Origin of the sequence: Nonomuraea sp. NPDC001636 (assembly GCF_040298265.1) — a bacterium.
Classification (GTDB): Bacteria; Actinomycetota; Actinomycetes; order Streptosporangiales; family Streptosporangiaceae; genus Nonomuraea.
Genome location: NZ_JBEOZT010000002.1, coordinates 394,683 through 507,625 on the forward strand (window position 1 = coordinate 394,683; position 112,943 = coordinate 507,625).

99 protein-coding genes (2 of these 99 cut by a window edge) are annotated in these 112,943 nt (G+C 73.8%); 46 read left to right on the forward strand and 53 right to left on the reverse strand.

Annotated features, from left to right (window positions below):
* The 10 genes from ABT158_RS05550 to ABT158_RS05595 all read right to left on the reverse strand — a co-directional run.
* Positions 1 to 2,422, reverse strand: partial view of a chondroitinase family polysaccharide lyase gene (locus ABT158_RS05550; protein WP_352351206.1) — the 5' portion only. The gene continues 665 nt to the left of window position 1, outside the view; the window shows 2,422 of its 3,087 coding nt (coding positions 1-2,422); the start codon lies at positions 2,420 to 2,422; its stop codon lies off the left edge, out of view.
* 59 nt (positions 2,423 to 2,481) lie between these two features.
* Complete coding sequence (locus ABT158_RS05555) at positions 2,482 to 3,855, reverse strand: WD40 repeat domain-containing protein (RefSeq protein WP_352351208.1); 1,374 nt, start codon at positions 3,853 to 3,855, stop codon at positions 2,482 to 2,484.
* 68 nt (positions 3,856 to 3,923) lie between these two features.
* Positions 3,924 to 5,336, reverse strand: a complete 1,413-nt coding sequence (locus tag ABT158_RS05560) for an aldehyde dehydrogenase family protein (protein ID WP_352351210.1) — start codon at positions 5,334 to 5,336, stop codon at positions 3,924 to 3,926.
* Positions 5,333 to 6,475, reverse strand: coding sequence for a P1 family peptidase (locus ABT158_RS05565; RefSeq protein ID WP_352351212.1), 1,143 nt, complete (start codon positions 6,473 to 6,475; stop codon positions 5,333 to 5,335). Before ABT158_RS05565 ends, ABT158_RS05560 begins: the two co-directional genes overlap by 4 nt.
* Positions 6,475 to 7,656, reverse strand: a complete 1,182-nt coding sequence (locus tag ABT158_RS05570) for a M20 family metallopeptidase (RefSeq protein ID WP_352351214.1) — start codon at positions 7,654 to 7,656, stop codon at positions 6,475 to 6,477. Before ABT158_RS05570 ends, ABT158_RS05565 begins: the two co-directional genes overlap by 1 nt.
* Entirely contained in the window at positions 7,653 to 8,477 is an 825-nt protein-coding gene (locus tag ABT158_RS05575; protein WP_352351216.1) for an ATP-binding cassette domain-containing protein, read from the reverse strand. The genes ABT158_RS05570 and ABT158_RS05575 overlap by 4 nt, the downstream gene beginning before the upstream one ends.
* Positions 8,446 to 9,360 (reverse strand): ABC transporter ATP-binding protein, encoded by a 915-nt coding sequence (locus ABT158_RS05580; RefSeq protein ID WP_352351218.1) that lies wholly within the window; start codon positions 9,358 to 9,360, stop codon positions 8,446 to 8,448. The genes ABT158_RS05575 and ABT158_RS05580 overlap by 32 nt, the downstream gene beginning before the upstream one ends.
* On the reverse strand, positions 9,347 to 10,180 hold the full coding sequence (locus ABT158_RS05585; RefSeq protein ID WP_352351220.1) for an ABC transporter permease: 834 nt from the start codon (positions 10,178 to 10,180) through the stop codon (positions 9,347 to 9,349). Before ABT158_RS05585 ends, ABT158_RS05580 begins: the two co-directional genes overlap by 14 nt.
* Positions 10,177 to 11,115 (reverse strand): ABC transporter permease, encoded by a 939-nt coding sequence (locus ABT158_RS05590; protein WP_352351222.1) that lies wholly within the window; start codon positions 11,113 to 11,115, stop codon positions 10,177 to 10,179. The genes ABT158_RS05585 and ABT158_RS05590 overlap by 4 nt, the downstream gene beginning before the upstream one ends.
* Positions 11,112 to 12,611 (reverse strand): ABC transporter substrate-binding protein, encoded by a 1,500-nt coding sequence (locus ABT158_RS05595; RefSeq protein WP_352351224.1) that lies wholly within the window; start codon positions 12,609 to 12,611, stop codon positions 11,112 to 11,114. Before ABT158_RS05595 ends, ABT158_RS05590 begins: the two co-directional genes overlap by 4 nt.
* Positions 12,612 to 12,700: 89 nt before the next feature.
* Between ABT158_RS05595 and ABT158_RS05600 the strand changes: the two genes are divergently transcribed.
* From ABT158_RS05600 to ABT158_RS05625, 6 genes are all read left to right on the forward strand, one after another.
* Positions 12,701 to 13,462: a FadR/GntR family transcriptional regulator gene (locus ABT158_RS05600; RefSeq protein WP_352351226.1), complete on the forward strand. Its 762-nt coding sequence runs from the start codon at positions 12,701 to 12,703 to the stop codon at positions 13,460 to 13,462.
* 29 nt (positions 13,463 to 13,491) lie between these two features.
* A complete protein-coding gene (locus ABT158_RS05605; RefSeq protein WP_352351228.1) occupies positions 13,492 to 14,475 on the forward strand; it encodes an adenylate/guanylate cyclase domain-containing protein in 984 nt (327 codons plus the stop codon).
* Entirely contained in the window at positions 14,472 to 15,230 is a 759-nt protein-coding gene (locus tag ABT158_RS05610; RefSeq protein ID WP_352351230.1) for an aminotransferase class IV, read from the forward strand. The genes ABT158_RS05605 and ABT158_RS05610 overlap by 4 nt, the downstream gene beginning before the upstream one ends.
* A 29-nt stretch (positions 15,231 to 15,259) precedes the next feature.
* Positions 15,260 to 16,231: an LLM class flavin-dependent oxidoreductase gene (locus tag ABT158_RS05615; RefSeq protein WP_352351232.1), complete on the forward strand. Its 972-nt coding sequence runs from the start codon at positions 15,260 to 15,262 to the stop codon at positions 16,229 to 16,231.
* Between the two features lie 119 nt (positions 16,232 to 16,350).
* Positions 16,351 to 18,510, forward strand: a complete 2,160-nt coding sequence (locus ABT158_RS05620; RefSeq protein WP_352351234.1) for a choice-of-anchor J domain-containing protein — start codon at positions 16,351 to 16,353, stop codon at positions 18,508 to 18,510.
* Positions 18,511 to 18,597: 87 nt separating this feature from the next.
* Positions 18,598 to 20,109 carry an acyl-CoA synthetase gene (locus tag ABT158_RS05625; RefSeq protein WP_352351236.1) on the forward strand — a complete coding sequence of 504 codons (1,512 nt, stop codon included), beginning with the start codon at positions 18,598 to 18,600 and terminating at the stop codon, positions 20,107 to 20,109.
* A 12-nt stretch (positions 20,110 to 20,121) separates the two neighbouring features.
* Here ABT158_RS05625 and ABT158_RS05630 read toward each other — a convergent pair whose 3' ends face one another.
* Both ABT158_RS05630 and ABT158_RS05635 read right to left on the reverse strand, forming a co-directional pair.
* Entirely contained in the window at positions 20,122 to 21,732 is a 1,611-nt protein-coding gene (locus ABT158_RS05630) for a benzoate-CoA ligase family protein (RefSeq protein ID WP_352351238.1), read from the reverse strand.
* Positions 21,733 to 21,820: 88 nt separating this feature from the next.
* Positions 21,821 to 22,756, reverse strand: coding sequence for a LysR family transcriptional regulator (locus ABT158_RS05635; RefSeq protein WP_352351240.1), 936 nt, complete (start codon positions 22,754 to 22,756; stop codon positions 21,821 to 21,823).
* Positions 22,757 to 22,823: 67 nt separating this feature from the next.
* On the opposite strand from ABT158_RS05635, the gene ABT158_RS05640 reads away from it, so the two are divergent.
* Together ABT158_RS05640 and ABT158_RS05645 are read left to right on the forward strand one after the other, a co-directional pair.
* Positions 22,824 to 24,020: an MFS transporter gene (locus tag ABT158_RS05640; protein WP_352351242.1), complete on the forward strand. Its 1,197-nt coding sequence runs from the start codon at positions 22,824 to 22,826 to the stop codon at positions 24,018 to 24,020.
* A 37-nt stretch (positions 24,021 to 24,057) separates the two neighbouring features.
* Complete coding sequence (locus ABT158_RS05645) at positions 24,058 to 25,251, forward strand: S8 family peptidase (protein ID WP_352351244.1); 1,194 nt, start codon at positions 24,058 to 24,060, stop codon at positions 25,249 to 25,251.
* A 4-nt stretch (positions 25,252 to 25,255) separates the two neighbouring features.
* Here the strand turns inward: ABT158_RS05645 and ABT158_RS05650 are convergent, their stop codons facing one another.
* The 5 genes from ABT158_RS05650 to ABT158_RS05670 are packed head-to-tail and all read right to left on the reverse strand — an operon-like array spanning position 25,256 to position 30,699.
* Positions 25,256 to 26,215 (reverse strand): aldo/keto reductase, encoded by a 960-nt coding sequence (locus tag ABT158_RS05650; protein WP_352351246.1) that lies wholly within the window; start codon positions 26,213 to 26,215, stop codon positions 25,256 to 25,258.
* Positions 26,212 to 27,084: a branched-chain amino acid ABC transporter permease gene (locus ABT158_RS05655; RefSeq protein ID WP_352327509.1), complete on the reverse strand. Its 873-nt coding sequence runs from the start codon at positions 27,082 to 27,084 to the stop codon at positions 26,212 to 26,214. Before ABT158_RS05655 ends, ABT158_RS05650 begins: the two co-directional genes overlap by 4 nt.
* On the reverse strand, positions 27,084 to 28,235 hold the full coding sequence (locus ABT158_RS05660) for an ABC transporter substrate-binding protein (protein WP_352351248.1): 1,152 nt from the start codon (positions 28,233 to 28,235) through the stop codon (positions 27,084 to 27,086). The genes ABT158_RS05655 and ABT158_RS05660 overlap by 1 nt, the downstream gene beginning before the upstream one ends.
* Positions 28,232 to 29,950, reverse strand: a complete 1,719-nt coding sequence (locus tag ABT158_RS05665; protein WP_352351250.1) for a branched-chain amino acid ABC transporter ATP-binding protein/permease — start codon at positions 29,948 to 29,950, stop codon at positions 28,232 to 28,234. The genes ABT158_RS05660 and ABT158_RS05665 overlap by 4 nt, the downstream gene beginning before the upstream one ends.
* Positions 29,950 to 30,699 (reverse strand): ABC transporter ATP-binding protein, encoded by a 750-nt coding sequence (locus ABT158_RS05670; protein ID WP_352351252.1) that lies wholly within the window; start codon positions 30,697 to 30,699, stop codon positions 29,950 to 29,952. The genes ABT158_RS05665 and ABT158_RS05670 overlap by 1 nt, the downstream gene beginning before the upstream one ends.
* A 182-nt stretch (positions 30,700 to 30,881) precedes the next feature.
* Between ABT158_RS05670 and ABT158_RS05675 the strand changes: the two genes are divergently transcribed.
* Entirely contained in the window at positions 30,882 to 32,231 is a 1,350-nt protein-coding gene (locus ABT158_RS05675; RefSeq protein ID WP_352351254.1) for an amidohydrolase, read from the forward strand.
* A gap of 19 nt (positions 32,232 to 32,250) precedes the next feature.
* Here ABT158_RS05675 and ABT158_RS05680 read toward each other — a convergent pair whose 3' ends face one another.
* A complete protein-coding gene (locus ABT158_RS05680) occupies positions 32,251 to 33,087 on the reverse strand; it encodes an aldo/keto reductase (RefSeq protein WP_352351256.1) in 837 nt (278 codons plus the stop codon).
* Between the two features lie 115 nt (positions 33,088 to 33,202).
* Between ABT158_RS05680 and ABT158_RS05685 the strand changes: the two genes are divergently transcribed.
* Positions 33,203 to 34,030: a metallophosphoesterase family protein gene (locus ABT158_RS05685; RefSeq protein ID WP_352351786.1), complete on the forward strand. Its 828-nt coding sequence runs from the start codon at positions 33,203 to 33,205 to the stop codon at positions 34,028 to 34,030.
* A 20-nt stretch (positions 34,031 to 34,050) separates the two neighbouring features.
* On the opposite strand, the gene ABT158_RS05690 is transcribed toward ABT158_RS05685, so the two are convergent.
* From ABT158_RS05690 to ABT158_RS05705, 4 genes are read right to left on the reverse strand one after another with little or no spacing between them, the layout of a single operon-like run.
* On the reverse strand, positions 34,051 to 34,695 hold the full coding sequence (locus ABT158_RS05690) for a LuxR C-terminal-related transcriptional regulator (RefSeq protein WP_352351258.1): 645 nt from the start codon (positions 34,693 to 34,695) through the stop codon (positions 34,051 to 34,053).
* A complete protein-coding gene (locus ABT158_RS05695) occupies positions 34,686 to 35,927 on the reverse strand; it encodes a sensor histidine kinase (RefSeq protein ID WP_352351260.1) in 1,242 nt (413 codons plus the stop codon). The genes ABT158_RS05690 and ABT158_RS05695 overlap by 10 nt, the downstream gene beginning before the upstream one ends.
* An 11-nt stretch (positions 35,928 to 35,938) precedes the next feature.
* On the reverse strand, positions 35,939 to 36,733 hold the full coding sequence (locus tag ABT158_RS05700; RefSeq protein WP_352351262.1) for an ABC transporter permease: 795 nt from the start codon (positions 36,731 to 36,733) through the stop codon (positions 35,939 to 35,941).
* Positions 36,730 to 37,644 carry an ATP-binding cassette domain-containing protein gene (locus tag ABT158_RS05705; RefSeq protein ID WP_352351264.1) on the reverse strand — a complete coding sequence of 305 codons (915 nt, stop codon included), beginning with the start codon at positions 37,642 to 37,644 and terminating at the stop codon, positions 36,730 to 36,732. Before ABT158_RS05705 ends, ABT158_RS05700 begins: the two co-directional genes overlap by 4 nt.
* Positions 37,645 to 37,818: 174 nt before the next feature.
* On the opposite strand from ABT158_RS05705, the gene ABT158_RS05710 reads away from it, so the two are divergent.
* From ABT158_RS05710 to ABT158_RS05725, 4 genes are all read left to right on the forward strand, one after another.
* Complete coding sequence (locus ABT158_RS05710) at positions 37,819 to 37,995, forward strand: hypothetical protein (protein ID WP_352351265.1); 177 nt, start codon at positions 37,819 to 37,821, stop codon at positions 37,993 to 37,995.
* A 100-nt stretch (positions 37,996 to 38,095) separates the two neighbouring features.
* Positions 38,096 to 38,551 carry a hypothetical protein gene (locus ABT158_RS05715; RefSeq protein ID WP_352351267.1) on the forward strand — a complete coding sequence of 152 codons (456 nt, stop codon included), beginning with the start codon at positions 38,096 to 38,098 and terminating at the stop codon, positions 38,549 to 38,551.
* A 10-nt stretch (positions 38,552 to 38,561) separates the two neighbouring features.
* On the forward strand, positions 38,562 to 39,224 hold the full coding sequence (locus tag ABT158_RS05720; RefSeq protein ID WP_352351269.1) for a glycine-rich domain-containing protein: 663 nt from the start codon (positions 38,562 to 38,564) through the stop codon (positions 39,222 to 39,224).
* 7 nt (positions 39,225 to 39,231) lie between these two features.
* Positions 39,232 to 39,831: a class I SAM-dependent methyltransferase gene (locus ABT158_RS05725; protein ID WP_352351271.1), complete on the forward strand. Its 600-nt coding sequence runs from the start codon at positions 39,232 to 39,234 to the stop codon at positions 39,829 to 39,831.
* Here ABT158_RS05725 and ABT158_RS05730 read toward each other — a convergent pair.
* Together ABT158_RS05730 and argG are read right to left on the reverse strand one after the other, a co-directional pair.
* A complete protein-coding gene (locus ABT158_RS05730; RefSeq protein WP_352351273.1) occupies positions 39,823 to 40,938 on the reverse strand; it encodes a cupin domain-containing protein in 1,116 nt (371 codons plus the stop codon). The genes ABT158_RS05725 and ABT158_RS05730 overlap by 9 nt on opposite strands.
* 76 nt (positions 40,939 to 41,014) lie before the next feature.
* Complete coding sequence (argG, locus tag ABT158_RS05735) at positions 41,015 to 42,463, reverse strand: argininosuccinate synthase (RefSeq protein ID WP_352351275.1); 1,449 nt, start codon at positions 42,461 to 42,463, stop codon at positions 41,015 to 41,017.
* A 153-nt stretch (positions 42,464 to 42,616) separates the two neighbouring features.
* Between argG and ABT158_RS05740 the strand changes: the two genes are divergently transcribed.
* Positions 42,617 to 43,783 (forward strand): acyl-CoA dehydrogenase family protein, encoded by a 1,167-nt coding sequence (locus tag ABT158_RS05740; RefSeq protein ID WP_352351277.1) that lies wholly within the window; start codon positions 42,617 to 42,619, stop codon positions 43,781 to 43,783.
* Between the two features lie 69 nt (positions 43,784 to 43,852).
* Here the strand turns inward: ABT158_RS05740 and ABT158_RS05745 are convergent, their stop codons facing one another.
* From ABT158_RS05745 to ABT158_RS05780, 8 genes are all read right to left on the reverse strand, one after another.
* Positions 43,853 to 44,545 (reverse strand): GntR family transcriptional regulator, encoded by a 693-nt coding sequence (locus tag ABT158_RS05745; protein WP_352351279.1) that lies wholly within the window; start codon positions 44,543 to 44,545, stop codon positions 43,853 to 43,855.
* Positions 44,546 to 44,828: 283 nt separating this feature from the next.
* Positions 44,829 to 45,689, reverse strand: a complete 861-nt coding sequence (gene hpaD / locus ABT158_RS05750) for a 3,4-dihydroxyphenylacetate 2,3-dioxygenase (protein ID WP_352351281.1) — start codon at positions 45,687 to 45,689, stop codon at positions 44,829 to 44,831.
* Positions 45,689 to 47,125, reverse strand: a complete 1,437-nt coding sequence (locus tag ABT158_RS05755; RefSeq protein ID WP_352351283.1) for an aldehyde dehydrogenase family protein — start codon at positions 47,123 to 47,125, stop codon at positions 45,689 to 45,691. Before ABT158_RS05755 ends, hpaD begins: the two co-directional genes overlap by 1 nt.
* Entirely contained in the window at positions 47,122 to 48,609 is a 1,488-nt protein-coding gene (locus tag ABT158_RS05760) for a GMC family oxidoreductase (RefSeq protein ID WP_352351285.1), read from the reverse strand. The genes ABT158_RS05755 and ABT158_RS05760 overlap by 4 nt, the downstream gene beginning before the upstream one ends.
* Positions 48,596 to 49,282: an ABC transporter ATP-binding protein gene (locus ABT158_RS05765; protein WP_352351287.1), complete on the reverse strand. Its 687-nt coding sequence runs from the start codon at positions 49,280 to 49,282 to the stop codon at positions 48,596 to 48,598. The genes ABT158_RS05760 and ABT158_RS05765 overlap by 14 nt, the downstream gene beginning before the upstream one ends.
* Complete coding sequence (locus ABT158_RS05770; protein ID WP_352351289.1) at positions 49,279 to 49,968, reverse strand: ABC transporter ATP-binding protein; 690 nt, start codon at positions 49,966 to 49,968, stop codon at positions 49,279 to 49,281. The genes ABT158_RS05765 and ABT158_RS05770 overlap by 4 nt, the downstream gene beginning before the upstream one ends.
* Positions 49,965 to 51,851 (reverse strand): ABC transporter permease, encoded by a 1,887-nt coding sequence (locus ABT158_RS05775; RefSeq protein WP_352351291.1) that lies wholly within the window; start codon positions 51,849 to 51,851, stop codon positions 49,965 to 49,967. The genes ABT158_RS05770 and ABT158_RS05775 overlap by 4 nt, the downstream gene beginning before the upstream one ends.
* Positions 51,851 to 53,110: an ABC transporter substrate-binding protein gene (locus ABT158_RS05780; RefSeq protein ID WP_352351293.1), complete on the reverse strand. Its 1,260-nt coding sequence runs from the start codon at positions 53,108 to 53,110 to the stop codon at positions 51,851 to 51,853. Before ABT158_RS05780 ends, ABT158_RS05775 begins: the two co-directional genes overlap by 1 nt.
* A gap of 278 nt (positions 53,111 to 53,388) precedes the next feature.
* Between ABT158_RS05780 and hpaE the strand changes: the two genes are divergently transcribed.
* On the forward strand, positions 53,389 to 54,855 hold the full coding sequence (gene hpaE, locus ABT158_RS05785) for a 5-carboxymethyl-2-hydroxymuconate semialdehyde dehydrogenase (RefSeq protein WP_352351295.1): 1,467 nt from the start codon (positions 53,389 to 53,391) through the stop codon (positions 54,853 to 54,855).
* Positions 54,856 to 54,929: 74 nt separating this feature from the next.
* Positions 54,930 to 56,024, forward strand: coding sequence for a glycerophosphodiester phosphodiesterase (locus ABT158_RS05790; RefSeq protein ID WP_352351297.1), 1,095 nt, complete (start codon positions 54,930 to 54,932; stop codon positions 56,022 to 56,024).
* Positions 56,025 to 56,129: 105 nt separating this feature from the next.
* Here ABT158_RS05790 and ABT158_RS05795 read toward each other — a convergent pair whose 3' ends face one another.
* Entirely contained in the window at positions 56,130 to 56,969 is an 840-nt protein-coding gene (locus ABT158_RS05795; RefSeq protein ID WP_352351299.1) for a DUF1206 domain-containing protein, read from the reverse strand.
* Positions 56,970 to 57,036: 67 nt separating this feature from the next.
* Positions 57,037 to 57,825: an SDR family NAD(P)-dependent oxidoreductase gene (locus ABT158_RS05800; protein WP_352351301.1), complete on the reverse strand. Its 789-nt coding sequence runs from the start codon at positions 57,823 to 57,825 to the stop codon at positions 57,037 to 57,039.
* A gap of 66 nt (positions 57,826 to 57,891) precedes the next feature.
* Between ABT158_RS05800 and ABT158_RS05805 the strand changes: the two genes are divergently transcribed.
* Together ABT158_RS05805 and ABT158_RS05810 are read left to right on the forward strand one after the other, a co-directional pair.
* Positions 57,892 to 58,662 (forward strand): MoaF C-terminal domain-containing protein, encoded by a 771-nt coding sequence (locus ABT158_RS05805; RefSeq protein ID WP_352351303.1) that lies wholly within the window; start codon positions 57,892 to 57,894, stop codon positions 58,660 to 58,662.
* Positions 58,663 to 58,674: 12 nt separating this feature from the next.
* Positions 58,675 to 59,067, forward strand: a complete 393-nt coding sequence (locus tag ABT158_RS05810; RefSeq protein WP_352351305.1) for a nuclear transport factor 2 family protein — start codon at positions 58,675 to 58,677, stop codon at positions 59,065 to 59,067.
* A gap of 41 nt (positions 59,068 to 59,108) precedes the next feature.
* Here the strand turns inward: ABT158_RS05810 and ABT158_RS05815 are convergent, their stop codons facing one another.
* Entirely contained in the window at positions 59,109 to 60,029 is a 921-nt protein-coding gene (locus ABT158_RS05815) for a TIGR03619 family F420-dependent LLM class oxidoreductase (RefSeq protein ID WP_352351307.1), read from the reverse strand.
* Between the two features lie 111 nt (positions 60,030 to 60,140).
* On the opposite strand from ABT158_RS05815, the gene ABT158_RS05820 reads away from it, so the two are divergent.
* The 6 genes from ABT158_RS05820 to ABT158_RS05845 are packed head-to-tail and all read left to right on the forward strand — an operon-like array spanning position 60,141 to position 66,750.
* Positions 60,141 to 61,334: an ABC transporter substrate-binding protein gene (locus ABT158_RS05820; RefSeq protein WP_352351309.1), complete on the forward strand. Its 1,194-nt coding sequence runs from the start codon at positions 60,141 to 60,143 to the stop codon at positions 61,332 to 61,334.
* The gene (locus ABT158_RS05825; protein ID WP_352351311.1) at positions 61,334 to 62,191 is read left to right on the forward strand and encodes an ABC transporter permease subunit; all 858 of its coding nucleotides are present in this window, start codon (positions 61,334 to 61,336) and stop codon (positions 62,189 to 62,191) included. Before ABT158_RS05820 ends, ABT158_RS05825 begins: the two co-directional genes overlap by 1 nt.
* The gene (locus ABT158_RS05830; protein ID WP_352351313.1) at positions 62,178 to 63,935 is read left to right on the forward strand and encodes a branched-chain amino acid ABC transporter ATP-binding protein/permease; all 1,758 of its coding nucleotides are present in this window, start codon (positions 62,178 to 62,180) and stop codon (positions 63,933 to 63,935) included. Before ABT158_RS05825 ends, ABT158_RS05830 begins: the two co-directional genes overlap by 14 nt.
* On the forward strand, positions 63,932 to 64,642 hold the full coding sequence (locus ABT158_RS05835) for an ABC transporter ATP-binding protein (RefSeq protein ID WP_352351315.1): 711 nt from the start codon (positions 63,932 to 63,934) through the stop codon (positions 64,640 to 64,642). Before ABT158_RS05830 ends, ABT158_RS05835 begins: the two co-directional genes overlap by 4 nt.
* A complete protein-coding gene (locus ABT158_RS05840) occupies positions 64,639 to 66,207 on the forward strand; it encodes an amidohydrolase (protein WP_352351317.1) in 1,569 nt (522 codons plus the stop codon). Before ABT158_RS05835 ends, ABT158_RS05840 begins: the two co-directional genes overlap by 4 nt.
* Positions 66,208 to 66,252: 45 nt before the next feature.
* On the forward strand, positions 66,253 to 66,750 hold the full coding sequence (locus ABT158_RS05845; RefSeq protein WP_352327198.1) for a MarR family winged helix-turn-helix transcriptional regulator: 498 nt from the start codon (positions 66,253 to 66,255) through the stop codon (positions 66,748 to 66,750).
* On the opposite strand, the gene ABT158_RS05850 is transcribed toward ABT158_RS05845, so the two are convergent.
* Entirely contained in the window at positions 66,725 to 67,954 is a 1,230-nt protein-coding gene (locus ABT158_RS05850; protein WP_352351319.1) for a cytochrome P450, read from the reverse strand. The two genes, ABT158_RS05845 and ABT158_RS05850, sit on opposite strands and share 26 nt — an antisense overlap.
* A gap of 151 nt (positions 67,955 to 68,105) precedes the next feature.
* Between ABT158_RS05850 and ABT158_RS05855 the strand changes: the two genes are divergently transcribed.
* Positions 68,106 to 69,497, forward strand: coding sequence for a tetratricopeptide repeat protein (locus ABT158_RS05855; protein ID WP_352351321.1), 1,392 nt, complete (start codon positions 68,106 to 68,108; stop codon positions 69,495 to 69,497).
* A 71-nt stretch (positions 69,498 to 69,568) separates the two neighbouring features.
* Entirely contained in the window at positions 69,569 to 70,393 is an 825-nt protein-coding gene (locus ABT158_RS05860; protein ID WP_352351323.1) for a PIG-L family deacetylase, read from the forward strand.
* Positions 70,394 to 70,648: 255 nt separating this feature from the next.
* Here ABT158_RS05860 and ABT158_RS05865 read toward each other — a convergent pair whose 3' ends face one another.
* From ABT158_RS05865 to ABT158_RS05875, 3 genes are all read right to left on the reverse strand, one after another.
* Entirely contained in the window at positions 70,649 to 70,891 is a 243-nt protein-coding gene (locus ABT158_RS05865) for a hypothetical protein (protein WP_352351325.1), read from the reverse strand.
* Between the two features lie 73 nt (positions 70,892 to 70,964).
* Entirely contained in the window at positions 70,965 to 71,771 is an 807-nt protein-coding gene (locus ABT158_RS05870) for a GNAT family N-acetyltransferase (RefSeq protein WP_352351327.1), read from the reverse strand.
* A gap of 29 nt (positions 71,772 to 71,800) precedes the next feature.
* A complete protein-coding gene (locus ABT158_RS05875; RefSeq protein ID WP_352351329.1) occupies positions 71,801 to 72,301 on the reverse strand; it encodes a winged helix-turn-helix transcriptional regulator in 501 nt (166 codons plus the stop codon).
* 181 nt (positions 72,302 to 72,482) lie between these two features.
* On the opposite strand from ABT158_RS05875, the gene ABT158_RS05880 reads away from it, so the two are divergent.
* Positions 72,483 to 73,286: an SDR family NAD(P)-dependent oxidoreductase gene (locus ABT158_RS05880; protein WP_352351331.1), complete on the forward strand. Its 804-nt coding sequence runs from the start codon at positions 72,483 to 72,485 to the stop codon at positions 73,284 to 73,286.
* A 417-nt stretch (positions 73,287 to 73,703) separates the two neighbouring features.
* On the opposite strand, the gene ABT158_RS05885 is transcribed toward ABT158_RS05880, so the two are convergent.
* The gene (locus tag ABT158_RS05885; protein ID WP_352351333.1) at positions 73,704 to 74,294 is read right to left on the reverse strand and encodes a hypothetical protein; all 591 of its coding nucleotides are present in this window, start codon (positions 74,292 to 74,294) and stop codon (positions 73,704 to 73,706) included.
* A 451-nt stretch (positions 74,295 to 74,745) separates the two neighbouring features.
* Here ABT158_RS05885 and ABT158_RS05890 point away from each other — a divergent pair, with 451 nt between their 5' ends.
* From ABT158_RS05890 to ABT158_RS05900, 3 genes are all read left to right on the forward strand, one after another.
* A complete protein-coding gene (locus tag ABT158_RS05890) occupies positions 74,746 to 75,060 on the forward strand; it encodes an ArsR/SmtB family transcription factor (RefSeq protein ID WP_352351335.1) in 315 nt (104 codons plus the stop codon).
* Positions 75,057 to 75,632, forward strand: coding sequence for an SRPBCC family protein (locus ABT158_RS05895; protein WP_352351337.1), 576 nt, complete (start codon positions 75,057 to 75,059; stop codon positions 75,630 to 75,632). The genes ABT158_RS05890 and ABT158_RS05895 overlap by 4 nt, the downstream gene beginning before the upstream one ends.
* 135 nt (positions 75,633 to 75,767) lie before the next feature.
* On the forward strand, positions 75,768 to 76,715 hold the full coding sequence (locus tag ABT158_RS05900; protein ID WP_352351339.1) for a carbohydrate kinase family protein: 948 nt from the start codon (positions 75,768 to 75,770) through the stop codon (positions 76,713 to 76,715).
* Positions 76,716 to 76,814: 99 nt separating this feature from the next.
* On the opposite strand, the gene ABT158_RS05905 is transcribed toward ABT158_RS05900, so the two are convergent.
* From ABT158_RS05905 to ABT158_RS05925, 5 genes are all read right to left on the reverse strand, one after another.
* Positions 76,815 to 79,397, reverse strand: a complete 2,583-nt coding sequence (locus ABT158_RS05905; protein WP_352351341.1) for a glycoside hydrolase family 2 protein — start codon at positions 79,395 to 79,397, stop codon at positions 76,815 to 76,817.
* Between the two features lie 21 nt (positions 79,398 to 79,418).
* Complete coding sequence (locus ABT158_RS05910; RefSeq protein ID WP_352351343.1) at positions 79,419 to 80,975, reverse strand: beta-N-acetylhexosaminidase; 1,557 nt, start codon at positions 80,973 to 80,975, stop codon at positions 79,419 to 79,421.
* Positions 80,976 to 81,036: 61 nt separating this feature from the next.
* Positions 81,037 to 85,113, reverse strand: a complete 4,077-nt coding sequence (locus tag ABT158_RS05915) for a TIGR02680 family protein (RefSeq protein WP_352351345.1) — start codon at positions 85,111 to 85,113, stop codon at positions 81,037 to 81,039.
* Positions 85,110 to 86,324, reverse strand: coding sequence for a TIGR02678 family protein (locus ABT158_RS05920; RefSeq protein WP_352351347.1), 1,215 nt, complete (start codon positions 86,322 to 86,324; stop codon positions 85,110 to 85,112). Before ABT158_RS05920 ends, ABT158_RS05915 begins: the two co-directional genes overlap by 4 nt.
* Positions 86,321 to 87,913: a TIGR02677 family protein gene (locus ABT158_RS05925; RefSeq protein ID WP_352351349.1), complete on the reverse strand. Its 1,593-nt coding sequence runs from the start codon at positions 87,911 to 87,913 to the stop codon at positions 86,321 to 86,323. Before ABT158_RS05925 ends, ABT158_RS05920 begins: the two co-directional genes overlap by 4 nt.
* Before the next feature lie 179 nt (positions 87,914 to 88,092).
* On the opposite strand from ABT158_RS05925, the gene ABT158_RS05930 reads away from it, so the two are divergent.
* Positions 88,093 to 88,512, forward strand: coding sequence for an SRPBCC family protein (locus ABT158_RS05930; RefSeq protein ID WP_352351351.1), 420 nt, complete (start codon positions 88,093 to 88,095; stop codon positions 88,510 to 88,512).
* Positions 88,513 to 88,606: 94 nt separating this feature from the next.
* Here ABT158_RS05930 and ABT158_RS05935 read toward each other — a convergent pair whose 3' ends face one another.
* A complete protein-coding gene (locus ABT158_RS05935; RefSeq protein ID WP_352351353.1) occupies positions 88,607 to 88,975 on the reverse strand; it encodes a hypothetical protein in 369 nt (122 codons plus the stop codon).
* A 127-nt stretch (positions 88,976 to 89,102) separates the two neighbouring features.
* Here ABT158_RS05935 and ABT158_RS05940 point away from each other — a divergent pair, with 127 nt between their 5' ends.
* The 7 genes from ABT158_RS05940 (at position 89,103) to ABT158_RS05970 (ending at position 96,967) form a co-directional block, all read left to right on the forward strand.
* Positions 89,103 to 90,506: an alpha/beta hydrolase gene (locus ABT158_RS05940; protein WP_352351355.1), complete on the forward strand. Its 1,404-nt coding sequence runs from the start codon at positions 89,103 to 89,105 to the stop codon at positions 90,504 to 90,506.
* A gap of 156 nt (positions 90,507 to 90,662) precedes the next feature.
* Positions 90,663 to 93,434, forward strand: a complete 2,772-nt coding sequence (locus ABT158_RS05945) for a Na+/H+ antiporter subunit A (protein ID WP_352351357.1) — start codon at positions 90,663 to 90,665, stop codon at positions 93,432 to 93,434.
* A complete protein-coding gene (locus ABT158_RS05950; protein ID WP_352351359.1) occupies positions 93,431 to 94,261 on the forward strand; it encodes a Na(+)/H(+) antiporter subunit C in 831 nt (276 codons plus the stop codon). The genes ABT158_RS05945 and ABT158_RS05950 overlap by 4 nt, the downstream gene beginning before the upstream one ends.
* Positions 94,262 to 94,282: 21 nt before the next feature.
* Positions 94,283 to 95,851, forward strand: a complete 1,569-nt coding sequence (locus ABT158_RS05955) for a Na+/H+ antiporter subunit D (RefSeq protein ID WP_352351361.1) — start codon at positions 94,283 to 94,285, stop codon at positions 95,849 to 95,851.
* The gene (locus ABT158_RS05960; RefSeq protein ID WP_352351363.1) at positions 95,848 to 96,390 is read left to right on the forward strand and encodes a Na+/H+ antiporter subunit E; all 543 of its coding nucleotides are present in this window, start codon (positions 95,848 to 95,850) and stop codon (positions 96,388 to 96,390) included. The genes ABT158_RS05955 and ABT158_RS05960 overlap by 4 nt, the downstream gene beginning before the upstream one ends.
* Entirely contained in the window at positions 96,387 to 96,647 is a 261-nt protein-coding gene (locus tag ABT158_RS05965) for an MrpF/PhaF family protein (RefSeq protein WP_352351365.1), read from the forward strand. Before ABT158_RS05960 ends, ABT158_RS05965 begins: the two co-directional genes overlap by 4 nt.
* A 2-nt stretch (positions 96,648 to 96,649) precedes the next feature.
* Positions 96,650 to 96,967 (forward strand): cation:proton antiporter, encoded by a 318-nt coding sequence (locus tag ABT158_RS05970; RefSeq protein ID WP_352351367.1) that lies wholly within the window; start codon positions 96,650 to 96,652, stop codon positions 96,965 to 96,967.
* On the opposite strand, the gene ABT158_RS05975 is transcribed toward ABT158_RS05970, so the two are convergent.
* The 4 genes from ABT158_RS05975 to ABT158_RS05990 form a co-directional block, all read right to left on the reverse strand.
* Positions 96,919 to 97,416: a DUF6328 family protein gene (locus ABT158_RS05975; RefSeq protein WP_352351369.1), complete on the reverse strand. Its 498-nt coding sequence runs from the start codon at positions 97,414 to 97,416 to the stop codon at positions 96,919 to 96,921. The genes ABT158_RS05970 and ABT158_RS05975 overlap by 49 nt on opposite strands.
* A 66-nt stretch (positions 97,417 to 97,482) precedes the next feature.
* Complete coding sequence (locus tag ABT158_RS05980; RefSeq protein ID WP_352351371.1) at positions 97,483 to 99,504, reverse strand: xanthine dehydrogenase family protein molybdopterin-binding subunit; 2,022 nt, start codon at positions 99,502 to 99,504, stop codon at positions 97,483 to 97,485.
* Positions 99,501 to 100,472 (reverse strand): FAD binding domain-containing protein, encoded by a 972-nt coding sequence (locus ABT158_RS05985; RefSeq protein ID WP_352351372.1) that lies wholly within the window; start codon positions 100,470 to 100,472, stop codon positions 99,501 to 99,503. The genes ABT158_RS05980 and ABT158_RS05985 overlap by 4 nt, the downstream gene beginning before the upstream one ends.
* Positions 100,469 to 100,957: a (2Fe-2S)-binding protein gene (locus ABT158_RS05990; RefSeq protein WP_352351374.1), complete on the reverse strand. Its 489-nt coding sequence runs from the start codon at positions 100,955 to 100,957 to the stop codon at positions 100,469 to 100,471. Before ABT158_RS05990 ends, ABT158_RS05985 begins: the two co-directional genes overlap by 4 nt.
* Positions 100,958 to 101,089: 132 nt before the next feature.
* Between ABT158_RS05990 and ABT158_RS05995 the strand changes: the two genes are divergently transcribed.
* Genes ABT158_RS05995 through recD2 form a run of 3 tightly spaced genes read left to right on the forward strand, consistent with a single transcriptional unit; the run spans position 101,090 to position 105,663 of the window.
* Entirely contained in the window at positions 101,090 to 102,247 is a 1,158-nt protein-coding gene (locus ABT158_RS05995; RefSeq protein WP_352351376.1) for an acetate/propionate family kinase, read from the forward strand.
* Positions 102,240 to 103,496, forward strand: a complete 1,257-nt coding sequence (locus ABT158_RS06000) for an erythromycin esterase family protein (protein WP_352351378.1) — start codon at positions 102,240 to 102,242, stop codon at positions 103,494 to 103,496. Before ABT158_RS05995 ends, ABT158_RS06000 begins: the two co-directional genes overlap by 8 nt.
* Before the next feature lie 34 nt (positions 103,497 to 103,530).
* Positions 103,531 to 105,663 carry an SF1B family DNA helicase RecD2 gene (gene recD2 / locus ABT158_RS06005; RefSeq protein WP_352351380.1) on the forward strand — a complete coding sequence of 711 codons (2,133 nt, stop codon included), beginning with the start codon at positions 103,531 to 103,533 and terminating at the stop codon, positions 105,661 to 105,663.
* A 94-nt stretch (positions 105,664 to 105,757) separates the two neighbouring features.
* Here recD2 and ABT158_RS06010 read toward each other — a convergent pair whose 3' ends face one another.
* The 3 genes from ABT158_RS06010 to ABT158_RS06020 form a co-directional block, all read right to left on the reverse strand.
* Positions 105,758 to 108,694, reverse strand: a complete 2,937-nt coding sequence (locus tag ABT158_RS06010; RefSeq protein ID WP_352351381.1) for an FAD-binding and (Fe-S)-binding domain-containing protein — start codon at positions 108,692 to 108,694, stop codon at positions 105,758 to 105,760.
* 67 nt (positions 108,695 to 108,761) lie between these two features.
* Positions 108,762 to 109,301, reverse strand: a complete 540-nt coding sequence (locus tag ABT158_RS06015; protein ID WP_352351383.1) for a DUF892 family protein — start codon at positions 109,299 to 109,301, stop codon at positions 108,762 to 108,764.
* On the reverse strand, positions 109,298 to 110,515 hold the full coding sequence (locus ABT158_RS06020) for an MFS transporter (protein ID WP_352351385.1): 1,218 nt from the start codon (positions 110,513 to 110,515) through the stop codon (positions 109,298 to 109,300). Before ABT158_RS06020 ends, ABT158_RS06015 begins: the two co-directional genes overlap by 4 nt.
* Positions 110,516 to 110,597: 82 nt before the next feature.
* Here ABT158_RS06020 and ABT158_RS06025 point away from each other — a divergent pair, with 82 nt between their 5' ends.
* The 4 genes from ABT158_RS06025 to ABT158_RS06040 all read left to right on the forward strand — a co-directional run.
* Positions 110,598 to 111,566, forward strand: coding sequence for an ArsR/SmtB family transcription factor (locus ABT158_RS06025; RefSeq protein WP_352351387.1), 969 nt, complete (start codon positions 110,598 to 110,600; stop codon positions 111,564 to 111,566).
* A gap of 35 nt (positions 111,567 to 111,601) precedes the next feature.
* Positions 111,602 to 112,144: an RNA 2'-phosphotransferase gene (locus ABT158_RS06030; RefSeq protein WP_352351389.1), complete on the forward strand. Its 543-nt coding sequence runs from the start codon at positions 111,602 to 111,604 to the stop codon at positions 112,142 to 112,144.
* Between the two features lie 75 nt (positions 112,145 to 112,219).
* Positions 112,220 to 112,663, forward strand: a complete 444-nt coding sequence (locus ABT158_RS06035) for a CBS domain-containing protein (RefSeq protein ID WP_352351391.1) — start codon at positions 112,220 to 112,222, stop codon at positions 112,661 to 112,663.
* Between the two features lie 75 nt (positions 112,664 to 112,738).
* A protein-coding gene (locus tag ABT158_RS06040; protein WP_352351393.1) for a TetR/AcrR family transcriptional regulator crosses the window boundary here: on the forward strand, positions 112,739 to 112,943 show its 5' portion. It continues 401 nt past the right edge of the window; the window shows 205 of its 606 coding nt (coding positions 1-205); its start codon is at positions 112,739 to 112,741; the stop codon falls past the right edge of the window.

The window sequence follows — 112,943 nt, forward strand, 5'->3', positions numbered from 1 at the left end:
CCTTGTCGTCGAGCAGCCAGCGCGGGCCGCCGTCGAGCGCCTGGTGGGGGAAGGCCGTGACCGCGGCGCCGTCCACCACGGTGGGCGCGTTCCTGGCCGGCAGCCGGGTCTGAAAGAGGGTGGTCTCCGTCTCGTCCGCGGTGTCGTCGTTGGTGATGCCGGTGCCCAGGGCCACGACGCGGTCGTCGAACAGGAACACCGACTTGCGGGCCCGGTGCGTGCCGTCGTACTTGGGGTGTCCGTGCAGGTCCATGGCGAACAGGGCGTTGCGTCCGTCGATGGTGCAGGCTCCGGCGAAACGGGAGTCGGTGAGGAGCATCTCCTCGATGGCCCCGGTCAGGTCGCCCTTGAGCTGGTCGAGCGGTTTGTGGATGACCGTGGTGCCGGGGCGGCGGTTCCAGTCCCAGCCGGGCTGGGCGTAGCCGCTGTCCTGGTTGGTGACGGGGTCGCCGCGGTGCAGGACCTGGATCTGGCCGTAGGTGTTGTAGCGGCCGTACCAGTTGGCGCCGACGTAGATCTCGGTGCTCCACAGGTAGCGGTTGTGCCCGCGTACGGTGATCTGCCATTCGTCGCGGCGGTGCACGGCGAGCGCCGCGTAGTTGAGCGCCCAGGCGCCGGTCGGAGCCGGTTCCGGGGCGATGCCGCGCGCGGCGAGCCGGGCCGCGAGCTCCTTCTGCCGCGGCGTCGGGTTGGCAGGCAGCAGGCGCAGGAAGGCGGCGGCGATCTCATCGTCGATCGGGGCAAGCCACTCGAACGGGACGATCGACAGCGCGGTGGCGCCGCTGGGATTGCGACCGCTGATCGAGATCGGCCAGTGGTTCTTGTTGGCGTAGACCCGCTGCGTCAGCAGCGCCTTGCGCAGCCAGCCGGACGCCTCGGGCGAGATCGCGAACGAGCCGCCGTGCAGGACGTAGACCAGCGGCGCGAGCCCGGCCAAGCCGTCGCGGACGTAGTCGGGGAAGAAGCCGACGTGGTGGAAGGCGGTGCCGTCCACCTTGATGCCGTCCTGGATGCCGTCGGTGGGCAGCAGGGTGGCGTTCAGCCAGTCGCGCAGCACCCGCAGGTACGCCACCTGCTGCGCCTCGCCGTCGCGCAGCAGCACGGCGGCCAGCATGCCGCGGACCGTGGTGTTGTAGAGGTCCATCATGCTGCCCCGGGCCATCCGGAAGCCGAAACCGCGGAAGATCCGGCCGAGTCCGCTCAGCCATTCCAGGTCCGCTCGTACCCGCTCCAACTCCCCCGCCTCGCGCAGGGCGTCCCGCATGAGATAGACGGAGTCGTACAGGCCGCGGACGTCGTAGCCGAGGTGATGGATCGTGCCCTGGCAGCTGCCCTTCGTCCAGCCCTGTTCCCGCAGGTGGGCGACCATGCGCAGGTAGAGCGCGGCCAGCGCGGGACGTTCGGCGGGGGCGGCCTGGTGGGCCTGGGCGATCGTCTTCATCAGGTCGGTGCAGGCGCGCAGCGTGACCGGGTCCACGAACGCCTTGAGCTCGGCGGCGATCCCGGCCGGGTAGATCTGCGCCTGGTAGGCGTGCGTGGGGCGGCCCTCCAGGGCGGCGACCTGCGCCGTCAGCCCCGGCACGTCCGGCTTGACCTGGGCGGTCAGGTACTCGTCGTGGTAGCGGGCGTGCAGGGCGCGCAGCGAGGCCAGCTCGCCGGCGGACGGCGGCGACAGGTCGGGCTCGACGGTGGCCAGCAGCCGGTCGAAGCGGTGGAGTGCCTGCCAGTGCTGGTTGTCGTACTCGTCGCCCTCGGGGGCGATGTCGGGGAGCTGGTGGTCGCGGCAGGGGGCGTCGGGACGCAGCGGCACGTTGAGCATGAGCTGGTCGAGGTGCAGGGTCCCGGCCCTGCCCGGGGCGATGATCCGCAGGGTGTCCATGTCGGGGTGGGGCCGGCCGTGCATGTCGTAGGCGTACCGCACCCACGCCGTGCGCCACCCGCTGAACCCGAGCCGGAACTCGAACCACAGGTCGGTGCGCTCACCCCGCCCGAACTCGAACCGCAGCACGTCGTCCGCCGGCTCGGCGTTGTGCACCCACACGCAGAACGCGTCCACCAGCCCCTGCCACGCCTGGTCGTCGCCGAGCCGGTAGGGGTCGGGCGCCCACCGCAGCGGCGCCCGCACGGTGATCACGTCGCGGCTCGCGTGCTCCCAGCGCAGCGACCGCGTCCCGCACACGGCGACCCGGTCGCTGATCGACAACGTGGAGCCGGGGCCGGCGGCGAAGTGCGGCGGGACGGCGCTCTCCAGCAGGAACACCGGCGGGTCCATCGCCATGGCCCGCTGCTCCAGCCCCTCCGTGGCCGCTCCCTCCGTGGCCGGTCCGGCCGCCGCCAGTGCCGCCGTCCCCGGGACGCCACCCCCGAGGAAAGCGCTTGCCGCACCGGCCTTGAACACCGTTCTGCGCGTGATCTCCACCATGCGCGCCATCCAACGCGACCGCTGCGGCAAGGTAAAGACGTCTGGTCAAACCGTTACCCTCATCGGAGGGAGCAGAGGTTCACGTCCCCGTCGCCGCCGCCGTAGTCCGAAGGGTCCGCGCCGCCGGTGTAGCGGTCCCACTCCGCCCTGCCCAAGGTCCGGGGGCCGTCGTCGCACAGGACCTGCTCGGGGTCGGCGGCAACCTGCCGCAGGTCGTGGAGGTCCCACAGGGAGAAGGTGGCGCTGTCGGGGGCGGCCAGCAGGGCGCTGCGGGCGCCGTCGCTCAACGCCACCCCCCGCACCTCCGACGGGTACCCGCGCAGCCCGGCCAGCCGGACGGGCCGGGAGGGGACGGACAGGTCCCAGAGCGATCCGCCGCCGTTGGAGCCCGCCAGGAGAGCGGTCCCGCCGTCGGGGGTGAGGGCCACGTCGAACATGTCCGCCGGAGGCATCCCGATGACGGCGGACCGGACCGGGCGGGCCGGGTCGCCGAGCGTCCAGACCTCCGCCTGGCTCCGCCAGTCGGCCCCCGGGTCGCGCCGCGCGACGACGAGGACGCGTCCGTCGCCGCTCAGGGCGGCCGCCGTGCCGTTGTAAATGGACGGGGTCAGCTCGGCCGCCTTCACCGGGTGCGCCGGGTCCGCCAGGTTCCAGATCGTCGCCGGGCCGTCGTCGGCCGTGGTGACCGCCGTCCTGCCGTCGCCGCTGAGGTCGAGGTCCGCCGTCGAGGAGTCGTGGACGGCGGTGACCGAGCGCCGGACCGGGTGGTCGGGTACGGCCAGGTCCCACACCAGCAGGTTCCCGGCGAAGTCGGCGACCGCGGCGACCCGGCCGTCCCCGCTCACCGCCACCGCCTGGACGTCGTCGAGCGGCCCCTTCGCCGCCACGCCCGGCAACGTCGCCCGCCAGGCCGGGTGGGCGGGATCGGTAAGGTCCCACACGGTCGTGGCGCCGTCGTCGCCGCCGGTCAGCGCGGTGCGGCCGTCGTGGGAGAGCGCCGGCGCCGCGTCCTCGGGCCCGTCCAGCGTGACCGATTTCCCGGAGCCGAGCTCCCAGACCTCGGCCTTGCCGTTCCCGGCGACCAGGCCGACGCGTCCGTCGCCGCTCAGCTCGGCATGCTGGACACCGCCGGAGTCGCCGGGCCGCAGGTCGTCCCTGCGCCACAGCAGAAGGGTGTCGGTCAGCCCGGCCCGGGTCTGGTCGTCGGCGTGCACGCCCAGAGCGGCCAGGCCGAGGTCGCGAGCCTTGACCGGATCGTCCCCGCGCAGCTCGGCGGCGTGCAGCGCGAGCCCGTGGGCCAGCGCGACGCGCTCCCGGTCTTGCGCCTGCCCATGCTCCCGCCACCAGGCCGTGCCCGCGCCCGCCAGGGCGACGGCCAGGAGGGCGGCGAGCACGGGCAGGGCCCTGCCGGCGCGCGCTCGCGGGACAACCATCGGCTCGTCCGTCCGTAAAGCCAAGGCACGCGCCTCCTCGCCGTTTGGGCGCCACCCTACAGCGGCCGTCAGGGGCGGATGATCGCCATTCTGGTCACCGTCATTTCCTCCATGGCGAAGCGCGGGCCCTCGCGGCCGCTGCCCGAGTCCTTGACGCCGCCGTACGGCATGTTGTCGGCGCGGAAGCCGGGCACCTCGTTCACCACCACGCCGCCGGTGTGGATGCGTTCGATCGCGGTGAAGGCGGTGGCCAGCGAGCGGGTGTAGACGGCGGCGTGCAGGCCGTACCGGGAGCGGTTGACGGCCTCGAAGGCGGCGTCGAGGTCCGGCACCCCGCGGACGCACACCACCGGGCCGAAGATCTCCTCGTCCCACGCGGCGGCGCCGTCGGGCACGCCGGACAGCACGGTCGGCGCGATCGCCCGGCCCTCGCGCACCCCGCCGGCGACCACCTCGGCGCCCGAGTCGCCGATCCACGCGAGGACGCGATCGGTGGCGGCGGGGTCGATCAGCGGGGCCACACGGGTCCCGGGCAGGCGCGGGTCGCCGACGGCCACGTCCTTGACCCGGGCGGCCAGCAGCGCCAGGAACTCCGCCCGTACGGGCTCCTCCACCAGCACCCGCTGCACCGCGATGCACGCCTGCCCGGAGGCGTAGTAACCGCCGCGCACGACGGCGTCGGCGGCGGCCGCCAGGTCGGCGTCGGCGGCGACCACGAGGGCGGCGTTGGAGCCGAGTTCGAGCAGCACCTTGGTGGGGGCGGCCGCGCGGGCGATGGCGTGCCCGGCGGCGGCCGAGCCGGTGAAGGAGACCGCGCCGATCCGCCGGTCCTCGACCAGCGTGCGGCCGACCTCGACGTCCCCTGTGACGAGCTGGACGGCGGCGGGCGGCAGGCCGCCCTCGCGGAGCAGGTGCACCAGCCTGAGCGTGGCCAGGGGCGTCGCCGGGGCGGGCTTGACGATCACCGGGCAGCCGGCCGCGACCGCCGGGGCGATCTTGTGGGCGGCCAGGAGCAGCGGGTAGTTGTAGCCGGTGATCCCGACGACGACGCCGATCGGCCGCCGCGTCCAGAACCCGATCAGCCCCTCCCCCGACGGCAGCAGGTCCAGCGGTACGGTCTCGCCGTGCAGCCGGGCGACCTCCTCGGCGGCCGTGGCGAGGGTGAGCAGCGTCCTGGCCACCTCGACCCGGCAGTCGACCAGCGGCTTGCCGGTCTCCAGGACCAGCAGCCGCTCGAACTCCGCGCGGCGGGCGGCGAGCGCGTCGTGCGCGGCCATGAGCGCGGCGCGGCGGGCGTGCGAGGGCAGCGCGGCCATGGCGGGCACGACGGCCAGCGCCTCCTCCAGGGCGCGGGCGGCGTGGGCGGGGGTGCCCAGCGGGGCGCGGGCCACCACCGAGCCGTCGTAGGGGAAGATCACCTCGGTGGTGTCCTCGGTGGCGGCCCATCCGTCTCCGATGGGCAGGCCGTCCGGCCAGGTCATCTGTCTCCCCCAAGGACGCTCGGGAACACGTCGAGGTACGCGGGCGCGTCCTCGCGGCCGGTGGCGGCGAGCATGGCGTGGGCCACCGCCCGGCTGAACACGTCGGCCGCGGCGGCCAGGACGTCCTGGAGCCCGTCGGGGCCGGGGGCCGGGCGGGCGCAGGCGGCCAGGCCGAAGACGGTGTCGCCGTCGACCATGGTGTGGGCCGGCCGGATGGCTCTGGCCAGGCCGTCGTGGGCCACCCCGGCCAGCTTGCCGCACTGGGCCTTGGTGAGGGTGAGGTCGGTGGCCACCACGCCGATGGTGGTGTTGAACGAGGTGACCTTGTCCGGCTGCCACGCCCCGGCCTCGGCGGGGTCCGGGCGGCGCAGGTGGCCGAACTCGCCGGGCAGGCCGTAGCGGACGCCGGCGAGGGTGGCGCCCGCGGGGTCGAGCACGGATCCGGCGGCGTTGACGACGGCCAGGGCGGCCACGGTGACGCCGCCGGGCAGGACGGCGCTGGCCGTCCCGACGCCGCCGGCCAGGCCGCCCGCCATCGCCCCGGCGCCGGCCCCGACGGACCCGCTGGCCGTGGGGGGCGCGGTGGCGTACCGGGCCGCGCCGCCGTGCCGGGCGGCCGTCCCCGGGGAGGAGGCGTCCGCGCCGCCGCCGCGGCGGGGCAAAGGTGCGGGGAAGGGCGGTTCGTGCGCCGGGGTGCGGGCGGCGGCGTAGGCGGCGGCGCCGAGGGCGGCGTCGGGGGTGGCGCGGAAGTCGCCGCCGCGCCCGAGGTCGTAGATGACGGCCGCCGGGACGATGGGCACCACGCCCCCCGCCACCGGGAAGCCGATGCCCGCGTCGGCCAGCTGGTCCATCACCCCGCACGCCGCGCTCAGCCCGTACGCGCTGCCGCCCGACAGCACGACGGCGTGCACGCGCTCGACCAGGTTGCGCGGATCGAGCAACTCGGTCTCGCGGGTGCCGGGAGCGGCGCCGCGCACGTCCACGCCGGCCACCACGCCCTCCGGCGGCGCCAGCACCACGGTCGTGCCCGTGCGGTAGCCGCCGCCCACCCGGTGCGCGTGCCCGACGCGCAGCCCGGCGACGTCCACCAGCGAGTTCGTCGGCCCGGGACGCATGCCGGGAGCGGGCTCGGCGAGCATCAGAAGTCCCGGTGCAGGAAGCGCCGCGCCGCCTCGGCGAACACCTTGGTGCACCGGACGATCTCGGCGACCTCGACGTACTCGTCCGCCTGGTGGGCGATCCACTTGCCGCCGGGGCCGTACACGACCGAGGGGACGCCGCCCCAGTGGGTGAGCACGGTCCCGTCCGTCGAGCCCGGCACGCCGCCGTAGACCGGCTCCTCCCCCGTCACCGTCCGGTGGGCCGCCGCCAGGGCGGCCACCACCGGGTCGGTCACCGGCACGTCCACCGGCGGCCGGTCCACCAGGACCGACACCGACGCCTCGATCCCGTCCTCGGCCGCGGCGAGGGCGGCCACCCGGTCGGCCACGACCTTGTGCTCCAGCCCGGGGATCGTGCGCACGTCGACGAAGACGGACGCGGTGGCGGGGATGACGTTGACCTGCTCCTCGCTGCCCGCCCGGAGCACGGTCGGGGTGACGTACACCTCGCCGAGGTGCTCGTGGGCCGGATGCCGTTCCTGGAGCTCCCGCTGCAGGCCGCGCAGGGCGACCAGCAGCGTGCCGACCGCCTGGACGGGGTTGCGGCCGTGCTGCGGCATCGCGCCGTGGGCCATCTTGCCGGTGAGGTCGACGCGCAGCCGCAGCGCGCCCTTGGCCACCGCGCAGATCTCCCCGGCCTCGGGCTCGGCGACGATCGCGCCGTCCACGCCGTCGGCCAGGCCGGAGGCGACGAAGTGGTGGGCGCCGATCATCAGGCCCTCCTCGTCGGCCAGCGCGCACACCTTGATCCGGCCGGGGAACGGGCCGGCGAGCTGGAGCGCGCGGGTGGCGTAGAGGGTGGCGGCCAGACCGGACTTCATGTCGGCGCTGCCCCGGCCCCACAGCCGCCCGTCGCGGATCTCGCCGCCGAACGGGTCGACGGTCCAGGTGGACAGGTCGCCCTCGGTCACGACGTCGGTGTGGCCCTCGAACATCAGCGTCGGCCCGTCGCCGCCGCCGCCCTCGACCACCGCGACGACGTTGGGCCGCCCGGCGGCGGCCTCGCTCACGACCGGGTCCCAGCCCCACTCGCGCATCCTGGCCTCGACCAGCTCGGCGGCGGGCCGCTCGGTGCGCCCGCGCGCGGGGTCGTTGGTGCTGGGGATGCGCACCAGCGCCTGCGTGAACTCCACGACTCCCCGCTCGTCGACCTCGATCACAACAATCCCTCCAGGGTCGGTACGGCCTGCAGCAGGTCACGCGTGTACGGGTGGCGCGGCGCGGCCCAGACGTCGTCCACCGGGCCGGTCTCGACGATCTCGCCGCCGCTCATGACGGCCACGGTCTCGCACACGTGCCGGACCACCGACAGGTCGTGCGAGACGAACACGAGCGTGAGGCCCAGCTCGTCCACCAGGTCGGCGAGCAGGTTGAGGATCTGGCCGCGGACGGACACGTCGAGGGCGCTGACCGGCTCGTCGGCGACCAGCACCTTCGGCCGGGGCGCGAGCGCGCGGGCGATGGCGATGCGCTGCCGCTGACCGCCGGAGAACTGGTGGGGGTAGCGGTCGGCGGCCGAGGCGGGCAGGCCGACCGCCTCCAGCAGCTCGGCCACCCGCCCGCCGACCGGCAGTCCGAGCGCGACCAGCGGCTCGGCCACCAGGTCGCGCACGCGCATGCGCGGGTCGAGCGAGCTCATCGGGTCCTGGAAGACGATCTGCAGGTTCTCCCGCAGGAAGCGCAGCCGCCGCTCCGGCAGGCCGGTGATCTCCCGCCCGTCGAAGACGACGGACCCGCCGGTGGGCCGGTCGAGGCCGCACAGCAGGCGCAGCAGCGTGGACTTGCCGGAGCCGGACTCGCCGACGATGCCGAACCGCTCGCCGCGGCGGACGGTCAGCGACACCTCCCGCAGGGCATGGACGGGCGCGCCCGGCCTGGTGAGGGAGGTGCGCGGGCGGCGGTAGACGCGGCTGAGCCGGCGCGCCTCGATCAGTGCGTCGCCAGAGGGCTCATTCGGTGGGGTGCCAGCATGCGTGGGCATGGCCGTCTCCTGTCAGCGCCGGCGGGGTCTCGCACCGCGGGGTGGCGTGCGGGCAGCGGTTGCGGAACACGCAGCCCTCGGGGAAGGCGCCCGCGGGCGGCACACTGCCCTTGATGGTCGGGAGCCTGGTGCCGCGCGGCGTGAGCCGGGAGGCGGCCAGCAGGCCCTCGGTGTAACGGTGGCGGGGGCGGGTGAAGACCTCGCGGATGGGCCCGGTCTCGACGACGCGGCCGCCGTACATGACGATCACCCGCTCGCAGACGGAGGCCACCACCGCCAGGTCGTGGGTGATGAACAGCAGCGCGGGGGCGACCTCGGCGATCAGCTCCAGCATCTGCTTCTGCACGGTGACGTCGAGCGCGGTGGTCGGCTCGTCGCAGACGAGCAGCCCCGGCTCGTTGGCCAGGGCGATGGCGAGCATGACGCGCTGGCGCTGGCCGCCGGAGAGCTGGTGGGGGTAGGCGCGGGCGATCTGCCCGGGTTCGGGGAGCCGGACGCGGTCCAGCAGGGCGAGCGCGCGCCGCCCGGCCTCGGCGCGGGGGACGCCGTGCAGGGTCATGGCCTCGGCCACCTGCGCGCTGACGCGCATGAGCGGGTTGAGCGCGGTCATCGGCTCCTGGAAGACCATCGACAACGCGCGTCCGCGCAGGTCCTTCAGCCGCTTCTCGGGCACGCCGACCAGGTCGCGCTCCCCGAGCCTGGCCGTGCCCGAGGCGGTGACGCCCTCGGGCAGCAGGCCCATGAGCGACAGCGCGGTCAGCGACTTGCCGGAGCCGGACTCGCCGATCAGCCCGACCCGCTCGCCGGGCCCGATCGTGAACGACACGTCGTGCACGAGCCCCACCTCGCCGGCCCGTACGCAAAGCCCCTCAACCGTCAGCACGGACCCTCCTGAGCTTCGGATCGAGGTGGTCGCGCAGCCCGTCGCCGAGCAGGTTGAACCCGAGGACGGCGAGCGCGATCGCCAGGCCCGGCCACAGCGCGAGGCGCGGGGTGGAGAACAGCAGCTCCTGCGACTCCTGCAACATCCGCCCCCAGGACGGCGTCGGCGGCCGGGTGCCGAACCCGAGGAACGACAGCGCCGCCTCGGCCAGGATCGCGATCGCGAACGACACCGACGCCTGCACGATCAGCACGGACCCGATGTTCGGCAGCACGTGCCGCACGGCGATCGCGCCCCGGCGGCGGCCCGCGGCGCGCGCGGCCAGGATGTAGTCGGTCACCATGACCTGGAGCGTCGCGGCGCGGGCCACCCGCGCGAACGCGGGCACGGTGGCCACCCCGATCGCGATCATCGCGGTGAGCGTGCCGGCTCCGTAGACCGCGCCCAGCATGACGGCCAGCAGCAGCGCGGGGAAGGCGAACACCAGGTCGTTGACCCGCATGATCAGCTCCGACAGCCAGCCGCGCGGCGTCATCCCGGCGACCACGCCGAGCGGCACTCCCAGGACGGCGGCGATGCCGACGGCCACCACGCCGACGTAGAGGGTGGTGCGCGCGCCGACCATGAGCTGGCTGAGGGTGTCGCGGCCGAACTTGTCGGCGCCCAGCAGGTAGCCGCCGCCGGGGTCGCGCAGCTTGCGTGCGGCGTCGACGAGGGTCGGGTCGTGCGGCGTCCAGACGAACGAGACCAGCGCGGCCAGCGTCACCAGCCCGACCAGCGCGCCACCGGTCAGCAGCGCGGCGTTCGCGCGGCCCCTCATCGCAGCCTCGGGTCGAGCAGGCGGTAGGCGACGTCCACCACGAAGTTGATCAGCAGGACCGCGGCCACCAGCACCATCACCACACCCTGGACGAGCAGCAGGTCGCGCCCGGCGACGCCGTTGAGCAGGAGGTCGCCGAGCCCGGGCAGGACGAAGACCCGCTCGACCACGACCGCCCCGACCAGCAGGGTGGCCAGTTGCAGGCCGAGCACGGTGACCACGGGGATCGAGGCGTTGCGCAGGCCGTGCCGCCACAGGGCGCCGGTGCTGCCGCGGCCCTTGGCGCGGGCGGTGCGCAGGTAGTCCTCGCGCATGACGTCGAGGACGGCGCTGCGCACGTAGCGGGTGAGCACGGCGCCCTGGACGAGCCCGAGCGACAACCACGGCAACAGCAGCGAGCGCAGCCACTCCTGCGGGCTGTCGGCGATCGGGACGTATCCGCCGGAGGGCAGCGCCTGGGCCTTCACCGCGAACACGAACACCAGCAGGATGCCCGCGAGGAAGGCGGGGACGGCGATGCCGAGCTGGCTGGCCGCGCTGATCGCCGCGCCGAGCGGGTTGCGGTGGTGCACGGCGGCGAACGTGCCGAGCGGCACCGCGACGGCCAGCGCCAGCGCCATGCCGCCGAGCACCAGCACGGCCGTCACGCCGAGCCGCTCGCCGATCTGCGGGCCGATGGGCGAGCTGGTGACGTAGGAGACGCCGAAGTCGCCGTGGGCCAGCCCGCCGATCCAGTCGAGGAACTGCACGGCCGGCGGCCGGTCGGTGCCGAACTGCCGGCGCAGCGCGGCGACCGCGTCGGGGGTGGCGTTGACGCCGAGCGCGATCTCGGCCGGGTCGCCGGGCAGCAGCGCCATGAACGCGAACACCGCGACGGCGGCGACGGCGGCGCTCGCGATCAGCACCGCCAGCCGTTTGAGCAGGTAGAGCGTCACTGCTTGGTGAGACCGGTGAAGTCGAAGGACTCCGCGATGGCGTTCTTCGGCAGCCCGGTGACGCCCTTCTTCGCCACGATCAGGTTGGGGAACAGGAACAGCCAGTCGGCGGCGGCGTCGGCGGAGAGCAGCTTGGCGGCCTTCTTCAGGTCGTCGGTCTGCTGCTGCTCGGTGCCGGCGTCGGCGGAGGCGAGGAGTTTGCCGAACTCGGGATTGTCATAGTGGAAGTAATACGACTTATCGGCAAAAATCCCCATGTCGCGGGGCTCGACGTGGTTGATGATGGACAGGTCGTAGTCGCCCTGCTTGAACACCACGTCCAGCCAGCGGGCCGGGAACTCCAGCGGCTCGATGTCGGCCGTGATGCCCACCTGGGCCAGCTGCGACTTGACGACCTGGGCACTGGCCACCGCGTACGGCAGGTTGGGGATGCGCATCTTGACCGTCAGCGTCCTGCCGCCCAGCAGTTCCTTGGCCTTGGCCGGGTCGTAGGGGTAGTCGCCGGTGCGGTCCTCGTACCAGGGGTCGGTGGGCGGCACCATCGAGCCGATGAGCTGGCCGCGCCCGGCCCACGCGGTGTCCAGCAGCGCCTTGTGGTCGATGGCGTACCGGACGGCCTGGCGGGCCTTGACGTCGTCGAACGGCGGCCGGGCGTTGTTCATCGACAGCACGACCTCGCCGTTGGTGGTGCCCTCGACCGTCTGGAACCGGTTCGGATCGGCGAACTGCTGCAGCGACTCGGGGGCCTGCACGGCGGAGATGACGTCGATGCCGCCGGTCAGCAGCGCGTTGTTCATCGCCGTGGCGTCCTTGAAGTACTTCAGCGTGATCGCCGACAGCGCCGGCTTGGCGCCCCAGTAGGAGGGGTTGGCGGCGAGCTGGATCGACTCTCCGCGCTTCCACGCCCCCAGCGTGTACGGCCCGGTGCCGACGGGCTTGTTGGCCAGGTCGGCCACGCCGGTGCGGCTGAACATGGCGCCGAGCCGGGTGGCCAGGGCGTAGAGGAAGCCGTTGCTCGGCCGCTTGAGGGTGACGACGGCGGTGGCGTCGTCGGTCTTGGCCACCTTGTCGATGACGTCGAGCTGGGCCTTGATCTTGAGCTTCCAGTCGCTCCTGACCCGGTCGAGCGAGAACACCACGTCGTCGGCCGTGAACGGCGCCCCGCTGCTGAACGTGACGCCCTTGCGCAGGGTGAAGGTGTAGGTCTTCCGGTCGTCGGAGACCGACCACTTCTCAGCCAGCAACGGCTTGATCGAGCCGTCCTGGTCGAGCTTGACCAGGCCCTCGTAGACGTTGACCAGCAACGCCTGCGGGATGGCCGCGCCCTCGGTGGCGGTGAAGTCGAGGTTGGCCGGCTCGGCCACGAACCCGACGGACAGGGACTGGGCCTTGGGGGTGCCCGCGGTGCCGGAACCGCCCGAGCCGGAACCGCCGCCACAGGCGGCTGTGACCAGCAGGAGACCGCCCACGGCGATCCAGATCCCGATTCGCCTCATGTCTTACAGCCTCCTGGCTAGTGCACTGGTCTGACCAGTAGGCTACGCACATTGCCAGTCCGTGACGGCTCGGGTCAAGGGGGCTTCCGATGGGTGCACGGTTCGAGCCGGTGCGGGCCGTACGCGCTTACGAGCGGGTCGTGGAACAGGTCGAGGAGGCCATCGAGAGCGGGGCCCTCGGGCCGGGGGCGCGGCTGCCGAGCGAGCGCGAGCTGATGGTGCAGTTCTCGGTCGGGCGCTCCACGGTGCGGGAGGCGCTGCGCGTGCTCCAGGCGCGCGGCCTGGTGCGGTCCCGGCCGGGCGATCCCAACGGCGCGGAGGTGCTGCCGTTCTCCCCCGCCGCATTACACAAGTCGATGACCACGCTGGCGCGGGTGGCCGAGCTGTCGCTGGCCGAGCTGGTGCAGTTCAGGATGGTGCTCGACTCCTCGGCCGTGCTGCTGGCCGCGCGGCTGCGCACCGACGAGCAGCTCGCCGCGATGGAGGCGGCGATCGCCGACATGCGCGCCGCCATGCGCGCCGCCACGGCGTCCGACCACGACGCCTTCAGCGCCGCCGACGTGGCCTTCCACGACGTCGTCGTGGCGGCCAGCGGCAACACGCTGATCCAGGTCTGCACCGACGTGGTCCGCTCGGTCGTGCTGGGGCTGATCGCCGGGAAGATCGCCGACGCGCCCGACCGTGAGTCGCTGATGCGGCGCAGCATCCGGCACCACGAGGAGGTGCTGGCCGCCGTGCGCGCCGGCGACGGGGCCTCGGCCGCGCGCCTGCTGCGCCGGTCGATGTACGACTACTACGCCGTCCACCTGCCCGACGCCGAGCGGCCCGCCCTGCGCGCCCTCCTGGAGTGACGCCCGCCACAGGGTGTTATGTTGCACGCGTGTCACGCGAGGACGGGGACGGGGTGGCGGAGGCGTTCCTGCGCGCGCCGCGCCGCTACACCAGCCACCAGGTGGCCCACATGGCCGGGGTCCCGGTCTACCGGGCGCGCCGGTTGTGGCGGGCGCTGGGGTTCGCCAACGTGGCCGACGACGCGGTCGAGTTCACCGACTCAGACGTCGAGGCGCTGCGCACCATGCTCGCGATGGTCAGCTCCGGCGCCTACGACGAGGAGCACATGCTGCTGATGGCCCGCTCGATCGGGCGGGCGACGGCCCGGCTCGCCGAGTCGCAGGCCGAGCTGGGCGCCGAGGCGCTCGACCAGGCGGGCGTGCCGCTGGCCGAACGCCCGCGGGCCTGGCGGCGGCGGGCCGAGCGGGTGGTGCCCGACCTGGCGCGGCTGCTGGTCTACGCCTGGCAGCGGCAGCTCGCCGCCGCCGCCGGCCGGCTGGCCGACCAGGACATGAGCGCCGTGCGCATGGCGGTGGGGTTCGCCGACCTGGTGGCCTTCACCCGGCTCAGCCGGCAGATCACGGCGACCGAGCTGGCCCGGCTGGTCGACAGGTTCGAGGGCCGCTCGGCCGACGTGGTCACGTCCTCGGGCGGGCGGGTGGTCAAGACGCTCGGCGACTCGGTGCTGTTCGTGGCCGACAAGTCGCACGTGGCGGCCGAGATCGCGCTGCGCCTGGTGGAGACCCACCGCGGCCGGGACATGCCCGAGCTGCGGGTGGGCCTGGCCGCCGGGCCGGTGATCTGGCGCATGGGCGACGTGTTCGGCACCACCGTCAACCTGGCCAGCCGGCTCACCGCGCTCTCCCTGCCGGGAACGATCCTGGCCGACCCCGAGATGGCCGAGGAGCTGGAGGGCGACCGGGCCTTCCTGCTGCGCGCGGTCGACCGGCTGTCGGTGCGCGGGCTCGGCGAGCTGGCGCCCTTCACGATCATGCGCGCGGGGGCCGGTGGACAGGACATGCTGGACACATGATCGTACGAGCGGTGGTCGAGGGCAGGCCGGTGGACGCCGACGCGCGCTTCGCGCTGGAGGCCCGCTACGGGCACTTCACCGCGATGCAGGTCAGAGACCGGCGCACCCGCGGCCTGGCCCTGCACCTGGAGCGGCTGGCGGCGGCCAACCTGGAGCTGTTCGGCGCCCGGCTCGACCCTGAGGCGGTGCTCGGCGCGATCCGGGCCGTGCTCGGCGACGACCTGCGCGACGCGGGCGTGCGGGTCTACGTCGTCGAGCACGACGGCCGCCCGCGCGTGGTGGCCACGGCCGCCCCGCCCACCGAGGTCTCCACCCGTCCGCAGCGCGTCACGGCGGTCGTCTACCAGCGTTACCTGCCGCACATCAAGAAGGCGGCCGGGTTCGCCCAGGCGCACCTGCGGCGGACCGTCGCGCCCCTGGGCTTCGACGAGGCGCTGCTGACCACCGCCGGCGGCCTGATCAGCGAGGGCGCGATCACGAACGTCGGCGGCTGGTCCGGCGGGCGCCTGGTGTGGCCGGACGCGCCGATGCTGCGCGGCACCGCCATGGGCCTGCTGGAAGGCATCGACGTGCCCCAGGAGCGCCGCCCGCTGCGGGTCGCCGACCTGCCGGGCTTCGACCTGGTGTTCCTGTGCAACTCCCACGGCGTGGTCCCGGTCGGCGAGGTCGACGGCGTCCCGCTGCGCCAGGACGGCCCGACGCTGGCCCGGCTGCTCTCCAGCTACGACGCCGTCGCGTGGGACCCGCTGGATTGATCCCGGGGCGTGCGGTGTTGCACGCAGGCGTGACCCTGTACTCGATTCTCGACCGTTCGCTCCTGCGCCGGGGCTCCGACGCGGCCACCGCGCTGCGGGACACCGTCGCGTTCGCCCGGCAGGCCGAGGAGCTGGGCTACCACCGGTTCTGGGTGGCCGAGCACCACAGCGTGCCCGGCGTGGCGGGGGCGGCGCCGACCGTGCTGGCCGCGGCCGTCGCGGCGGCGACCGGGCGGATCCGGGTGGGCACCGGCGGCGTGATGCTGCCCAACCACCGGCCGCTGGTGGTGGCCGAGCAGTTCGGCGTGCTGGAGTCGCTGCACCCGGGGCGGATCGACATGGGGCTCGGGCGTTCCGTGGGGTTCACCGGCGGCGTCCGGCGGGCGCTCGGGCAGGGCAAGGAGGCCGCGGACGGGTTCGGCGACCAGGTCGGCGAGTTGCTGGGGTACTTCACCGGCGGGCAGCGGACGCATCCGGGCGTGCACGCCGTCCCGGCCGAGGGGCTGCGTCCGCAGGTGTTCGTGCTGGCCATGGGGTCGGGGGCGGATCTGGCGGCGGAGCTCGGGCTGCCCATGGTGATCGGGGCCGGGCCGCGGGCGGTGGAGGCGGCGGCGCGCTACCGGGCGGGGTTCCGGCCCTCGGAGTGGGCGGCGCGGCCGTACGTGATGGCGGCGGTCAGCGTGGCGGTCGGGGCGACCCGCGAGGAGGCGGCGCTGCTCCAGCTGCCCGAGGCGTGGTCCACGGCGCGCTCGCGCACCAGCGGCGCGTTCCCGCCGCTGGCGCCGGCCGAGGAGATCGCCCGGCTGGAGCTGACCGGGCGGGAGCGGGCGCTGCTGGCGGAGGCGCTGAAGGGCCAGATCCACGGCACCGCGCCGGAGGTGGCGGTCGCGCTGGGCTCGCTGGTGCAAGCCACCGGCGCCGACGAGGTGCTGGTCACGATGAACACCTACGACCTGGAGCGGCGGCTGGAGTCGTACCGGCGGCTGGCCGTTCTGGTTTGATCGCCAATTCCACCGCGTTTTGTTGGCAAATGCCCCCATTGCGCGCGCCAATTCGGTTCCGGTAATTACCGGATGTCACCCCTGTTCCATCCGGGCAACACCCATACCTAGGGGGTTCAATGGCGCGCACCCGAATCATCGGAATCGCTGCCGCACTTCTCTTACTGCCCACGCTGACCGCGATACCCGCGTCGGCCGAGTCCCCGCAGGCGGCCGCCACGGCCGCGCCGCCGAGCGACGTCAAGGAGCTCACCCGCAAGGACTTCACCCTCGACGGCAAGCCCGTCAAGGTCCCCGCGAAGTACGAGGCCCGCAAGGCCACCGCCAAGGCCGCCGCCGAGACGCCGCCGGTCGGCACCGTACGGCAGTGGCTGGCCACGGACGACTACAACGGCCGCCTGTACCGCAAGGACTACACGCTGCGCGGCGTCGGCGACAAGATCGAGGTCTGGGTCGCCAACGACCTGGCCTTCCCGGCCGGCGACTGCCGGATGCAGGTGCCCGGGACGACGGAGATCACCGACGCCCAGGTCGCGAACCTGGTGCAGCAGTTCGACACGAACATGTACCCGAAGGAGACCGCGACCTTCAGCACGCCGCCGGACCGGGACGGCACGAACGCCGTGCTCGGCCCCGACGCCAACGGCAACGGCGGCGTCTACACCGGCGCCGGCGACCGCACGGTGACGCTGATCGACAACGTCCGGGACGACAACTACTACACCTTCCCGGCCGCGACCACGTACATCGCGGGCTTCTTCTCCTCGCAGTACAACGAGCTGCTCGACCGCAACGTGATGACGATCGACGCGTTCGACTGGCTGCACAGGACCGGCGCGAACCCGCCGGACAACCCGACCTCCGACGTGTGCACCTCGCGCTCGGCCCGGCCCTTCCAGTACGAGGGCGTCTTCGCCCACGAGTGGCAGCACCTGCTGCACTACTACACCGACCCGCTCGAGACCACCTGGATGAACGAGGGCCTGTCGGACTTCGCGATCTCGGTGACGGGTTACGGCAACCCCAAGGCCACGGTGTTCGAGAAGGGCTTCGACAACCACATCAACTGCTTCCAGGGCTTCGGCATCGTCCAGACGCCGTACAACCCGAACCCGCGCAACTGCGGCGGCCCGCAGAACTCGCTCAACCTGTGGGGCGACGGCGGCAACCCGGACGCGGTGCTGGCCGACTACGGCAACGCGTACTCGTTCATGCTGTTCCTGTACGACCGGTACGGCGCGGACTTCCTGTCCAAGCTGCACCGTGACGGCTCCCTGCAGGGCCTGGCCAGCGTGAAGGCGGCGCTCGGCAGCACGGACCTGTACCAGGTGCTGCACGACTACCAGACGATGGTGCTGGTGGACAAGGTCGTGGGCAGCCACGGCGTGGTGCTGGGCGTGCCGAAGAAGCGGGTGACGACCGCGAGCCTGAACTCCACGGTCAACCTCGCCAACCCGGCCGCGTACAACACCCCGGGGGCGGCCCCGAACGGCGCCGACTACGTGCAGATCCGCAAGCCGGGCGGCGCGGCGCCGACCTCGCTGTCCTTCCAGGGCGCCAAGACGCTGCCGCCGATCCCGCTGGCCTGGACCGTCGTCTCCGACGACCCCGACCGCGCGGGCAACCCGGTGCTGTGGTCGGGCAACGCCAGCAACCTCAACGTCGCCGCGGTGACCAAGGTGACGGTCCCGGCCGCCGACCCGACGCTGCGCTTCCTCGCCAAGTACGGCGCGGAGTCCGGCTTCGACTACGGCTACGTGATCGTCTCCACGGACGGCGGCAAGACCTACACCGCGATCCCCGGTGACAAGACGGTGGCCGGCCCGCTCGGCCCGGCCGTCAACGGCACCACCACCGGGTTCCAGCCGCACACCTACAGCCTGTCCGCCTACGCGGGCAAGGAGATCCTCGTCGGCTTCCAGTACGTCAGCGACGGCGGGGTCAACGAGGGCGGCTGGAAGATCGACGACGTCACGGTGGGCGCGACGGCGGTGAGCGACGGCGCCAGCCTGGAGCCGTTCGACTCCCCGACCGAGATCTCCCCGACGCCGGTCAGCAACTGGAACGTGCGTCTGGTCGGCCTGGACGAGCGGCACTCGGTGGTGCTGCAGGCCCAGTTCGACGGCAAGGGCTCGATCAGCCTCAACCGGCTGCAGCTCGCGCCGTTCGCGGTCTTCCCGTCGGTGGTCGCGATCGTGGCCTATGACGAGCCGACCGAGCAGGTCCAGCAGTACGCGCCGTACACGCTGAAGGTCAACGGCGTCACCCAGCCAGGGTGAGCCCGAGGAGGCGTCCGCCGGGGGTCGGCGGGCGCCTCCTTCGTCGGGTACGATCGCCGAACATCATTCGGCATGGGGGTGCCCAGCATGACCACGCGCCAGCACACGATCGGCGACCTCCTGCGGCGCTCGGCCGCCAGGTTCCCCGCCAAGACCGCCGTGATCTACGGCAACGTCCGCCAGAGCTACGCCGATCTCGACCTTGAGGTCAACCGCACGGCCAACGCGCTGGCGGCGCGGGGCGTGGCCAAGGGCGACCGGTTCGCCCTGTTCAGCCATAACAACCATGCCTTCGTGGTGGCCTACTTCGCGCTGGCCCGGCTGGGCGCGATCTCCGTGCCGATCAACTTCATGCTCGGGCCGCGCGAGGTGGCCTACATCCTGGAGCACTCCGGCGCGACGGGGATGCTGGCGGAGGAGGCGCTGCTGCCGGTGGCCGAGGCCGCGGCCGGGCCGGCCGTGCGGGTGCGCGGCGTGATCGGCGCGGCCGAGGGCTGGGAGTCCTTCTCCACCTGGCGCGGCGACGACGCCGAGCCGCAGGTCGAGATCGCCGCCGACGACCCGATCCAGCTCATGTACACCAGCGGCACCGAGTCCCGGCCCAAGGGCGCCACGCTGTCCAGCGGGAGCCTGCTGGCCCAGTACGTGAGCTGCGTCGTCGACGGCGAGATGAGCTCCGACGACGTCGAGGTGCACGCGCTGCCCCTCTACCACTGCGCCCAGCTCCACTGCTTCCTGACGCCCGGCATCTACCTGGGCGCCACCAACCTCGTACTCCCGGGCGCCGACCCGGCCTCGATCCTGGCCACCATCGAGGGCGAGCGCGCGACCAAGCTGTTCTGCCCGCCCACGGTGTGGATCGCCCTGCTGCGCCACCCCGACTTCGACCGCCGTGACCTGTCCTCGCTGCGCAAGGGCTACTACGGCGCCTCGATCATGCCGGTCGAGGTGCTGAAGGAGATCTCGGCCCGGCTGCCGGACGTGCGCCTGTTCAACTTCTACGGCCAGACCGAGATGGCGCCGCTGGCCACCATCCTGCGCCCCGAGGAGCAGCTGACCCGGCTGGGCTCGGCCGGGCGGCCCGCGCTCAACGTCGAGACCAGGATCGTCGACGACGAGGACCGGCCGGTGGCGCCGGGCGTGGTCGGCGAGATCGTCCACCGCAGCCCGCACGCCATGCTCGGCTACTGGAACGACCCCGACAAGACCGCCGAGGCGTTCCGCGGCGGCTGGTTCCACAGCGGCGACCTCGGCGTCATGGACGCCGACGGCTACCTCTCGGTGGTCGACCGGAAGAAGGACATGATCAAGTCCGGCGGCGAGAACGTGGCGAGCCGCGAGGTGGAGGAGGTCATCTACCAGCATCCGGCGGTCGCCGAGGCGGCCGTGTTCGGCGTCCCGGACGAGCGGTGGATCGAGGCCGTGACGGCCGCCGTGGTGCTGCGCGAGGGCGCGGGGCTGACCGCCGCCGAGCTGAACGCGTTCCTGCGCGAGCGGCTGGCCTCCTTCAAGACGCCCAAGAACGTGGTGTTCGTGGACGCGCTGCCGAAGAACGCCTCCGGCAAGGTGCTCAAGCGCGAGCTGCGCGACGCCTTCTGAGTCCGGGGGCGGTCACTTGCCGAGCAGGTCGGCGGCCAGTTGCCGGAGCACCGCGCGCTGGATCGTCCCCGTCGCCGTCCTCGGCAGCTCGTCCAGGACCAGCACCTCGTGCGGGAGCCGGCCGGCGGCCAGGCCCGCGCGGCAGAACGCGATGAGCTCGTCCGCGTCGATCGGGCGGCCCGGCCTGGGCACCACGCAGGCGACCGGCCGGTCCGTCCCGTCGCCGGCGTGGGCGACCACCGCGCACTCGGCGACCGAGGGGTGCTCCAGCAGGCGGGCCTCGGCCTCCAGGGGTGACATCCAGGCGCCGCCCGTCCTGACCAGGTCGCCGGAGCGGCCGAGGAAGCGGTAGGAGCCGTCGGCGTCGCGGGCGCAGGTGTCGCCGGTGCGCAGCCACTCGCCCTGGAACGCCTGGCGGGTGCCGGCGGTGCGGCACCAGTAGCCGGTGGCGATCGAGTCGCCGCGCACGTACAGGTGGCCGGGCTCGCCGTCGGGGACGGGCGCGCCGGCCTCGTCCAGGAGGCGCACCTCGTAGCCGGGCACGACCGCGCCCGAGCCGGCGGGGCGCCCCTGGCCCGGACGGCCGGAGAGGAAGACGTGCAGCGACTCGGCGGAGGCCAGACCGTCGATGAGGTCCACGCCGAAGCGGCCGGTGAAGCGGCGGTGGAGCTCGGCGGGCAGCGCCTCGCCCGCGGAGACGGCCAGGCGGACCGAGGCGAAGGCGTCCTTGGGGGCCTCGGCGGCCAGCAGCGCGGCGTAGAGCGGCGGGCCGGCGAAGAACAGGGTGGGGCGCTCGGCCAGCAGGCGTTCGACGACGCCGCCCGGGGTGGGCGCGGAGGGGTCGAGGATCGTGGTCGCGCCCGAGGCGAGCGGGAGGATCAAGGAGTTGCCGAGCCCGTAGGCGGAGAACAGCCGGGCCGCCGAGAAGCACCGGTCCTCGGGGCGCAGGCCGAGCACCTGCCGCCCGTACGCCTCGTGGACGTCGCGCAGCGCGCCGTGGCGGTGCATGGCCGCCTTGGGCGCGCCGGTGGTGCCGGCGGTGTAGAGCCACAGCGCGGGCGAGTCGGGCCAGGTGTCGTACGAGCCGGTCGCGCCCCGGCCGGCCTCCAGCACGTCCGACCACAGGCAGACCGGCACGCCCGGCTCGACCGCCGCCGACGGGCCCGCTCCGGTCGCGGTGGCGATGCGCGCGACGTGGCCGGGGGTCTGGCCCGCGTCGGTGAGCACGAGCGCCACGACCTCGGGCGCCGACAGCAGCGCCTCCTGCACGGCCGGCTCGAACTCGGGCGCGGAGACCACGATCCGCGCCCTGGAGTCCCGGATCAGCGCGCCCAGCTCGGCCCCGTCGTACAGGGCGGGCACCGGGACGGCCACCGCGCCCATCCGCAGCACGGCCAGGATCGTGATCAGCGTCTCGGGCCGGTCGGGCAGGACGAGCAGCACCCGCTCCTCCGGCCGCACGCCCATCACCCGCAGCCCGCCGGCCAGCTCGGCGACGTGCGTGGCGAGCTGGGCGTACGTCATGGCGCCCAGCGGCCCGGCGACGGCGACGCGGTCGCCGTGCCCGGCCTCGACCAGGCGGTCGGTGAGATGGACGCCGGCGTTGAACGACTCGGCAGGCATGGTCGTCCCCATCCGCAGAAGGGCGTGTGCAGCTGAAGTCTCCATACAGAATCGATGAGCCGTCAACTACTTCTGCGAGGACGGGTTGTCAGCAGGGCCGCAACCCCGGGCCGACGTCGGCCGCGCCGGAGCGCACGTGGTCCAGGAAGGCGCGCACGGCGGGCGTGAGCCGGGCCCCGGCGGGCCAGCACGCCCCGATCGTCCGGAACACCGGGGGCGACAGCGGGACCTGCACGACGCCCTCGGCGGGCGCCAGCCGGGGCAGCACGGCCACGCCGAGCCCGGCCGCCACCAGGCCGCGCACGGTCTCCGACTCCTGTCCCTCGAAGGCGATCCTGGGCGTGAACCCGGCCGCCGCGCACAGGTCGTCGGTGATCTGGCGGACGCCGTAGCCGTGTTCGAGCGTCACCAGCTCCTCACCGGCCAGCTCGGCGGGCCGCACCCGGGCGCGTCCGGCGAACCGGTGGCCGGGCGGCACGGACAGCACCAGCTCCTGGTCGGCGAGCGGGTGCCCGGCCAGGCCCGGGTCGCCGCCGGACAGGGGCGCGACGAACACCAGGTCGATCTCGCCCTCGGCGAGCGCGCGCAGCATGTCCTGGCGCGAGCCCTGCGCCAGGCTGAACCGCACGCCCGGGTGGCGCTCGCGGAAGCCCCGGATGAGCGAGGGGACGAGCGTGCGGCCCAGCAGGTGCAGGAACCCGAGCACGATCCGGCCGCTGCCCGGGTCGATCTCCTCGCGCACCTCGCGGGCGGCCGACTCCATGGTGGCCAGCGCCCTGCCCGAGGCGGCGGCCAGGACGCGCCCGGCCCTGGTCAGGCGGATGCCCCGCCCGTACGGGACGACGAGGGGCGCGCCGACCAGGTCGGCCAGCGCGGCCAGGCGGCGGCTGGCGGTGGGCTGCGGCATGCCGAGCAGCTCGGCCGCCCGCGTGACGTGCCCGGTCTCCCCCACGGCGGCCAGCAGGGCGAGCGTGGGAGCCAGCCCGGCGGCCAGCCGCTCGTCCACGAGATCGGATTCATCCACCACAGCATGAATTATGGCCCATTTCCGCATTGGACGTATTTATTAGCCTTGCTTAGCGTTTCCAGGCGTGGCGGTCATCGAAGCTCAACGAGTCGGCACCCGGCGGGCCGGTCCGGCCGTGGCGGCGGCCGGCGTCTCCTCCTTCGCCCTGCTGTACGCGCCGCAGCCCGTCCTGCCGCAGCTGGCCGCCGACTTCCGGCTCGACCCCGGCGGCGCGTCGCTGGCCGTCGGCGTGGCCACGGCGGCGCTGGCGGTGTCGGTGCTGCCGCTGGCCGCGCTGGCGGAGGTCGTCGGGCGGCGGCGGATGATCGTGTGGTCCGTGCTGGCCTCGGCGCTGATCGGGCTGGCGCTGCCGCTGGCGCCGACGTTCCCGGTGCTGGTGGCGATGCGGGCGGCGCAGGGGGTGGCGGTCGCCGGGTTCGCCGGGGTCGGGGCGGCCTACCTGGCCGATCTGGTGGGGGCGGCGAGGCTGGCCGGGGCGGTGGGCGTGATGATCGCCGGGAACTCGGTGGGCGGGATGCTGGGCCGGCTGGGCGCCGGGTTCGCCGCCGGGCCGTGGGGGTGGCGCGGCGCGCTGCTGGTGGTGGCCGGCCTGTCGCTGCTCTGCTCGGCGTACGCGGCCCGCACGCTGCCCGCCCCGCCGCCCGTCCTCCGCGCCCCGCGCGCCGGGGGCGGTGGCCGGATCGGGACGGCGCTGCTGGCGCCGTACACGGTGGGGGCGCTGGGCGTCGGCGCGTTCGTCGCCCTCTACAACGCCGCCTCCTTCCGTCTGTCCGCGCCGCCGCTGTCGCTCTCCCCCGCCGTGGCCTCCCTGGTGTTCCTCTCCTACGCCCTCGGCACCGCCTCCTCGGCCGCCGCCGGCCGGCTGGCGGACCGCCTGGGACGCCGGGCGGCCCTGGTCGCCGCCCTGGCCGTGACGGCGGCCGGCTCGGCGCTGACCGCGCTCGGCCCCCTGGCCGCGGTCGTGACCGGGTTCGCCGTGCTGACCGCCGGGTTCTTCGCCGCGCACGCCGTGGCCAACGCGTGGGTCGCCGCGCAGGCCCCGCCGGCCGCCCGCGGCCGCGCCGCCGGGATCTACACCCTGTGCTACTACCTGGGCAGCGGCGCGGGCGGCACGGCCGGCAGCGCCGTCTACGGCCACGCCGGTTGGACCTGGCTGATCGTCCTGACCTCGGCCTGGCTGCTGCTGGCGATCGTGGCCGTGCTCGTCGCCGGCCGGCGGCCGCGGGCTGTTGCCAGGCGACCCCGGCAGGAGTACGCCTGACATCACAGGGGTGGGCTACTCCCGGGAGGGGAAGACGATGGCCGACCAGTTCATCGTGTTGCGCGATCTGAGCAGGACCCGCATGGCCGCGCCGTTCGAGCGGGCCGCCGCCGTGGCCGAGACGCCGAGCGAGCCGCACGTCGAGGTCACCGGGCTCGGCAAGCGGGAGGTGGCCGACCTTGTGCGGGACCCGTCGGTGGCCGCGGTCGCCCGGCCGATGCCGACCACCGTCCCGGGCGCGCCCGAGGACGCCGAGGCCCCGCCGCCGGAGTCCGAGGCGGGCGCGCAGGTCACGTGGGGGGTGCGGGCGCTGGGCGCCGACGCCTCCACCCGTACGGGGGCGGGGACGGTGGTCGCCGTCCTCGACACCGGCATCGACGCCACGCACCCGGCCTTCACCGGGATGACGCTGGTGGAGGAGGACTTCACCGGGTCGGGCCGCGGCGACAAGGTCGGCCACGGCACCCACTGCGCCGGCACCGTCTTCGGCCGCCCGGTCGACGGCATGCGCATCGGCGTCGCGCCCGGCGTCGAACGGGCGCTGATCGGCAAGGTGCTCGGCGACGACGGCAAGGGCTCGACCGCCGCGACCGTCAAGGGCCTGCTGTGGGCGCTCGGTAACGACGCCGACGTCATCACCATGTCGCTCGGCATCGACTTCCCGGCCGCCATGCGGCAGCTGGAGGAGCGCGGGCTGCCGCAGTTCCTGGCCACGTCGATCGCGCTGGAGTCGTACCGGGCCACGTTGCGGCTCTACGACTCGCTGATGCGGATGATCGCGGCCAGGTCGGCGTTCGGCGCCGGCACGATCGTCGTCGCGGCCACGGGCAACGCCAGCCACCGGGAGCTGCGGCCGGACTTCGAGGTCGGGCCGGAGCTGCCGTCGGCCGCCGAGGGCATGATGGCCGTGGGCGCGGTGCAGCGGCTGCCGTCCGGGCGGCTGGCGGTCGCGCGGTTCTCCAACACCTTCCCGCAGGTGTGCGCGCCGGGCGTGGACGTGGTCTCGGCCCGTACCGGAGGCGGGCTGACCAGCAAGAGCGGCACCAGCATGGCTGCGCCGCACGTGGCCGGGGCGGCGGCGCTGTGGTGGCAGGAGCTGCGGGCGGGCGGCGACGGCGCGCGGGCCGCGGCGGTCACCGGCCGGTTGCTGCTGACCGCCGCGACGGACGTGTTCGTCCCGGACGCCGACACCGAGGACCTGGGGGCGGGGCTGGTCCAGGCCCCCCGCTGAGCCGTCAGGGGCCTTCGGGGTCCACCGTGTCGGCGTCGGCCCAGAACGGCGCGGCCAGCTCGCGCAGCCGCGCCGCGCCGACCCGGTCGAGCAGGGCGAGCGCGCCCGCGTTGTCGGCGAGCTGGGCGGTGCTGGTGACGCCGAACAGCACGCTGGCCACCGCCGGATGGGTGAGGCAGAACGCCACGCACACCTGCGCGGGCGTCGCCTCCAGCGCGGCCGCCACCTCGGCCAGCCCGGCGGCGGCCGTCGCGGCCCGCGCGCGCACGCCTCCGGGGTCGGGGAAGACCGGCCGGGCGGGCCTCTCCCTGCCCGCCAGCAGCCCGCCTTCGAGCACGTCGCTGGCCTGCAGCGAGACGCCGGCGTCGAACACCTCGGAGAACGGCACCCCTTCCGGGATCGAGCGGCGGCACGGGTTGTACTTGAGCTGGGCCAGCTGCGGCCCCGGCGAGCCGAGGTCGCGGGCGTGGTTGCGGATGGTCAGGATGGAGGTGGCCGACCAGTTGTTGACGCCCCAGCAGCCGAGCAGCCCCTCCGCCTCCAGCGCGGCCAGTTCGCGGGCCAGGCGGCGCAGGTCGAGGTCGTCCCGGTGGACGTCGCCGACCACGGCCAGGTCGGCGTGGTCGGTGCCGGCCCGCAGCAGCGCGCGTTCGAGCTGGTCGCGCAGCGGACGCCCGGGATAGTCGTCCAGCCAGAGCTTGACCGACAGCAGGTAGTCCTCGCGGGCCAGCCCGGCGGCCCTGACCATGGCCGAGAAGAGCACGTCGGTGAAGACCGGCCGCTGTCCGGGCAGGCCGTAGACGCCCACGTCGAACAGGTTGACGCCGATCTCCACGGCGTGCCGCAGCAGCTCGACGGCCGCGCCGAAGTCCATCCGGTCGTAGGTGTGCCAGGACCCCAGCGACAGCACCGACGCCTCGGGGCCGTGCGCGCCGATCCGGCGCTGGGGGACCTTGACCGTCATACGTTCGCCTCCGAGTCCCAGACCTGGTGGCGGCTGCGCCACCACAACAATGCCACCATCACCAGGAACGGCAGCACCCCGCGGTACTGCTGGACCGCCTCCAGCGAGGCCGTCACCCCCTCCAGGCAGCCCAGCAGCAGCCCGCCGGCCAGCGTCAGCCACAGGCTGCTGAACGCCCCCACCATGGCCACCGCCAGCGCGGTCGTGACCAGGTTGCCCAGCGTGGAGAAGTCGCCGCCGAGCCGCGGCGCGACCAGGACGATCACCAGCGTGCTGACCGCGCCGATCGCCACCCAGACGGCCAGCGCGAGCCGCGGCGCGGGGATGCCGACGACCTGCGCGGTGGCCGGTCGTTCCGACAGCGCCTGGAGCCGCAGCCCCACCCGGGTGCGCCCGAGCAGCAGCCCCACGCCGACCGTGATGAGCACCGCGAACGACAGCGACACCAGCACCGCCTGCGGCACGACCACCTCGCCCACGGTGAAGGCGGGCGCGTCGAACGGCTGCGGGAAGCGCCGCGCGCCGCTGGTGTTGTTGCCGAACAGCCGCAGCCCGACCGACATCAGCGCGACGAACACCGCCACGGTGACGGCCGCCTTCGTGCGCAGGTCGTGCTCGCCGAACCAGCGCACCAGGCCGAGACCGAGCAGCGCCGAGACCAGCCCGCCGGCCAGCGCCCCGAGCGGGAGCGCGAGCCAGACGTCCAGGCCGGCGTCGGTGAGGGTGACCATGACGAAGGCGCCCATCGCGCCCACGGCCGCCATCGCGAAGTTCACCACCGCGACGAGCCGGTAGGTCAGGACCACGCAGAGCCCGAGCAGCGCGTACACGCCGCCGCTGGTCAGGCCCGCGACCACGGAGTCGAGCATCAGCCGTTCCGCTTCGGGACGATGAAGCCCTCGGGCAGCACCGTCCACTCGCCGTTCTCGGCCTTGACGAAGCGGCTGCCCTCGATGGGGTTGTGCGTCTGGCCGGGGCCGAACACCCAGGGCGTGCCGACCATGGGGTAGGTGATGGGCTGCATCGACTTGAACGCCTTGGTCACCGACTCCCGGGTGATGTCCCCCTTGATCGTCTTGAGGACCTGGACGAACACGTCGGCCGCCATCACCCCGCCCTGGCTGAACGCGGTCTTCTGGATCTTGTTGTCGTTGACGATCTTCGCCCACCGCTCGTTGCCCGGCAGCGTCTCGTCGGTGTACGGCTGCCACTCGGTGCCCGCCTGGGCCTTCATGCCGGCCGGGATGAGCGCGGCGTTGGCGTCGGTGTAGGCGTTGGCCATGAGGATGAAGTCGACGTCCTGCATGCCCTGGGTCTTGGCCTGGGCGAACCAGGGCCCGACCTGGGCGTTGTAGACGACCGCCTGGCAGCCGCCGCTCTTGAGCTTGACCAGGTACGGCGTCGGGTCGCCCTGCCCGACCGAGGTGTCCTTGACCGCCAGCGTCTTGCCGGTGATGTCGCTCCACTCCTTGACGGCCGCGTCGATGCCGCCGCCGCTGCCCGGCAGCACGGTGAAGGCCAGGCACACCTTGTCGTGCTTGAGCGTCTCGGAGGCGTAGTAGAGCATCGCGGTCAGCAGCTTGAACGGGCCGGGGTTGACCGGGGCGATGTTCGGGCTGGTGAAGCAGGCCGGGTCCACGCCCACGGCCGGGATCGAGACGATCTGCGCCTTGCTGTAGGTGGCCCGGTTGAGCCCGCAGTCCACGGCGCTGGAGGAGCCGACGAACGCGACGACCTCCTCGGAGTCGATCAGCTCGCGCGCCGCCTCCGTGGAGCGCTGCGGGTTCATCGCGTCGTCCTTGCTGATCAGCTCGATCTTGCGGCCGTTGATCCCGCCGGCCTTGTTGACCTCCTCGAAGACGGCCTTGACCGCCTGCGGCACCTCGGGGGTCTGGAACAGGCCGGTGACGCCGTTGACGGCCCCGACCTTGATGGGCCCGTCGGTGCCCGAGCCGCCGGAGCAGGCCGTCAGAGCGGTCAGCAGGCCGAGGACGGGCAGGGCCACGAGTACGCGTTTCACGATGTCTCCTCCAAGACGGTGCCGAGGTAGGCGGCCCTGACGGCCGGTGCGTCCAAGACGTCGAGCGTCGACCCCGAGGCGATCACGTGCCCGAAGTCCAGCACCGTGACCTGGCCGCAGGCGGCTCGTACGAGATCCATGTCGTGCTCCACCAGCAGGATCGACACGCCGAAGCGGGCCGGGACCTGGGCCAGGCGGTGGCCGAGCCGCAGCGACTCGGCGGCGGACTGGCCGGCGGCCGGCTCGTCGAGCAGCGCGACCTTCGGTCTGGCGGCGATCGCGGCGGCGACGTCGAGCAGCCTTCTGGTGCCCGCGTCGAGGATCGAGACCGGCACCTCGCCGGGCGGGCAGCCGAAGAAGCGCAGCACCTCCTCCGCCTCCTGCCTGGGCAGGCGCCGCCCGGCGACGATCGCCAGGTACTCCTCCTGCGTCAGCTCCGCAGCGATGGCGGTGGTCTGGAACGTGCGGCGCAGCCCGCGCCGGGCCCTGACGCTCGGGCTGAGCCGGTCGAGCGGCTGCCCGGCGAGCACGACCGAGCCCTCGTAGCGGGCGGCGAAGCCGGTGACCGCGGAGATCAGCGTGGACTTCCCGGCGCCGTTCGGGCCGATCAGGCCGGAGACGCCGAGGGCGGGCACGGTCAGGTCCACGCCGTCCAGGGCGACGACCTGGCCGAACCGCACGCTCAGCCCGCGGATCTCCAGCACGTTCCCCTCGCCCGCCGCCGGAGGAACCGGGGCGGGCTCCTCGGCGGGCGTGGCGGACGCTGCCTCCAGCAGCGGGCGGGCGGCCCGCTCGCGCCTGCGGGCGCGGGTGAAGTCGGTCTGGCTGACCCCGCTGCGCAGGGCGAAGATCGCCATGACGCCGAACAGGATGCCGCCGAGGTCCTGCGGCAGGCGCAGCTTCTCCAGGACCGTGGCCATGACCGCGCCGAAGATGCCGCCCAGGACGGCGCCCTCGGTGTTGTGCGGCCCGATGAGCACGGCGACCGCGAACAGCGCCAGCGACTGCATCATCGCGAAATTTCCGGATACGACGAGACCGAGCTGCCCCGCCATCAGCCCGCCCCCGATGCCGGCGATGAACGCGCTGATGGCGAAGGCCGTGAGCTTGCTGCGGGCCACGGAGATGCCGTGCGCCGCCGCCGCCCGCTCGGAGTGCCGCAGCTCCAGCCACGACCGCCCGATCCTGGTCCGGTTGACCAGCGCCAGGCCGATCGCGATCAGCACGAACACGGCCATGGCCAGCACGAAGTACGCCGCGTCGGAGGAGAACGGCTCCGGCCGGACGAGCGTCTTCAGCTCGGTCGTGCCGGGGAACTGGTTGGCGTTCAGCACGATGTCGGTGGAGACGGCGAAGCCGAGCGTGACGACGGCGAGGTTGACGCCCCGGATGCGCAGCGCGGGCAGCCCGATCGCGACGCCCACCGGCACGGCCGCCAGGCCGCCGAGCACCAGCCACAGCAGGAAGCCGCCGGGCGCGTCGGCCAGGTTCAGCCGCAGCACCACCCAGGCCCCGATCGCCGCGAACGACATCTGGCACAGCGACATGACCCCGGCCCGCCCGACGATCACGCCGTAGCTCTGCATGAGCACGCCGCTGACCACGGCCGCGACCGCCAGGTAGATCCAGTACGGCGGCAGCGCCCAGGGCAGCACCGCGCACGCCGCGACGGCCAGCCCCAGGCCGGGGCCCCAGGTTCTCAGCAGCGCGTTCATCAGCTCCCGCCTTCCGTGCCGGCCGCCCGGGCGAGGCCGTCGTCGGTGACCGCGCCGAAGTAGAACTCGTGCAGCCGGTCCTGCGCCCCGCGCAGCTCCTCGCACGGGCCCTCGAAGACCACCCGGCCCTTGCGCAGCACGTACGCGCGGGCCCCGATCTCCAGCGCCAGGTTGGCGAACTGCTCGACGAGCAGCACCCCGATGCCCCGCTCGGCCAGCTCCCGCACCGAGCCCATCAGGCGGCGGACCACGACCGGCGCGAGCCCGAGCGACATCTCGTCGATGAGGACGACCTTGGGCCCGGCGATCAGCGCCCGGCCGATGACGAGCATCTGCTGCTCGCCGCCGGACAGGTTGGCGGCCGGCAGGGTGCGCCTGCGGTCCAGCTCGGGAAAGAGGTCGTAGACCATGGCCGGGTCGCCGTCGCCGGAGACGAGCAGGTTCTGCTCCAGCGTGAGCGTGCGGAACACGGTGCGGGCCTGCTCGGCGTACCCGAGTCCGGCCTGGGCGCGGCGGTAGGTGGGCAGGCCGGTCAGGGGCGTGCCGGCGAGGGTGACCGTGCCGGCGGCGGCGGGGGCCAGGCCCGCGATGCCGTCGAGCAGGGTGGTCTTGCCCGCGCCGTTCGCGCCGAGCAGCACGGTGACCGTGCCGGGCGCGACGCCGAGGCTGACCTCGTGCACGACGGGCACCTCTCCCCTGGAGACGCTGAGGCCCCGTACGTCGAGGACGTCGGCCGCGGGAGCGCCCATCAGCGGCTCCGGCGGCGGTCGTCGGCCGCGGCGGCCGGCGCGTGCGCCGGTCCGCGAGGGGCCCGATCGATGATGCGCCGTGCCTCGAAAGGTAGAGGCATCGTCACCTCCCGGCACGAAATCGTATCTGATTCCATGTACGTTATGCGGATGGAAATGAGAGTGTCCAGAGCGGAGCGGATATGAAATCTGCGGCTGACAACAGGTCGGCGGATCTGGTCATGACCGGCGGCGTCGTCCACACGATGAACGCGGCCGGCCATCTCGCGTCCGGTATCGCGATCAAGGACGGACGCATCGTCAGGGTCGGCACTCCCCTGCAGGTCCAGGCCATGGTGGGCCCGGGGACGCGGGTCGTGCGCCTGCGCGGCAGATCGGTGCTGCCCGGCATCAACGACAGCCACCTGCACGGCGCGTGGCTCGGCCTGCGCTGGCCCGACCTCCTGCTGGACCGCCTGACCGGCGCCGCCGACCTCGTCCCCGACTCCCGGCTGGGCAAGCAGGAGGAGCGGCGGGCGGCGATCCAGCGCGCCGGCGACCTGCTGGCCTCCCTGGGCATCACCAGCTACACCGAGCCCGGCCTCGGCCCCTGCGAGCACGACGGCGGCGGGCGCTTCGGCGTCGAGGTCCTGCGCGAGTACGCCGGGATGGCCGCGCGGGGCGAGCTCAAGGCGCGGGTGAGCGCGTTGCTGCTGTTCGCCGAGGAGGACGGGCGCAGCTCACTGCCCGGCCTGGTCGCCGGGCTGCGCGACCTGACGCCGCCCGCCGAGGTGCCGGGCTGGTTCAAGGTGACCGGGGTGAAGATCTTCGCCGACGGCATCCCGCCGATGCGCACCGCCTGGAGCGACGAGCCGTACGAGGACGGCACGCACGGCATCCCGCTGGTCGAGGGCGGCTCGGAGGACGAACGCGAGACCGCCCTGACGACCATGATCGAGACCGCCGCCGCGGCCGGCCACCAGGTCGCGGTGCACGCCACCGGCAGCCGCGCGACCAGGACGGTCACCCGCGCCCTGGCCGGGGCCCCGGGACGGCGCCACTACCTCGTCCACGGCGACGTCCTGCATCCGGACACCCTCAAGACGATGGCCGCGGCCGGCATCGGCCTGACCACCCAGCCGGGCATCGCCGCCGCCGCCTCCCCCATGCTCCGCGACGCCCTCGGCCAGGCCGCGCTCGGGCACGCCTGGCCGGTGCGGGACGCGCTGGCCGCCGGCGTACGGCTCAGCCTCAGCTCCGACGCCCCCATGCTCACCCCCGACTGGCGGCACGGCGTGGCCGCGGCCGCCACCCGGTGGGCCGTCGAGGGCGCGCGCGACCAGCGGCTCGCCCTGGACCAGGCGCTGCGCGCCTACACCAGCACCCCGGCCTGGCAGGAGGGCGCGGAGTCGTGGAAGGGCTCGCTGGAGACGGGCAAGGTCGCCGACCTGTGCGTGCTCGACGACAGCCTGCTGGACGCGCACCCGGCCGACCTGCCCGAGGTGCCGGTCGCGATGACGATGGTGGACGGCAGGATCGTCTACGAACGCTGACCGGGGGCCGCTGGTGGAGTCACAGCTCCACGTGGTGGTCGGGGTCGCCGCCGAGGCGGCTGCCGCCGCCGCCCAGGGCCGAGATGCGCGCCATCTCCTCGTGCGACAGCTCGAAGTCGAAGACCTCCAGGTTGTGGCGCATCCGCCCGGGGTCGGCCGACTTGGGGATCGGCACGGCGCCGAGCTGCACGTGCCAGCGGAGCACGACCTGCGCGGGGGTGCGGTCGTGCGCGGCGGCGATCTCGGTGACGGCCGGGTCGTCGAGCAGCTTGCCGCCGGCTCCGAGCGGGCTCCACGACTCGGTCGCCACGCCGTGCCCGGTGAGCCAGGCGAGCAGGCCGGGCTGCGGGAAGCCGGGGTGCAGCTCGACCTGGTTGACCGCGGGCCACACGCCGGTGGCGTCGACCACCCGCTCGATCTGCTCCGGGGTGAAGTTGGAGACGCCGATCGAGCGGGCCAGCCCCTCCTCGCGCAGCCGGACGAACGCCTTCCAGGTGTCGACGAACAGGCCGTGGCCGGGCAGCGGCCAGTGGATGAGGTAGAGGTCGACGTGGTCGAGGCCGAGGCGGGACCGGCTCTCCTCGAACCCGCGCAGCGCCAGGTCGTAGCCGTGCTGGGCGCCGCGCAGCTTCGTGGTGACGAACAGCTCCTCGCGCGGCACGCCCGACTCGGCGACCGCCGCCCCGACGCCGCGCTCGTTGCCGTAGCTGGCGGCGGTGTCGATCAGCCGGTAGCCGAGCGTGAGCGCGTGGCCGACGGCCTGGCGGGCCTGGCGGTCGTCCATCGGCCAGGTGCCGAGGCCCAGGCGCGGCATGGCGCGGCCGTCGGAGAGCACGAGGGTCGGCGCGGTCGTCATGGCGGTCCTCTTCCGGGTGCGGGCAGGTGACGTACCTACCCGCCGCCGCGATGATCAACCTGCCGGTGGACCCCGCGCCACGTCGCGGCGCGGGCGGCGTACGATCCGAGACGTGATCACCGCTCCCCGCCTGCTCGCCGTCAGCGACCTGCACGTGCACCATCCCGACAACCGCGCGTTCGTCGAGGAGCTGCGCCCCGGGTCGGACGGCGACTGGCTGCTCGTCGCGGGCGACGTCGGCGAGCTGACGACGGACATCGCGTGGGCGTTGCGGCTGCTGGCCGACCGGTTCGCCAGGGTGGTGTGGGCGCCCGGCAACCACGAGCTGTGGACGCCGGCCCGCGACCCGGTGCGGCTGCGCGGCGAGGAGCGCTACCGGTACCTGGTGGAGCTCTGCCGCGACCTCGGCGTGCTCACGCCGGAGGACCCGTACCCGGTGTGGGAGGGGGCGCGCGGCCCGGTCACGGTGGCGCCGCTGTTCGTCCTGTACGACTACACCTGGCGTCCGGAGGGCGCGACCACCAAGGAGGAGGCCCTGCGCACGGCCTACGACGCGGGGATCGTCTGCACCGACGAGGTCATGCTCCACCCCAACCCCCACCCGGGCAGGGACGCCTGGTGCGCGGCCAGGGTCGAGTACACCGAGGCGCGGCTGGCCGCCCGGCCGCCGGGGCTGCCGACCGTGCTGGTCAACCACTATCCGCTGGTCCGCGAGCCGACGCGGGTGCTCACCCATCCGGAGTTCGCGCAGTGGTGCGGCACCGAGCGCACCGCCCGCTGGCACCGCGAATACGACGCCGCCGCCGTCGTGTACGGCCACCTGCACATCCCGCGCCTGACCCACCACGACGGCGTGCCGTTCATGGAGGTCTCGCTCGGCTATCCGCGCGAGTGGCGGCCGCGGCCGAACCCGCCGGCGCTGCCCCGCGTGATCGACGTGTGACCACCGGCCCGGTCTGCGGGTCAGCCCTCCAGGTAGCGCAGGATCGCCAGCACCCGCCTGCTGTAGCCGGTGTCGCGCGGCAGGTCGAGCTTGTCCATGATGGCGTTGACGTGCTTCTCCACGGTGGACGCCGAGACGTGCAGGCGCTCGGCGATGGCCGCGTTGACCAGCCCCTGGGCCAGGTGCGCCAGCACCTCGGACTCGCGCGGGCTGAGCCGGCTCAGCGGGTCGGCGTGGCTGGTGCGGGCCAGCAGCCGCCGCACCACCTCGGGGTCGAAGGCCGTGCCGCCGGCGCGGACGCGGTCGAGGGAGTCGAGGAAGTCGGCCACCTCCGAGACCCGGTCCTTCAGCAGGTAGCCGAGCCCTTCGGCGGGCCCGGCCAGCAGGGTGGCGGCGTAGTGGGGCTCGACGTACTGGGACAGGACGAGCACGCCCACCTCGGGCCAGCGCGCGCGGATCTCCAGGGCCGCCCGCAGCCCCTCGTCCTTGTGGCCGGGCGGCATGCGCACGTCGATCACCGCCACGTCGGGCCGATGGCCGGCGACGGCGGCCAGCAGCGCGGGCGCGTCGCCCACGGCCGCGACGACCTCGTGCCCGGCCTCGGCGAGCAGCCGGGTCAGGCCCTCGCGCAGCAGCACGGAGTCGTCGGCCAGGATCAGCCGCACGACGGCTCCTTGGGCAGCGTGGCGACGATCTTCGTGGGCCCGCCGGGCGGGCTGTCCACGGTGAACGCGCCGTCGAGCGCCAGGACCCGGCGGGCCAGCCCGGCCAGGCCGCCGCCCGCCGGATCGGCGCCGCCCCCGCCGTCGTCGGAGATCGCCACGCTCACCGTCCGTTCGTCCTCGCCCACCACGACCAGGATGTCATGGGCGCGGGCGTGCTTGACCGCGTTGGTGATCGCCTCCCTGGTCACGAAGTACAGGGCGGTCTCGATCTCCGTGGCGGGCCGGGCCGACAGCCCGTAGTGGACGGTGACCGGCACCGCGGCGCGTTCGGCCACCCCGGCCAGCGCGGCCTCGATCCCCAGCTCGTCCAGGGCGGTGGGGTAGATGCGCCAGGCGACGCTGCGCAGCTCGTCCAGGAGGCGGCGGGACTCGGCGTAGGCCTGGTCGACCAGCTCGGCGGTCCGGTCGTGGTCGTGGCCGTGCCGGGCCCGGCCGAGCAGCATGGCCAGGGCCACGCCGCGCTGCTGGACGCCGTCGTGCAGGTCGCGTTCGATCCGGCGGCGCTCGTCGTCCACGGCCCGGACGATGCCCGAGCGGGTCGCGGTCAGCTCGGCGATGCGGCGGCGCATGAGCTCCCGGCCGCCGGGGCCGAGGAAATGGGCGGCCATGCGGCGTTCGAGCACGCCGGCGGCCAGGGCGAGCAGCGCGGTCACCGTCAGCAGGGCCACGCCGCCGGTCAGGCCGAGCATGCCGCCGGTGGTGACGATCCTGACGCCCGGCAGCTCGACGGGGACGGGGTCCGAGCCGCCCGTGATCAGGTCCCACGCCCCGCCGCCCAGCAGCAGGCCGCCGACGAACAGGGCGACGGCGCAGCCGTACCCGCCGAGCACGCCCAGGGCGGCGCGGGCGGCGAGGTAGGCGTAGCCGCCGTCGCGGGTGGGGGCGGGGTGGCCGAACCACCGGGTCAGCCGGGCGCGTTCGAGCGCCATGAGCCGCGCCGCGCCGCGCCGGGCCAGGGGGCGCGCGGCCGGGACCAGCCAGGCGGGCCAGGCCACGCAGAGGAAGGCCAGCTCGACCACGCCGAGCGCCATCCCGGCCAGCACCCCCGCCAGCGCCTTGACCGCCCGGCTGCCGGGGTTCTCCCGGTTGTCCGGCATGGGCCCGAAGGCGTTGACCGCCCGGCTGCCGGGGTTCTCCTGGTTGTCCGGCATGGGCCCGAAGTTGTCCGACACGGGCCCGAAGTCTAGGCGTCGCGGCGGCGCAGCACGGCGTAGCCCGCCGCCAGCGCCGCCGCCGCCCAGCCCAGCAGCCAGGCCAGACCCTCCCCCGCCGAGTACGGAACGGGCCCGCCGGTCAGGTTGTCCACACTGCCCATGAACGCCAGCCCGGCGAACGTCGGCATGCGCAGCGAGGCATCCAGCGCCGCCTGGCTCCCGGTCATCAACAGCACCAGCGGCAGGCCGAGGAGCAGCATGAACATCACGGTCAGCGTGCCCGCCGCGCTGCGCATCGCCGCCCCGGCGCCCAGCGTCGTCACCGCCACCAGGGCGAAGAACACGCCCGCGCCCGCCACGTCCCGCACGGCCTCCCCGAACGGCAGCGCGACCAGCCCGCCGAACACGTCGGCCTGCAGCACCACGTAGACCGCCGCCGTCGCCACCGCCCCCGACAGCACCCCGGCGGCGACCATCACCGGCGCCACCACCAGCGCCTTGGCGGCCAGCACGAGCCCGCGCACCGGCGTGGCCTGCAGCGTGACCCTGATGCCGCCCGAGGAGTACTCCGACGTGATCGTCAGCATGGCCAGGGCGACCAGCGCGAACTGCACGAACGACGTGGCCGACACCACGGACTCGCTCGCCGTCACCCGCGCGCCGGGCACCCCCTCTCGCACGGCTTCGGTGGCGGCGGCCGCGGCCAGGGCCACGGCGGTCAGCACCATGAGCGCCGCCGCGCCGGCCAGGCACCACCACGTGGACCGGACCGACCACAACTTGCCCCACTCGGCCCGTGCCGCCTGCCACAACGCCGCCGTCACGCGCCCGCCTCCGTCGTCCCGTACTCCACGCTGCTCTCCGTCAGCTCCTGATAGGCCTGCTCCAGGGACGCCTCCCGGGTGCGCAGGCCGTGCAGCCTGATCCCGGCCTCGTAGGCCAGGTCGCCCACCCGCTCGACCGGCGCGCCGGTGGCGACGACCTCGTTCTCGGCGACGCGCTCGGCGGCGATCCCGGCGGCGCGCAGGCGTCCGGCCAGCTCCCCGGCGTGCGGGGTGCGGGCCAGCACGGCCGTCAGCGAGCTGCGCCCGATGACCTCGGCCAGGGGCGCGTCGGCGATCAGCCGGCCCTTGCCGATCACCACCAGGTGGTCGGCCGTGAGCTGCATCTCGCTCATCAGATGGCTGGAGACGAACACCGTGCGGCCCTCGGCGGCCAGCGACCGCATGAGCCGGCGCACCCACCGCACGCCGTCGGGGTCGAGCCCGTTGACGGGCTCGTCGAACAGCAGCACTTCCGGGTCGCCGAGCAGCGCGGCGGCGATGCCGAGCCGCTGGCTCATGCCGAGCGAGAGCGCCCCGGCCCGGCGGCCCGCCGCGCCGGCCATGCCGACGCTCTCCAGCACCTCGGCCACCCGCCGCACGGGGATGCCGTTGCTGCGGGCCAGCGCGGTCAGGTGCGCGTGGCCGCTGCGCCCGGGGTGCAGCGCCCGCGCGTCGAGCAGCGCGCCGACCGTCCGCAGCGGGTTCCTGATCCGGTGGTACGGCACGCCGCCGACGAGCGCGGTGCCCGCCGAGGGCCGGTCGAGCCCGAGGACGAGCCGCATCGTGGTGGACTTCCCCGCACCGTTGGGACCGAGGAACCCGGTCACCGCGCCGGGTCTCAGCTCCAGCGACAGGTCGTCCACCGCCGTCCGGTCGCCGTACCGCTTGGTCAAACCCTGCAGACTGATCACGGGGGTCAACGCTAGGCAGCCGGGGTGCGGGCCACCATGGGGACCGGCCGCCGACCTCGATGGCGGAAAACCGGAACAGACCAGGTCGCGGCGCCGTCCGGCCGGGGCGACCGCGCCCAAACAAGACGATGCCGTTGCCCCGCGTTGACGTGCGGCTCACTACGGTTGCCCAGCATGACCGAAGACAAGAGCCGGAACCGGCGGCGGATCAGCATCGACGAAGTGGGCCTGGAGAAGCGCAGGTCCGCGATCCAGGCGCTCATGGAGCAGCCGCCGTCACCGGCGTCCGAGCAGGCAGGCGTCTTCGCCGAGGCGAACGCCCCGGGCGCGGCACAGGGCGAGCTCGGCTGAGCCCGCCCGGCGCGGCCCCGGGTTCGGCAAAGCGGCGGCGCGTCGTGCCGCCGCTCCCGGGTCCGGGATGTCACGCTCGCCGGGAACGAGGAGTACCGCCATGAGCAAAGCCGTGCAAGGGCCCGAGGCGCATCCTCTCCTGGTCAAGCTGCTCCAGGAGGGTTCCCCGGACACCATGACGTTCTGGGGCTACGTGGGCCCGCCGTACCGGGACGGATGCGTCACGCTGTATCCCAGCCTGGAGGATCTGAACTCGGCCCTCGACATCCCGCTGAGCGACGTCCTGCACATCGAGGACGTGCCCGAGGAGATCCTGCTCTTCGGCGCGAAGGTGTTGTGGGTACGCCGGGACGCCAAGGTCGTCCGCCGGCAGGCCGGCACGGCGGAGGCGTCGCTGACCTCGGAGGCCGCCGAGGACGCCGGGGAGATCCGGACGGGCCGGCTGCACCTGCGGGTCAAGACCGAGCGCGCCGACTGCCACAGCCCCTGCATGACCTGCCGCGACTGCAGCAGCGTGTGCATCTCGTCCTGCCGCGTGAAGTCGTCGCCGGAGTAGGGGAACCGCGATGATCACCGACACCCCGCTCGCCGCGCTCGACCACCAGGCGCCCTACCTGCTCGAACGGCTCGTCAAGGAGCGCGTCGCCGCGACGGAGGAGGAGGCCGCGGAGCTGTTCGCCGAGGCGAAGAAGTACCTGGTGCTCACGCAGGTCGACCGGTCGCGGATCTGGATGATGCACTCGACGCGCGTCGACGACGCCTGGCACCACTTCATCCTCTTCACCGGCCTGTACACCGAGTTCTGCCGCACCTACTTCGGCCGGTACGTCCACCACAGCCCGAGCAACGACCCCGGCACGCCGGACGAGCCCGCCGGGGAGACCCCGGCGGCCACGTTCGCCGAGTTCCGCGACCGCTACGAGGAGCTCTTCGGCTGCCCGCTCCCCGACGTCTGGTACGACCATCGCACCGTCACGCTGACCCGCCGCGTGGTGAACGAGCGCGCCGGGCTGCTCACCACCCGCCGCGACGGGAACCAGGTCGAGCTGCTCTCCCCGTCGGGCGAACCGCTGGTGGCCGCCAACATGATCGCCTGGCCCGCGCTGGAGTTCGTGGCCCGCACCGGCGCCTTCTACGTGCGGGAGCTGCCCGGCGGCCTGACCGGGGAGGAGCGGGTCGCCCTGGCCGAGGTGCTGGTCGAGCAGCGGATCCTCAAGGTGAGCGGCTAGCGTCGGCGTGACCTACGCCTCCCTGCGGGCGGGGCGGGGGCCCAACGCGCTCGTCGTCGAGGCGCTGGGCGTGCTCGGCGGCGTCCGCGGGCGGGCGCTGGACCTCGGCGCGGGCCCGCTCAACGACACCCGTTTCCTGCTGGAGCTGGGCTTCTCGGTCGAGGCCGTGGACACCGACCCCTGCACCCTCGCGCTGGCGGCGGCCTGGCGGCACCCGCGGCTGCGGGTCGTGCACGCCGACGTCCGTGACGTGCCGGTCGCGGCGGGGGCCTACTCGTTCATGGTCGCGATCCACGTCCTGCCCTTCCTGCCCGAGGCCGACGTCCGCCGGGTGGCGGCCGCGATGACCGGCGGCCTGGCCGCGGGCGGCGTGCTGTGCTGCACGTTCTTCGGTCCCGAGGACGCCTGGGCGGGGCGGCCGGGGCGCACGTTCCTGCGCGCATCCGAGGCCGGCGCGCTGTTCCCCCGGCTGGAGCCGGTCGTCCTGCGCGAGGACCGCTACGACGGCGTCGACGCCAGGGACGCGCCCAAACACTGGCACGTGGTGCGCTGCGTCTTCCGCAGACCTGCCGCCCCGGGCTCGGACGGCGCCGCCGGGTCAGCCTGACGTCGCGAGGGTCAGGAAACCCTCCTCGACCAGGCGGCGTACCAGGGCGAGGCCGTCCTTTCCCGGCAGGCCGGCCGCTGTGAAGGGCTCGCCGTCCGCCATGCGCAGGAAGGCCGCCTCGTGCCGGGCGGGGAGGCTGAGCCGTTTGCCGTGGAAGGTGAGGACCAGCGTGCCGGCGTCCCGTCTGCTCTCCCAGCGCAGGCCGGGGCGGAGCCGGACGACGGTGCCGGCGTCGAGGCGGGCCAGGCCCACGAGGTCGAGCAGGTGGCCGCCCAGCCGGTCGCCCTCGGCGAGCAACGCCATGTCCACCGCGTCGTCGGCCAGCCGCTCGGGGGTGAGGACGGCCATCAGGCGGGCGGTCAGCTCGCGGATGCGCTCCCGTGCGGCGGCCCGGCCCCCGCTCGTACGGGCGAAGCCGAAGGGCAGCGGCTCCTGGCAGCCGGGGTCGGCGGAGACGGCCGCCTCGCAGCCGGCCAGCAGCACGTCGGCCCAGGTCAGGGGGTGGACGCCGACGCTCAGGTGCAGGGACGCGCCCAGCGCCGAGGCGGCCTCGTGCGGCAGGCCGCGCGGCAGGTAGAGCAGGTCCCCTTCGCACAGGTCGAACTCGTGCCAGGCGTCCTCGTGGATCCGCCAGCGTTTGGCCCCCGCCACCTGCAGCACGAACACGTCGTGGGAATCGTGGTGGACGCCGAAGCCGCGCGCCCGCGGCGGTGTGAGGTAGGCGTTGGCCCGGCACTCCGCGCTGAACTCGCCCGCCAGCCGCCGGCACAGCTCCCGCAGCGGCGGCCACCGTTCGTGCACCGAGGGCATGATCAGGGTCGAGCCGTCGCGGTAACGGGCGTAGAGGTCCTCAAGACCGGCCGCGCCGCCGCCGGCGTGGCCGTCGCGGACCACGCGCACGGCTCCGGCGTGCAGGCCGGAGCCGGACAGCAGCTCGTCGAAGCGGGCCAGCGAGAACAGCTCACGGTAGTGGCCGGGCGACCGCCTGCGCAGCAGGAGATGCCGCCGCCCCCGGTGGTCGCGCAGGAACTCCGCGCGGGACACCGGGCCGAGCAGCCAGTCGGTGGCGGGCGTGACGTCCGCGCCGTCCCGCTCGTCGATCATCATCTCCGGTCCGTACCCGTGGCGTCCGCGCGCCACGCGCCGGGCCGCGCGGCGGCGGCCCGGGGCCCCGGAGGCGCGGTCAGTCGGTGCCGAGCTCCATCGCGGCGCGGTCGAGCAGCTCGTCGTCCTCGGAGACCTCGCCGCGGGAGGCGATGGCCTCCGCGCCGCCCTGCGGCATCGCGCCGATGAGGCCGGTCGAGGCCGCCTGGGCGGCGCCGATGAGCGCCGGGTGGGTGGTGCCGACCATGCCGAGCGTGGCGTACTGCTCCAGCTTGGCGCGCGAGTCGGCGATGTCCAGGTTGCGCATGGTGAGCTGGCCGATGCGGTCGACCGGGCCGAACGCGGAGTCCTCCGTGCGCTCCATCGACAGCTTGTCGGGGTGGTAGCTGAAGGCGGGGCCGGTGGTGTCGAGGATCGAGTAGTCCTCGCCGCGGCGCAGCCTCAGGGTGACCTCGCCGGTGACCGCCGTGCCGACCCAGCGCTGCAGCGACTCGCGCAGCATGAGCGCCTGCGGGTCGAGCCAGCGGCCCTCGTACATGAGCCGGCCGAGCCGCCGGCCCTCGTTGTGGTACGTGGCCAGGGTGTCCTCGTTGTGGATGGCGTTGACCAGGCGCTCGTAGGCGGCGTGCAGCAGCGCCATGCCGGGGGCCTCGTAGATGCCGCGGCTCTTGGCCTCGATGATGCGGTTCTCGATCTGGTCGGACATGCCCAGGCCGTGCCGGCCGCCGATCGCGTTGGCCTCCATGACCAGGTCGACCGGGGAGCCGAACTCCTTGCCGTTGATCGTGACCGGGCGGCCCTGGTCGAAGCCGATGGTGACGTCCTCGGGGAGGACCTCGACCTCGGGGTCCCAGAAGCGCACGCCCATGATCGGCTCGACGGTCTCGATGCCGGTGTCGAGGTGCTCGAGGGTCTTGGCCTCGTGGGTGGCGCCCCAGATGTTGGCGTCGGTCGAGTACGCCTTCTCGGTGCTGTCGCGGTAGGGCAGCCCGTGGGCGAGCAGCCACTCCGACATCTCCTTGCGCCCGCCGAGCTCGGAGACGAAGTCCGCGTCGAGCCAGGGCTTGTAGATGCGCAGGTGGGGGTTGGCCAGCAGGCCGTAGCGGTAGAACCGCTCGATGTCGTTGCCCTTGAACGTGGAGCCGTCGCCCCAGATCTGCACCTCGTCCTCGAGCATGGCCCGCACCAGCAGGGTCCCGGTGACGGCGCGGCCGAGCGGCGTGGTGTTGAAGTAGGCCCGGCCGCCCGAGCGGATGTGGAACGCGCCGCAGGTGAGCGCGGCCAGGCCCTCCTCGACCAGCGCGGCGCGGCAGTCGACCAGGCGCGCGAGCTCGGCCCCGTAGGCCAGCGCGCGGCTGGGCACCGAGGCGATGTCGGGCTCGTCGTACTGGCCGATGTCAGCGGTGTAGGTGCACGGGACGGCGCCCTTGTCGCGCATCCACGCGACGGCCACCGAGGTGTCGAGACCGCCGGAGAAGGCGATGCCGACCCGCTCGCCGGTGGGCAGGGAGGTGAGAACCTTGGACATAGAAGAAGATTATGCATTGCAACGCATGTTCATGCAAAGCCAGCGTCTTTTCCGGGTGCGGGCCGGGATTTCCGGCGGAGGGTGGACAACCGGTCGGGGACGTGATCTGACGGAAGAAGGACCGCCGACGATCACGAACAGGAGCACCGCGACATGAGCGACAAGCCGCGACTGCACTCAGCCGGCCCCACCCACCTGGACCGCGCCCGCGACCTGCGCCCGCTGATCGAGAGCGAGGCGGCCTCGGCCGAGGCGCTGGGCAGGCTGACCGAGCCCGTCGTGGCCGCCCTGTACGAGGCCGGGCTGTTCGGCGTCTGGCTGCCCGCCCCGCTGGGCGGCTCGGAGTTGTCGCCGTCGGAGCTGCTCGCCCTCTTCGAGGAGCTGACCTACGCCGACGCCTCGACCGGCTGGGTGGTCATGGCCACCACCCTGGAGAACGGCACGGCGGGCGCCTACCTGGGCGACGACGCCGTCGAGCACATCTTCGGCGGCCCCCGCACGCCGCTGTTCGCCGGCCAGGGCACCCGGCCGGGCACCGCCGTGCGCGAGGACGGCGGCTTCCGGCTGACCGGCCGCTGGAGCTTCGCCTCGGCCATGCCGCACGCCCGGTACGTGCACAGCCTCGGCGTCGTCGAGGGCACCGGCGAGGAGCGCATCTTCATCACCCCGGTCGAGGACGCCGAACCGCTCGGCAACTGGGACGTCCTGGGCCTGCGCGCCACCGGCAGCCTCGACTACGCCATCGACGGCGTCTTCGTGCCGGAGTCGCGCACGCACCTGTTCGCCCAGCGGGAGCCGCTGCGCGGCGGCGCGATCTACCGGCTGGGCCTGCTGGACCAGGCGCTGATCGCCCACTCCGGCTGGGCGCTCGGCCTGGGCCGCCGCCTGCTGGACGAGCTGGGCCGGCACGTCGCGGCCCGCGCCGGACGTCCGGGTCAGCTCGCCGCCAGCGACGCCTTCCACACCGGCTTCGCCCGTGCCGAGGCGGCCCTGCGGGCGGCGCGCGCCCTGGTCCGCGAGACGTGGGAGGACGCCGAGCGCACCCTGGACGCGGGCGGCACGCTGTCCACCCGCCAGGAGACGATGCTGCGGCTCGCGCTCAACCACGCCACCTCGACGCTCACCGAGGCGGCCGGGTTCGCCTACGCCTCGGGCGGCACGACGGCGCTGCGCGACGGCCTGCTCCAGCGCCTGTTCCGGGACGCGCACGCCGGCGCCCAGCACATCACCTCGGGCCCGCAGGCGCTGCGGGAGTGCGGCCGCGAGCTGGCGGGGCTGGCCCAGGGCGAGGAATGGACACTCTTCACCCTGGAACCCTGACCCGAAGCCCCCTGAACCCCTGTCCCGGCCCCCCGGGCACCGCCGCAGGACGTCAGCGCCGCCGGAAGGTCAGTGTTGCCGGGAGACCTGGGCGGTGTGCAGTGCGTCGGCGGTGGCGATCTTGTGGTTGCGGGCCGCCTGCTCGATCACCTCGGCCTCGGCGGCGCCCTCGATCAGGCTCAGCAGGTGGTCGTGCTCCTCCACCGACCTGCGCGCCCGCCCCGGCACGTACGTGAAGCTGGAGCGGCGCATGTGGTCGAGCCGCGCCCACTCCGACTCCAGCAGGGCGTTGAGGTGCTCGTCGGGGCAGTGGCGGTAGAGCGAGAAGTGGAACTCGCGGTTAAGCGCGGTGAAGGAGGTGGGGTCGAACTCCTCCAGCGCCTCCTTCATCCGCTCGTTGATCTCCCGCGACTCCTGGATCTTGGCCGCGTCCATGTGCGGCGCGCAGATGGCCGTGGCGTAGCCCTCCAGCCGGGCCAGCACGTTGAGGGTGTGCTCGACCTGCACCGAGTCGAAGACCGCGACCCGGGCGCCGATGTTGCGGACGACCTCGACCAGCCCGTCGGACTGCAGCCTGCGCACGGCCTCGCGCAGCGGGATCGTGCTGACGCCGGTCTCCCGGGCGAGCTGGTCCATGACCAGCCGGTAGCCGGGGCCGTACGTGCCGTCGAGGATGCGGGCCCGCAGCAGGTCGTAGCTGATCTCGGCCTTGGAGCCCTTGGGCCGCTTGGCCTGGGCCGGTTTTCTCGTGCTGCTCACCATCACCTCTGCAGGACCTTCATGATGGCGTCGCGGAAGCCCGCGCCCGCCGGCGCTTCGACGCGACCGCCCAGAGCCCTCACCGGCTCCGCCCCCGGGGTCACCTCGACGATACGCTGGACGCCCGCTGTCATCCCCTCATCTTGCCCGACCACGAGCACGCGCGGCGTCCGGTCCCCCGCGCGGACGGCTCGTCCGCGCGGGGCGACGGAGGAGCGGGAGCCGGGCCACCGGGAGATCAGCCCCGCCATCCAGAACCTCCGTCTGTCCTATTTCACATATGATTTTAGATCTTATCGTACGCGGGCACGGGGAAGTCCACGACCACCTGCCCGGTTCCGGTCGAGCCGAAGTACGGGCACAACTGCTCCCCCCGCCCCTTGTACGACCGCCACCCCAGCAGCCCGAACAACATCGCCGTGTCCGCCATCGCGCCCTCCCCCGCGCAGCGCACGTTGTAGTCGGGCAACATGTCCAGGAACTCGCCGATGCGCCCTTCGGCCCACATGTCCAGCACGGCCATGTCGATCTTCCGGTTGAGCGGGCTGCTGACCTCGTTGAGCAGCGACTCGGCGGTCTCGTTGGAGGGGAAGGCGTGCGAGAGCGAGCCGCTGGCCAGGAAGGCGACCCGGCGGTCGCTCTGCCGGATGCCGCGCAGCAGCGCCTCGCCGATGCGCCGGTTCTCGTCGATCGAGGAGTAGACGTTGCAGCCGATCGGCAACACCCGCACGGCGGAGTCCTCGTTCATGAAGTGCATCGGGACCAGCGTCGCGTACTCCAGGCCCAGGTCGCGGTAGGTGTGCACGAGCGCCTTCTGCCCGCCGGCGGCGATCTCGGCGCGGATCAGCTCGGCCAGCTCGGGGTCGCCCGGGTAGTCGTAGTCCAGGTCGTGGATGAAGTGCGGCAGCTCGTGGCTGGCGTAGGAGTCGCGGTGTCGCTCCTTGCCGTTGAGGTGGAAGCCGATGCTGTTCATCCAGTGGGTGTCGGCGATCAGGTACGTGTCCACCCCCAGCTCCCGCGCCCGCCTGCCGACCTCGGTGAGAGCAAGCTCGGCGGGCCGCCGGATGCCGAAGTGCCTGCCCGGCTGGATCGACAGCCAGATCGACGGCACATGCGTGATCTTGGCTGCCAGGACGAGCTCTCCCATCACACCCTCCCCAGGTGCGTCCAGACGCCCTTGACCTCGGTGTAGGCGTCGATGGCGTACGGGCCCATCTCCCTCCCCCACCCGCTGGCCTTGTAGCCGCCCCACGTGGTCGCGGCGTCGGGCACATGGATCATGTTGATGAACACGGCTCCCGCCCGGATCCGGGCGGCCAGGCGGTGGGCGGTCGACAGGTCGTTGGTCCAGATGGAGGCGGCCAGGCCGTACTCCAGTCCGTTGGCGCGGCCGGCGATCTCGTCGGGGTCGTCGTAGGCCAGCACCGGGATGACGGGCCCGAACACCTCCTCGCGGGCCACGGCCATGGCGTCGGTCACCTCGGCGAACACGGTCGGGCGGTAGAAGAACCCGGGGCCCTCGGCGCGCCTGCCGCCGGTGACGAGTTGCGCGCCATCGTACAGCGCGCCGCGGACGTGGGCGTCCACGGCCATCAGGTGGTCCTCGCTGATCAGCGGGCCGAGGTCGGTGGCCGGGTCGAGGCCGGGTCCGACCTTGAGCGCGTCGGCCGCGGCGGCCATCTTCGAGGTGAACTCGTCGACGCGCTTGCGGTCGACGTAGAAGCGCGAGTACGCGGCGCAGACCTGGCCGCTGTTGAACAGCGCGCCCTGGACGTTGCCCGCCACCGCGGCGTCGATGTCGGCGTCGGCCGCGATGATGCTCGGGGTCTTGCCGCCCAGCTCCAGCGTCAGGCGCTTGAGGTTGTCCGCGCTCGCGTGCACGAGCGAGCGGCCGACCGACGTCGAGCCGGTGAAGGAGATCTTGTCCACGCCCGCGTGCCCGGCCAGCGCCGCGCCGGTCGCCGGGCCGCCGGTCAGCAGGTTCACCACGCCGGGCGGGAAGCCGGCCAGCGCCATCAGCTCCACCAGCCGGACCGTGGTCAGCGGGGTCTGCTCGGCGGGCTTGACGATCACCGTGTTGCCGCAGGCCAGGGCGGGGGCGAGCTTCCAGGCGGCGATCATCAGCGGGAAGTTCCACGGGGTGATGAGCGCGCACACGCCGACCGGCTCGCGCCGGGTGTAGTGCAGGGTGTCGGGGTACGAGACGGGCAAAACCGAGCCCTCGATTTTCGTACACCATCCTGCGAAATATCGGAAATGTTCGGCGGTGCCGGGGACGGTCACGTTCCGCGCCACCGCCAGCGGCTGGCCGTTGTCCCTGGTCTCCAGCTCGGCCAGCTCGTCGGCGTGCTCCTCCACCAGGTCGGCCACCTTCCACAGCAGCCTCGCGCGGGCGGCGGCGGGCATCTCGGCCCAGGCCGGGTCGTCCAGCGCGGCCCTGGCCACCGCCACCGCGCGGTCCACGTCGGCGGGGCCGGCCTCGGCGCACTCGGTGATGACGGTGGCCTCGGCCGGGTCCAGCGTGGCGAACGTCGCGCCGTCCGCGGCCGGGCCCCAGGCGCCGCCGATGTACAGGCCGGTCATGAGCCGATCTCCTCTCGCACCATGTCCGCGCACCGCTCGCCGATCATGATGGCGGGCGCGTTCGTGTTCCCTGACGTGACGGCGGGCATCACCGAGGCGTCGGCGACGCGCAGCCCGTCGATGCCGTGGACTTTGAGCCGCTGGTCCACGACGGTTCCCATGGCGCAGGTCCCGACCTGATGGTGGTAGGTCACCAAGGTCCTCTCTATGTGCTCGGACAGTTCACGGTCACCGGGATAGAGCTCCGCGCCCGCCCATTCCCGCAGTGCGGCGGCGTGGGCCAGCTCCCGGCACAGCTCGACGGCCGCGCGCATGCACGCGCGGTCGGCGGCCGCCTCCAGGTAGGCGGGGTCGATGTGCAGCGGGGCGTCGGGGTCGGCCGAGGTCAGCGCCAGGTGGCCCCTGCTCTCCGGCCGGACGATCCCGGCCATGAGCGTGAAGGCGTCCGGCGGGCCGGTCATGCCCTCGTCGTACAGCGGGATGTGGAAGAACAGCGGCTGCACGTCGGGGCCGGGCAGGCCGGGACGGCTGCGCCAGAAGAGCTGGCTGTGCATCGGCTGCAGACCGGGCATCGCGGGCGGCACGGGCCGCCGGGCGGCCACGATCACCGGGACGAGCGCGTGGTCGTGCAGGTTGCGCCCGACGCCGGGCAGGTCCTCCACCGCCTTGATGCCGTGCCGGCGCAGCTCGGCCGCGTCGCCGAGGCCGCTCAGCAGGAGCAGGCGCGGCGACTCGACGGTCCCGGCGCTGAGCACGACCTGGGCGGCGGCCCCGACCCGGTGCAGACGGCCGCCCTGGCGGTACTCCACGCCCACGCACCGCCGCCCGCGCAGGAGCAGCCGGCGGGCGCGGGCCCCGGTGCGGATCTCCAGGACGGGCCGGTCGCAGCGCGGGCGCAGGTAGGCGTCGGCCGTGCTGTGCCTGCGGCCGTGCCGGATGGTGAGCTGGCAGAACCCGGCGCCGTCGGGACGCTCGCCGTTGCAGTCGGGGTTGAACGGCAGGCCCTGCTCCACGGCGGCGGCCACGATCGCCGCGTTGACCGGGTGCGGCGTGTAGTCGGCGATCACCCGTACCGGCCCGCCGGCGCCGTGGTGCTCGCCGGGCCCGCGGTCGAAGTCCTCCAGCCGCTTGAAGTACGGCAACACCTCGGGGTACGACCAGCCGGGCCCCCAGGCGTCGTAGCCGGCCGGCGCGCCCCTGACGAAGATCATGCCGTTGAGCGAGGACGAGCCGCCCAGCACCTTCCCGCGCGGCCAGTGCGGACGCCGCCCGCCCAGCCGCCGCTGCGGCGCCACCCGGTAGTCGTAGTCCTCGCGGCCGCCCCACAGCCGGAACACCCCGCCGGGGTCGTGGATGTCGGGGTTGACGTCGGGGCCGCCCGCCTCCAGCAGCAGCACGCGCAGCGTCTCGTCGTCGGCCAGCCGGCGGGCCACCGCGGCGCCCGCCGAGCCCGCGCCGACCACGACGACGTCAAAGGTCTCCATCGCCCGCTCCCAGATAGGCCGAACGCAGCCGGCCGCGCAGTTCGTCCGGCGTGCCGCGCAGGACGACCCGGCCCCGGTCCAGCACGTGCACGCGGGTGGCCAGCTCCAGGGCGAGGCGGGTGTACTGCTCGATGAGCAGCACCCCGGCGCCGGCCTCGGCGAGCGCGGCCAGGGCGGGGACGAGCCTGGACACCACGGCGGGGGCCAGGCCGAAGGACAGCTCGTCCACCAGCAGGTAGCGCGGCCCGCCGGTGACGGCCTGGGCCAGGGCGAGCATCTGCTGCTGGCCGCCGGACAGCGTGCCGGCCCGCCGGTCGCGCAGCCCGGCCAGCTCGGGGAAGGCGGCCAGGGCCGGTCCCGGGTCGGGCCCGGCCACGCGCAGGTTGTCGGCCACGCTCAGCGAGCGCAGCACCCGGTGGCCCTCGGGCACGGCGGCCACGCCCAGCGCCCGGACGCGTTCGGGGCGCAGCCCGGTCACCGCGTCGCCGTCGGCGCTGACCGTGCCCGCCTCGACCGGCAGCAGCCCGGCCACGGCGAGCACGAGCGTGCTCTTGCCCGCGCCGTTCGCGCCGAGCAGCGCGGTGATCTCGCCGGGCGGCACGTCGAGCGTCACGTCGTGCAGCACCTCGCGCCCGCCCCTGCGCACGCGCAGGTCGCGCACCTCCAGGCTCACGGCGCCTCCCCCAGGTAGGCGGCGCGCACCCGCTCGTCGGCCAGCACCGCCGCGGTCGGGCCGGCGGCGACCAGCCGGCCGAAGTCCAGCACGGCCGTGGTGGCGCAGACCTCGCCGACGAGGGCCACGTCGTGCTCGATGAGCACCACCAGCGCCCCGAACCGGTCCGGCACGGCCGTCACCACCTCGGCCAGCGAGCGCGACTCCGCCTCCGACAGGCCGGCGGCCGGCTCGTCGAGCAGCACGATTCTGGGCGTGCCGACCAGGGCGCGGGCCAGTTCGAGCCGCCGCCGTTCCGGCAGCGTCAGCTCGCCCGCCGGGCGTCCGGGGTCGCTCAGGCCGCAGAACGCGAGCAGGCCCTCGTCCGGGCCGCCCAGGTGGTCGGCGGCCAGGCGCAGGTTGCCGGCCACGCTCAGCTCGGCGACCACCTGCTCCTGCTGGAACGTGCGGCGCAGCCCCCACCTGGCCCGCCGGTGCGGCGCGAGCGCCAGCAGGTCGGCGCCGCCGGCCGTGACCCGCCCGGAGACCGGCCGGACGAAGCCGGACAGCACGTCGAACAGGGTGGTCTTGCCCGCGCCGTTGGGCCCGATGAGCCCGCACAGGCCGGAGTCGAAGGTCAGGGTGACGCCGTCCAGCGGGCGCACGCCGCCGAAGCGCACCCGCAGGTCCTCGATCTCCAGCCTCATGCGGGCCGCCGCAGGTCCTCTAGCTGCCCGCCGATGCCGCGCGGCGCGGTGACCAGGGCGTGCACGGTGCCCGCGCCGAAGACGACGAGCATGAGGTTGCCGTCGAGCCCGGCGGCGTCGAGGGCGGCGGGCACGACCTGGCCGACGACGCCGGACAGCACCACGCCGGTCAGCCCGTACGCGCCGCCGACCAGGACGACGGCGAACAGCAGCACCGAGTCCGAGGCACGGAACGAGATCGGGTCCAGCCGCCCGGTGTTGGCGGCCAGCAGCGCCCCGGCGGTCCCGGTGACGAACGCCGCCAGCGCGAACGCCCACACCTTGTACCTGGTCAGGGCCACGCCGACGGCCAGCGCCCCGGCCTCGCCGCCCCTGATCGCCGCCCACGCCCGCCCCGGCCGCCCGCGCTGGTGCAGCACGACCAGGACGAGCGCGAGCACCGCGCACAGGACGGCGAACCGGAAGAACCCGGCGTCGGAGGAGGCCATCGAAGGGCGCGGCATGGCCTGCTGCGTCCCGCTGCCCGCCACCCGGCCGAGGAACCCGGGGCCGCCGTCGGGGAACCCGGTCGCCGAGAACGCCACCTGGAACGCCCCACCGGCCATGAGCGTCACCAGGGCCAGGTCCACGCCGGACAGGCGCAGCGCGGGCAGCCCGTACACGATGCCGACCAGGCAGGTGATCGCCCCGGCAGCCAGCACGACCAGCGGGAACGGCCACCCGGTGGCGAACGCCAGCCGCAGCGCCACCCAGCCGCCGACGCCGAGCAGCGCCACCTGGCCGAGCGAGACCAGCCCGAGCCGGGCGTACAGCAGGGCGATGCCCGCGGCGGGGATGACGAAGATGACCGCGGAGGTGAGCACCCGCACCCAGTAGCCGTCCACGGCCAGGGGCACGAGCACCGCCAGCGCCGCGGCCCCGGCGGCCAGCCCGAGCACCACGCGCAGCACCGAGCGGGCGTCGCCGGGCGGCAGCGGCCGGGTTCGCGCCGGCGGCGCGGACCCGGCGGGGCGCACCTCGACCGTGCCGCCGCGCCTGGCCCGCGCCCCCGTGCGCTGCAGCCACAGGATCGACGCGACGGCCACCGCGAACGGCGCCACCGACCGGTACGGCGCGGTCTGCTCCCACGCCCCGCCCAGGGCCTCGGCCAGCCCGATCGCCAGCCCGGCCGCCAGCGTGGCCGGCAGCGAACCGAAGCGGCCGACCACGCCCGCCGCCAGCGAGGCGATCACCAGGAAGGTCAGGGTGCCCGCCTCCAGCCGGGTCAGCGAGCCGAGCACCAGCCCGGTCAGCCCGGCCACCGCGCCGCCCGCGGCCCAGGTGACGGTCTCGACCCGCCGGATGGGCACGCCGAGCAGCGCGCTGATCTCGCGGTCGTCGGCCAGCGCGCGCATGGCGGTGCCGAAGGCGGTCCGGCGCAGCAGCACGGCGGTCCCGGCGGTCAGCGCCACGGCCAGCGCCAGCGCGAGCGCCTGGGTGAGGGTGACCCGCGCGCCGCCCACGTCGAACCCGGCCGTGTCGGTCGGCAGGGTGAGCGTGCGCGGGTCGTCGCTCCACGTCCAGTAGCACAGGCCGAGCAGCACGAGCGCGAGACCGAGCGTGCACACCGCCTTGACCAGCGGGTCGCGGGCGGCGACGAGCGGGCCGACCAGGCCGCCGTACAGGCCGGACAGCAGCGCCGACAGCAGCGGCGCGGCCGCCAGCGCGGGCACGACCGGCCAGCCGTCCTGCAGCAGCTGCCAGGACAGCAGCGCGCCGATCGCGCCGAGCGCGCCGTAGGCCAGGTTGAGCACGCCCGTGGCGCGGTAGAGCACGACGATGCCCACGCCCGACAGCGCGTAGACGGCGCCGAGGGCGAGCCCGCTGATGACGAACGGCAGCATCAGCCGGTCAGCCCCAGCTGCTTCTCCTCGCGCAGCAGCGGCGCGAGGTCGGGGTCCTGGGTCGGCGTGCAGTCCTTGATCTTCGACCAGCCGCCGCCCTTCATCGTGACGTAGCGGGTGTCGTGGTTGGCGTTGTGGCGGGCGGCGCGGCCGAAGTACCAGGGGGCGCAGAGCAGGTCGCTGCGGAAGCCCTTGACCTGCGACAGGGCCCGGCTCACCGAGGCGCGGTCGATCGTCCCGCCGGTCCTGGTCAGGGTGTCGACGAAGATCTTGGCGGCCAGGAAGCCGCCCTGGGAGAAGGAGTCGCGGGGGGCCTTGTCGTCGGCGTACTCGTCCATGACGCGGCGCCAGAGCTTGTTGTCGGGGGTGCCGGCGTCGAGCATGGTGAACTCGGAGTTGGACACGAAGCCCTCCCAGTAGGCGCCGACCTGGCCGGGGAAGGTGGTGTCGTAGCAGGGCGTCAGGCAGACGAAGGTGACCTTGTCCTTGAGTCCCTGCGCCTGGGCGGCCTTGAGGATGGCGGCGTCGTCGGGGGCGGGGTCCTGGAGGATGATCGCGTCCGGGCCGCCCCGCATGGCTTCGAGGAGCACGGCGGTGGCGTCCTTGACGCCGGGATCGTGCAGCACGTCGCCGGCCGAGGTCAGGCCCTTGGTCCTGAGGTAGGCGCGCACGCCGTCCTGGGTCCAGTCGCCGACGCCGGGTACCCGGTTGCTGATCTGGGCGACCCGTCTGGCGCCCTTGACCTCGACGGCGTACTGGGCGGCGGCCACGGCGCTGACCCTGGGGCCGGCGTTGACCGGGGCGATGCGCGGCGACTCGAAGCACGCCCGCGGCACGCCGACCGCGAGCACGTCGAACAGCCCGTTCTGCTCCCAGATCGGGCCGGAGACGCCGCAGGCGACGAAGCTGGAGCCGCCGACCAGGGCGACCAGGTCCCGGTTGCCGGCCAGCTTGGTGGCCAGGGCCGAGGCCTTCTGCGGGTTGAGGCCGTCGTCCTCGACCAGGTACTCGACCGGCCGGCCGCCGATGCCGCCGCCGGCGTTGACGCAGTCGAAGTACGCCTTGGCCGCCTTGGTGGCCGAGCTGAAGTCGATGCCGCCGCTCGCGGTGACGATCGCGCCGACGGTGATCGGGGTCCCGGTGGCGGGCTGCCCCGTGCCGCAGGCCGTTCTGGCGGCGCCGCCGTCCTGGCCGGTCCCGCAGGCGGAGACCACCAGAGCGATCGCGGCCCACCACATCAGGCGTCGTGGACATCGCATACGCACCCCTCCTCGAAGCGCCGTGCGTCCTGCCCCGATGGACAAATCATGTACGACATCAGATATTTCTGTCCATAGGTTCCCCATGTATCATCGACGATGTCCTATACGATTTGACGGGGTTGCGAGGGGCCTTCCGCTGGGCCTTCCACCTGGGAAGTCATCGTGGCGGGGCGGAGGAGGAGTGCCATGAGACGGCGGTCCGGCCGCACGCCCGACAGGGGATCGATCGCACCCGTGGCCGGGGGGCCGCCGTCCCAGTGCAAGGAGATCGCCCGTTGAACCTGGAGCACTACATCGGCGGGGCCCACGTGCCCAGCGTGTCCGGCCAGACGTTCACCTCGCTGGAACCCGCGACCAACCGCCCCGCGCTGACCGTCGCCTCCGGGGACGCCGAGGACGTCGACCTGGCCGTGCGCGCCGCGCTCAGGGCGTTCACCGACGGGCCGTGGCCGCGGCTGCCGGGCGAGGAGCGGGCGGCGGTGCTGCGCGGCATCGCGGCGGCCATCGAGGCGCGCGACGAGCGCATCGCCGAGCTGGAGTGCGGCGACACCGGGCTGCCCATCACCCAGGCCAGGGGCCAGGCCCGGCGGGCGGCGCACAACTTCCGCTTCTTCGCCGACGTCATCAGCAGCCTGGGCGAGGACGTCTACCGCGTCGGCTCGGCCCAGCTCAACTACGTCGTGCGCAAGCCGGTCGGCGTGGCCGGGCTGATCACGCCGTGGAACACGCCGTTCATGCTGGAGACCTGGAAGCTCGCGCCCGCCCTGGCGGCCGGCTGCCCGGTGGTGCTCAAGCCGGCCGAGTGGTCGCCGCTCTCGGCCAGCCTGCTGCCGGAGATCATGGAGGAGGGCGGGCTGCCGACCGGCGTGTTCAACCTCGTCCACGGCATCGGCGAGCGGGCCGGGGCGGCGCTGGTGGCCCACCCCGACGTGCCGGTGATCTCCTTCACCGGCGAGACCGCCACGGGCCAGACGATCATGCGCGACGCCGCCACCGGCCTCAAGACGTTGTCGATGGAGCTGGGCGGCAAGTCCCCGCTGCTCGTCTTCGACGACGCCGACCTGGAACGGGCGCTCGACGCGGCCGTGTTCGGCGTCTTCTCGCTCAACGGCGAGCGCTGCACGGCCAGCTCGCGGGTGCTCGTCCAGGACACCGTCTACGAGGAGTTCGTGGCCCGGCTCGCCGAGCGCGCCGCGCGGGTACGCGTCGGGCCGCCGCACGACCTGGCGACCGAGCTGGGCGCGCTCATCCACCCCGAGCACTACGAGCGGGTCATGTCCTACGTACGGGCCGGCGTCGAGGAGGGGGCCCGCCTGGTGGCCGGCGGCGGCCGCCCGGACGGCCTGCCCGAGGGCAACTTCCTGGCCGCCACGGTCTTCGCCGACGTGACGCCCGCGATGCGCATCTTCCAGGAGGAGATCTTCGGCCCGGTCGTCTGCGTCACCCCCTTCGCCACCGAGAAGGAGGCCCTGGAGCTGGCCAACGCCACCCGGTACGGCCTGGCCGCCTACGTGTGGACCAGCGACCTGCGCCGCGCCCACCGCCTGGCCCAGTCCGTCGAGGCCGGCATGCTCTGGATCAACTCCCAGAACATCCGCGACCTGCGCACGCCCTTCGGCGGCGTGAAGGCCAGCGGCCTGGGCAGGGAGGGCGGCCGGTACAGCATCGACGTCTACACCGAGGCGCACATCGTGCACGTCGCCACCGAGGACCTGCCGATCCCCCGCTTCGGCCTCGGCTGAACCCGTCCCGCCACGTCCTTCACTGTGCGCCCGGGCGTAACGTCCGGGCCACCTCGGCGGTCTACCGTGCCCGCATGACGACGCGCAGGTTGTTCGCGAGCGTGCTGGCCGCCGTCCTGGCCGGCGGTACGGTCGCAGTCGTGCTGACCCAGACGCCATCCGCCACGGCCGAGCGCCGCGGCCAGGCACCCGTCGTGATCGGTCACCGGGGCGCCAGCGCCCACCGGCCCGAGCACACGCTGCTGTCCTACGAGGCGGCCATCGCCATGGGCGCCGACTACATCGAGCCCGACCTCGTCTCCACCAAGGACCACGTGCTGGTCGCCCGGCACGAGAACGAGATCTCCGGCACGACCGACGTGGCCGCCCACCCCGAGTTCGCCGATCGGCGCACCACCAAGGCCGTGGACGGCCGGCCGGTCACCGGCTGGTTCACCGAGGACTTCACGCTGGCCGAGCTGAAGACGCTGCGGGCCCGGGAACGCGTGCCCGACCTGCGGCCGGGCAACACCGCCTTCGACGGGCTGGCCGAGATCCCCACCTTCGAGGAGGTCGTCCAGCTGGCGCAGCGGCACGGCGTGGGCGTCTATCCCGAGACCAAGCACCCGACGTACTTCGACTCGATCGGCCTGTCGCTGGAGGAGCCGCTGCTGGAGGTGCTGAACCGGCACCACGTGCGCAAGGCGTACATCCAGTCCTTCGAGACGGCGAACCTGCGCGAGCTGCGCGGACGGACCCGGCTGCCGCTCATCCAGCTCATCACCGCGGGCGGCGCGCCCTACGACTGGGTCGCCGCCGGCAGCACCCGCACCTACGACGACATGGTGACCCCCGACGGGCTGCGCGAGGTGGCCCGGTACGCCGCCGGGATCGGCGTGGACACCCGCCGGGTGGTCCCGGTGGACGGCGCGGGCGCGACGCTGCCCCCGACCACGCTGGTCCAGGACGCCCACCGCAGGCGGCTGGAGGTGCACGTGTGGACGATCCGCAACGAGAACTCCCAGCTGCCCGCCGACTATCGCAGGGGGAACCCGGCCGGCCCGGTCTACCCGCGAGCCACCGGCGACGTGGCCGGCTGGCTGAGCAGGCTCGTCGAGCTGGGCATCGACGGCGCGTTCTGCGACGACCCGGCGATGGGCCGCGCGGTGGTCGCCGGGCGCCCCTCCTGACCGCGGCGCGCACACGAAACGGCGGGCCCTCCTGATCGGGCCGCGCACACGAAACGGCGGGCCCCCGTGCCGGGGACCCGCCGCCGGTGCGCCGCCGGGACGGCCTCAGGTACGGCGCCAGCGGGACTCGCCGAAGCAGTAGCCCGCGAACAGCAGCAGCCCGAGCGCCACCACCGCGAGCAGCCACGGCCCCACCGGCGTGTCGGCGAAGCGCCGCAGGGTGGCGTCGATGCCGCCCGCCTTGTCGGGGTCGAAGGCGACCGCCGCGTAGCCGACGAAGACGCCGGCGCCGCCGGTGATCACGCCGCGGGCGATGTAGCCGGCCTGGCCGAGCCGTTCCATCACCTTGCGGGCCTTGGGCGACATGCGGCCGAGGTCGAGCTCGCGCTCGAACTTCTTGGTGACGCCCTCGTGGATCCAGTAGATGCCGAGTGCGACGATGCCGAGCCCGATCAGGCCGACGATGACCTGGCCGCCGGGCAGGTCGAGCAGCTTGCTCGTCAGGTTCTGCGACTGCTTGTCGTCGGACTTGGCCTGCCCGGCCAGCAGCACGCTCAGCAAAGTCACGCAGATCAGGACGTACACGCCGGTGCGGAAGGCCGACTGCGCGCGGTCACTCGCCTTGCGGTGGCTGAACAGCGCCTCCGACGCCTGCCACAACGCCAGCCCGGCGAAGCCGACCGTCATGATCCACAGCAGCACCTGGCCGAAGGGCAGTCCGGCGATGGTGGTGATGGCTCCCGACTTGTCGGCCTGGCGCGAGCCGTCGCCGAAGGCGATCTGCAACGCCAGCACTCCGATCAGCGCGTACAGCACGCCGCGGCAGGCCAGCCCGATGCGGGCCAGCGTGGTCATCGCCGGGCTGTCCGCTGCTCTGCGGGCCGCGTTCTTGGCCTCGCGGCCCGCGTCCATGGCGTCGCGGCCCGCGCTCTGTGCGGTGCTCACCGTTCCTCCTGGGGGTTTGCGGAAGAACTCCCCTTTGCCCGGGAAACGGGGTCCTAGGCGTCGGCGCTCAGTCGAAGGCGAGGGTGGGCAGGTCGACGGCGGTGGCGCCGCCGTCGGCCACGACCACGCTGCCGGTCATGACGGCGCTGTCCGGCGAGGCGAGGAACAGGCAGATCGCGGCGATCTCGTCGGCGGTGGCCGGGCGGCGCAGCGGCACGTCCTTGGTGACCAGCTCGTACGCCGCGTCGCGGGTGATGCCGTCCCGGCCGACCAGCACGTCCATCTCCTCGTCGGCCATCGGCGTGCGCACCCAGCCGGGGCACAGGCAGTTGGCCCGGACGCCCTGGGGCCCGTAGTCGCGGGCGATCGAGCGGGTCAGGCCGATGAGCGCGTGTTTCGTCGTGACATATCCGGATACGGCCGGGCCGGCGGCCAGGCCCGCGATCGACGACACGACCACGATCGCCCCCTTCGACCGCACCAGCGCCGGCAGCGCCTCCCGGCAGGTCACGAAGCAGGTGTTGAGGTTGGCGTCGAGGCTGAGCCGCCAGGACGCGTCGTCGGTCTCGCCGACCGGCCCGCCCCCGTGGCCGCCCGCGTTGGCCACCACCACGTCGAGCCCGCCGAAGCGGCCCAGGCACGCCTCGACCGCCGCCCGCGCCTGGCCGGTGTCGGACATGTCCGCGCAGGCCACGGCCGCCGCGTCGCCGAGGTCCGCGGCCACCTCGGCCAGCGGCCCGGGACGGCGGCCGGTCAGCATGACCGAGGCGCCCTCGGCGGCGAACCTGCGGGCGGTCGCCGCGCCGATGCCGGTGCCGGCCCCGGTGATCAGCGCGACCTTTCCCTTGAGCCTCATCGCCTACTCCTTTGCAACGGGAAGCTATATGATTTCATAGACGAATTCGTGGAGGAAGGAGCGGCCATGACCGATCGCCCTGCCGGTTGGAAGAACATGGACGATTTCGCGCCCGGGATCGCCACGAACCGCCTTCCGGCCACGTACGCGCTCGCGGGCACCGAGGTGGACCTCACCTTCGACGACGGCAGCAAGACGTCCCTGGCCTTCGCCGGTCGGTACAAGCTGCGCGCCGACGGCGGCCCCGCCGAGCCGTACGAGGCCGTGGCCATGCGCGAGGACCTGTTCTACGTCGGCCGCGCGCACACCGAGCGGCCCCGCGAGTACACGGTCACCGTCCTGCACACCAGCACGGGCCGGGCGCTGCGCGTGGTCTCGGTCATCGCGCCCGAGCCGGTCCCGGGGCAGCCGCGGGTGTCGCAGACGTTCACGCCCGGCGTGATCGAGGGCCGGGAGGTCACCGGCGAGCCGCCCGCGCCGACCCGCGAGCTGATCGGCCGGCGGGCCCTGTACCGCTACAGTCCCGAGCACCTCTACGAGCACGTCTACCTCAGCTCCGAGCGCTACGCCTGGCAGTGCCTGGCCGGCGCGCAGCGCGGCCACGGCGACGTCGATCTGTCCGCCGCCTGGAAGATCGCCGACGGCCTGTACGTGTTCGCCTTCCGCGAGTTCCGCATCCCGGTCGCGGCCACCTGGCTCTACGACTGGACGGCCCTGCGCACGGTCGGCACCTTCTTCGGCCTGTCGGGCGAGGGCGAGATCCACCACTCCCCCGGCGGCGCGCACATCGAGCCGCTGGGTCAGGTCACCTATCCGGCCGGTGAGGAACCGGTCTGAGGAGAAACACAGATGAGCGACAATCTCGACGCCGTACGCGCCTCCTACGCGGCCTCGGCGGCCGGCGACGTGAACGGCATCGTGTCCCTGCTGGGCCCGCAGGCCCGGTGGACGGAGATGGCCGGCTTCCCGTACGCGGGCACGTACGTGGGGCCCCGGCAGGTGCTGTCGGAGGTCTTCGCCAAGCTGGGCAGCGAGTGGGAGGGCTACCAGGCCGAGCCGGAGGAGTTCGTGGACGGCGGCGACGTGGTCGTCGTGATCGGCCACTACAGCGGCACCTACCGCGCCACCGGCAAGTCGATGAAGGTGCGCTTCACCCACGTCTGGCATCTTGAGGACGGCGTGGCCACCCGGTTCGAGCAGTTCACCGACACGGCCCTGGTCCGGGAGGCGCTCGTCCCATGATCCCGTCGCGCGGCCGGATGAGGGCCGGTCGCGCGACGTCCTCAGCCGGTCAGCTCGCCCACGCGGCGCATGACCTCGCGGCAGAACGCGCCCACGCCGTCCGGGTCGTCGATGAACTGCGACGGCTTGATGCAGAACGTGGTGTACCCCTCGGCCATCCGGGCCGGGATGTGCTCCAGGGCGGGGCCGAGCGGCGCGCAGGAGACGGCGTCGGGGAAGACGGCCCGTGTGCCGCCGGCCAGCTCCAGCTCGCCGATGTCCCGACCGGCCGCCTTCATGCCGTCGGCCAGGGCTTTCATGTCCTCGGCGGGCGGATAGCCGAGCGGGTTGAACCCGCTGCCCCAGCGGGTCATCCGGCGCAGCAGGTGGCCGCTCATCCGCGCGCCGCCGAACCACAGCGCGGGCCCGCGCTCCCGGTACGCCTTCGGCTCGAAGTACACCTCGTCGAACCGGTAGTGCCGGCCGTGGTAGGTGACCGGCGAGTCCCGCCAGAGCAGCTCCCAGATCTCCAGGTGCTCGTCGAGGAGCTCGCCGCGCCGCTCGAAGGGCACGCCGAGCGCGGCGTACTCGTCGCGGCTCCAGCTCACGGTGGGCAGCACGACGAGCCGGCCCTGCGACAGCAGGTCGAGCGTGCCGAGCTCGCGGGCCAGCGCCAGCGGGTGGCGCAGCGGGGCGAGCACCGCGGCGGCGGCCAGGCGCAGCCGGGTGGTGACCGAGGCGACGGCCGCCAGCAGGCCCAGCGAGTACGGCCACGGCGTGAACGGGTCCTGGTTGCCGGGCAGCGCGTACTCACGGGGGTTGGCCATGCGGCCCCGGGCGCCGGCGTCGGGGCCGAGCACGACGTGTTCGCTGATCATGACCGAGTCGAACCCGGCGTCCTCGGCCTCACGCGCCCACCGGACCAGCACCGGCAGGTCGCGGGCCGAGGTCATCGTCCAGTTCTCGGACAGCACGAGTTGCATGCGCGGTTGCATCATCTTGCATTCATACCCGAACGATCTTCATCTAGCTAGCTCTTGAACCCAATCGTTTGGCACCTTACGATCCCTCCAAAATCCGCAGAGAGGTCGCCCATGATCCCCATGAGGGCACTCGCCGTCCCGCTCGCCGTCCTGCTTCTGGCCGCCGGGTGCGGCCTGTCCGACGACCCGCCGGCCGCCTCGTCCGGCGCCGCCGGCGACGTCATCAAGGTGGGCGGCGTCAGCTCGCTGAGCGGCGCGGTCACCTTCCCCGACTCCTCGGCCGCCGCCAAGGCCGTCTTCGACCGGGTCAACGAGCAGGGCGGCGTCAACGGCCACAAGATCGAGTACGTCGGCGCCGACGACAAGGGCGACCCGGCCGCCGCCGCCCAGGCCGCCCGGGACGTCGTCACCAACCAGGGCGTGGTGGCGCTGGTCGGCTCGGCCAGCCTGCTCGACTGCGCCGTGAACGCCCCCTTCTACCAGCAGTCGCGGATCGTCTCCGTCCAGGGCACCGGCGTCGACCCGACCTGCTTCGAGTCCCCGGCGATCTCCCCGGTGAACACCGGCCCGTACCTCAACATGGCGATCAACCTCTACTACGCCTCCGAGGTGCTCAAACGGGACAAGGTCTGCCTGTTCCTGGCCATCCTCGGCAACACCAACGACGCCTACGGCGGGGCCGTGAAGAGCTGGACCGCGCTCACCGGCAAGAAGCTCACCCTGGACGACCGCACGGTCAAGCCGGACTCCGACCCGACGCCGTTCGTGCTGCGGGCCCGGCGGGAGGGCTGCCAGGCGGTCCTGTACAACGGCACCGAGCCGATGGCGATCTCCTGGATGAAGGTCGTCAAGCAGCAGGGCCTCAGCGGGATCGACTGGCTGATGACCACCGCCCCCTACACCGAGGCCGTCGCCAAGGCCCTGGGCGCCGACGGGGACGGCATGTACGCCAACGCCGAGTTCGAGCCGTTCACCGAGGCCGACTCGCCCGCGCTGCGGGACTGGCGCACGCTCATGACCGCCAAGAACGTGCCGCTGACCTCCTTCGGCCAGGGCGGCTACCTGGCGGCCACGTACTTCGTGGACACGCTGAAGACGATCAAGGGGCCGATCACCCGGGAGTCGGTGACGGCGGCCTTCCAGGCGCTCAAGCCCGTCCAGACCCCGATGACCGGCACCCCGTACGAGTTCGGGCAGGCCGCCAGGCACTTCTCCAACCGGGCCGGCAAGATCGTCCAGCTCAGGGGCGGCGCGTGGCACGTGGTCACCCGCGAGTGGGTGCGCTACCCGGGGACGCTCGGCTGATGCTCCAGGGCCTGGTCTCGGGGCTGGCCGCGGGCGGCACGTTCGCCGCCCTCGGCCTCCTGCTCACCGCCATGTACCGGCTGACCGCGACGGTGAACCTGGCCGTCGCGGCGACCGGCGTGGCCGGGGTGTACGTGATGGCCGCGCTCACCGGGACGGGGTGGCCGTACTGGGCGGCGGCCCTGGCCGGGGTGGCGGCGGGGGCGCTGGTGTCGGCCGGGTGCGGGTTCGTGATGACGCGCTGGTTCGCCGAGAGCGGGCCGCAGACCCGTACCGCGGTGTCGATCGCGCAGCTCATCGGGATCATCGCGCTGGCCTACATCGCCTTCGGCGACGAGCCGCGGGTGCTGCCGAACCCGGCCGCGGGCCGCGTCGCCACGCTGGCCGGGGTGGTGGTGACGCAGGGCGCGGTCGTGCTGCTCGCCCTGGCCGTGGTGATCGGCGCGGGCACCTGGCTGCTGCTCACCCGCACGCCGCTGGGCCTGCGCCTGCGCGCCATGGCCGAGCGGCCGGTGACCACGGAGCTGCTGGGCATCGGCACCCGGGCGCTCACCGTGACCGTATGGGCCCTGGCCGGCGCGCTGTCGTCGCTGGTGCTGCTGGTGGTGGCACCCGTGCGGTCGAGCGACATCCTGTCGCTGAGCATGCTCATCGTGCCCGCCTGCGCGGCGGCGCTGCTCGGCGGGCTGCGGCGGCTGGCCGGGGCGCTGGCCGGCGGCCTGGCGCTCGGGCTGCTCGAAGGGGTGCTCGCGGGATCGGCGGTGGTCCAGCAGTACCGGGACGTGGTGCCGTTCGCGGCCATCCTGCTGATCCTGGTGTGGAGCCGGCGGCGGGAGGTGTGGGATGCGTCCCGCTGACCGGCCGGTGCCGCGGTGGGCGGCCGCGGGCGTCCTGACGGCGGCGGGAGCCTACGGGCTGGCCGCCGGGCTGCCGGCGTACTGGGTGTTCCTGGCGATGTCGGCGGTCATCTCCGGGGTACTGCTGCAGAGCCTCGGCGTGGTGGCCGGGCAGGCCGGGATGGTGTCGCTGTGCCAGATGGCCTTCGCCGCCATCGGCGCCTGGACCACCGCCCAGCTCAACGTCTGGGGCGTACCCGGCGGCCTGTACGTCTGGCTGCCTCTCGCGGGCCTGGCCGCCGTGCCGTTCGGGCTGCTCATCGGCCTGCCGGCGCTGCGGCTGCGCGGCGTGCACCTGGCGATCGTCACGCTGGGCTTCGCCGCGACCGTGGACGTCGTGATGGCCGCGGGCTCCTTCCCCGGCGTGAGCCAGGGCGTGGTGGTGGGCCGTCCGGCGGGGCTGACCTCTGACCGCCAGTTCTTCCTGTTCTGCTGCGGCGTCTTCGCGCTGGTGGCGGTGGCGCTGGCGGTGGTGCGGCGGACCCGGCTCGGGGCGTCCTGGCGGGCGCTCAAGGAGTCCGAGCGGGCCACCGCGGCGGCCGGGACCAGCGTGCCGGGGGCCAAGCTGAGCGCCTTCGCGGTGAGCGCCTTCATCGCGGGCGTGTCGGGGGCGCTGCTGGCCGGGCAGCTCGCCATGGTGGTCTCGCGCAACTTCGACCCGGGGCAGTCGCTGGTCGCCTACGCGGTGGCCGTGATGGCGGGCGCCCACCACGCCGAGGGCGCGCTCGTCGGCGGGGCGCTGGGCGTGCTGGTGAGCGAGCTGCTGCGGCGGTTCGGCGTGCCGCAGCAGTGGGCGAACGTCGTCTTCGCGGTGGGCGCGGTGCAGGCGATGACTCAGGGCTCGGGCATGAGCGACGGCCTGCGCGCCGCCCTGCGCTCCCGCCGTGCCCACCGTGCCCGCCGCTCGCGCGGGTCCGGCGCCGGGCCGGACGTGCCCGTCGCGGCGGCCGGGCCGGAGCTGCCCACGCCCGGTCCGGACGGCCGGCCGCCGGCGTTGCGGATCGAGGGCGTCAGCGTGCGGTACGGCCAGGTCGTGGCCGTGGACGGCGTCGGCCTCACCGTGCTCGCCGGCGAGGTGCACGGGCTGGTCGGCCCGAACGGCGCGGGCAAGTCGTCCCTGGTCGACGCGATCAGCGGGTTCGTGCCCGCCGGAGGCGGCCTGGTCGAGGTCGGCGGCGTGGCCGTCGCGGGGGCCCGGGGCGGCACGGCGGTCCACCGGCGCGCCAGGGCCGGGTTGCGCCGCACGTTCCAGCAGGACCGGGTGCCGGTGGGCCTGTCGGTGCGCGAGTACCTGCGCTTCGCCGCGCGCCGCGCCCTCAGCGACGCCGAGCTGGCGGAGGTCCTGGCCGGGCTGGTGGCGGCGGCCCCCGGCGACCCGATCGCCGCGCTCGACGTGGGCAGCAGGCGGCTGCTGGAGGTGGCCGGGACGCTGCTGGCCCGTCCCGCGGTCGCGGTGCTGGACGAGCCCGCCGCCGGCCTAGGGCACGCCGAGAGCGAACGGCTGGGCGCCTGGCTGCGGCGGGTGCCCGCCCGGTACGGCGCCGCCGTCCTGCTCATCGAGCACGACCTGGACCTGGTCAGGGCGGCGTGCACGGGCGTGACCGTGCTGGACTTCGGCCGCGTCATCGCCCAGGGCCCGCCCGCCGAGGTGTTCGCCGAGCCCGGCGTCCTGCGGGCCTACCTGGGCCAGGAGCCCGCCGCGTGAGCGGGCGGACGGGAGGCGACCCCATGGACCTCGTGCTGCGGGACGTGACCGTGGCCAGGGGCGGCCAGCCGGTGGTCAGGGACGTGACGCTGACCGCCGCGCGCGGGCAGGTCACCGTGCTGCTCGGCCCGAACGGCGCGGGCAAGACCACGCTGCTCGAAGCGGTCTCGGGCGTGCTGCCCGCCGCCGGGGGCGAGATCGTCCTCGGCGGGACCACGCTGACCGGCCGCCCGCGCACCCACCGGGCCCGGCACGGCCTGGCGCACGTGGAGCAGGGCCGGGCCGTGTTTGCCACGCTCACCACGCGCGAGAACCTGGCCCTGGCCGGCGACCCCCGGCGCGCGCTGGAGCTGTTCCCCGAGCTGGAGCGGCGGCTCGACGTGCGGGCCGGGCTGCTGTCCGGCGGCGAGCAGCAGATGCTGGTCCTGGCCAGGGCCATCGGGACCGGTCCCGCGGCGCTGCTGCTCGACGAGATGTCGCTCGGCCTGGCCCCGGCCGTCGTGCGCCGGCTGCTGCCGGTGATCCGGCGGCTGGCCGACGAGGGCTGCGCGGTGCTGCTGGTCGAGCAGTTCGCGCACGCGGCCCTGGCCCTGGCCGACAGCGCGTACGTGCTGGCCCACGGCGCGATCACCTACGGCGGCGACCCGGCGCCGCTGCGCGAGTCGGATGCCGCGCTCAGGCGCGCCTATTTGGGAGATGATTCATGACGAACGCGGATCTTTTGCTGGTCAACGGGCGGGTGCTCACCATGGACCCGGCGCGGCCGTACGCGACCGGCGTGGCGGTGCGCGACGGCGTGATCGCGCACGTCGGCGACGCCGCCGGCTGGAGCGCGGCCGAGGTGGTGGACCTGCGGGGCCGCGTCCTGCTGCCCGGGATCAACGACTCCCACCTGCACGCCTGCGGCTACGGCCTGACCCGCCCGCCGTTCTGCGTGGACGTGGCGGTGGGGTCGATCGCCGAGGTGCGGGAGCGGGTCGCCGCCGCGGTACGCGCCGCCGGCCCCGGCGAGTGGGTGCGCGGGATCGGCTGGAACCCCGGCCGGCTGGCCGAGGGCCGGTCGCCGTCGAGGACGGACCTGGACGACGTCGCCCCCCACCATCCCGTCCTCCTCCAGGACTTCTCCGGCCACACGACGTGGGCGAACTCCGCCGCGCTGCGGCTGGCCGGGCTGCCCGACGACGGCGACGGCCTGCTGCACCACGGGGACCAGGGCCTCGTCCAGCGCCTGGTGCCGCCGCCGCCCGGCGGGATGACCCGGGTGCTGCGCGAGGTGGTGGCCGAGCTGAACCGGGCCGGGATCACCAGCTTCACCGAGCCGGGCCTCGGGCCGGGCGGCGGGGAGGCGTTCGCGGGCGGCATGGGGCCGGGGGTGCTGGGCGCGTACGCGGAGCTGGCGCGGGCCGGCGAGCTGACCGCGCGGGTGAGCGTGCTGGGCCTGCCGAGCCCGATGTCGGGCGCCTCGGTCGCCGACACCGCCGCCTACCTCGACCGCCTGCCGGACGACCTGGACGGCGTGGACGAGCGGCTGGTCCGGCTGCTGGGCGTGAAGGTGTTCGCCGACGGGATCCCGCCGTCGGAGACGGCCTGGATGCGGGAGGCGTACCCGTCGGGCGGGCACGGCTCGCTGTGCACGCACGGCGGCACGGACGCCGAGCGGGTCGCCGAGCTGGACGAGATCCTGCGCCTGGTGCACGTGGCCGGCCTGCAGGCGGGCGTGCACGTGGTGGGCAGCCGGGGCGTGGACGCCGTCGTGGACGCGCTGGCCGCGATCTCCCGCGAGCACCCGAGGGCCGACCCCCGCCACTACGTGATCCACGGCCAGTTCGCCTCGAAGCAGGCGCTGGCCACGCTCGGCGAGCTGGGCTACGGGATCAACCTCCAGCCGGTGCTGCAGCGCGTCGAGTCGGGCACCACGCGCGAGCTGTTCGGCGCGCGGGCGGCCGAGCAGGAGTGGCCGGCCCGCTCGGCGATCGACGCGGGCGTGCTGACCGCGTGCAGCTCCGACGCGCCGGTGACCGCGCCGGACTGGCGGGCGGGCGTGGCGGCGCTGGTCGCCCGCGACGGCGAGGGGATCTCGCTCGCCGAGGCCCTGGCCACCTATACGATCGCCGGAGCGCGGCAGGACTTCGCCGAAGGCTGGAAGGGCACGCTCACCCCGGGCAAGGTCGCCGACCTGTGCGTCAGCGCGGCGACGGCGGACGACGACGTCGTGGCCGCGCCGGTGGACCTCACGGTGTTCGGCGGTCGGGTCGTTTGGTCCCGTTCGTGAGCGGCGCACGTGAAGATTGTTAGGTACCGAATATACTTTCGTGCCATGACGGGACACCACACGCTGCGCCAGACCGAGGAGGCCATCGGCCAGCGGCTGGGCGACCTCAACATCGACTTCGAGGCCATGTGGGCGGTGTCGAACGTCTACCGCGCCTCCTCGGCCATCCGCAACCACCTGGAGCAGACCGTCCTGCGCGACACCGGCCTGACCTGGACGGGGTTCGTGGTGATGTGGGTGGTGTGGATCTGGGGCGAGAGCGAGACCCGCCACGTCGCCGCCGAGGCGGGCATCTCCAAGGGCACGCTCACGGGCGTGGTCAAGACCCTGGAGTCCTACCGTCACCTGCGGCGCTTCCCGCATCCCACGGACGGCCGCCGGGTCATGCTGGCGCTCACCGCGACCGGCGAGCGGCTGATGCGCGAGCTGTTCCCGGAGTTCAACCGGCAGGAGGCGTTCGTGGTCAAGGAGCTCGACAGCGATCAGCGGCGCGAGCTGGCCGGCTCGCTCAGGCGCGTCATGGAGCACCTGGAGAGCATCTGACCGGCAGCTCCTTGATGCCGTTGACGAAGTTCGAGCGGATCCTGCGCACCTCGCCGGCGAGCTCGATCGACGACAGGCGCGGCAGCAGCTCCTCGAACAGCACCCGGATCTCCAGCCTGGCCAGCGCGCCGCCGAGGCAGTAGTGCGGGCCGCCCCTGCCGAACGTCAGGTGCTCGTCGGCGTCCCTGCCCACGTCGAACCGGTACGGGGCAGGGAAGACGCGTTCGTCCCTGTTGCCCGAGGCGTACCACATGACGACCTTGTCGCCGGCGGCGACGCGGCGGCCGTGCAGGGTGACGTCGCGGGTGGCGGTGCGGCGGAAGTGGTAGACGGGCGAGGCCCAGCGCAGGAACTCGTCCACGGCCCGGGGCATCAGCGCCGGGTCGGCGCGCAGCCGGTCGAGCTGGTCGGGGTGCTCCATGAGGGCGAGCATGGCGTGCGAGACGGCGTGCCTGGTCGTCTCGTTCCCGGCCACGACCAGCAGCAGGAAGTAGTTGTCGAAGTCGCGCTCCGACAGCGGCAGGCCGTCCACGGGCTCCTGGTTGACGAGCCTGCTGACCAGGTCCGTGCCGTGGCCGCCGCGGCGGCGGGCGGCCAGCTCGCGGCCGTACTCGAAGACCTCCAGGGAGGCCGGGCTGCGGAAGGGCAGGTCCTTGAACTCCTCGCTGTCGCGCAGCCGCTCCGGGTCGGTGTTCTCGATGATCTGGTTGCCCCAGTCGATGAGCCGCTGGGTGTCGGGCACGTCGAGCATGCGGGCCAGCACGTTGATCGGGAAGTCGGCGGCGACCTCCTTGACGAAGTCGAACTCGCCCTTGGGCAGGGCGGCGTCCAGGGTCGTGGCGGTCAGGCCGCGCAGGAACACCTCGTAGCCGGCCACCGCCCTGGCCGAGAAGTCGCGCAGCAGCAGCCGCCGCAGCGCGTGGTGGCGGGGGCCGTCGGTCTCCAGCAGGGAACGGCGGATCGCGGCCTGCCGCTCGTCCACCTCCTCCAGGTTGGTGAAGCCCTCGGAGGTGAACGTCTCCGGGTCGCGGCCGACGGCCACGATGTCGGCGTGCCTGGTGACCGCCCAGAAGCCGCTGCCGTGCCCGTGCTCGTCCTGCCAGTGGACGGGCGACTGCTCGCGCAGCACGTCGAACATGCGCCAGGGGGTCACTCCGTCGGTGAACCGGCCGGGGTCGGCGAGGTCGACGTCTGCCAGGCGCATGGCTCTCCTTCACCTTGTTCGGCCACAAACATTACGGCTGGCGACATATCCCGACAAGGGTTGTTGGATGGTCGTACGGACGCTAATGAGTGCCGCGGCCGGCGTGCCGTTGCCCTGAGCCGCCGACGGTCGCGCGGGTTACAGTGACCGGGTGACCACCGACCAGCACGGCCTGGCCATGTCCGGCGCGAGCGCCGCCGCCGCCCGCCACTACGACCAGGCGATCGACGAACTGCTGCACTTCCGGGCCGAGGTCGGCGCCGAGGCGGCCGCCGCGCTGGCCGACTCCCCCGGCTTCCCGATGGGCAACGTGCTGGCCGCCTACCTCGACCTGCTGACCACCGAGGCGGCCGACGCCCGTGCCGCGCGGGCCCGGTTCGCGTCCTTCCGCCGCCGGGCCGACGAGGCGTCGCTGCTGCCGCGCGAGCGCGCGCACGTGGCGGCCGTCCAGGCTCTGCTCGACGGCGACCTGACCGCCTGCGGCGCGCTGCTCGCCGAGATCACCGTCGCCCACCCGCGCGACGCGCTGGCCCTGGCCGCCGGGCACCAGCTCGACTTCTTCACCGGCGACGCCCGCTCGCTGCGCGACCGGATCGGCGGCGCGCTCACCGCCTGGCACGAGGACGACCGGCACTTCGGCCACCTGCTCGGCATGTACGCCTTCGGCCTGGAGGAGGCCGGCCACTACGACCGCTCGGAGCAGGTCGGCCTGCGCGCCGTCGAGCTCAACCCGCGCGACGTGTGGGGCATCCACGCGGTCGTGCACACCTACGAGATGCAGGGCCGCTTCGGCGAGGGCGTGCGCTACCTCGACGCCCGCCTGGACGACTGGTCCACCGGCACGTTCTTCAACGTCCACACCTGGTGGCACTACGCCCTCTACGCCCTGGAGAGCGGCGACACGCGGCGGGCGCTGGAGGTGCACGACGCGGCGCTGGCCGGCGGGCGCACGTCCATGGAGCTGCTGGACGCCGCGGCACTGCTCTGGCGGCTCCTGCTGGAGGGCTCCGACCAGCACGAACGCTGGCAGGCCCTGGCCGAGGCGTGGCCGCCGCTGATGGCCGAGCCGTTCTACGCCTTCAACGACGTGCACGCGGTCATGTCGTACGTCGGGGCCGGGCGGATCGGGGAGGCGGACAAGCTGATCGCCTCGCGGGAGGCGTACACGCTGGAGGGCCGTCCGGGGGTCACCAACGTCGCGATGACGCTGCGGGTGGGGTTGCCGGTGTGCCGGGCCCTGGTGGCGTACGGGCGGGGCGACTTCGCGGCGGCGGTCGACCTGCTGCACCCGATCAGGCACCGGGTCGGCGAGTTCGGCGGCAGCCACGCCCAGCGGGACGCCGTGCAGAAGACGCTGCTGGAGGCGGCGCTGCGGGGCGGGCGGCACGAGCTGGCGCGGGCGCTGGTGAGCGAGCGGATCGGCGTGCGGCCGTGCAGCCCGTTCAACTGGCTCAAGCAGGCGGCGGTGGCCGAGGGGCTGGGCGACCGCGCGGCCGCCGCCGTCGCCCGCCGGAAGGCCGCGACGCTGATCGCCGACGCCTGACCCGCCCCTCCTTGTCGGTCGCCGCGGACGCGCGGGCGGAAGTGTCGCACGCGCCGAGTAGGGTTCCCTGCATGGATCGGGAACTCACCTTGATGGTCGTCCACGCCCACCCCGACGACGAGTGCCTGAGCACCGGCGGCGTCCTCGCCCGCTACACCGACGAGGGCATCCGCACCGTGCTGGTCACCTGCACCAACGGCGAGCAGGGTGACGACACGGGCGGCGTCAAACCGGGCGAGGAGGGGCACGACGCCGCCAGGGTGGCCGAGCGGCGGCTGGCCGAGCTGCGCGAGTCCGTCGCCCACCTGGGCATCGACCACCTGGAGCTGCTCGGCTACCGCGACTCCGGCATGGACGGCTGGGACACCAACCACCACCCCGACGCGTTCGCCAACGTGCCGGTCGAGGTGGCCGCCGCCAGGCTGGGCGAGCTGATGGAGCGCTACCGCCCGCAGGTGGTCATCACCTACGACGAGACCGGCGGCGGCGGTTACGGCCACCCCGACCACGTGCAGGCCCACCGCATCACGGTGGCCGCCGTCGAGGCGACCGGCATCCCCGACAAGTTCTACTACACGGCGATCCCCCGGGCGGCGATCAAGCGCATGTTCGAGCTGATGCGCGACAGCGGCGTCGACCTGGGCGGCTTCGAGCCGTCCGACGACTTCGGCACCCCCGACGAGCGGGTGAACGCCGTCGTCGACGTCACGCCCTACGTCGAGCGCAAGCTCAAGGCCCTCAAGGCCCACGAGAGCCAGGGCGAGAACATCTTCCTCCTCCGCATGCCCGACGAGGCCCAGCACCAGGCGTTCTCCCACGAGGCCTTCGAACGGAAGCTGAACAAGGTCAACGCCCCCGACCACGAGGAAGACCTCTTCACCGGCCTCCGCCCCTGACCCCCGCCGTCGGCCTGTCCCGGCGGTGATACATCTTCGCCAAGTCGCGGTCCCGGTCCGACACCAACAGGCTCGTCTACCTGGACCTCGACCTCGGCCTCACCACGTGCCGCTGAGAGATGCACCAGACCGGCGGTTCGAGCCGGGCCGACGGCCCGGGCGGCCCGGCTCGCCGAGTGCTGCGAAGGCCATCATGACGACCTCCGCGCGCCTCTCATGCTGGAGCCCGTGGCGGCTCTCGTGCTGCCCGCAGGTTCAGCTGGCCCTCGGGGGCCTGCCCCCTTTGCGGGCCCGGCGCTCCGACAGTTCCCTCTCGGCGGCGTCGAGTTCGGCGACCTCCTCGGGGGTGCCGTGCTGTCGGATGTCGGCGCGGATGTGGTCGAGCAGACGTGCTGAGCGGTTGGTGCCGAGCCGCCTTGTCACGGCGTCGTACACGCCCCACATGCGGCGGGGGACGCGAAAGGCGGTCAGGCGGGTGTGATCTCGTTCGCTCTCCATAATCCTGTTTGTACAGGGTTCCGAACTTCCGGATGGCTGCAAGGCACCGTGCTGTGGCCTCAGCGTCCCGGATTCAGGGGTTGACGGGGTGTTCGGTGTAGTGGCCGCAGGGGTGGAAGCCCAGGCGGCGGTAGACGGGCTCGCCGTCGGCCGACGCCTGCAGGACCGCGATGCGATGATCTCGGTCGCGGGCCGTACGGAGTGCCGCGAGCGTGATGGCGCCGCCGTAGCCCCGCCTGCGGTGGGCGGCCAGGGTGGAGATGTTGTAGATGCCGGCGACCCCCGCGTGATGGAACACCTCGGCGGAACAGACCGGACGGCTGTCCACGTAGCCGACCAGATACCGGGCCGGGCAGTGCGCGGCCAGCGCCTGCGGGGCGGCCCGGGCGAAGAAGCGGCGGACGGTGCCGGCGGGCGGATCCCAGTTCGCGGCGAGAACCGTGGCGTAGTCGGCGAGCTGTCCGGGCGTGGTGACCCTCTGGATGTCCAGCCCTCGGACGGCGGGCGGCGCCAGGGCGTCGTCCAGCTCGGCCCACATCGCCGTCTCGCGTTCGGACGCCGACAGACCGGCCGCCGCCAGGCGGGCACCGAGGTCCGGCGGTGTCGAGGCGGGCCCCACCCACCAGGAGAAACGGCGGCCGGTGCGAGCCGACGTCCGAGCGGTCTCGCTGATGCGGGCCGTGGCGTCGGCGACGGTGAAGCGGGCCGCGGCGACGATGTTGAAGGTGTCGTCGTCCAGGCCGCTGTCGGCCACCAGGAGGTCATCGGTCTCCGTGACGGTCGCGCCGGTCATGCTCCGGTGCAGGTGACAGGCGTGTTCCGCCAGGTTCCTGTCCATCCTGTCCAGCAGGTCGGCGTCAACGAGTGGGTGATCGTTCATGCTGAGCCCTCATCTCCCGCAGCGGGGTGTCACCGCGGGTCGGCGAGATCCTGGCGGTTCTTCCGGGAGGCCATGAGGGCCTCGGGGAAGCCGGGACCGTGGACGACGTGGATCTGCCCGAGGTCGGTGACCTCGCCGCAGGTGCCGCAGGTGGTCTGCTCGGTGACGGCCCCGCCGCACCCGGTGTGCCGATACAGGATGGGCGGACCGTCGGGTGCCGCCCATCGATCACCCCACTGCGTCAGCGCGATGATCACGGGTGCCAGGTCGAGCCCCTTCGCGGTCGCGGCATAGCGGCCCCGGTCGGGCTGCTCCTTGCTCGATCGCCGTTCGAGTACGCCCGCGTCGACCAGGCTGTCCAGGCGTTTGGCCAGGATGTTGGTCGCGATGCCCAGGCGCTGGAAGTCGGCGAACCGGGTCGCTCCGGCGAACAGCACGTCACGCACGATCAGCAGGCTCCATCGCTCGCCGACGACCTCCAGCGCCCTGGCGGCCGAGCACACCTGCGTGTCGTAGGTCTTGCCGAGCATGGCGACCCCACCTCCCAGAGGAGCACTTGCGTGATGCAAGACTACCCCTCTAGGGTTCGCTTGCATCACGCAAGTGCGCTTGCGAATGGCCGCCGACTCCATGGCCCCGACCACGGCGTGACCAGCGAGCCCGCCTGCCCGTCCGGAACAAAGATCATGTGGAGGTCACCAGATGAGCGGATTGCTGCTCAAGGACAAGAACGCTGTGCTCTACGGAGGCGGCGGCGCCATCGGCGGCGCCATCGCGCGGGTTTTCGCCAGGGAAGGCGCGCGGGTCTTCATCGCCGGGCGGACGCAGGCGAAGCTCGACGCCGTGGCGCGTGACATCGCCGCCGCGGGCGGAAAGGTCGAGACGGCGCGGGTCGACGTGCTCGACCAGGAGGCGGTCGACAAGCACGCCGACGCGGTCGCGGCGACGGCCGGCGGCATCGACATCGCCGTGAACGCCGTGAGTGTCCAGCATGACCAGGGGACGCTGCTGGCGGAGCTGTCGCTGGAGGAGTTCATGCGGCCGATCGACGGGTTCTTGCGGACGCTGTTCATCACCAGCAAGGCCGTGGCCCGGCACATGGGGGGCGAGCGTCCCGGTGTGATCCTGACGCTGTCGGAGCCGGGCGCCAAGCTGGCTGTTGGCGGCATCTTGGGGCACGCCGTGAGCGCGGCCGGCAAGGAGGCGTTCTCCCGGGTTCTGGCCGCGGAGCTGGCACCGAGCAATGTCCGGGTGATCGGCATCCGTCCTCACGCTGTCGTCGACGCGCCGGCCGCCGGTTCCTACACCAAGGAGCTCTTCGAGCAGGCGGCGGCAGCGGCCGGACAGTCGGTCGAGGAGATGCTCGACGGCGGGGCGATGGCGCAGGGGACGCTGCTCAAGAGGCTGCCGACGCTCTCCGAGATCGCGGAGACGGCCGCGTTCCTGGCGTCGGACCGAGCGGGGGCCATGACCGGGACGATCGCCAACCTGACCAGCGGCGCGATCGTCGACTGAGTTCAGGTTCGCGAGGACGTCCGCCGGGCGGCGCGCGGGATGAGGGGGCCCGGTCGCAGGATCGGCGAGGCGAACTCGGCGCGATCGCCGACCCCGAGGCGGAGGGCGTCACCGCGTCATCGAATGGAAGGCCACCCGGGGACGCACGCTGCGCGCATTGGCCAGCCTGTCGAAGCTGGTGCCGACGGCGCGCCACCCGCTCACCAAACCGCAAGCTGGGTGACCCGATCGAAACCTGGCGACGGGCTCCCCGCGGGGGCCGGCATCACGACGGTGCTCACCGGTGTCCGGATGCCGCGGACGAGCTCGACTACGGAGCGGTGGGTGCAGTCGTGCAGCCGCCAGCTCCTCGACCGCCGCCTCGTCGGGAACGCACGTCACCTGCGGCCGTCGGGTCGGACGTACGGTCCGGGGTTGCTAGAGGCCCGCTATGTCGATCGCCTGATCGAGGTACGTCTCGGTGTTTCCGGGCCAGAAGCGCTCGTAGAGGAGATATTCCAGCGGGTCCCGCCGTTCGTCCGTCAGGAATTCGCGGGCGGCCCTGGGGTGGTTGGACAAGGCGGCCATGACGGCCGCCATGGGGTCACGTTCGTCCAGGGGAATGGCGCACATCGGCCGTGAGTCCGGGCAGAGGTTTCGCCAGTACGGGGACGCGGGAGGCTGGCTGCGTTCGTAGTCGTAGACCTTGAAGGCGAGATCGCGCAGGAACACGTCGGCGAAACAGCCGTATCGCAACAATTGCCCGAGTGCGAAACCGGTTTCCGGGTCGTCGAGGTTTTCGAGCAGACGGTGGACGTAAGGGGTCGAGATCCTCGCCGCGCCGGGTGCGCGCGAAGCGGTGCCGAGAAGCGTGCTCAGCGCCCTGGCCAGTCTGTCGAGGCTGGTGGACTGGATGGCATGCGCGCGGCGCAGACCGGCCAGAAGGCTCTTGAGCTGGCGCGGCGGCATCACGGCGGCGAACGCCACGGCGAAGTCGGGGTCGTTTCGGCGCTTTTCGAGTTCGGCCAAATCGTGGGAATCGATGGCGCCCTTCTTCCCCTCCGCTCCGCAGAACGACTGGACGAAGGAATCGTAACCACAAGAATGATCGGACAGCGCTGCCCCAATTTTCCCGATAAAAACGAAAAGTCGGGCAACCAATTCCCTCTACAGGCCCCCTCTCGGGACAAATCGTTCGCCAGCGCCGCACATCACGAAGAGGTAACATTAGCGAGCCCTCGGACGGACACGAAAAAACCACATGCCCGACCGGAATCCCCGGCCCCCGCAACCGCCAAGGCAGGACCACCCCCGAACAGCCCCGCCCTCGCCGAACCGGACGCCGGCGAACGACCGTTCTCGGGCGAGACATCCGACGAGGCGAGCCGCGACGAGTTCCGCGGCTCGCCGGAGGTCCCGCCGGAAAGAGACGCGGCGTGTATTCCTTGACAGGTATATAACCGACAGGGAATATGAAGGCATGTCCGTCGACGCGTTCTCCGTGCTCTCCGAGCCGACCCGGCGTCGGATCCTCGATCGGCTCCGAACGGCCGAGAGCAGTGTGAACGAGCTGGTCGAGGCGCTCGACGTCAGCCAGCCCGCGGTGTCCAAGCAGCTGAAGGTGCTCAGGGAGGCCGGGTTCGTCACCTGCCGCACCGAGGCGCAGCGGCGGATCTACCGCCTGCACGCCGCCCCCTTCCAGGCACTGGACGACTGGCTTCAGCCGTACCGGGCCCTGTGGGACACGCATCTCGACGCCCTTGAGCGCCATCTCGACAACCTGGAGCAGCCATGACCCCAGACGCGTACCGCCCGAGCCCGCCGGCCCAGGTCGGCAGCGAGGTGACGGAAGGTCGCTGGACCCTCGTCTTCGTCCGCGACCTGCGGCATCCGCCGGAGAAGGTGTGGCGGGCGCTGACCGAGCCGGGACAGCTCGCGGCGTGGGCGCCGTACACCGCCGACCGTGATCTCTCCGAGGCCGGTGGCGCGACCCTCACCATGATCGACGACGAGCAGCCTCAGGACCTGGTGGCCGAGGTCGTCCGGGTCCAGCCGCAGACGCTGCTGGAGTACACGTTCGGCACCGACCTGCTGCGCTGGGAGCTGGCGGCGACCGGCGGCGGCACGCGTCTGACGCTGCGGCACACCGTTCTGGACCGCGACCTGCTGCCGAAGGTGGCGGCCGGATGGCACATCTGCCTCGACGTGGCCGACAGGCTGCTCGAAGGGCGGCCGATCCCGCCGATCCGGGGTGCGGCGGCGGTCGGCTTCGGCTGGTCGGAGCTGAACGACCGGTACGCCCAGCAGCTCGACGTCCCGAACACCGGCCTGCCCGGCCACCTGAAGGACGGCGACCACAGCTCCTGACGAGCCACGCCCCCGCCCCCGGAGCCGACAGGGGCGGGGAAGGCGGCCGGGCTGCGATGATGAGCTCCCATCCGGAGACGTCGATGCCGCCCGGGACGTACGGCATCGGCGGCGCGCGCCAGGAAGGCAGGCTCGATGATCGCTGTTCTGGGCGAGTGCGTCGCCGACGGCTTCACCACCGCGGCGGGCGGCGCGGCGGGCGGCGCGGGGCAGGGCGGCGAGCTCGGGTTGCGGGTGCTGCCGGGCGGCGGCCCGGCCAACACGGCGGTGGCTCTGGCCAGGCTCGGCACGCCGGCCCGCTTCCTCGGACGCATCTCCGGCGACGTGTTCGGCGCGCTGTTCCGTGAACGTCTGGCGTCCTCGGGCGTGGACCTGTCGGCGGCCGTCGAGGCCGCGGAGCCGAGCACGCTCTCGGTCGCCGCGCTCGACGACGGCGGCCAGGCCGCCTACACCTTCTACGCGGGCGGCACCGCCGACTGGCAGTGGAGCCAGGACGAGCTGGCCCCGGCCCGGCTCGGCCCGGCCGCCTGCCTGCACACCGGGTCGCTGGCGCTGGTCAGGGAGCCGGGCCGGGCGGCGGTCGAGGAGTTCGCACGCGCGGCCGCCGCGCGGGCCACGGTCTCGGTCGATCCCAACGTGCGGCCCACTCTCGCCGCCCGCGAGGACTACCGGGTCGAGCGCTGGTGCCGGTGGGCCGACCTGCTCAAGCTCAGCGAGGACGACCTGCGCTTCCTGATGCCCGGCGCGCCGGTGGCACGGGCCTGCGACACCTGGCACGCCGCCGGGGCCCGGCTCGTCGTGGTGACCCGCGGGGCGGCGGGCGCGCTGGTGTCCCTCGACGGCGAACGGGCGGAGGTGCGGGCGCCGGAGGTCGACGTCGTCGACACGGTCGGCGCCGGCGACTCCTTCACCGCCGGGCTCCTGCACGACCTGGGCGCGCGCGGCCTGCTCGGCGGCCGGCTCGACGGCCTCGACCTGGACACCGCCGTGGCCGCCGCGTCGTTCGCGGCCCGGGTGTCGGCGCTGACGTGCTCGGTGGCGGGCGCGAACCCGCCCTGGGCTGACGCGCTGGCCACCCCCTGACCGTCGCCCGCGCGCGGAACCCCGGCGAGCGGCCGGGGTCCCGCCCGGGGCGGCGGGCCTCGTGATCGAGAAAGCGGGTCACGTGGTTGGGGAGGCGGGTCAGGTGAGGGGGATGGTCGTGGTGGGGACGTTGTAGCCGCGTACGCGGAGCGCCGGCTGGTGGCCGCCGAGGTCGCTCGTGCGGTACGTGGCCGTGATGGTCGTGGTCTCCCCCGGCCACAGCGTCACGTAGTTGTCGGTGTAGGTCACCGGCACGACCTCGCGCCCGTCCGCGACCACCTCCGGGCGCACGAGGAAGGCCAGGCCGGACGGGTTGCGCAGGGTGATCGTGACGGTCTCGGTCCCGCCGGAGACGGCGCGGACGCCGGTGGCGGCGACGTCGGCGGCGGGCAGGGCGTTCAGGCCGGTGAGGTCGGCGTAGGTCTTCGGCGTGGTGCGGTACCAGTTGCTCTTGTTGCCGAGCGTGTCGGGCGCGGTGGAGTACCAGTAGACGTTGTCGCTGACCTTCGCGCCGGCGGCGTCCTTGAGCTGGAGCCTGATCAGGTACGTCCGCGACAGCCCGGTCAGCGCCGGGATCGTCAGCACCTGGACGCCGGCGTTGGCCGTGGCGGTGACGGGGGCCGAGGCGGTGTACTGCTGGGCCAGGTCCGGCAGGTTGTGCACGGACACCGTGGCGGTCAGTCCGGAGCGCGTGGTGAGGGTCGAGTTGACCACGTGCACGGCCCGGGTCAGGTAGTCGTAGGCGATGTGCACGGGTTCGGTGGCCTTCTTGGTGCCGAAGTAGCCGCCGCCGGGCTTGAGGTAGTAGTCGTAGAGGTTCCAGTGGACCGACGGCCAGGCGTTGTTCAGCATCCAGAAGATCGAGCCGAACGAGCGCACGTGCTGCCTGGCGCTCCATGCCTCGAAGAAGGCGCGGGCGTTCTCGTAGTTCTGGGCCTCGGACTTGCGGGACTGGTCGGCGGCGGAGGCGGGCGTGCCGTAGCGCTTGGCCAGGCCGGTGCTGTAGGGGGCGACGGTGTCGAACACGCTGCCCGGCTTGCCGGCGTGGTAGTTGTACGCCGTGCCGATGGGCCAGACGTCGGCGGGCGCGAGGAAGCGCTGCAGCGTCTCCAGGGGCGGCGGCGCCTCGGTGCCCTCCTCCCCGGTGCTGCCGTACGCGCCGCCGCTGCGGCTCTCGTCCCACCACAGCACCGGGGGCTCCCACACGTACGGGCCGTCCATCTTCATGCCGGCGTCGGCGTTGGACCAGGTGGCGACGTTGTCCAGGGTGGGGTTCTGCCAGTGCAGGGCGGTGGCCACGCTCTTGTACGCGGCCAGGTGCGCGGCCGTCGGCGGCTGGTCGCTGCCGTAGGTCCACAGGAACACCGAGGCGTGGTGCCGCAACGAGCGGAGCTGGCTGTCCAGCGAGGCGCGGGCGACCTGTTCCTGTTCGGCGGTCCAGGCGCTGTCGTCCTCCCAGGCGCTGCAGCAGACGAACCCCGGCATGACCAGAATGCCCGCCTTGTCGGCCATGTCGTACAGTTCCTCGTTGCCGAGGGTGCCCTCCAGCCTGATGGTGTTCAGGCCCATGTCCTTGACGTAGGCGATGTGGGCGGCGTTCGTCCGGGTGTCCCAGCGTTGCATCAGGTCCCACACGTACCCGCCGCCGCGCAGCAGGATCGGCCGGCCGTTGATCCTGTATCCGGCGAACGAGGTGCCGTTGACGGTGGTGCGGTAGTCGGTGACCTCGCGGATGCCGAAGTCGATGGCCTTGCTGTCGGAGGCGCCCGCGCTGACCGTCAGGCGGTACAGCTCGGGGCTGCCGAACTGGTACGGCCACCACAACACCGGATCGCTCACGTGCAGGGGCGCGAAGGCGACCTCCTTGCGCTCGCGGGCGGCCAGCGTGACGGCCTGGGAGAAGGTGAGGTCGGGCCGGCCCGCCTTGGTGATCGTGCCGCTGACCGTGGTGGTGACGGGGGCGTTCGTCGCGTTGACGGCGTCCACGTAGACGGTCAGGTCGGCGGCGGCGCCGGACAGGGTGGTCCGCACGTACGGGTCGCGCAGGGCCACCGGGCCCGTGGTGTCCAGCAGGGTCGTGTTCCAGATGCCCGCGTTCATGTCAGGGGCCTCGGGGTTCCAGTCCACCGTGCAGGTGGACAGGTCCTTGCAGTCGTGACGCGGCGGGGTGACCTTGACGGCCAGCGCGTTGACCGCGCCGGGCCGGATCGCGGCGGTGGCGTCGTACTCGTGGCCGACGAACGTGCCCACGGCCGCGGCGTCGAGCTGCACGCCGTTCAGCCAGATCTGGGCGCGGTAGCTGAGGCCCTTGAAACGCAGCCAGTACACCTGGCCGGGAGCCGTGGCCGGGGCGCTGAACTCGCCGCGGAACCACCAGTCCTGGGTGGTCAGGTCGGGCACGTTCTTGAGGTTCTGGCCGAAGTAGACGTCCTGGTAGACGCCGTTCGCGACCAGCCCGGCCAGGACGGTCGAGGGCAGGGTGACCGGGTGCCAGCCGGTGGTGGCGTACCCGGGCGTGGAGATCGCCGCGCCGGTATCGGCGAGGCCGGTGGCCGGGCGCAGCGCCCAGCCCGAGGCCAGCTCGGTCGAACCGGCCGCAGCGACGGCGCTGCCGGCGCTCACCACCCCCGAGGCGAGCAGCAGGACGAGCACGGCCAGGACGCATCTGATCGATCGTGACATGCGCAGCTCCTGAGGGGGCTCCTACGAACCGGAGGGCCAGGCGATCTGGGTGGAGCGGTAGTAGGCGATCCCCATGACGCGCCAGCGCGGGCCCTGCGCGCCCAGCCGCTGCCGGAACGCGGTCCAGTCGTGCGTGGCGGAAGGGGACCAGCCCAGTTCGGCGAGCGCGGGCAGGCGGGGGAAGGCCATGTACTCGAGGTCGGCCGACGTCCTGAGCGTCTCGGTCCACAGCGGCGCCTCGACGCCGAGCACCTGCTCGGGCGGGAGCCTTCTGAGGTAGGCGCCGGGATCCCAGCCGTAGGCGTCCTTGACCTCGATCGTGCCCGCCCAGGTCTGGCCGAGCGGGGTGCGCCGGTTGTACTTCATGTCCAGGTACGCGCGGCTCGCCGGTGACATGACGACCTTGCGGCCCGCCGTCGAGACCGCCGTCTCCGTGGGGTCGCTGCCCCAGTACTGGACGACCGTGGAGGGCAGCGGGGTGGCGTTGACGACGTCGTGCCAGCCGATCACGGTCTTGCCGTGGGCGGCCACGATCCCCTGCGCCCGGTCGACGAACGCCCGGTAGTCGGCCGGCGTCGTGGAGGACGCCTCGTCCCCGCCGATGTGCAGGTACGGGCCCGGGGTGAGCGCGGCCAGCTCGCCGATCACCTGGTCGACGAAGGTGTAGGTGAGCTCCTTGGACGTGCACAGCGAGCTGAACCCGACGTCCGTGCCGGTGTAGCGGGGCGGGGCGACGCCGTCGCAGGTGAGCTCGCCGTAGGAGGCGAGGGCGGCGTTGGTGTGCCCCGGCATGTCGATCTCCGGAATTACGGTGATGTTTCGCGCGGCGGCGTAGGCGACGATCTCCTGGTACTGGGCCTTGGTGTAGAAGCCGCCGGGATCGCCGCCGACCGCCGTGCCGCCGCCGTAGGAGGCCAGCCGGGGCCAGGAGTCGATCGCGATGCGCCAGCCCTGGTCGTCGGACAGGTGCAGGTGCAGGCGGTTGATCTTGTAGAGCGCGATCTGGTCGAGGTACCGCTCGACCGCGTCCACCGGGAAGAAGTGCCTGGCCACGTCGAGCATCGCGCCCCGCCAGGGGTAGCGCGGCCGGTCCACGACCCGCCCGCCGGGCACCGGCCAGGGGCCCGGCTGCACCGTGCCGGCCTCGGCGGCGTACGGGAGCAGCTGCCGCAGCGTCTGCACGCCGTTGAACAGCCCGGCGGGCGCGTTGGCCAGCACGACGATCCCGGTGGCGGTCACGTCGAGCTGGTACGCCTCCTCCCCGCCGGCCACCGTGCCCAGCCGCAGCGCGATCCCGTCGGCCGGCGGTGCGGTCACGATCGGGACCGGGTAGCCGGTCGAGCGGCGCAACCGTGCGGCGAGCTGCTCGCCCACCTCGGGCGCGTCGGAGTACAGGGCGGTCGCGGCGGTGATCAGGTACGTCACCCCCGCCGCCGGGACCGCGCTCACCGGAGCGGGCACGATCGCGCCGAAGGCGACGGCGGCCGCCGCCGTGGCACTGGGCGAGACGGTCACCGAGGCAGGGACAGACAGGGCGAGCAGGGTCGTCAGCACGACCGCAGCGGTGCGGATCTTCATGACCGCCTCCCGAGGGTTGCCCCCACCATACGGACGCGATCGCTGGTGGTAAAGAACCTTTCTAATCAAGGGTCTCGGTGGCGACGGTCCGGTAGCCGTTCCACACGAAGCGGGCCGTGGTCACCGCGTCGTCGCCGTCGCCAGTGATGAGCTGGTGGATGGCGATGCCGTCCAGCTCGCGGTATTCGCACCACTCGTGGTCGGAGGTGAGCACGAGGTCGAGCCCGAGGTTCACCAGCAGGTCGAAGACCTGGCCGCGGTTGGCCCGGTCGACGCCCACGAACACCTCGTCCAGCAGGATGAACCGGGGGCAGCCTGGGTCGGTGCGGTAGTGGGCGGCCACGGCGGCGAACAGCGGCAGGTGCAGGGCGATGGCCTTCTCGCCGCCGGACAGGGCGCCGTGCAGCTTCCTGGTCAGGTCCTGCCAACCCTGGCCGTCGCCGCGGTCGAGGCGGACCACGAACCGGTGCCAGGACGTGTAGTCCAGCACCTTCATGAGCTGGTCCTCCCAGCCGGCCGAGGAGTTGTCGGCGCGCGCCTCCTCGACGCGGTCGCGGAAGAAGGCGTACAGGGCCTCACGGTCGGCCTCGCTCAGCCCGGCCGGATCGCGCAGCAGCAGCTCGCGGGCCGCGCGGGTGGCCGGCGACTGGCCGGGATCGACCTGCCACACCAGGCGCACCGCGACCCCCGAGGCCGTGCGGACGCGTTCGAGCCGCTGGTTCATGCCCTCGACCAGCGCGGCGGCCTGGCGGATGCGGTCGGCCAGGTGCCGCCGCGTGTCACCGGCGAGCGTGCGGTCGAACAGGTCGCGCTCGGCCTCGGTGATGTCGCCGCGCCGCTCGTCGCGCTCGCCGCGCAGCGCCCGGCCCAGCGCCGCCGCGCCCGCCCGCACGCCGCCGGCGGTGGCGGTCAGCACCTGGACGTCCTCGTCGGGGGCCAGCTCCAGCTCGGCGCGACCGGCCAGGACCTCCCTGGCGTGGTGGAAGGCGTCCCGCAGACGGGCCTCGGCCTCCCTGACGCTCCGCTGCTCGTACGGCACCGCCGCGAGCCGCCCGGCCACGTCCCCGGCCGCCTCCAGCACCGCCCGCACCCCGGCGTCGGGGGCGGGCCCGGCCGGCAGGCCGGCGTCGGCGGCCAGGTGGCCGGCCAGCAGGCGGCGCAGGCGTTCGCAGACCGCCTCGCGGACGCGCCCGGCCTCGGCGTGCTTCTCCTCGGCCTGGCCCAGCTCGCCCCTGAGCCGTCCGAGGCGGGCGTTGAGCCGGGCCGTGTCGTCGTGGATCGTCCGGATCAGGCGGCGGCAGCCCTGGTGGGCGGTCTGGGCGTCCTGGAGCCGGCCGAGCAGGTCGAGGTCCTCGCCGCCGGCCGCGGGCTCGACGGCGGCCAGCTTCTCGGCCAGCACGACGGCCGCGTCGGCCGCCTCCTCGGCCCGTTCCATCGCGCGTACGGCCAGGTCCTGGTACTCGCGGGCGGTCTCGGCCGCCTGGCCGGCGCGTTCCCTGGCCGCGCGGGCGTCGCCGCGCCGGTCGTGCCAGACGGCGCCGGTGGTCTCGGCGGCGCGCAGGGCGGCCTCCAGCCGGTCGAGCGCGGGCCGGGCGGCGGGCAGGGCGTGCCGGGCGGCCAGCTCGGTGAGCCGGCGCAGCGACCTGCCCACTTCCTTCTCGCGCTCGTGCAGGCGCTGCTCGTGCGCGCGGAGCTGGTCCTCCAGCAGGGCGACCTTGCCCACGGCCGCGTCCAGCGCCCGCGCGGCGCCGTCGTACGGCCTCCGGTCGGGCCGCCGCCGCAGCTCGGCCGCGAGCGTGTCGCGGTCGCCGGCCAGCACCCTGAACAGGTGGTCGCACTCGGCGATCGTGCCGGCCAGGTCGGAGAGCCGGTCGTCCAGCTCGGCGACGCGGCGGCGCAGGGCGCGCTCGCGTGCGGCGTCGCCGATGTAGGAGGGCTCCGGCTTGACCCAGCGCCCGGCGGCCGGGCCGAGCCGCCAGGTGCCGTCGGCGCCGACGGCCGCCGGGTGGTCGAGGCCGAGCGCCGTGGGGGCGAAGGCGACGCCCGCGAGCACCCGCTCGGCCGAGACGGGCGCGCCCGGCTGGGCGGACAGCACGGCGGTCAGGCTGTGGCCGGGCGCGGGCCGGGCCAGGGCGGAGGCGGCGAAGGCGTCGTGCTCGCCGGGGTCCATGCCGCCGTCGGGCAGCAGCCACAGGTCGAGCAGGCCCGAGGCTTCGAGCGCCGCCTCGACGCCCGCCTGGGTGACCGGGTCGACGCCGGAGCGGAAGGCGAGCGCCCGCCACAGCGGCATGCCGGGCCGTCCGGCGCGGGAGGCGGGGCGGGCGGGCGAGGGTGGCGGCTCCAGGGCGGTCCGGTCGGCCAGGCGTTCGCGTTCGCGGGCCAGTTCGGCACGTTCGGCGTGCAGCCGGTCGCGCAGGCCGGTCAGGTGGTGCTCGCGGGCGGCCAGCCGGACCGCGGCCGCCGTGCGCGCCGCGCCGACCAGCTCGTCGGCCTGGTCGGCGCGGTCGGCGAGGCCCGCCAGCTCCTCGGGGTCGAGCCGGAGGTGCACGCAGCCGCGGGCCCACTCCTCCAGGGCGGCGGCCAGGTCGCGGGCGCGCTCGTCGCGGGTCGCGCCGGCCTGGTCGTGGGCGGCGGTCGCGGCCGCCAGGTCGTCGCGGACGCGGTCGCGGTCGTGCTCGGCGGTGGTGCGGCGGCCGATCGCCTCCTCGTGCTCGACGGCCGCCGCCGCGACCTCGCGGATCTGGCCCGCGCGGCTGGTGACGGCGGCGCGCAGCAGCTCGCGGGCGCGGCGCACGGACTCCTCGCCGTCGTCGCCCCGCTCCCCCTCACCGGCGGCGCCGGTCTGAGCGCCCGAGTGATCGGGAACCGCGCGTTCGCACTCCAGGTGGACCGAGAGCAGCCCGGCGCGCTCGGCGGCCCGGCGGGCCTCGGCGCGGGCGCGGTCGGCCAGGCCGGTGGCGGCGCGGGCGACGGCCGCCGCGCGCAGCGACAGCTCCTGCCTGGCCGACGCGCCGCGGGCCGCCGCCCCGGCCTGGTCGCGCAGCCGGGCCGCCGACTCGTGCGCCTCGCGCGCCTGCGTGCGCAGCCGGTGCAGGGCGTGCCCGGACCGGTACGCCTCGCTCTCCTTCAGCCCGTCGATCTGCGCGGCCAGGGCCAGCTCCTGCGCCTCCTCCTCCGACAGCCGGACGGCCGCGGCAGCCAGCTCGTCGCCGGCCTGCTTGAGCGCCTCCCGTCCGGCCTTCACCTCGGCGGCGAGGGCGTCGACGGCCTGCCCGGCGGACAGGGCCGCGGCGGCGGCCGCGCGCAGCACCTTCTGGGCGTAGCCGCGCTGGACGTCGGCCAGCCGGTCGGCCTCCTGCACGTCGCGGTCGAGCAGGCGCAGCTCCTCGCGCTGCCGGTCGAGCCGCTCGAAGCCGTCGGCGATCTCGTGGATCTCGCCCTCGCCGAGCGGCGGCAGGGCGCTGGACAGCAGGTCGGACAGCAGGCCGGGGTCGAGCCGTTCGGACAGTTTGGGGGTGCGCAGCTGGCGCAGCGCGGTGAGCAGGCAGTCGTAGCGCTGCTCGTTGAGCCCGGTGTAGAGGGTGCGGCGCACGAGGGCGCGGTAGGCGTCGGCGGACTCGTGGACCGTCCCGGCCTCGCCCAGTTCGTCGGCGAGCTGGGCCCTGGTCAGCGGCTGGCCGCCGTCGCCGGTGAGCCGGACGCCGCCGGGCAGGCCGACGCGGGAGCCGGTGGTGAAGTAGGCGGCGGTGACGTTCTTGGTGTGGGCGGTGGCCTGGAGGCGGGCGCCGCAGGTGAACCAGCGGCCGTCGGCGTGCTGGAACTCCAGCCAGACGTAGCCGACGCGGGTGACGCCGCTCGCGCCCTCGCCCATGAGGTTCCAGTGCATGGTCCGCTCGGTGCCGCCGAACGTGGACAGCCTGCTGGGTTTGAGACTGGCGTCCAGCACGTACGGCAGCAGCAGTTCCAGCACCTTGGACTTGCCGCTGCCGTTGGGCCCGCGCAGCAGCAGCCTGCCCCGGTGGAACTCGAACACCTCGTCGTGGTAACGCCACACGTTGAGGATCCCGGCGCGTACGGGGATCCAGCGCCGGTCCATGCCCGGGGCGGTGCGGGCGGGCGTGAGCTCGGTGACGGTCATGCGTCCTCCGTGTCGGCCGGGCCGCGATCGACCCGGTAGCGGGCTCCGGCGGGCAGGGCGGCCACCCGGTCGCCGGTACGGCGGGCCAGCCCGAACATGGCGAGCACCTCCAGCGCGTCGGCCGCCAGGCGGGGCGCGCCGCCGTCCGACTGGTAGGCCCTGGCCCACTGGGGGAAGCGCCGCAGCAGCTCGGCGGCCTCCTCGTCGAGGCGTCCGGCGGGCAGCGGACCGGCGGTGACCAGCAGGTCGAGCAGGAGCAGGGCGGCGACCTTGGCGGGGCCGCCGTCGTCGGGGAACCTCGTGTCGGTGGCGGTGGCCTCGGTGTCGACGAGCAGCAGCCCCTCGGCGCGTTCCTCCAGCACGAACCCGGCCTCCTCGGCGGCCCTGCGGATCATCCGGCGGCCGGTGAGCGAGGCGGCGTAGGCGGCCTGGGCGGGGGTCAGCTCGTCGCGGTAGACGACGGGCTCGTCGAGCAGGCGGCGGATGACGGAGTGGCGGGCCCACAAGGCGCGCTGGGTCTCCGTGGGCTCGTCGCCGCCGTAACGGGCCTCGACGGTGAGCGCCGCGATGGGAGGCGCGAGGGGAGCCGCGGGGTCGTCGGCCGCGCCGGGCAGGCGGGAGGGCGGGACGGGCGCGGCCAGCAGCCTGATCACGCGGGTGGTGTCCACGCGGTAGAGCACCTTGGCCTCCTCGTCGCCGAGGTAGGCGTCGGTCGTGCCGTCGGTGGGGGTGATCGCGCCGTGCCGTTCGAGCAGTTCGAGCGCGTCGACGAAGGCGGCCCGCTCGTCGGCGCTGACCGGGTCGAACGGCGGCACGCCGGTCTCGACCGCCGCCGCCCGCGCCACCCGCCCGGCCAGCATGCCGATCGTGGTGACCGGCGCGGCGAGCAGTTCGGCCGCGCACAGGCACAGCAGCGTGTAGCGGCGGCGGTCGAACGGCGGGCCGCCGGCGCGGCGGCGGGCCGGGCGGGTGGCCGTCGGCCGCGACCCGACCTTGACCAGGCGGGCGTAGCCCTCGCGCGGCTCCACGACCAGCCGCCAGCCGCAGAAGTAGTCGAACCACCGGGTCAGCGGCTCCCGCCGTTTCCTGATCACCGCGAAGGCGGCGGGCTCGTCGTCGGCCGTCAGGAAGGGCCGGGCGAGGAGGGTCCTGATCGCGCGGGCGATCTCCTCCTTCTCCGCCCTGACGAGCTGGTTGGCCAGGCTGCTCATGCCCCTTCGGCCCTCCCGTGGTCGCGGGCGCCCCGGGAGCGCACGTCGAGCAGGTAGTCGGGGCCGCGGAACCAGCCCTCGGAGGTGCGCAGCACCGCGACCGCGCCGTCGCCGGGGGCCCGCAGCACGACCTCGACCCGGCCGTCGGAGGTGACGGCCCGGCGCAGGCCGGTGGCGTCGGGACGGGCGGCCAGGGCCCGGCCCAGCAGGTCCAGCAGCCGGCCGAGGGTGTCGTGGTCGAGCGCGCCGAGCTGGGACAGCCGGACCGAGCCGGTGGTGGCCAGCGCCTGCCAGGCGGCCTCCAGCCCGGCGTGTTCCTTCTCGGCGCGGGCACGGCGCTCGGCGCGCAGGGCGGCCACGTCGCGCACCCGCCCGGTACGGCCCATGCGCTCGGTCCGGCCCCGCGAGCGCAGCAGCGCCGAGACGGCCACCGGCCCGGCCTCCGCCCAGGGCGTCCCGGCCGGGACGAGTTCGGCGTCGGCGTGCCCGAGGTGGGCGTGCCGGGCGGGGCCGAGGCCGAAGGCGGCGTCCCAGAGGCGGTGGGCGTCGTCCTCGGCCGGGGCGGTGGCGAACCAGCGGGCCAGCGCGCGGAAGTCGGCGGCGGCGCCGGAGGCGGGGCGGCGGGCGGCGGTGACGCGGTCGAGCAGCCCGAGCAGGGCGACGATGGCCTCGCCCGCGACCTCCTGCAGCCGCCGCAACCGGGGCCCGCCCCCGCTCCCGGCACCTTCGTCGCCGGTGCCGCCGTCGAGGCCGGGGTCGAACCACTGGCGCAGTTCGGCCCAGGCGGCGGCGCGGGCGGCCAGCCACGGCGTGGCCAGGTCGGTTCCGGGGATCCGGGGCAGGTCGGCGCCGGCCAAAGCCCGGGTGTGCAGGACGCCGACGCCCCGCCCGGCCACGCCGCGCAGCGCCCGCGCCACCGTCTCGCCGCGCTGCTCCAGCCCGGTCACGAACTCCTGGAGGTAGGCCACCGTGGCCGCCTCGGCGTCGTGGAACGTGCCAACGCCGGCTCCGTCGGCGCGCAGCAGCCGCCGCAGCTCGCCGTTGAGCCGCACGGTGTCGCGGCGCAGCCCGTCGAGGTGGCACTCCAGCTCCCGCAGGCAGGTGAACACCCGTCGGTCGCGGCCGGGGTCGGGGTCGGCCAGCAGCGCCTCCAGCTCCTCCAGCCGGTCGGCGACGGCGTCGAGCACGGCGGTGTGGAGCGCGCCCCCCGAGGCCGAGGTCGCCGAGGCCAGCGTCGCCGACGTCTGCCGCAGCCCGGCGTGGGCGGCCTCGCCCTGGGCGGTCAGGGCGTAGCGCAGGTTCCTGCGTTCGTACTCCTCGGCGGTCGCGAAGCCGGCGGCGTGGTCGAAGACGACCTCGACCAGCCGCCAGCCGGCGAGCTGCCGCAGCGCGCCGGTCAGGTCGTGGTCGCCGACGGGGGCGTACCAGCCGCGGTCGCGCAGCCGGTCGCGGACCTCGCCGGCGGTCAGCGCGGGCTCCAGGCGTTCGGCGGCGGCGCCGAGGACGTCGAGGAGTGCCGTGTGCAGGTCCGCCCGCTCGGTGGTGGCGAACCGGAACATCTCCGGCGGCACTCGTGGCAGCTCCGCCATCGCGCCGTTCTCCCCTCTCGCCGCGGTTTCACCGGAGCCACCGTAGTGGCAGAGACGGGCACCGCGGGGGCCGGTTTGCGAGCAGATGCCACGGGTATGGTCGCCGCGTTCGGCTGCCGGTGGCAGGCGGCGCGGTCCGCGCCCGGTACGGCGGCATTCTGGGGAGACGGGGGCCTGTGATGGCGGAGATCGAGGCGACGCGCGGGATGCCGGCCGACAGCATGATCGTGTTCGGGGTGGCGTCCGACGTCGAGCTGATGGACCGGTGGCTGCCGCAGGGGTTGTGGGTCGGCGACGGCGGGGCGGGCACCGTCGAGGCGGGCGGCGAGCTGGTGCCCGGCAGCGGGCGGCACGAAGGGCTGTTCCGCGCCCAGGAGGACCAGCTCCGGGTGGAGTGGGGCGGCCGCGACCACCCCGACTACGCGGGCTGGCTGCAGGTGTCCGACTCGGCGGCCGGCACGAGCGAGGTGACCGTGCACCTGTCGCTGCTCGACGAGCCCGCCTCCAGCGCCAGGGTGGGCGAGGTGCGCGAGCTGCTCGACAACTCCCTCGACCGGCTGGCCGACGAGGTCACCCGCCGGGTCTCCGAGGGCGGCTGAACGGCGGCCCTCCAGAGCGCGGCTGAACGGCGGGCTCGGTGCGGGAGCGGCTGACTCCGGCGGGCGGGCGGGGGCGGGCCCGCCCCTCCGGGGTTCAGGCGTCCTCGCGGTCCGGGTTCTCCAGCCGGAAGAAGTTGCTCTGCTTGCCGTCCTTCTTGTGCTCCTGGTAGATGAAGTTCAGCTTCCGCTGGTCGAAGGTCTCGAACCACTCCTCCCAGGTGATCTCCGCCAGGTCATTGCCGCCGTAGCCGGGGAAGTCGAAGCGGAGCACGCCCGCCCTGCCCTGGTGCTCGGTGCCGGGCACGGTCGCGGGCTTGGCGCCGCGTTCCTGCGCCCATTCCTGGATCACGTCGTGGTCGGTGGTGACGAGGCTGCGGCCGGGCCGCTCCTCGTGCTCGCCGGTCGAGGTGACGTGCTGCTGGTATTTGTGCTCGCCCTCGACGGGACGGTTCTGCTGCGACATGGCGGCCTGTTCCCCCTGGTAGTCGTGCGGATGACCTGCTCGATACCCAGCCCGGCGCGCTTCTTGCAAATGATCTGTGCCACCACGCTTAAAGGGGCTCGCAAGGTATTCCCGTCAACTTTTGATTATGCGACGTTTAATCACCATTCTTTCCCCCGTACTCGCAGGTCTGATCGCCGCGGCCGGCCTGTCCGGCGCCGCGGGCGCGGCTGCGAACGGCGGGCTCGACGCCTATTACGGTCAGCGCCTGGCCTGGTCGGGGTGCGGCAGCGGATTCCAGTGCGCGAAATTGACGGTGCCCCTCGACTATGCGAAGCCCGGCGGGCGACGCATCAATGTCGCCATGGTCCGGCTGCCCGCGACCGGCCGGCGGATCGGCTCGATCGTGCTGAACTTCGGCGGTCCCGGCGGCGCCGGCACGACCATCTTGAAGGCCGACAGGACCGTCATGTCGGCCGCCGTCCGGCAGCACTTCGACGTGGTCAGCTTCGACCCGCGCGGCGTGGGCGCCTCGGCCCCCGTGCGCTGCCTGTCCCCCCTCGGCCTGGACGCCTACTTCGCCGCCGACCCCACCCCCGACAACGCGGCCGAGGTCAAGCGGGCCAAGGCGTGGACGAAGGTCTTCGCCCAGGGCTGCGCGACCAACTCCGGCAAGCAGCTGCTCGCGCACGTCGGCACCGGCGAGGTCGCCCGCGACCTGGACGTGATGCGGTCCGCCCTGGGCGAGGCCCGCCTGACCTACTTCGGCTTCTCCTACGGCACCTACCTGGGCGCCCGCTACGCCGACCTGTTCCCCACCCGGATCCGCGCCATGGTGCTCGACGGCGCCGAGGACCCCGGCCAGACGCTCGCCGAGTTCGGCGCGGCGCAGGAGCGGGGGTTCCGGCTGGCCCGCGAGTCGTTCCTGCGCGACTGCTTCAGGGCCGGGGACTGCCCGTTCCCCCGGCACACCGTCGCCGCCGCGACCAGGCGGCTGGAGGCGCTCTACCGGCGGGCCGACCGGGCGCCGCTGCGCAACGACGGCGACAGCAGGCAGGTCAACGAGGCCATCCTGCGCTCGGGCGTCACCCAGGCCATGTACGCCAAGGACAGCTGGCCCTACCTGCGCCAGGCGCTCACCCTCGCCTTCAAGGGCGACGGCACGGCCATGCTCGCCCTGGCCGACGTCAACCACGGACGCCGTCCCGACGGCAGCTACGACAACAGCACCGAGGCGCTGACGGCCGTCAACTGCCTGGACCATCCCGAGCAGCGCTGCGCGTACTGGCCGGTCAAGGGCAAGGGGTTCGCCAGGAAGGTGCGCGCCCACGGGTCGCCGCCGATCGTGGTGGTGGGCACGACGCGTGACCCGGCCACGCCGTACGAGCTGGCCAGGCGGCTGGCCGGGCAGCTGGAGCACGGCGTGCTGCTGACCCACGACGGCGACGGGCACACGGCGTACAAGGGGAGCTCGTCCTGCCTGGACCGGCAGATCGACCGGTACGTGATCACGGCTCGCGCGCCGCGTCCGGGAGCCTGCGCAACGCTCTGACGGTGCAGGCCCCGAACGTCACCGGCCCCTCACCCGCTCATGGGCGGGTGAGGGACTGGTGACGTTCGGGTCAACCCTGGCCGCGCCTGCGCGGCGGGCCCGACCGGGCGGGAGAGATTGGGCGGACGTAGCCGGAAATTCCCTCCCGAGGAGCCCATGGAGTCGCTGCTGGTCCTGCACGCGCTCGCGGCGGTCTGCGCTCCCTGGCTGGCCCGGCGCATGGGACGGGCCTCCTTCCTGGTGCTGGCCGTGGCGCCCGGCGCCGGTTTCGCGTACACGGTCTGGCTGGGGGTGCGGGGGCTGCCGGCGCGGGAGGACACCCGCTGGGCGCCCGCGCTCGGGCTGGAGCTGTCCTTCCGGGCCGACACGCTGACCCTGCTGATGATGGCGCTGGTCACCGGCGTGGGCGTGCTGGTCCTGGTCTACAGCGTGCGCTACTTCCCGGCCGGCGACGACGGGCTGGGCCGCTACGGCGGCGCGATGACCGCCTTCGCCGGGTCGATGCTGGGGCTGGTCACGGCCGACAACCTGCTGCTGCTGTACGTCTTCTGGGAGCTGACCACCGTCTTCTCCTACCTGCTGATCGGCTACCACCCGGAGAGCCGGGCGAGCCGGCGGGCCGCGATGAAGGCGCTGACGGTGACCACGCTGGGCGGGCTGGCGATGCTGGCCGGGTTCGTGGTGGTCGGGCAGGCGGCGGGCACGTACGCGCTGTCGGGGGTCGTCGCCCGGCCGCCGCAGGCCGGCCCGCTGGCCGCCGGGCTGGTGCTGGTGCTGGCCGGGGCGCTGTCGAAGTCGGCGATCTTCCCGTTCAGCACGTGGCTGCCGGCCGCGATGGCGGCGCCGACGCCGGTGTCGGCGTACCTGCACGCGGCGGCCATGGTCAAGGCCGGGGTGTACCTGGTGGCCAGGCTCGGGCCGGCGTTCGGGGACGTGCCGCTGTGGCGGGCGGTCGCGGTGCCGCTCGGCGTGCTGACGATGCTGCTGGGCGGCTGGCGGGCGCTGCGCGAGACGGACCTGAAACGGCTGCTGGCCTACGGCACGGTCAGCCAGCTCGGTTTCCTGATCACGCTGTTCGGCGTGGGCACCCGGGGCGCGGCGCTGGCCGGGGTGGGCATGCTGGCCGCGCACGCGCTGTTCAAGGCCGCGCTGTTCCTGGTCGTGGGGGTCGTCGACCATGCGACCGGCACCCGTGAGCTGCGCGAGCTGAGCGGGGTCGGCCGGTCGATGCCGTGGGTGTGCGCGGCCGCGGTGCTGGCGGGGGCGTCGATGGCGGGGCTGCCGCCGTTCGCGGGGTTCGCCGGCAAGGAGGCGGCGCTGGAGGCGCTGCTGGACCGGCCGCTCGTGCTGGCGGGGGTGGTGGCGGGGTCGGCGCTGACGGCGGCGTACACGCTGCGGTTCCTGTGGGGGGCCTTCGCCGCCAAGCCGGGCGTGCCGGCCACCCCGGCGCACCGGACGGCGGCGGCCATGTTCGCGCCCGCCGCGCTGCTGGCGGTGCTCGGACTGGCGCTGGCGCCCTTCGCCTCCTGGTACGGCGGCGCGATGTCGGGCTACACCGGCACCTTCCGCGACCCCGGCCACGCCACGCACCTGGCGATCTGGGCCGGCCTGTCCCCCGCGCTGCTGCTGTCGGCCGTGGCGCTGGCGGCCGGGGTGCTGCTGTTCCTGGCCAGGGAGCCGGTGGCCAGGGCGGGCGCGGCGCTGCACGTGCTGGACTCGACGCAGATCTTCTGGTCGCTCGTCCGCCGGCTGGACCGCTTCGCCGTCCAGGCCACGGGCTTCGTCCAGCGCGGTTCGCTGCCCGACTACCTGCTGCTCACGCTGGCCGCCACGACCGGCGTGGGCGTGTTCGCCGTCGCCTACGGCGGCGTGCCGCACCTGGACGTGCCGGTCGTCCCCTGGGAGCGGGTGGAGCAGCCGGTGCTGGCGGTCCTGATCACCGCGGCGGCGGCACTGGCGCTGTTCGCCCGCGCCTACATCCTGCTGGCCGTGGTCGTCGGCGTCATCGGGTACGGCACCGCGCTGCTGTTCCTCGCGCACGGCTCGCCCGACCTGGCGCTGACCCAGTTCCTGGCCGAGACGCTGGCCCTGGTGGTGTTCGCCCTGGTGCTGCGGCGGCTGCCGGTGACGCCGGTCAGGGCCCGGCTGCCGCGCCTGTTCCGGTTCGGGCTCGGGCTGGCCGTGGGGGTGGTGGTGACCGGGGCGGGCCTGCTGGCCACCAGCGCGCGAAGCACCTGGGCCGTCGGGTCGCTGATGCCCGCCGCGGCGCGCGAGGCGGGGGCGCGCAACATCGTCAGCGCGATCATCCTGGACGTCCGGGCCTGGGACACGATGGGCGAGAGCACGGTGCTGGTCGTGCTGACGCTGGGCGTGACGAGCCTGGTGTTCCTGCGGCGCCGGACGTACGAGATCGAGCGGGACGACCGCGGCCGGGTGCCCGCCGAGCGCACGCACTGGTTGTCCTCGACGCTGCCGCGCGGCCAGCGGGCCGTGGCCTTCGAGGTGGCGGCCCGGCTGACCTTCCACACGGTGCTGGTGCTCTCGGTGTTCCTGCTGTTCGTCGGGCACAGCGGGGTCGGCGGCGGGTTCGCCGGCGGCATCGTGGCCGGGCTGGCGATCACCGTGCGCTACCTGGCCGGCGGCCGGTACGAGCTGGCCGCGGCGGTCCCGGTGCACGCGGGCGTGCTGATGGGCGCCGGGCTGACCCTGTCGACCGGCACTGCGCTGGCCGGGCTGCTGTTCGGGCGGGCGGCGCTGGACATGCTGGCGGCCGACGTGCACCTGCCGCTGGTCGGCAGCCTGCACGTGTCCACGGGCCTGCTGTTCGACCTCGGCGTGTACGTCTCGGTGACCGGCATGGTCCAGGACGTGCTGCGCGGCCTCGGCGCCGAGCTGGACCGGCAGATCGAGGCGGAGGAGAGCTCGTGACGATCTCCCTGGCGCCGTTCCTGTGCTGCTGCGTCATGATCACGACCGGCGTGACGCTGCTGCTGGAGCGGAGCCTGGTGCGGGTGCTGGCCGGGGTGGTCGTGCTGGGCAACGGCGTGAACCTGCTGATCGTCACCGCGGGCGGGAACGCCGGCGGGCCGCCCATCCTGGGCAGCACGCCGGTGGCGGACATGGCCGATCCGCTGCCGCAGGCGATGGTGCTCACCGCCATCGTGATCACCCTGGGCGTGACGGCGTTCGTGCTGGCCATGGTGCACCGGTCGTGGCAGCTCACCGGCAGCGACGAGGTCCAGGACGACACCGAGGACCGGCGCGTGCGGCTGCGGGCCAGGCGCGGCGAGCTGAGCCACGCCCTGCGCACCCGGCAGGACGCCTACCGCCGGCTGGTCGTGGAGCAGCGGGCGGAGCTGGCCCGGCTGGAGGCCGAGCAGGCCGAGCGGGAGCGGCTGCAGGAGGCCGACCTGGAACGGCGGATCGCCCGCGTGCACACCGAGCTGGAGGAGTGGATGCGCACCCGGATGGCCGAAGGGCTGTCGGAGGAGGAGCTGCAACGCGGCTTCGAGGAGGCCGGGCAGCGGGACCTGCCGGACGAGGAGGCCACGGCCGGGGACAACGCCGAGCGCATCGACGAGCTGCGCCGCGAGCACACCCGGCGGCGGGCCGAGCAGGCGGCCGGCGAGAAGGCGCTGCGCCGGCGGATCAGGGCCAGGCAGCGCGACGCCCGCAGGCAGATGCGCTCGGCCATCCGCGAGGAGCGGGCCCGCCAGGCGCTCGCCAACGACCCCGAACTGGAGGGCGACGACTAGTGGCAGGCAGGGGCGGGGCCCGTGGGTGACCTGGTGGAGCTGCGCGGGCTGGTGTGCGTGCCGGTGCTGCTGCCGCTGCTGGCTGCCGGGATCAAGCTGGCGATCGGCGGGCGGCTGCGGCACCTGCAGTCGGCCATCAGCGTCACCACGCTGGGCATCTCGCTGGCGGTGTCGGTGCTGCTGCTCGCGCACGCCGACACGCACGGCCCGCTGGTGACCGAGCTGGGCGGCTGGGCCTCGCCGGTCGGGATCTGCCTGGTGGCCGACCGGCTCTCGACGCTGGTGCTGGTGGTGTCGTCGGCGGTGACGCTCTGCGTGATGGTGTACTCGATCGCCAACGCCTACGACGAGGCCGAGCACGACGCGCCGATGGCGATCTTCCATCCGGCGTTCCTGGTCATGGTGGCGGGCGTGGCGGACGCGTTCCTGTCCGGTGACCTGTTCAACCTGTTCGTCGCGTTCGAGATGCTGCTGAGCGGCTCGTACGTGCTGCTGACCTTCGGCGGGACCGAGTCCAGGATGCGGGCGGGGGCCACGTACACGCTGATGGCGCTGGCGTCGTCGATGTTGTTCCTGATCGCGCTGGCGGTGACCTACGGCGCGACGGGCACGTTGTCGATGGCGCAGCTCGCCGAGCGCTTCGGCACGCTGCCTCAGCAGGTCAAGCTGCTGGTCGAGCTGACGCTGCTGCTGGCGTTCGCGATCAAGGCGGCGATCTTCCCGGTGTCGGCGTGGCTGCCGGACTCCTACCCGACCGCGCCCGCGCCGGCCACGGCGGTGTTCGCCGGGCTGCTCACGAAGGTCGGCGTGTACGCGATCATCCGGCTGGAGGCGCTGCTGTTCCCCGGCGGGCCGGTCTCCACGCTGCTGATGGCGGTGGCGCTGGCCACGATGCTGGCCGGCGTGCTGGGCGCGGTGGCGCAGACCGACATCAAGCGCATGTTGTCCTTCACGCTGGTCAGCCACATCGGCTACATGGTGTTCGGGGTGGCGCTGTCGACGGTGGCGGGCCTGGCGGGCGCGGTGTTCTACATCGTCCACCACATCACCGTGCAGACGAGCCTGTTCCTGGTGACGGGGCTGATCGAGCGGCGCACCGGCACCACGTCGGTCAACCGGCTGGGCGGGCTGATGAGGACCGCGCCGGTGCTGGGCGTGCTGTTCTTCGTGCCCGCGATGAACCTGTCGGGCATCCCGCCGATGTCGGGGTTCCTGGGCAAGCTGCTGCTGGTGCAGGCGGGCCTGGACAAGGGCGGCCCGGCGGCGCTCGTGCTGGTCGCGGGCGGGCTGCTGACGAGCCTGCTGACGCTGTACGCGATCGCCAAGACGTGGGGCAAGGCGTTCTGGCGCGAGCCGCGCGAGGAGCGGCTGGGCCAGGTGATGGAGAGCGAGGAGGCGACGGGTGAGGAGCCGGTGGTGACGACGACGGCGCTGCCGCCCGTGCTGCTGGGCGCGACGGCGGCGCTGGTGGCGCTGGGGCTGTCGTTCACGGTGCTGGCCGGGCCGCTGGCGGCGCTGACGCAGCGGGTGGCCACGGAGCTGAGCGAGCGGCAGACGTACATCACCGCGGTGCTGGGGACGCGGCAGTGAGCGCGGGCCTGCTCGCGCCGCGGCTGTTCGGGCGGCGGGTGCCGCTGCCGCTGGTGGCGTGGCTGACGCTGGTGTGGGTGACGCTGTGGGGCGAGCTGTCGGCGGGGAACGTGCTGGGCGGCCTGGCGACCGCGCTGGTGGTGACGTGGCTGCTGCCGCTGCCCGTCCTGGACCCGGGGATCAGGGTGCGGCCGCTGCCGCTGGCGCGGTTCCTGCTGTGGTTCGGCTGGGACATGCTGCTCTCGACCGTGCGGGTGGTGGCGTGGGTGGTGCGGCCCGGCGATCCGCCCACGCAGCTGGTGCTGGTGCGGCTGCGCACGTCGTCGGAGTCGATGACCGTGATGATCATGGTGGCGTTGTCCACGATGCCGGGGAGCCTGGTGGTGGAGGCGTACATGGACAGGAGAGAGCTGATGCTGCACGTGCTGGGGCTGGCCGGGGAGGGCGTCCCGGACGCGGTCCGCAGGGACCTGGCCGGGCTGGAGTCGCGCATCGTGGCCGCCTTCGGCACCCGCGCCGACCGGGAGGAGCTGCGGTGAGCGCGGTGTACCTGGTGACGATCGCGCTGCTCGGCGGCGGGGCGGCGGCCGCGTTGTGGCGGGTGGGACGCGGGCCGTCGATGCTGGATCGCGCGGTCGCCCTCGACGTGCTGACGTCGCTGGCGATGTGCGCGGTGGGGCTGTTCGCGGTGGTCAGGGACGACTACTCCGACCTGCCGGTGCTCCAGGTGCTGTCGTTGCTGGGGTTCGTGGGGTCGGTGTCGCTGGCCCGGTTCTTCCCGGGGCGGTCGGGGTGAGCGTGACGGAGATCGCGGCGGCGGTCTGCCTGGTGCTCGGGGCCGTGCTGGCGTTGTCGGCGGGCGCCGGGCTGGTGCGCTTCCGCACGACGCTGGACCGGATGCACGCCGGCACCAAGCCGCAGGTGCTCGGCGTGCTGCTGGTGCTGGCCGCGATGTGGCTGCACCGGCCCACCTGGTGGAACGCCGGGCCGCTGCTGATCGTGGGGGCCTCGCAGGTGATCACGGTGTCGGTGGCGGCGTACATGGTGGGGCGGGCGGCCTACTCGCGTCAGTCGTCGCGGGACGAGACCGAGATGCCGCCCCCGGAGGAGGACTGATCGCCCCTGCGGTCGAGGGCGGGCTGGCCGAACCAGGTCCAGGCGGCCAGCCCGGCCAGGATGCCGGCGGTGATCCAGGCCAGGGTGGAGTGGAACAGGTAGTCGATCACCAGCATGGTGGCCGTGGTCATCGACACCACCAGGGCGAGCGCTCCTAACAGGCCGTAGGTGTTGGACCGGCGTACCAGCCTCTCCTTGTGGCCCTGCCGGAACAGCACGCGGTGCTGGGCGGTCGGCGCGATGTAGCAGATCGACGCGACGGCGGCGCTGACCAGCGCGGCGAAGTAGAGCCAGCGGTCGGTCTGGTCCAGCTTGACGAAGCCGGGCGAGAAGGGGACGGTCAGCAGGAACGCGAACAGCACCTGCACGCCGGTCACCGCGACGCGGGCGCCCTGCAGCAGTTCGACGAAGTTGCGGTCGGCGCGTTCCTCGTGCGACTCGTTCTTCACTCGGCCTCCTTGGTGGATGTTCCCCTCTTCCTTGGCGGAGGCCGGTCGAAACATGGATGTCCGAGGTCAGGTGAGGATCTTGGCGGGGGTGATGGGCAGGTCGCGCACCCGCCGGCCGGTGGCGTGGTGAACGGCGTTGCCGATCGCGGCGGCGGTGCCGACGATGCCGATCTCGCCGATGCCCTTGGAGCCCATCGGGTTGAGCAGGCCGTCCTGCTCGTCGATCCAGACGGCCTCGATCGCCGGCACGTCGGCGCAGGCCGGCACGTGGTACTGGGCCAGGTCGCGGTGCAGGAAGCCGCCGAACTCGTCGTCGGTCAGCGTCTCCTCCATCAGCGCCATCCCCATGCCCATGATCATGCCGCCGACGAACTGCGACCTGGCCAGCCTGGCGTCCAGGATGCGGCCGGCGGCGAACACGCCGAGCAGGCGCGACAGGCGGATCTCGCCCGTCACGGAGCTGACCCTGACCTCGGCGAACTGGGCGCCGAAGGCGTGCCTGGCCAGCTCCTCGTCGGCCTTGACCTCCTCGGTGGTGTCGGCGGTCCCCTCGCCGCCGTCGGCCCGCAGCGCCTCGCAGGCCCGTACGACGGCCGAGCCCCACGACGCCGTGCCCATCGAGCCGCCCGCGACGGGGGCGGTGGGCAGGTCGCTGTCGCCGAGCTCGACGTGCACCCGGTCGGGGGCGACGCCGAGGCAGTCGGCCGCGATCCTGGTGAGCACGGTCCTGGCGCCGGTGCCGATGTCGGCGGCGGCCACCCGGATGACGAAGTCGCCGTCGCGCACGGTCGCGGTGGCCTGCGACGGGCCGCGCCTGGCCGGGTAGGTGGAGGCGGCCACGCCGGTGCCGACCAGCCACTCCCCCTCGCGCCTGACGCCGGGCGCCGGGTCGCGGCGGTCCCAGCCGAAGCGGCGGGCGCCCTCGCGCAGGCAGGTCACCAAGCTGCGCGAGCTGAAGGGCAGCCCGCCGTCCGGCTCGGTCGTGGGCTCGTTGCGGATGCGCAGCTCGACGGGGTCGATCCCGGCCGCCTCGGCCAGCTCGTCCATCGCCGACTCCAGGGCGTACATGCCGGGGCACTCGCCGGGGGCGCGCATCCAGGACGGGGTGGCCACGTCGAGGCGGACGAGCCGGTGCGCGGTGCGCAGCGCGGGCGTGGCGTACATGACGCGGCCGGGGGTGGCGGCCTGCTCGGCGAACTCGACGATCCTGCTGGTCTGCACGTACGCCGTGTGCTCGACCGCGGTGAGCCGGCCGTCGGCGTCCGCGCCGAGCCGCAGCCGCTGGACGGTGGGCGTGCGGTAGCCGGTGAGGTCGAACATCTGCTGCCGGGTGAAGACGACCTTGACCGGACGGCCGGCGGCGCGGGCGGCCAGGGCGGCGAGCACGGCGTTCGGCCTGGTGGTGCCCTTGGAGCCGAAGCCGCCGCCGACGTGCCTGGCCACCACGCGCACCTGCTCGGCGGGCAGGCCGAGGGTCTTGGCGATGCTGTCCCGGTCGCCGCTGGCGCCCTGGGTCGAGTCGTAGACCAGCAGCCGGCCGTCGTCGGCCCACACGGCCACCGCGGCGTGCGGCTCCATCGGGTTGTTGTGCAGGGGCGGCGTCGTGTACGTCACGTCCACGGCGGACGCGGCGGCGGCCAGCCCGGCCTCCACGTCGCCCTTGCCGGTGTCGGGCGGCAGGTTCGGGTTGACCTTCTCGGGCCGGTAGAGGTCCGGGTGGTCGGCGCGCAGCCGCACGTCATGAGCCTGCGCTTCGTAGGCGACGCGGACGGCGTCGGCGGCGGCGCGGGCCTGGTCGTAGGTGCCGGCGACGACGGCGGCCACGAGCTGGCCCCGGTAGACGACGTCCCGGGAGCGGAACAGCGCCAGCTCGGGGTCGGCGTCCTCGGCCAGGTCGGGCGGGTCCTCGACGGACAGCACGGCCAGCACGCCCGGCATGGTCAGCGCCTGCCCGGCGTCCACCCCGGTCACCCGGCCCCTGGTGACCGTGGACTGCACCGGGTAGCAGTAGGCGACGCCCTCGACCGGGTACTCGGCGGCGTACGTGGCCAGCCCCGTGACCTTGACGCGCCCCTCGATGCGGTTCACGGCGTCAGCTCCTCCAGCGTGCGGACGATCAGGTTGCGCGCCAGCGGCAGCTTGTACGCGTTGCGCGGCAGCGGGCGGGCCTGGTCGAGCTCGGCCTCGGCGGCCCGCAGGTACGCCTCCCCCGTGGCGGGGCCGCCGATGATCTCCCGTTCGGCGCGTTCGGCCCGCCAGGGCGCGTGGGCCACGCCGCCGAGCGCGATGCGGCAGCCGGTCACCACGCCGTCCCAGCGCACGTCGAGCACGGCGGCGATGGACACCAGCGCGAACGCGAACGAGGCCCGTTCGCGCACCTTGCGGTAGAGGGAGGCGCCCGGCGGCGGCGCGGGCAGCTCGACGGCGGTGATCAGCATGCCGGGTTCGAGCACGGTGTCGCGTTCGGGCGCGTCGCCGGGCAGGCGGTGCAGGCCGGGCATGGGGATGATCCGGTCGCCGGCCGGGCCGGTGACGTGCACCTCGGCGTCGAGCGCGGCCAGCGCCACGGCCATGTCCGAGGGGTGGGTGGCCACGCAGGCGTCGGAGGCGCCGAGCACGGCCAGGTTGCTGTGGTCGCCCTCGATCGCGGGGCAGCCGGTGCCGGGCTCGCGTTTGTTGCACGGCCTGGTGACGTCCTGGAAGTAGGGGCAGCGGGTGCGTTGCAGCAGGTTGCCGGCGACCGTGGCCATGTTCCTGACCTGGCCGGAGGCGCCGGTCAGCACGGCCCTGGCGAGCATCGGGTAGCGGGCGCGGACGAGCGGGTCGGCCGCCAGGTCGCTGTTGCGCACGGCCGCGCCGATCCGCAGCCGGTCGCGTACGGGCTCGACGGCGTCCAGCGGCAGGCGGCTGACGTCCACGAGGTGGTCGGGGGCGGCCACGCCGAGGCGCATGAGGTCGACCAGGTTGGTGCCGCCGCCCAGGTACATCGTGCCGGGGCCGTACCGGCCGACCGCGTCGGACGGGCTCTGGGCGCGGACGTAGTCGAACGGCTTCACCGGGCCACCTCGCCGATCGCGGCCACGATGCCGGGATAGGCGCCGCACCGGCACAGGTTGCCGCTCATGCGTTCCCTGATCTCCTCGGGCGTCAGGGCCGGGTCGAGGAGGAGGTCGTCGGTGACGGCGCTCGGGCCCGGCTCGCCCAGCATGCCGACCGCCGAGCAGAGCTGGCCGGGCGTGCAGTAGCCGCACTGGAAGGCGTCGTGCTCGATGAACGCCGCCTGCAGCGGATGCAGCTGCTCGCCCGAGGCCAGCCCCTCGACGGTGACGATCTCGCTGCCGTCCACCGCCACGGCCAGCGCCAGGCAGGAGTTGGCCCGGCGGCCGTCGATGAGCACCGTGCACGCGCCGCACTGGCCGTGGTCGCAGCCCTTCTTGGAGCCGGTCAGGCCGAGCCGTTCGCGCAGCAGGTCGAGCAAGGAGATCCTGGGGTCGACGGCCACGGTGTGCGGCACGCCGTTCACCTGCAGGGTGATGTCCATAGGCGCTCGCCTACCCGGCCACCGCCGGAGGCAACCACGGGCTCGGACATCTCGGGGTAAAGGTGACGGGGTCCAGGTGTCGGGGCGCGGGCGGCGGGTAGCCGGGGAGAGGATCGGGCCGCGGAGGGGTGCATGGGGCGAGCGTTCGACGAGCAGGTGGCGGAGTCCGAGGCGGTGCTCACCGTCAACGCGGGCTCGTCGAGCCTGCGCCTCGACCTCGTCCAGGGCGGCTGCGTGCTGGACAGCGCGCACGCCGAGCGGGCCGCGGACCCGGGCTCGGCGCGCGAGGAGCTGGCGGCGTTCCTGGGCGGCCACTTCGACCGCGACATCCGCGCGGTGGCGCACCGGCTGGTGCACGGCGGCGACGTCGTCCGCACGCCCACCGTCGCCGACGACGAGACCGTCGAGGCGCTGCGCGGCGTCGTGAGCCTGGCGCCGCTGCACCTGCCGCCCGCGCTGGCGCTGCTGGAGGCGGCCCGCGAGCAGCTTCCCGCCGTGCCGCACGTGCTCTGCCCGGACACGGCCTTCCACGCCGGCCTGCCCGACGCCGCCGCGGTCTACGCCCTGCCGCGCGAGTGGCGCGACCGGTACGGCCTGCGCCGCTATGGCTTCCACGGCCTGTCCTACGCCTGGACCGCCGACCGGGTGGCCGAGCTGCTCGGCCGGCCGCTCGCCGACCTGGAGCTGGTGCTGACCCACCTGGGCGGCGGCTCGTCGGTGTGCGCGGTGTCGGGCGGGCGCAGCCTGGACACCTCGATGGGCTTCACCCCGCTGGACGGCGTCCCGATGAGCAAGCGCTCGGGCAGCGTCGATCCCGGGATGCTGATGTGGCTGCTGTCGCAGGGCCATCTGTCGGCCGACGAGCTGGGCGAGGGCCTGCAGCGCCGTTCCGGGCTGCTCGGGCTGTCCGGCGGCCGCTCGGGCGACACCCGCGAGCTGGTCGAGGCCGAACGCGCCGGCGACGCCGAGGCCGCCCTGGCCTTGGAGGTGTTCTGCCACCGGGTGAGCCGGGAGATCGCCGCCGCCGCCACGTCGCTGCCCAGGATCGACGCGCTGGTGTTCACCGGCGAGATCGGCTGGGACCAGCCCGAGGTGCGCGAGGCGGTCTGCCGCCGTCTCGGGCTGCTCGGCGTCGAGCCGCCCGAGACCGGCAACCGGCACGACGACGGCCTGGTCAGCGGGCCGGGCGCCGCCGTGCCCGTCCTGGTCGTCCAGGTGCGCGAGGAGCTCCAGCTCGCCCGCGAATGCCTGGGCGTCTTCCGGCCGGCAGAGGAGGACGGCTATGGATGACGTCACCCGCTCGGCGCTGCGGCTGTCGGGCGAGCAGGATCTCGACCCGCTGCTCGACCGCGTCGGCGAGGCCGGTCTCGTGCTGATCGGCGAGGCCAGTCACGGCACCCACGACTTCTACACCTGGCGGGCCGCGCTCACCCGCCGCCTGATCGCCGAGAAGGGCTTCGGGTTCGTCGCCGTCGAGGGCGACTGGCCCGACTGCGAGCGCGTCCACCACGCGGTCACCCGCGACGGCGAGGACCCCTTCGACGCCCTGTACGCCTACCAGCGCTGGCCCGCGTTCATGTGGGCCAACGAGGAGGTCGCCGAGTTCTGCCGCTGGCTGCGCCGCTGGAACGCGGCCCTGCCGCCGCCGGAGCGCGTCGGCTTCCACGGCCTCGACGTCTACAGCCTCTGGGAGTCCCTGCGCGCCGTGCGCCGCTACGCCGCCGACCACCTGCCCGACCAGCTCGGCACGGTGATGGAGGCCCTGTACTGCTTCGAGTCCTACGGCCACGACCCGCAGCGGTACGGCCTGGAGACCCGCCTGGTCCCCGACTCCTGCGAGAACGAGGTCGTGGAGCTGCTCAGGGCGGTCGTGGCGGCCGCGCCCGCCGACGAGGACGGCTTCGAGGCCCGGCAGAACGCCGAGGTCGTGGCCGGGGCCGAGAACTACTACCGGACCATGGTCGGCGGCGGCCCCGGCTCGTGGAACGTCAGGGACGTGCACATGGCCGACACCCTGGACCGGCTGACCGCCTTCTACGGGGCCAAGGGCGTGGTGTGGGCGCACAACACGCACGTCGGCGACGCCCGCGCCACCGACATGGCCGCCGCCGGCATGACCAACCTCGGCCAGCTGGCCCGCGAGCGGCACGGCGAGGACGTCGTCCTGGTCGGCTTCGGCGGCTACCGGGGGACGGTCGTGGCCGGGGCGAGCTGGGGCACGCGGGCGCACGTCATGCCCGTCCCGCCGGCCCGGCCCGGATCGCTGGAGGCGCTGCTGCACGACGCGCTCGGCGGCGAGCGCGCCCTGTTCGTGACGCCCCGGCGGCCCCGTCCGCGCTGGTTCGACCAGCCGCTGGACCACCGCGCGATCGGCGTCGTCTACCGGCCCGAGCGCGAGAAGTGGGGCAACTACGTGCCCACCGCGCTCGGCGACCGCTACGACGCCTTCATCTGGCTGGACGTCACCGAGGCCCTGCACCCGCTGCACGCCGAGCCGTGGGACGACGTCGAGCCGGAGACCTATCCGAGCGCCATGTGACGGACTGTCGGTGGCAGATGGTTTGATCGCTGCTGTGGAGGCCTCGGTCGAGCAGCTCGTCTACGTCAGGGACGACGAATACACCGTCGCGCGCATGAGCGCCGAGGGCGTGCCCGACTTCGTGGCCACCGGCCGGGCGCTGTCGGGCGCGCAGCCGGGCGAGACGCTCCGGCTGACCGGCGACTGGAGCCACCACGCGCGCCACGGCAGGCGGTTCGCGGTGACCGGGTGCGAGCGGGTGATGCCCGCCACGGTCCGGGCGATCCGCGTCTACCTGGGGTCGGGGCTGATCCGCGGCATCGGGCCGCGGCTGGCGTACGCGATCGTCGACCACTTCGGCGAGGAGACGCTCAAGGTCATCGACGCCGAGCCGGGGCGGCTGACCGAGGTCGTCAACATCGGGCCGCTGCGGCAGGCGCAGATCGTCCAGGCGTGGCAGGAGCAGAAGGCCATCGCCGCGCTGATGGTGACGTTGCAGGGGCTGGCCGTCAGCCCGCTGCTCGCGGCCAAGATCCACCAGGTGTTCGGCGGCGAGGCCGAAGAGGTGCTGGCCACCGACCCCTACCGGCTGATCGGCCGGGTCAGGGGCATCGCCTTCCGCGTCGCCGACCGCATCGCGCTGCAACGCGGGGTGCCCGAGCGCAGCCCGCAGCGGATCAAGGCGGCGCTGCTCGACCGGCTGGAGTCGGCGGCGGTGCGCGACGGCCACTGCTTCGTGCCGGTGCCCCATCTGGTGGCGCGGGCGGCCGAGCTGATCGAGCTCGACCCCGAGGCGGTCGGGCCGATGATCGACGCGCTGGTGGCCGAGCGGCGGGTGGTGGTCGAGGCCGACGACGAGCAGCCGGGGCGGGCGGTGGCCTACGCCAAGCACGTGCACGCCCGCGAGCGGCAGCTCACCGAGCAGCTCACCCGGCTCCTGCGGGCCCGCTCCACGCTGCCGCTGCGCTCCTTCCGCGAGGACGAGACCCTCCACGACGACCAGCGCGCGGCCGTCAACATGGCGCTGACCTGCACCGTCTCGATCATCACCGGCGGGCCCGGCTGCGGCAAGAGCCACACGGTCAGGGCCGTGGCCGCCACCGTCAGGGCGTCGGGCGGCACGGTCACGCTCACGGCCCCCACCGGCAAGGCGGCCAAACGCCTGTCGGAGCTGACCGGCATGCCCGCGATGACCATCCACCGCATGCTCGCCCACCAGCCCGACCCCGACCCGTCCACGCTGTTCGAGGAGGCGCCCGCGCAGGCCGACCTCATCGTGGTCGACGAGGCGTCGATGCTCGACCTCCAGCTCGCCACCCGGCTCACGGCGGCCGTCCAGCCGGGCAGCCACCTGCTGCTCATCGGCGACAGCGACCAGCTTCCCAGCATCGGCGCCGGCGACGTGCTGGCCGACCTGCTGCGGGTGGAGGCGATCCCGCGGGTGCGGCTCACCCACGTCTTCCGCCAGGCGAGCGGCAGCGGCATCGTCGAGGCCGCCCACCTCATCCGGGCCGGCCGCATGCCGGCGACGCCGGGGCGCGGCGGGTTCTGGTTCGAGGAGCTCGACGACCCGGCGCGGGTGGCCGAGCGGGTGGCCCATCTGGCCATGGAGGCGATCCCCCGCAAACAGGGCGTACCACCCGAGCAGGTGCAGGTGCTGTGCCCGATGCGCAAGGGCGAGACGGGCGCGGTCACACTGGGCCGGCTGCTCCAGGACCGGCTCAACCCGGCGGCCGACGACAAGCCCGAGCACTGGTCGGGGGCGTCGGTGTTCCGGGTGGGCGACCGGGTCATGCCCATCCGCAACAACTACGACAAGGGCGTCTTCAACGGGGAGACCGCCACGGTCACCGCCGTGCTGCCCCAGGACCGCGTGATCGAGCTCCGCACCGACGACGGCGAGACCGTCCAGTACGGGTTCGGCGAGCTCGACGACCTCACCCACGCCTACGCGATCAGCGTGCACCGCTCGCAGGGCAGCGAGTACCCGTTCGTGGTGGCGCCGATCGTGGCCGAGGCGGGCGGGATCATGTTGCGGCGCAAGCTGCTGTACACGCTGGTGACCCGGGCCAAGGCGTGGGTCGTGCTGGTGGGGCAGCGCGAGGCGCTGGAGCTGGCCGTCCACCGGGTGGGCCGCCCCCGCAACACCGGCCTGCCCCGCCGCCTGGCCCAGAGCCTGTCGGCCTGACCCCGGCCGGGGTCGGGGCCGTGACGGGGCCGTGATCGGGCCGGACCCTGCCGGGGGGCGCGATCGAGCCGGAGCCGGCTCGGGACGGGCCGGGTCAGTCCTGGCGGACGAGGGCTGTGGCGAGCAGTTCGGCCAGGTGGCGGCCCTGGCGTCCGGTGCCGGCGGCGGCGATCTGGGTGCGGCAGGAGAAGCCGTCGGCGAGCAGTTCGTCCTCCGGCCCCGCCGACCGTACGGCCGGCCAGAGCCCCTGCTCGGCGCACGCCTGCGACACCTCGTGGTGCCCCCGCTCGAACCCGAAGTTGCCGGCCTGCCCGCAGCAGCCGGAGTCGAGCACGCTGGTGCGGATGCCGAAGCGGTCGAGCACCGCCCGGTCGGCGTCGTAGCCCATGATCGCGCTCTGGTGGCAGTGCACCTGCGCGATCGCCTGCCCGCCGGTCGTGGCCGGCCGCCAGTCGGCGGCCCGCGTCTCCAGCAGCTCGGCCAGCGTCAGGAACCGCTCCGCCAGCAGCCGCGTCTCGGCCGTGTTGAGCAGTTCGGGCCCGTCGGAGCGGAACACGGCGGCGCAGCTCGGCTCCAGGCCGACCACCGGCACCCCGGCCTCGGCCCAGGGGGCGAGCGCGCCCACCGTCCGCGCCAGCACCCGCCGGGCCACCCCGAGCTGCCCGGTGCTGATCCAGGTCAGCCCGCAGCACAGCGTCACCGGCGGCACCAGCACCTCGAACCCGGCCGCCTCCAGCACGTCCACGGCGGCCCGCCCGACGTGCGGGTCGAAGTGGTCGGTGAACGTGTCGGCCCACAACACCACCCGCCCCCGCGGGGCCGGCCCGCTCCGGGGACGCTGCCTGAACCAGTCGGTGAACCGCTGCCGGGCGAACCTCGGCAGCTCGCGCTCCGGCGTGATCCCCGCGACGGCCTTGACCAGCCGCGACAGTCCGGGCGCCGAGTTGACCGCGTTGACCAGGCCGGGCGCGGCCGAGGCGAGCGCGGCCCACACCGGCAGCCAGCCCATCGAGTAGTGGGCCAGGGGCCGGACGCGGCGCCGGTAGTGGTGGGCGAGGAACTCGGCCTTATAGGTGGCCATGTCCACGTTGACCGGGCATTCGGAGCGGCAGCCCTTGCACGACAGGCACAGGTCGAGCGCGTCGCGCACGGCGGCCGAACGCCAGCCGTCGGTGATGACGTCGCCGCGCACCATCTCCTCCAGCAGCCGGGCCCGTCCGCGCGTGGAGTGCTCCTCTTCGCGGGTCACCCGGTAGCTGGGGCACATGACGCCGCCCTCGAAGGTGTGCTTGCGGCAGTTCCCGGTGCCGACGCAGCGGGTGGCGGCGTGCCCGAAACGTCCGTGGTCGTCGGGGTACTGGAAGAACGTCTGGCGCGGCTCGTGCGGGTAGAAGCGGTGCTGGGCCAGGTTCTGGTCGAGGTGGCGGGGGTGGACGACCTTGCCCGGGTTCATCCGGTCGCGCGGGTCGAAGATGGCCTTGAAGCGGCCGAACACCTCCACGACCTCCTGGCCGAACATGACCGGCAGCAGCTCGGCCAGCGCCTGGCCGTCGCCGTGCTCGCCGGACAGCGAGCCGCCGTAGGAGGCGACCAGCTCGGCGGCCTCCCTGGCGAAGGCGCGGTAGCGGGCGATGCCGTCGTCGGTGTGCAGGTCGAGCGGCAGCCGGCCGTGCACGCAGCCCTGGCCGAAGTGGCCGTACAGGGCGGAGTCCTGGTAGTCGTGCGCGCGCAGCAGCCGCTCGTAGTCGCGCAGGTAGGCGCCCAGCCGCTCGGGCGGCACGGCCGCGTCCGACCAGCCCTCGTACGTCTGGCGGCCGGTCGGCGGGTACGCCTCCACGCCGAGCCCCGACTCCCGCCACCGCCACAGCCGGTCCTCCCTGGCCGGGTCGCCGAGGAAGGCGTGCGTGGGCGTGGGCGCCTCGGCCCGCTCCCCCACGTCGCGCATCATCGTCTCGGCCCGCTCGCGCGCCTGCTCGGGCGTGTCCCCGTCGAACTGCACCAGCAGCCAGCCGCCGCCTTGGGGCAGGTCCTGGAGCGCCGGGTCGCCGGGGTGCTCCCGCTTGGCCAGCCGGTACATGGTCTCGTCCATGGCCTCCAGCGCGATCGGCGCGTGCCGGGCCACGGCCGGGACGGCGTCGGCGGCGGTGAAGACGTCCTCGAAGCCGAGCACGGCCAGCGCCCTGGCGGGCGGCGACGGCACGACGCGCAGCTCGGCGCGGAGCACGGTCACCAGCGTGCCCTCGCTGCCGGTCAGGGCACGGGCCAGGTCGAAGCCGTTCTCGGGCAGGAGCTGGTCGAGGTTGTAGCCGGAGATGCGGCGTTCCAGCCTGGGGTAGCGGGTGCGGACCAGTTCCATGGTCTCGTCGCGCAGGTCGCGCACCTGGCGGTAGATCTCGGCCAGCCGGCCGCCCTGGGCCTGGATGCGGTCGTACTCGGCGTCACTGGTCGGCCCGACCCAGGCGCGCACGCCGTCGTAGGTGAGGATCTCCAGCCGGAGCACCGACTGCGACATCTTGCCGTACGCCTGCGCCGAGGCCCCGCACGAGTTGTTGCCGATCATGCCGCCGATCGTGCAGGCCCGATGGCTGGAGGGCCGCGGCCCGACCATTAGCCCGTAGGACGCCAGCTCGTGGTCCACCTGGTCGAGCACGGCCCCCGCCTGGACGACGACCCGGCGGCCCGCCGCGTCCACGGACTCGACCGCGCCGCAGTGCTTGGACCAGTCGATCACCACCGCCGCGTTGCAGCACTGCCCGGCCAGGCTGGTGCCGCCGCCGCGGGAGAGCACGGGCACGTCCCTGGACCGGCACACGGCCACCGCCGCCACCCCGGCGTCCAGGTCGCGCGGCACGACGACGCCGATCGGGACCTGCCGGTAGTTGGAGGCATCACGCGCGTAGGCGGCGCGGCTGCCCAGGTCGAAGCGCACCTCGCCGTCCACGGCCTCGGCGAGGCGGCGGCTCAGCGTCTCGACGTCGATCTCGCGGGACGGCGGCGTGTGCGTGACGGGCGTGTTGACCAGGCTCTTCATTCCGGGCACTTACCCGGGCCCGCTCACGGGCCGCCCAACGGCGGGCCAAGCCCGGTTCTAGACCGTTCTAGACCCCGAGCAGGTCGGTGAGGTCGTCGGCGTGCTCCTCCTCCTCTTCCAGGATCGACTCCATGAGCCGGCGGGTGGTCGGGTCGCCCTCGCCGAGCCAGCGGATGATCTCCTGGTAGGTGGAGATGACGATGCGCTCGGCCCACAGGTTGGCCTCCAGCAGCGCCTTCAGGTCGGTGTCGGCGGGCACCTGGTAGTCGGTGTGCGAGCGCTGGACGAGCTTGGCCGGGTCGAAGTCCGGCTCGCCGCCGAGCTGGCTGACGCGTTCGGCGGCGCGCAGCGCGTGGTCCAGCTCCTCCTTGGCGTGCTCGGTGAACTCCGCCGCCACCTGCGCGCGGTCGATGCCCTTGGCCGAGATGGCGTGCCTGGTGTACCTGAGCCAGCACACCACCTCGGTGGCGATCACGTCGTTGAGGATCTCGATGACCTTCTCCGGGTCGCGGCCGAAGGTCTGCGTGATCGGGCCCTCGTCCATCTTCTGCCGCACCTGCTCGCGGATCCTGGTGACGTCGAGCACGAAGTCGTCCGTCTGCGTCATGCTGTGTCCTTCCCCCGGCGATTTCCCCTGGTCAACGGTAACTTCGCCGGAGCCTGCGCCGGGGTTGCGACACGGGCGGACCGCAGGCGGGGCGCCAGCGCGAGCGTGACCGCCGCCGACGCCGCGGCGAGCACGGCCATGGCCGCGCCGGGCGAGGTCTGCTCGGCCAGGGCGCCGGCGAGCGCGGCGGCCAGCCCCTGCATGGCGACCATGCCGGAGGAGTGCAGCCCGAGCGCGTGCCCGCTCAGCTCGGGGGGCGTCAGCGCCATGAGCCGCTCCTGGAGCAGCAGGGTGGCGGCGAACCCGGCCGAGGCGAGCGCGACCAGCACCGGCGACGGGTAGGCCACGAACACCAGGTACGGCAGCGCGAGCAGCAGGTACAGCGGCGTGACCAGCCGCGCCCGCCAGTGCGCCGGCACGTACCGGCCGACCAGCACGTCACCGGCGAGCATGCCGGCGGCGGCGCAGGCGAACAGCAGCCCGGCCCGGTCCGGCGCGAGCGGCACGAACAACGACTCGCAGCCGACGATCAGGCCGTTGGGCAGCCAGAGGGCGAGGTAGACGTGCCGGCGCGGCCGATCGGACCACAGGCGGGCGTTGTCGCGCCAGGTCTCGGCGGGCGAGGGCCGTCCGGACGCGCGCGGCCGCCGCCGTCCGAGGCCCAGCCCGGCCAGGGCGGCGGCCAGGTGCAGGGCAGCCGCGACGAGCAGCGTCCCGCGCGGCGACAGGACGGTCACCAGCACGCCGCCCGCGCCGAACCCGGCGATCTGCACGATCCCGGAGGACATGTTGAGCACCGACCGGCCGAGCAGGTATCCGTCCCGGTCGAGCAGCTCGTTGAGCAGCCCGTACCGGACGCCGCCGCCGAGCGCGGACAGCGCGCCGAGTGCCGGCACGACGGCGAGCATGCCCCACACGGGCAGGCCGGGCACGGCCAGGAAGGCGGCTCCGAACGCGGCCGCCAGCGCCAGCCCGGACAGGGCGGCCCGCGGCGGCAGCCGGTCGGCCGCCGACAGCAGCGTGGCCGCGCCCACCACCTGGGCGAGCGCCGGGCCGAACATGGCCAGCCCGGACAGCAGCGGCGATCCGGTGTCGGCGTAGACGAGGGTGCCGAGGGCGAGCCCGCTCACCGTCTGCCCGGCCACCTGCCCGGACGAGACCAGGAAGAGCGGGGTGAATCCGGACCTGCCGAACAGGTCCCGGTACGTGCGCATGGGACGGCAGTCTTCGCGACCGGCGGCGGCAGGCGTTACTGTTTCGCCCACCCGCGAAACAACGCGGGGCGAGGAGGACGTGGTGGGTTTCTGGCAGGTCGACGCGGACACGCTCGCGGACGGCCGGTTCGTCCTGTCGCCGCTGGCCGAGACGATCGCCGCGCTGAAGACGCTGGACCGCGCCGTCGCCGCCCATCCCGGCGAGGACGCCTGGCTGGCCGCCCACCTGCCCGCCTACCGCGCCGAGCAGGCCGCCGACCCGGTCACGGCGCTGCTCGTCCGCGCCGCGCTGGGCCGTACGTGGAACGCGACCTTCCTCACGCCCACGCCCGAGGGAGAGGGCGAGGCGGCCTTCGAGGAGGAGGTGGCGAGCGTCCGCGACACCCCGCCCGAGCAGGCGCGGGAGGACCTGGTCGAGTCGCTGGGCGGCCCGGTGCCCGCCGTGCTGCGCCGCGACGACCTGCCCGCACGCATGGCCGCCCGGCTGGAGTGGGTGTGGCGCGAGACCGTGCTGCCGGCCTGGCCGCGGCGCCGCCGGATCATCGAGGCCGACGTCACCGTCCGCGCCGCGCGGCTGGGCCGGGGCGGCTGGGCGGCGGCCCTCGACGGCATGCGTCCGGGCCTGCGCTGGCTGGGCGACGGACGGCTGCAGATCAACGCCTACGACCACCCGCCGCGGGACCTGGCGGGCGCCCGGCTGATGTTCGTGCCGGTCACGCCGCGCCAGGGCTGGGTGAGCTGGCACGGCTCCCGCCGCTGCGCGATCGTCTACCCGTGCTCGGGGCCGCTGGCCGACGTCGGCCCGCCGCCCCCGCCGCAGGCGCTGGGCCGGCTGCTGGGCGGGGCGCGGGCGGGCGTGCTGGTGCTGCTGGACACCCCGAAGAGCACCACGCAGCTCGTCGCGCTCACCGGCCAGGGCCTGGGCTCGGTGGGCCGCCATCTCAAGGTGCTGCTCGACGCGGGGCTGGTCGGCCGCGTGCGGGCGGGCCGTTCGGTCCTCTACGGCCGCACGCCCGTCGGCGAGGATCTCGTACGGGCACAAACCAGCTGACCGCGCCCGCCCGTCGCTGCCACCATGGGAACCCCATGGACGAACGACGCATGATCCGCATCTCCAAGTACCTGGCCCGCCACCTGCGCCACGACCCGCAGCGCATCGGGCTCGCCCTCGACGCGGCCGGCTGGGTCGCCGTCGACGACCTGCTGGCCGCCGCCGCGGCGCACGACTTCCCGATCACCCCCGACGAGCTGCGCCAGGTCGTGGAGGCCAACGACAAGCGGCGCTACGCGATCGAGGACGGCAGGATCCGCGCCAGCCAGGGCCACTCCGTGCCGGTCGAGCTCGGCCTGCCCGCCCTGGAGCCGCCCGCGTACCTCTACCACGGGACGGTGGCCCGCAACCTGGACGCGATCCGCCGGGAGGGCCTGCGGCCGATGAGCCGCCACCACGTGCACCTGTCGCCCGACCGGGAGACCGCCGTCCGGGTGGGCGCGCGCAGGGGCAGGCCGGTGGTGCTGGCGGTCGCCGCCGGGGACATGCACGCCGCCGGTCATCTCTTCCTGCGCAGCGACAACGGCGTCTGGCTCACCGCGCACGTCCCGCCGGGCCACCTGCGTCTCCCCTCCTGACCCGCCACGGGGGCCCGGGGCCTTCGCGGGGCGGGAGGGGGGTTGGCTAGGCTGTGGGCCGGAGGATGATCACCCATGCGCGCACGCGATCTCGTCACGGAGTTCCCGGCGGTCACGCTCGACACGTCGGCGCTCGACGCCGCCCGGCTGCTGGCCGAGCGCGACCTGCCCGGCCTCATCGTGATCGACGACGACGGCCGCCCCCACAGCATCCTCCCCGGCACGCAGGTGCTCCGGCTGGCCGTGCCGCCCTACTGCCAGGACGACCCGGCCCTGGCCCGGGTGGTGGACGAGGCCCACGCCGACCTGTTCCTGCGCCGGCTCGGCACGCGTACCGTCCGCGAGTGCCTGCCCGAGCAGCCGCGCGAGCTGCCGGTGGCGGACATGAAGGCCACGGTGCTCGAACTGGCGGCGCTCATGGCCCGCACGCGCAGCCCGCTGGTGGCGATCGTGGAGGACGGCCGGGTCGCCGGAGCCGTCACCCTCCAGTCCCTGCTGGACCACGCGCTCGCCCTCTGACCACCGCCCTGAGGGGCCGGTGACGCGCCGAGGGCAGCGGCGATCTTCGGCCGGGGGCGTCGTAGGCTGGTGCCCATGGGGAAGACCGCCGCCGCCCGACAGCCCGTCCCCGCCCGGCGGGCCGACGCCGAACGCAACATCGCCGCCATCCTGGAAGCCGGGACGCGGCTGCTCAGCGCCGACCCGGGCGCGAGCGTGGCCGAGATCGCCAAGGCCGCCGGCGTCGGCCGGGTCACCCTGTACGGGCACTTCCCCTCCCGCGAGGCCCTGGTGGACGCCG

Excerpts from the sequence above, each read along its gene's own strand:
- ABT158_RS05715 (WP_352351267.1), top strand. The coding sequence starts at position 38,096 with ATGAGCAAAGCCGTGCAAGGGCCCGAGGCGCATCCTCTCCTGGTCAAG.
- ABT158_RS05935 (WP_352351353.1), bottom strand. The coding sequence starts at position 88,975 with ATGTCGCAGCAGAACCGTCCCGTCGAGGGCGAGCACAAATACCAGCAG.
- ABT158_RS05875 (WP_352351329.1), bottom strand. The coding sequence starts at position 72,301 with ATGCTCGGCAAGACCTACGACACGCAGGTGTGCTCGGCCGCCAGGGCG.
- ABT158_RS05620 (WP_352351234.1), top strand. The coding sequence starts at position 16,351 with ATGGCGCGCACCCGAATCATCGGAATCGCTGCCGCACTTCTCTTACTG.
- ABT158_RS06020 (WP_352351385.1), bottom strand. The coding sequence starts at position 110,515 with ATGCGCACGTACCGGGACCTGTTCGGCAGGTCCGGATTCACCCCGCTC.
- ABT158_RS05650 (WP_352351246.1), bottom strand. The coding sequence starts at position 26,215 with ATGACGGTCAAGGTCCCCCAGCGCCGGATCGGCGCGCACGGCCCCGAG.
- ABT158_RS05805 (WP_352351303.1), top strand. The coding sequence starts at position 57,892 with ATGACCGATCGCCCTGCCGGTTGGAAGAACATGGACGATTTCGCGCCC.
- ABT158_RS05560 (WP_352351210.1), bottom strand. The coding sequence starts at position 5,336 with ATGACCTGGCCGGACGGCCTGCCCATCGGAGACGGATGGGCCGCCACC.
- ABT158_RS05790 (WP_352351297.1), top strand. The coding sequence starts at position 54,930 with ATGACGACGCGCAGGTTGTTCGCGAGCGTGCTGGCCGCCGTCCTGGCC.
- ABT158_RS05810 (WP_352351305.1), top strand. The coding sequence starts at position 58,675 with ATGAGCGACAATCTCGACGCCGTACGCGCCTCCTACGCGGCCTCGGCG.
- ABT158_RS05990 (WP_352351374.1), bottom strand. The coding sequence starts at position 100,957 with ATGGACATCACCCTGCAGGTGAACGGCGTGCCGCACACCGTGGCCGTC.
- ABT158_RS05945 (WP_352351357.1), top strand. The coding sequence starts at position 90,663 with ATGGAGTCGCTGCTGGTCCTGCACGCGCTCGCGGCGGTCTGCGCTCCC.
- ABT158_RS05860 (WP_352351323.1), top strand. The coding sequence starts at position 69,569 with ATGGATCGGGAACTCACCTTGATGGTCGTCCACGCCCACCCCGACGAC.
- ABT158_RS05910 (WP_352351343.1), bottom strand. The coding sequence starts at position 80,975 with ATGAAGATCCGCACCGCTGCGGTCGTGCTGACGACCCTGCTCGCCCTG.
- ABT158_RS05595 (WP_352351224.1), bottom strand. The coding sequence starts at position 12,611 with ATGAGGCGAATCGGGATCTGGATCGCCGTGGGCGGTCTCCTGCTGGTC.
- ABT158_RS05740 (WP_352351277.1), top strand. The coding sequence starts at position 42,617 with ATGAGCGACAAGCCGCGACTGCACTCAGCCGGCCCCACCCACCTGGAC.
- ABT158_RS05675 (WP_352351254.1), top strand. The coding sequence starts at position 30,882 with ATGAAATCTGCGGCTGACAACAGGTCGGCGGATCTGGTCATGACCGGC.
- ABT158_RS05815 (WP_352351307.1), bottom strand. The coding sequence starts at position 60,029 with ATGCAACTCGTGCTGTCCGAGAACTGGACGATGACCTCGGCCCGCGAC.
- ABT158_RS06030 (WP_352351389.1), top strand. The coding sequence starts at position 111,602 with ATGGACGAACGACGCATGATCCGCATCTCCAAGTACCTGGCCCGCCAC.
- ABT158_RS05555 (WP_352351208.1), bottom strand. The coding sequence starts at position 3,855 with ATGGTTGTCCCGCGAGCGCGCGCCGGCAGGGCCCTGCCCGTGCTCGCC.
- ABT158_RS05770 (WP_352351289.1), bottom strand. The coding sequence starts at position 49,968 with ATGAGGCTGGAGATCGAGGACCTGCGGGTGCGCTTCGGCGGCGTGCGC.
- ABT158_RS05870 (WP_352351327.1), bottom strand. The coding sequence starts at position 71,771 with ATGAACGATCACCCACTCGTTGACGCCGACCTGCTGGACAGGATGGAC.
- ABT158_RS05600 (WP_352351226.1), top strand. The coding sequence starts at position 12,701 with ATGGGTGCACGGTTCGAGCCGGTGCGGGCCGTACGCGCTTACGAGCGG.
- ABT158_RS06000 (WP_352351378.1), top strand. The coding sequence starts at position 102,240 with ATGGATGACGTCACCCGCTCGGCGCTGCGGCTGTCGGGCGAGCAGGAT.
- ABT158_RS05895 (WP_352351337.1), top strand. The coding sequence starts at position 75,057 with ATGACCCCAGACGCGTACCGCCCGAGCCCGCCGGCCCAGGTCGGCAGC.
- ABT158_RS05730 (WP_352351273.1), bottom strand. The coding sequence starts at position 40,938 with ATGATGATCGACGAGCGGGACGGCGCGGACGTCACGCCCGCCACCGAC.
- ABT158_RS05995 (WP_352351376.1), top strand. The coding sequence starts at position 101,090 with ATGGGGCGAGCGTTCGACGAGCAGGTGGCGGAGTCCGAGGCGGTGCTC.
- ABT158_RS05680 (WP_352351256.1), bottom strand. The coding sequence starts at position 33,087 with ATGACGACCGCGCCGACCCTCGTGCTCTCCGACGGCCGCGCCATGCCG.
- ABT158_RS05920 (WP_352351347.1), bottom strand. The coding sequence starts at position 86,324 with ATGAGCAGCCTGGCCAACCAGCTCGTCAGGGCGGAGAAGGAGGAGATC.
- ABT158_RS05655 (WP_352327509.1), bottom strand. The coding sequence starts at position 27,084 with ATGCTCGACTCCGTGGTCGCGGGCCTGACCAGCGGCGGCGTGTACGCG.
- ABT158_RS05850 (WP_352351319.1), bottom strand. The coding sequence starts at position 67,954 with ATGCGCCTGGCAGACGTCGACCTCGCCGACCCCGGCCGGTTCACCGAC.
- ABT158_RS05755 (WP_352351283.1), bottom strand. The coding sequence starts at position 47,125 with ATGACCGGCCTGTACATCGGCGGCGCCTGGGGCCCGGCCGCGGACGGC.
- ABT158_RS05760 (WP_352351285.1), bottom strand. The coding sequence starts at position 48,609 with ATGGAGACCTTTGACGTCGTCGTGGTCGGCGCGGGCTCGGCGGGCGCC.
- ABT158_RS05665 (WP_352351250.1), bottom strand. The coding sequence starts at position 29,950 with ATGAACGCGCTGCTGAGAACCTGGGGCCCCGGCCTGGGGCTGGCCGTC.
- ABT158_RS05565 (WP_352351212.1), bottom strand. The coding sequence starts at position 6,475 with ATGCTCGCCGAGCCCGCTCCCGGCATGCGTCCCGGGCCGACGAACTCG.
- ABT158_RS05845 (WP_352327198.1), top strand. The coding sequence starts at position 66,253 with ATGACGGGACACCACACGCTGCGCCAGACCGAGGAGGCCATCGGCCAG.
- ABT158_RS05610 (WP_352351230.1), top strand. The coding sequence starts at position 14,472 with ATGATCGTACGAGCGGTGGTCGAGGGCAGGCCGGTGGACGCCGACGCG.
- ABT158_RS05575 (WP_352351216.1), bottom strand. The coding sequence starts at position 8,477 with ATGCCCACGCATGCTGGCACCCCACCGAATGAGCCCTCTGGCGACGCA.
- ABT158_RS05775 (WP_352351291.1), bottom strand. The coding sequence starts at position 51,851 with ATGCTGCCGTTCGTCATCAGCGGGCTCGCCCTCGGCGCCGTCTACGCG.
- ABT158_RS05925 (WP_352351349.1), bottom strand. The coding sequence starts at position 87,913 with ATGGCGGAGCTGCCACGAGTGCCGCCGGAGATGTTCCGGTTCGCCACC.
- ABT158_RS05940 (WP_352351355.1), top strand. The coding sequence starts at position 89,103 with ATGCGACGTTTAATCACCATTCTTTCCCCCGTACTCGCAGGTCTGATC.
- ABT158_RS05645 (WP_352351244.1), top strand. The coding sequence starts at position 24,058 with ATGGCCGACCAGTTCATCGTGTTGCGCGATCTGAGCAGGACCCGCATG.
- ABT158_RS05800 (WP_352351301.1), bottom strand. The coding sequence starts at position 57,825 with ATGAGGCTCAAGGGAAAGGTCGCGCTGATCACCGGGGCCGGCACCGGC.
- ABT158_RS05930 (WP_352351351.1), top strand. The coding sequence starts at position 88,093 with ATGGCGGAGATCGAGGCGACGCGCGGGATGCCGGCCGACAGCATGATC.
- ABT158_RS05915 (WP_352351345.1), bottom strand. The coding sequence starts at position 85,113 with ATGACCGTCACCGAGCTCACGCCCGCCCGCACCGCCCCGGGCATGGAC.
- ABT158_RS05720 (WP_352351269.1), top strand. The coding sequence starts at position 38,562 with ATGATCACCGACACCCCGCTCGCCGCGCTCGACCACCAGGCGCCCTAC.
- ABT158_RS05710 (WP_352351265.1), top strand. The coding sequence starts at position 37,819 with ATGACCGAAGACAAGAGCCGGAACCGGCGGCGGATCAGCATCGACGAA.
- ABT158_RS05780 (WP_352351293.1), bottom strand. The coding sequence starts at position 53,110 with ATGCGATGTCCACGACGCCTGATGTGGTGGGCCGCGATCGCTCTGGTG.
- ABT158_RS05630 (WP_352351238.1), bottom strand. The coding sequence starts at position 21,732 with ATGCCTGCCGAGTCGTTCAACGCCGGCGTCCATCTCACCGACCGCCTG.
- ABT158_RS06015 (WP_352351383.1), bottom strand. The coding sequence starts at position 109,301 with ATGACGCAGACGGACGACTTCGTGCTCGACGTCACCAGGATCCGCGAG.
- ABT158_RS05865 (WP_352351325.1), bottom strand. The coding sequence starts at position 70,891 with ATGGAGAGCGAACGAGATCACACCCGCCTGACCGCCTTTCGCGTCCCC.
- ABT158_RS05840 (WP_352351317.1), top strand. The coding sequence starts at position 64,639 with ATGACGAACGCGGATCTTTTGCTGGTCAACGGGCGGGTGCTCACCATG.
- hpaD (WP_352351281.1), bottom strand. The coding sequence starts at position 45,689 with ATGGGAGAGCTCGTCCTGGCAGCCAAGATCACGCATGTGCCGTCGATC.
- ABT158_RS06035 (WP_352351391.1), top strand. The coding sequence starts at position 112,220 with ATGCGCGCACGCGATCTCGTCACGGAGTTCCCGGCGGTCACGCTCGAC.
- ABT158_RS05900 (WP_352351339.1), top strand. The coding sequence starts at position 75,768 with ATGATCGCTGTTCTGGGCGAGTGCGTCGCCGACGGCTTCACCACCGCG.
- ABT158_RS05670 (WP_352351252.1), bottom strand. The coding sequence starts at position 30,699 with ATGGGCGCTCCCGCGGCCGACGTCCTCGACGTACGGGGCCTCAGCGTC.
- argG (WP_352351275.1), bottom strand. The coding sequence starts at position 42,463 with ATGTCCAAGGTTCTCACCTCCCTGCCCACCGGCGAGCGGGTCGGCATC.
- ABT158_RS05825 (WP_352351311.1), top strand. The coding sequence starts at position 61,334 with ATGCTCCAGGGCCTGGTCTCGGGGCTGGCCGCGGGCGGCACGTTCGCC.
- ABT158_RS05830 (WP_352351313.1), top strand. The coding sequence starts at position 62,178 with ATGCGTCCCGCTGACCGGCCGGTGCCGCGGTGGGCGGCCGCGGGCGTC.
- ABT158_RS05625 (WP_352351236.1), top strand. The coding sequence starts at position 18,598 with ATGACCACGCGCCAGCACACGATCGGCGACCTCCTGCGGCGCTCGGCC.
- ABT158_RS05890 (WP_352351335.1), top strand. The coding sequence starts at position 74,746 with ATGTCCGTCGACGCGTTCTCCGTGCTCTCCGAGCCGACCCGGCGTCGG.
- ABT158_RS05905 (WP_352351341.1), bottom strand. The coding sequence starts at position 79,397 with ATGTCACGATCGATCAGATGCGTCCTGGCCGTGCTCGTCCTGCTGCTC.
- ABT158_RS06010 (WP_352351381.1), bottom strand. The coding sequence starts at position 108,694 with ATGAAGAGCCTGGTCAACACGCCCGTCACGCACACGCCGCCGTCCCGC.
- ABT158_RS05820 (WP_352351309.1), top strand. The coding sequence starts at position 60,141 with ATGATCCCCATGAGGGCACTCGCCGTCCCGCTCGCCGTCCTGCTTCTG.
- ABT158_RS05745 (WP_352351279.1), bottom strand. The coding sequence starts at position 44,545 with ATGGTGAGCAGCACGAGAAAACCGGCCCAGGCCAAGCGGCCCAAGGGC.
- ABT158_RS05585 (WP_352351220.1), bottom strand. The coding sequence starts at position 10,180 with ATGAGGGGCCGCGCGAACGCCGCGCTGCTGACCGGTGGCGCGCTGGTC.